Genomic DNA, 93,163 nt, shown 5'->3' with positions numbered 1-93,163 from the left:
TGATCTGCAGCCCATGAGAAACAAATCCTGAACCCCTGAAAACACGACATTTCTATTTAGCTGGCGCCACGACATCTTGAAATGGCTACGACAAAATCTTGTAGTGGCTAGATTGAAATGTCCGCTTTTGGCTACATGGAAATGTCGCTTCTGCGGTCGGTCTGCCGACCAACCACCGGATTCCCGGTTTCCAGCCGCAGGCTGTGCACGATGCGGCGGCGTTCAACCCGTAATCGTGACGTCTCGCGCGTTCCGGACGACGTATTCGCGACCGTCTTCCTCGGCCAGCTTCACGTATTGCGCCAGCTTGCCGGATTTGACGTCCTTGAGCACCCACAACGCGGCAATCCGCTGATATTCATGTCCGGTGTCCCATGCGCGTTCCGCGAGCGTTTCGGCATAAGCGGACTTCAGCGCGCCCAACGCAAGCAAGGCACGCCGGCGCACGTATTCGTCCTCGTCGTTCACCAGGCGCAACAGCAGTGCTTCGGCCTCTGCGGCATGCGAACCCTGCCCGCCGAGTCGCGCGGCCAACTGCCATTTGGCGTTCGGCTCCGACGCGTCGATCGAGGCGCGCGCAAGTGCCAGCAACGCGTCGGGTTGCGTCCAGAGCATGCTCGAAATGTGCTCCAGCGCGTGGTCGCGGGCAATCGCGTAAAGCAGATCGGCGCACGCGGTTACGGTCCAGGCGTCCGGCGCAAGCGAGTCGACGACGGCAAGCGACGCGTCCCACAGGGCTTCCCAATGGCCGTACTCGCATTCCCAGTCGATACTTCGCTGGTGGACCGGGTATAGCGCCGCCCATTCCCTGAATTTTTCGACCTGTTCGTGCAGTGTGTTCAACGCGTGCATGGAAATTGTATTGATTGCGGCTTGCTTCACCGTGCGATTCACGCGGCGTGAAGCTGCGCCATCAGGCGCGGAGCGTCGCCCTCGCAGCACGAAACCGGATGCTTCGAGCCGCCCGCTCGCCATGTTCGCCGCGCCGCATCGGGCATGCCGCGCCGGCTGTTGGGCGGCGCTCTCGCGATCCTGCGGTTGGTGCAGGTGCTGCGCCGGCCGAAGCAAGTGTCCGGGACAAGCGGATCGGCGGCGTTCGCTGCCGGGCAATCGTCGGGCGATATCGGGCCGCATCTACGGCTGTGGGCACGATTGTGCCAGTTTTGGTCGTGTTCGGAGTGCCGGTTAGCGCACCGAGCATCCACGTGCGACGGCATGCCCTGCCCTGATTCGCTTGGGGAGCCGTTCGACGAAGCGTGTGACGGTCAGATCAGGCGCGTTTTCGCATCCGGGAGTTTCGGTGAAAAATATAGCTATTGTGATAAGAAAAGTTATCCGGATAGTTTTGATAAAAATCAGAAGTGCCCGACGCGTGACGCACGATCCGGGATACGGCATTCACATCATTTCGCCGCGCAAACCGTCGAATTTGCAACGATCGACGCGTGTCGCCCTGTGTGAATGACGGCGCACTGGGGGCGCGTCGACCCATCTCCGCCGGCATCCTCGCCGCTGCGTCCGTCCCCGCTCTTCCCCGCATTTGTTCCCGCGACGCAAGACTGTTGGTCCATGGTGGGTATTCGAACTCCGGCCCGGCGCGCCTAGAGTTGCGTCCATCGGATTCATCAATCCGGTCGGCGCTGAAGCCGAAAACCAGTCACCTGTCGAGGCAAATCATGAGCACTTCCAAAGTCATCATCGTCACCGGCGCATCGCAAGGCATCGGTGCCGAAACGGTCAACGCATTCCGCGCCCAGGGCCATCGCGTGGTCGCGACGTCCCGTTCGATCGGGCCGTCGGACGATCCCGATCTCGTTACCGTCGCGGGCGACATCGGCGACCCGGCTGTCGCGCGGCGCGTGGTCGACGCCGCCATCGAGCGCTTCGGCCGGGTCGACACGCTCGTCAACAACGCGGGCATCTTCATCGCGAAGCCGTTCACGCAATACACGGCGGACGACTACGCAGCTGTCACCCGCGTGAACCTGGACGGCTTCTTCCATGTCACGCAGCGCGCGATTGCGGCGATGCAGCGAAACGGAAACGGCGGCGGTCATGTGGTCAGCATCACGACGAGCCTCGTCGACCACGCGAACAGCAACGTACCGTCGGTACTCGCATCGCTGACGAAAGGCGGGCTCAATGCGGCGACGAAGTCGCTCGCGATCGAATATGCGAAGGCCGGCATCCGCGTGAACGCCGTGTCGCCCGGCATCATCAAGTCGCCGATGCACGCGCCCGACACGCACGCGACGCTCGCATCGCTGCATCCGGTCGGCCGGATGGGCGAGATGAGCGACATCGTCGGCGCGATCCTGTATCTCGATTCCGCGCCATTCGTCACCGGCGAGATCCTGCACGTGGACGGCGGCCAGAGCGCCGGGCACTGAGCGGCAACGTCGTGAGCATGCGCCGGCGCGGAGGGTGCGCGGCGCCCCGATGCCGGCGCAGGCGAGGCTTGCGTGCCCCGCTCTGCCCGGTTGCCGGCATGGCAGGCCGCGGCTAGCGAGTCCGCCTGCCGGGTGCCTGCTCGAGATGTTCGACGAGAAAGTCGACGAAGACGCGCACGCGCGACGACAGATAACGTGCATGCGGATACAGCAGCATGAACGGCCGCGATCGCCCGCCCTGGGCGGACAGCACCTCGGTGAGCGTGCCTTCCCGCAGATCCCGTTCGACGATGAAGCGATAGGTCTGGAACAGGCCCGCACCGCTACGCGCGAGGCTGACGCCGGCGAGGACGTCGCCCGACGTGCCATAGCCACCCGTCGTCGCGACGTCGATTTCCGCTGCTCCGTCGTTGAACAGCCATGGAATCGGCCTCCCGCTGCTCGGGAGCTCGAACTGGATGCATTCGTGCGCGTGCAGATCGTCGGCCGTGCGCGGTACGCCGGCGCGCTTCAGATAGCCGGGCGTCGCGACGACGACGAGTTCTGCGTCCTCGAGCTTGCGTGCGACCAGGCTCGAATCCGCTGGCGCGCGGCCGCGGATCGCAAGGTCGAAACCCTCCTCGGCGAAGTCGATGTTGCGGTTGCTGAGATGCGTTTCGACGCGTACGTCCGGGTATCGCTCGCGAAACGCGGGCAGCAGCGGCAGCACGCGATAGTGTCCGTATGGCGTCGGCATGCTGATGCGCAGCACGCCGGCCGGCGTTGTCTGCTGCCCCGTCGCTTCGCGTTCCGCGTCGACGAGCTGCGACAGCGCATCACGACATTGCTCGAAATAGCGCCGCCCGGAATCGGTGAGGCGGATCTGGCGCGTTGTCCGTATGAACAGGCGTACACCGAGACGCTCCTCGAGCCGCGCGACCGACCGGCTCACCGCGGCCGGCGTGACGCTCGCGGCCGTTGCGGCGAGCGTGAAGCTGCCGAGTTCGGCTGCCAGGCAGAACAGCTCGATGCTGCCGAGCAGGAGGTCATCGAATTTTCTCTGCATGGGGCGGCTCCTGCTTCCTCGTGCTGCCTTGAGCGGTTGCAAAACGGCGAATTCGGCTTGCGCCTGCAACGAGGCATCACGCTTCCGGCCCGCCAGCGCTGGTTGTTTCGTGGCGGGACGCCGAAGCACCGAGTGTGCATGAATCCCCGCTGGGAAACCAGCGGATCGGCGATACCGGAGTTACGCGTTCGCGCCGCGTTGCACCGCGGGCGATTCGTTACACCGTGTGTCGAGTCAATTGCGCGAACGATATTTACCGGCCCCTACCGCGTCACTAGAGTGATCGACAGAGGCCGTGGCGAGTTGCGCTCCACACCGCGGCCAACTCATCAACGATCCCCGAAGGAGAATGCCATGATGATCGAACAGAAGCTGGCCGAACTAGGCTTCACGCTACCCGAACCGCCGCAACCGCTCGGCAGCTACACGGCCGTCAGTGAGGCCGGCAACCTGTTGTTCATTTCCGGGCAATTGCCGCTCGTCGACGGCAAGGTGGCTTATACGGGCCGCGTCGGCGAACAACGGGATGTCGATGACGGTCGGCACGCGGCGCAGCTCGCGGCATTGAACGTGCTCGCGCAGATCAGAAAGCACCTCGGCGGGTTCGACCGCCTGCATCACATCGTGCGTGTCGAGGGGCACGTCGCGTCGGCCGACGGCTTCCACGGTCAGCCGGCCGTGATCGACGGCGCCTCCGACCTGTTCGCCAAGGTGCTGGGCAACAAGGCCGGACACGCGCGCTCGGCCTTTTCCCAACGTCAGTTGCCGGCCGACGCGACGGTGGTCCTGGTCGTGATCGCCGAAATCCGCTCGGCATGACCGGGTTGCCGCAAGCCCGGGCGGCCGCGAATCCGGCGGCCATCTGCCCTGCCACCGCTGAAACTTTCGATCCGAGGTGTCTTTTCAATATAAGGGATCCATCATCGAACAGCCTTGTCCGGCAAGGCTCGACACGATCCCGATACATTGCAATACAAAATATCGCATGCGAGTTAATCGAATGCGCTTGACGTGATTGGTCGCCTCGATCAAACTGCGTCGCATGCGATTTAATCGCATCAGACAACAACCTTCCTACCTGACGGAGTGAACGATGAGCAAGATCGAAAAAGTGCTGTACACGGGCAAGACGCATACGACTTCCGGCGGCCGCGACGGCGCGGCTCGCAGTTCCGACGGCCGCCTCGACATCCAGCTGTCGTCGCCGGGCAGTGCCGGTACCGGCACGAATCCGGAACAACTGTTCGCGGCCGGCTGGTCGGCCTGCTTCATCGGCGCGATGCAGCTCGCGGCGCGCGCGGCGAAGGTCACGCTGCCTGCCGATCTCGCGGTCGATGCCGAAGTGGACCTGGGCACGGGTGGCAACGCGTACTTCCTGCAGGCTCGCCTGAACGTGAGCGTGCCGGGGCTCGATCGTGACGTCGTGCAGCACATTGTCGACACCGCACACCAGACCTGCCCGTACTCGAAGGCGACGCGCGGCAACATCGACGTCGAGATCCGCATCGTCTGAGCAATGCCCCGGGCGGCCACGTGCTGCCTTCCCGAATGTCCTGCCATTTTCTTGTCGAGGTGAATGATGAAAACCCAACTGATCGCTGCCCTTCTCGTTGCCGTGTCCGCTGCTGCTGCCGTGCCGGCTTTTGCCCGTGATGCTGTTGTGACGCGTGCACAAGTGCGTGCCGAACTCGTCCAGCTGCAGCAGGCCGGCTATGTGCCGGGCCGCGCGAACGATCCGCACTACCCGGACGACCTGCAGGCGGCGCTGACGCGTATCCACGCGAACGACACAGTCGCAGCCGATACGGCGACGTCCGGTTATGGCGCCGACGCCGCAGCCGTCACGCAATCGGGCAGCCGTCCTGTCACGCGCATCGCCGAGCGCTCGATCTACTTCGGCCATTGAACGAAGTCGCGATCGACGCCGATTGCCGGCGCGCCGCGTTCACATTCCGATTACTCTTTTCTGTCGAGGTAAATGATGAAGACCCAACTGATTGCAGCCCTGCTCGTCGCCGTGTCGGCTTCCGTTGCCGCACCGGCCTTCGCAACCGAAAGCACCGTGACGCGTGCGCAAGTGCGGGCGGAACTGGCCGCGCTCCAGCAGGCCGGTTATCTGCCGAATCGCCCGAACGATCCCAACTATCCGGACAACCTGCAGGCAGCGCTGAAGCGCGTGCGCGACAACGATGCAACGGCGGCCGACACCCAGACGGCCGGTTACGGCAACAACGCCGACGGTGCGACGCAATCCGGCAGTCGCATGGCGATTCGCACGGCCGAGCGCTCGATCTATTTCGGTCGTTGAGCGTCGCGACGAAATCGACGACACCGTCCGCCAAATAAAGCGCATGCGATCTAATCGCATGCGCTTTTGCTTGTCCGTTTGTCCGCAACCTGCCCTGGGCGATCGCGTCTATGCTGTGCGACGAACGGCCTTCGATCAAGGAGCAGGCGATGCGGGAAGGAACGACTGAGCAGGAAGGAGGCGGATCGCATCCGCTCGACAATGCCGTATGGCATGCGCTTACCGGGGAGCAGCATCGTTTCGCCCTCGGCGACCTGCTTGCGCGTCGATTTCCTCCTGCGCTCGCACCGTTTGCGGGCATGGCCGACCGCAGCCCGACGGCGTTCGACGCGCTGCGCGGACTGATCGACGCCCATGGACCTGCGGCACTCGTCACGCCGGACGAGATCCCGACGCCGGCCGGTTTTTCCGTGGTCTGGCGGGCGATGCTGCATCAGATGATCTGGCAGGGAACGCTCGACGGCGCGCCTGCTCTGGAGCATGTCCGGCTCACCGAAGCCGACGTGCCGGAGATGCTCGAATTGATCGCGGCGACGGAACCAGGCCCGTTCGGCACGCGCACGGTCGAATTCGGCGGCTATATCGGTGTCCGCCGGCAAGGCCGGCTCGTGGCGATGGCCGGTCAGCGGCTGAGGGCCGGCGGTCACGCGGAGATCAGCGCCGTGTGCGTGGATGCGGCTTTCCGGGGCCAAGGCCTCGCGGCCGGACTGATCCGGTCGCTGGTCGCGACCATCCGCGCGCGGGCGGAAACGCCGTTCCTGCACGTGCTCACGTCGAATCACGGTGCGATCGAGCGCTATCGCGCACTCGGCTTCGCGACGCGTCGCGACATGCATTTGCTGGTGCTGGGGCGCGAGGAGACCGGGACGGGCCAGCCGGCGCGCCGGCCATAAGGACCGGTCGCGGCGGTGCCTCGGGCCCGACTGCGGAAAATATACTGAAATGGCGGAAGGAGCCGGCGGCAAGCGCATCGCAGGCTCGACATCGAGCCTGCGTTTGATCGTCTATCCGTTGATCGAATCGATCAGGTTGCCGCGCAGCGTGACGATGGCCTTCTGCATCTTCGCGAATTCGTCGGGTTTCAGGCCGGTGGCTTCGACCAGGTTCATGTCGAGCCCCTTCTCGCGCACGCGGCGGCCGCTTTTCGTCAGGCTCACGAGTACCTGGCGCTCGTCCGACGGATCGCGGTGCCGCTCCAGATAGCCCATCGCCTCGAGCTTCTTCAGGATCGGCGTCAGCGTGTTCGATTCGAGGAACAGCTTTTCGCCGAGCTGTCCGACCGTCTGGTTGCCCTCCTCCCACAGCGCGATGATCGTGATGTATTGCGTGTACGTGAGGCCGAGCTCTTCGAGGATCGGTTTGTATGCCTTGCCGAACGCGAGATTTGTCGAGTAGATCGCAAAACACAGGAACTCGGACAGCTTCGGTGTGGCGGGCGATTGTGCTTCGGTCGGTTTCATGAGCGTTCTCCAGCGACAGCGGTTCGTGTCGCAGACGAACGCATTATATATCGCGTGCGATCTTATCGGAGGCATGATTATCGCTTCCGATCAACACGATGCGACACCCGCGGCGCCTGCTCAATCTCGTCCGCTGTCATTCCGACCCCGTCGGTCGCCGGTCCGCTGGCGGCTGATCGACAGCAGCGAACACTGCACCGGGTGCGCGATCTCGGTCGCGAGGCCGCCCGTGGCGAACAGCAGGATCATCAGCCAGCGCTTCATGCGTCCTCCACGACGGAGAGGCTTGCGCCGTCGGCGACGGTCGCATCGAGCGCATACGGATCGACGCCGTCGAGGCAGCCGAGATTGACGCGCCAGCACGCGGGATCCTTGCGCGTCTGATGGAACGGATAGACGCCGCAGCGGCTGCAGAAATAGTGACGGGCCGTGTGCGTGTTGAAGCGGTAGAGCGTCAGCGCGCCCTCGCCTTCGACGATCTTCAGGTCGGCCGCGGCGAACATCGGGCTCATCAACGCGCCGCGACGGCGGCAGAGGCTGCAGTTGCAGCGAGCCGCCGGCGCAAGCGCGGTCCGGACTTGGAATTTCACGGCGCCGCAGTGGCAGGATCCGTTGAACCATGTAGCAGACATGTCGTGCTCCTCAAGAAGTCATGTCCGCTTTATAACGGGCCTTCGCCGACGCCGTGTATCACGCTGTATCCACGCCGCGGGCGGATACAGGACGTTGCAATTCTGTACCCGGCCATTCGCATTGCGGCGCATTCGCCGAACGCCGGCGCACCGCGTGCGGCCGCGAAATCAGTCCAGCGCGTGCTGTAGCCGTGCGATGGCCGCCCGTGTCTCGCGCTCGAGCGTCGCGAACAGTTCGGTCGCCGGCAGCGACCGGACGAGCGGCGCCGCCTGCCCGGCCCATTGCGCGCCGTAGCCGAACTCGCCGTTCGCCTTCGCGGCCGCATGCAGTGCCTTGCCCGCGTCGTATGCGATCGGATAGGCTGGCGTGGCCGGTGCGTGCGGATCGTCGCCGAGCGCGGTCAGCCGGTTCGCGATGCCGCGCGCGATCCGTCCGGAGATCGCGGTCGTCAATGTCGTGCGGCGCGCTGCGTCGCCGAGGATCGCTCGGCGATAACCGTCGTCGATCGACGTCTCCGGGCACGCGACGAAGGCGGTGCCGAGCTGCGCGGCCTGCGCACCGAGCGCGAGCGCCGCGGCGATGCCGTCGCCGTCCATGATGCCGCCGGCGGCGATCACCGGCAACGCACATTCGCGCACCAGCAGTCGCGTCAGGGCGAATGTGCCGAGCCGGTCGTCGTGCGGCGTCGAGTCGAATACGCCACGGTGCCCGCCGGCTTCGATACCCTGCGCAACGATCGCGTCGATACCGGCCGCGGCGATCTGCCGGGCTTCGTCGGGATTCGTCGCGGACGCGAACAGCGTGATGCCCGCGCGCTTCAGCACGGCGATGGCCTCATCGGACGGCAACCCGAAATGAAAGCTGACGACCGCCGGTTTTTCTTCGACCAGCATCGCGAGCATTGCATCGTCCGCGACGAAGCTCGTGTAGATCTCCGACAACGACGCCGGCGGCGTCGCGCCCTGTTCGCGGAACGCGGGTGCGAGCCAGTCGAGCCACGCGCGTTCGACGGCTGCGTCGGCGCGGGCCGGCCGGTGGCAGAACAGATTGATGTTGAACGGCCGGTCGGTGAGCGCACGCGTGTCGCGGATCATCTTGCGCGCGCCGTCGGCGTTCGTCGCGCCGACGCCCAGCGAGCCGAGCCCGCCCGCATTCGACACGGCGGCTGCCAGCGCGGGCGTGCTGACGCCGGCCATCGGCGCCTGGATGATCGGGGTGCGGATGCCGAGCGTGCGCAACAGCGTCCGGTTGTCGGTCGGGCGATTCATGTCGTTGCCTCCTGCAACGTCCGGGATCGGAATGCTGCGGCCAGATGCGGGCCGAAGCTGCTGGGTCGGGTCCGGTATACGGCATGTTCACGGCGCGTCGCGCTGAGCCGGTCACGGGAAAGCGGTGTCGAACTCGGCGGCCGATCGGGCAATGACGCGGCCGTCGCGCGGCGCGAGGCGCATCCGAACGGTGCGCGAAACAGCCCCCGGCAACCGCGCCCATGCTACGCCGGCCTGCCGCCCGCGCGCCAGCCCAACTTGCTTCTATCGCCTGCGTACCCGATAGGCGAGCCCCGCGCAGGCCGTCAGTAGCGCGGCTGTCACGAAGAACACCGCATGCAGGCCGAGCGCGACGCCGATCTGTCCGCCGATCACGGGGCCGATCACCTGCCCGCCGAACTGCGCGGATTGCAGGTAGCCGAGCATCTGGCCCGTCGCGCGCTCGTCGACGGACTGCCGGACCAGCTTGCCGATCGACGGCAGCAGCCCGGCGAGCGTCATCCCCATCAGCACGCGCAGTGCCGCGAGTTGCCACCAGTGCGAGACGAAGGCCTGCGGCACCATTGCGAGCGCGGTCAGCAGCAGGCAGCCGACGATGACATTCCAACTGCCGATCCGGTCGGCGAGCGCGCCGAGCCGCGCGGCGGTCAGCATGCTGCCCAGTGCGGAACAGGCCATCACGACGCCGGCGACGCGCGCCAGGTGACTGCCGTCGACGCCGAGCCCGCCGATATAGACCGTGATGATCGGCTCGATCGACATGTTCGCGAGCAGGACCATCATTGCCGTCACCAGGAGCGCGGCGACCGCCGCAAGATCGGTGCGCCGTGCCGTGTCCGCGGTCGTAGCGCGGGCGTGTCGCGCCAGTGCGTCGGTGTCCGCGTGAAAGTCCTCCTTCACGAGCAGGATCGTCAGCAGCGCGGCTACGGCGATCATCGCCCCACCCGCGAAAAAAGTCCCGCGGATGCCGAGCCAGCCCGGCAGCAAGCCGCCGACGAGCGGCCCGACGAGGTTGCCCGCGAGTGCACCGGTCGACAGGATGCCGAGTGCCCAGCCCGCGCGTTCGCGCGGTGCCTGCGTGCCCACCATCACGGTCGATGCCGACGCATAGCCGCCGACGAGCCCGGCGACGAGCCTCAGTGCGACGAGTTCCTGAACGTTGTGCGCAACGCCGATCAGCGACATCACGACGGCCATTCCGAGCGCAGCGCGCACGAGCATTGGTTTGCGGCCAAAGCGATCCGCGAGGCGGCCCCACAGCGGCGCGGTGACTGCGGTGCCGAGAAACGTCGCGCCGAAGGCGACGCCGGACCACTCGATCACGGCCGATTGCGCATCGACGCCGAGCTGCCGCACGTACAGCGGCAGGAACGGCAGCAGTATGCTCAAGCTGACGAGCGTCGTGAACGAGCCGAACACGCACACGGCGAGATTGCGCTGCCAGTAGCGCGCGTTCCGTTCGGCATAGCTGGCGGCGGACCGGCCGGCGCGCGCCGTGTCAGGTGTCTGGATGGTCGTGCTCATCGCGCCCTCGCCGATGCGACGACGTCGACCACGAGCGCCAGCATCAGCGCGGCGGCCCCGACGGCGAACAGCGTCTCGTATCGACCGCCGCTTGAGGCGAACAGGTACGACAGGCCGTAGGCAGCCATCGCCTGCATGATCGCGAAGCTGGTCGTCGCACTGCGCCATGCGCGTTTCGCAACCGACGGATGATGTGCGAGCAGTTCATTCACGCGGCCGAGCGCGAGCGGTACGATGCCGGGCGTGAACGCGCCGACCACCACGCTCGATACGATCAGCGCGGCGGATCCCATCCCGAGCAGCGGCAGCACGACGGCGACGGCCTCGATCGCGAATGCAATACGCAGTGCGCGACCGAATCCCGCTCGATCGGCGAGATGCCCGCACGCGAGCGGCCCGACGATCGCACCGAGACCGTACAGCACCCAGTACTGCGCGCCCGCGTCCACGCCCTTGTCGAGTCCGCGCGCTACGTAGTCGACGAGGAAGATCATGTGCGGGACCAGCCCGACCGCGTTGAGCCCGTATTCGACGTACAGCGCGCGCAGGCTGCCGGTCGGGAGGTTGCGTGCGTGCGTGGCCGGCGACGCGACGGCCGCAGGCGGCGCATCGTCAGCCGGCCAGCCGCGCCACGCGACGGCGGTCAACAGCAGCGACACGATCGCGAGCCCCAGCCACGTCGCGGTGAGACTCTGCCGCAGCAGGATCGGCACGATCGTGCCCGACGCCGCGATGCCGAGACCGATTCCCGTGAAGATGCCGCCGCTCGCGAAACCGCGGCGCGCCGGCGGCACATGCGTGAGGATCGCCGGCGCGGCGAGCACCATCAGGGCGCCGCCGGACAGGCCGGACGCAAAGCGCCAGACGAAGAACCACAGGAACGACACGGGCACCGCGCACGCGACGAACGCAAGCGTCGCGAGCAGCATCATCGCGCGAAGCACGGCAGTCGAGCCGGCGCGGCGCGCGAGCGCGCCGGCGACCAGCGCACCGGCCAGATAGCCGCCGAGGTTGGCCGCACCCAGATAGGCGGCCGTCGACGCGGGAAACCAGTGCGCGCCGATGATCGCGGGCAGCAGCGGCGTATACGAAAATCGTGCCAGACCGATGCCGATCAGGCTCGCACTGGCACCGGACACCGTGCCGCGCCACACGTTGAACGCGGGGGCGTTCTGCCGGTCGAGAAGCGCTTGTTGCATTGAAGGACCTCCATTCGCTGGGCGGACGCATACGCGCCCGTCGGTTGAAGGAAGTCTAGATTGAACCGAGTTTCGGGAGAATCCACGCGTTGCGGAAGCCATTCTTCCGCAGGCCGGTTCAATCTTCGTCGGTGATGGTGGCCAGCCGTGCGAAGTGCTCGCGCAATCGTGGCGCGGCGAAATCGACGAACGTCCGCACTTTCGGCACCGACAGCCGTCCGTAAGGCGTGACGACGTGAATCGGCAGCGGCGCATGTTCGCTGTCGCGCAGCACGATTCGCAGCGCGCCGTCCCGAACCTGCTCGGCGACGTGATACGAGAAGAGGCGCGTGACGCCGTGGCCGGCGAGCGCCGATGCAAGCGCGCCGCGGATCGTGTTGACGATGAAGCGCGGCGCGAACTGGACCACCTGCGGCAGCGCCGACTGGCCCGACGGCGGGAAGCTCCATGAATCGAGCCCGAAGTGCGTCATCGAGATGATCCGGTGCCGTGCGAGATCGGCCGGCGCGGTGATCGGCGGATGCTTCGCCAGATAGTCGGGTGACGCGACGACGACACGCCGCACCGCGCCCACCGGGATCGCGACGAGCGTCGAATCCGCCAGATGTGCGATGCGCAGCGCGACGTCGATTCCTTCGTCGATCAGGCTGACGGGACGGTCGAGCAGTTGCAGGCGAATCGACACGGCCGGATGGCGGTCGATGAATTCGTCGATGAGCGCGCGCAGCACGTCCTCGCCGGCGGCGACCGGAGCCGTGATCGTCAGCAGGCCGCGCGGCGCCGAGCGTTCGTCCGCGATCAGCATGTCCGCTTCCTCGAGATCCGCGAGGATGCGGCGGCACGCTGCGGCGTAGCGTTCACCGGCTTCGCTGAGGCGAATCGTCCGGGTGGTCCGGTACAGCAGCGCGGTGCCCGTGTGCTCCTCGAGAAACGCAATCGCGCGGCTGACTGCCGCCGGCGAGCGGCCGAGACGGCGGCTCGCGCCAGCGAGACTGCCCTCGTCCAGCGTGGCGACGAACACCTTCATCGCATCGATTCGGTCCATGGCGTGTGAGCGTGCGAGAGTGGTCGTGTCATTGGCGGCGGGAAAAAGCCAGCGAGCAGTCTACCGTACGCGTCCCGCGATGCGTGGTCGGCCCCGTTGTGCCGCTTCGTGAAATACTGCGGCCACGCGTCCTCCGAAACCCCGCGATGACTGAGATGCCCGCCATGCCCTCGTTCTGTTGCCCGATCTTGCGTTCCGCACTGACGTGCGTCGTGGCGTTGCTGGTCGTCGGGCCGGCGACGGCCACCTCGACCACGGAAGCCACGCACTTGCCGGGCGGGTCGCCCGTACCGGCAATGCGCACGCCGCAACGCATCCTGTTCGTCGGCGACAGCCTCACGCACGGCCGTTACACGCCCGTGCGTTCGTACGGCGCGATGCGGCCCGGCAGCAAGGAGGTTGGCGGCACCGCGCGGGTCGTCGACGAAAACTTCGGGCAGACCGGGGCCCGCGCCGAACGCGAGCCGGGCCCGTGGGGCGGGATTCCGGGGATTTTCGCGCGCTTCGCCGCCGAAGCCGGACTCGACTTCGAGGTTCATCTGGAAGCGATGTCGGCGACGAGTCTCGCGAAACATGACCGCGTCGCATCGGACGTGATCGACCGGCCCACGTGGGATGTGGTGGTCCTGCAGGAACTGAGCGCGAAGCCTCTGCCGGTCGCGCTCACGCACAGCCGCGCCAGCGATCCGGCCGGTTTCCGTGCGAGCGTCGCGAAGCTCGCACGCGGCATTCGCGCGGCGGCGCCGCAAGCGCGTGTTTATCTATATGAAACCTGGCCACGCGCCGATCTCGCGAAAGCGCTGGCGGGCGAGCCGGATAGCGTCGGTTTTCACGCGCGCTACGTCGATCGCCTCACCGCTCTCGTCGCCGCATATCGCGATGCGTTCGATGGCGCGCGCCGGGGCGATCCGTCCATCGCCGCCGTCGTGCCGGTCGGCCGCGCGTGGCAGCGCGCGTGGACGACCGGCGTCGCCGATCCCGACCCGTATGCGCCGTCCGGCGCGCCGCTGCTGTGGTACGGCATGCGCGCGCAGAACGACCCGCCGATCTCGCGGCCAGACTATCTGCATCCGGGCGTGCTGGGCGCTTACCTGAGCGCGCTCGTGCTGTTCCAACAGATCGCCGGTGTCGACGTCCGTACGTTTGGCCCGCGGGAGCAAGCGGCCGCGCAGCTCGGCATCGCGCCGGACATGGCAGCAAGGTTGCAGGCAGTGGCGTCGGATACGGTCCGCCAGCAAGGCGCCGACGCCGCCCCTGCCCCCGATGTCGATGCCGGTCTGACGGCGACGGCCGGATGCCCTGATCCGTGCGCGTCGCAATGAGCGGCAATGCGGCGGCCCTACCCGGCCGCGCGCGGCGCGAAATCACGCGAGGTGACGCAATACGGCGCGGTCAATGCGGCGCGACCGCCTGCAACGCGGCGAGCATCGCGCTCCCCGGTTTCGCGAGATCGTCGAGCACCGTGAAGTGCTGCATGCCGGGTAGCCATGCGCGTGCGATCCGTTCGCCGGCCGCTTCGCATGCGTCCGCGTATTCGTGCGCGTGGCGCACAAGCTCCGGCAGCTCGGCCGCACCGACCGCGACGACGGTCGGTGCGCCGGGCCCGATGTGAAGCAGTGGACTGTACGCGGTGATCTCTTGCGCGGTGAGCTTCAGCTTGTCGTCGAGCACGCACAGCGAGATCGGTTCGAGATCGACGAGCGGGCTGATCGCGAGCGCAGACACGACGGCCGGATGCGCGCGATGCATGGCCGTCAGGTGGCCGCCGGCCGAGTGACCGCTCAGGTGGATCGGTCGTCCTGCGGTGCCGATGCCGTCGGGGTCGGCCGCGAGATGGTCGAGCAACGCGCCGATCTCGCCGACGATGTCGGTCATCGATGCGGTCGGTGCGAGCGTGTATTCGGCGAGCACGACGTCGAAGCCGCGTGCGAGCGGCCCGGCGGCCGCGTACGCGAAATCCTCTTTCGCGCAGTGCTGCCAGTAGCCGCCGTGAATGAACACGAACAGCGGCGCGTCGGGCCGGCCGCACCGCAGCCAGTCGAAGCGCTGCGCCGGACGCGCACCGTAACGCAGGTCGCGCTGCCCGGGCGTCGCATCGTAAAGCGCTGCGCTGCGTGCCTGGCAGGCCGCGAGCACCGCGGGGAAATCGGGAATGGCCTTCGTGTTCAGGTAGGCGGCGTCGAGCGCCGCGCGGTCCATGCCGCGATAGAGGATCGTCATTCGGGAAGCGCCGGGTCGGATTGCGGATGCGCGGGACAGTCGCGGTGCCACGCTACGAAGGCGTCAGGCGGGCCGACGCCGTTGCACCATTATGCGCAGCGCAACAGGCGCCGGCTATCCGGAATCGGCGGGGGCGGCGTGCGCCTGTCCGCTTTCGGCGGAGGACTGTCGAGCAGCACGCGCATCCTGCCGGCGCATGCGCGAACGGGCGCACCGGCTCGACGAAGCGGCATGACGCGCGCCGCAGCGGAATCCGAGAATCGGGGAAGCGGGGTTCAGTTCAGGCGATGCGCGACCGGAACCGGTGCACGCGGGTGCGCGATGCGCGCCGCCGACGCGTGTCGGCGGGAAGCAGCGCGGTGCGTCAGCGGGAGACGAGGCTCAGTAAGCGGACATCTCGACGCAAGGATCGACCTTGGACGGCGAGCAGATGACCGAATACTTGGCGCTTTCGCGCATCAGCGCTTCGCCTTCGTGCAGCGCGATCTTGATCTCGGGGTGACGCTCGTACGCGAGGAATGCGGAGCAGAAGACCGCGGACATCACGACCAGGGAGAACAGAAATTTTTCGAGAGATTGGAAACGTTCGGGCATGGTTCGACCTTTCTTCTAGCCCGCGATTATATCTCGAATTAAGGGTTTTCCCTATATTCCAGTCCGCATACCGAGGATGGCTTCGACCGATGGCAGGCCGTGTTTGCGCCCTTTTTCCCCGTTACGCAGGGTTCATGCATCGGACAAGACGGGATAACGGTTGCCCTCAAAGGAAGGCAGGCGACGGTGCCACACGCATCGTCCGCACGGCATTTCGGCAGGAGCGGCGACGAAGCCCGTCGCCGGCGCGTCACTGCGGTGCCGACGCGCCGCTGGCCGCATTGCCAGGCCATGCCTTGCCGATCTTGTCGATCAGCGACTTGGCGGCGCCGGTCGCGATGGCGGCGTCGACGCCCGAGGTCTGCCACGAACCGTCGGCGGCCTGCACGAAGGTCAGGTTCGCGCGCGACGGCGTGTAATCGCTGTTGCGCCAGGTGATCACGACGTCGCACGCGTAGGTGCGTTCGCCGGCCTTCCTGCAATCGCCGGCGGGCTTCGCCGAGATCACGTCGGCCGACACGGGCAGCGGCTGGCCGAACAGCGCGTTCAGGCCGCCGTGGTTTTCCGCTTCGAGCGCGCGGCGCACCGCGGCATCGACGTCGCTCGATCCGGGGCCGTCGTGGAGCAGGTGGCAGGCGGCGAGCAGCGTGGCGGCACAGCCGAGCGTCAGCAGCGTGGGAAACTTCATGGAACTCCGCGAATCGGGTGAACGTCGGGCGGCATGCAGCGATGCCAGTGAGCGCATCGCCGAGCCGGTATGCCGCGTAGTCTGCAACGTCCGCGCGTCGTTCGCGGTATCCATTTGTAACCAATTGCACGGACGGCGGGAACGGCGTGATCGGTGCGAACGCCCCGCTGCCCCGCCCCTTTCGTGCGCGCCTACTGCCGCTCCTGCTTCACGCGACTCACGAGCTGCGTCGGGCTCACGAACTGCAGCGCGATCACGACCCACACGAGCGTAATGGCCATGTAGATCATCGCCATCGCGTCGATCGACTGCGGCGCGCGCACGCCCGTCGAGAACACCGCGTAATACAGCGCGACGACGAGCGTCTGCGTGCTGGGGCCCGCGGTGAAGAAGGTCAGCTCGAACATCCCGATCGTGCGCACCAGCACGAGCAGCCCCGCCGCGAGCATGCCGGGCACCAGCAGCGGCAGCAGAACGTAGCGGAAATAGCGCCACGTGTTCGCGCCGAAGATGCGCGCGGCGGCTTCGAGATTCGGATCGATCTGCTCGATGAACGGCGTCATCACGAGGATCACGAACGGCAGCGCCGGCACGAGGTTCGCGAGGATCACGCCTGGCAGCGTGCCCGCGAGCCCGACCTTGTACATCACGGTCGCCATCGGGATCCCGTACGTGACGGGCGGCACCATCAGCGGCAGCAGGAACACCAGCAGCGCGAAGCGCTTGCCGCGGAACTGCACGCGCGCGAGCGCGTAGGCGGCCGGCACGCCGAGCGCGACCGACAGCAGCACGACCGCGCCGACGACTTCGACGGTCACCCACAGCACGCTGGCGAGCTGGAAGTCTTCCCACGCCTTCGCATACCAGTGCAGCGTGAAGCCCTGCGGCAGCGGCGTGCCGAACCAGCGTGTCGCGACCGAGTTCACCGCGACGGTCGCGATCAGCAGCATCACGTTCAGCAGGAAGAACGCCATCAGCCCCCATACGAGCGCCTTCCACGCGCGGCCGGCGAGGCTGTCGCGTAGTTTCCGCGGCTTCATCGCGTTGACGGGCTGCGCGCCGGGCGGGCTATGCTTCGGCGGCCACGCCGGCGCCGCATGATTGTCGGTCGCCATCAGCCCTTGCCCCCCGTGACCGGACCGGTATAGAAGAAGCGGCGCGCGCCGAGCATCGACGCGACCACCAGCAACTGCACGAAGCCCATCACGATCGCGATCGCCGATGCGAGCGAATAGTCGTAGCTCTCGAACGCGGCTTCGGCGGCCGCGATCGAGATCACGCGCGTCGGCCCGGCCGGCGCGCCGAGGAGCACGGCCGACGGGAATACCGAGAACGCCTGCACGAACGACAGGCACGCGGCCATCGTCAGCCCCGGCACGAGCAGCGGCAGGTAGATCCGCCGGAACTGCTGCCACGGGTTCGCGCCGAGCGTGGCCGCGGCGCGCGCGAGCGTCGGGTCGATGCCGCTGATGTACGACAGCATCAGCAGGAACGCGAACGGAAAGCCCGACACGATCAGCGACAGCAGGACGCCCCAATAATTGTGCGTGAGGCGCACTTCGTCCGTGTACAGGTGCAGCCCCTGAAGCGCCTGCGGAAACCAGCCATTCGGTCCGAAATACGTGAGCATCCCGTCGGCGACGAGCACCGTGCCGAGCGTGACCGGAATCACGAGCAGCGTCGTGACGAGCTTCTGGTACGGCGAGTTGCGGCGCAGCGCAAACGCGACGGGCACCGAGATGCCGACGTTGATCAGCGTCGCCGGCACCGCGAGCTTCAGCGTGACGAGCACGGTCGGCCACATCGCGGTGTCGGTGAAGAACTGCACGTAGTTTGCGAGCGCGCCGCCGCCGTTCATCGGCTGGAACGACAGCACGAGGCCGTACGCGAACGGATAGATGAACAGCGCGACGATGAACGCGATCGCCGGCGTGACGAGCCACGCCTTCGCGTCACGCGGCGCGCCGCCTGTCGCGAGCGTGCTCATGCGGCCTCCGGGCAGCGCGCTGCCGCGCACGCGGCGCAGCGGCCGTTCATGGCGCGTCTGCCGCATAGACGAGCGTGCGCGCCGGCGCCACGCGCAACCGCAACCGCTCGCCCTCGGCGAATTCGCCGGCGACCCGCGCCCAGATCGGGCCGAACGGCGTGATCACGCGGATGAGTGAGTCGCGGCCGCCGTATTCGACCGTTTCGACGGTCGCGTCGAATGCGTTGTCGGCGCCCTCTTCCGCACGCTCGATGTCGTCGGGGCGCAGCGCGACCACGACGTCCTTGCCGTCGAAACCGGCCATCGGCACACCGGTGATGCGCACGCCGGCCGCGGTGACGTTCACGTAGTCGCCGGCCATCCCTTCGAGCGTGAACGGCAGCACGTTGCGATAGCCCATGAAGCGTGCGACGTGCAGGTTGTGCGGGCGCGTGTACACGTCTTTCGGCGACGCCACCTGCTGCACGACGCCCTCCTTCATCACGACGATCCGGTCGGCCATCGACAGCGCTTCGTCCTGGTCGTGCGTCACGTAGATCGTCGCGCGTTCGAGCTGCGTGTGGATGCGGCGGATCTCGGCACGCATCTCGATGCGCAGCTTCGTGTCGAGGTTCGACAGCGGCTCGTCCATCAGCACGAGCGGCGGCTCGATGACGATCGCGCGCGCGATCGCGACGCGCTGCTGCTGCCCGCCCGACAGTTGCCCGGGCAGCTTGCCCTCGTGGCCGACGAGCTGCACGAGTTCGAGTGCCTGCTGCGCGCGCCGCCGCGCTTCCTGCTTCGGCACGCCGCGCATCTTCAGCCCGAAGCCGACGTTCTCGAGCACCGACATGTGCGGAAACAGCGCGTAGTTCTGGAACACCATGCCGAAGCCGCGTCGCTCGGGCGGCAACACGTCGATGCGCGTGTCGTCGAGCCAGATGCCGCCGCTCGTGAGCGGCTGCAGCCCGGCGATGCAGTTCAGCGCGGTCGACTTGCCGCAGCCCGACGGGCCGAGCAGCGCGATGAACTCGCCGCGCCTGATGTCGAGATCGAGCCCGTTCAGTGCGGCGACCCGCGCGCCCTCCGCATTGGTGAAGCTGCGGCACACGCCGTCGAGCCGCAACCGTTCGAAACTGTGCTTCATTACGCGAACTCCGTCGGCGCGGGCGCCGCGGCGCCCGCGGGTTCATGCGTCATTTCGACTTCTGCGAACCGATCTCGCGGTCCCACTTCTGGAACGCGGCGACCATCGCCTGCGCGTTGAGCGGCTGCACGTGCGGACGATCCGCGAGCAGCTTCGCGTATTCGGGGCGGCCGAACTTCCTGATCACCTCCTGGCTGTGCGCGGGCGCCATCTCGAGCGTCACGCCCTTCACCGCCGGGCCCGGATAGAAGTAGCCGTCGTCGTAGGTCATCGCCTGCTGCGCCGGTTCGAGCAGGAAGTTCATCAGCTTGAACAGCACGTCGAGCTTGTCCTTCGCCACGCCCTTCGGAATCACCATGAAGTGCGCATCGTTGACCCACGTCATGTTGTCGAATGCCTGGATCCTGAACTCGGCCGGCACGATGCCGAGCGCGCGCGGGTTGAGGTCCCAGCCGGTGACGGTCACCGTCATGTCGCGCGTGCCTTCTCCGAGCTCCTTCATCACGGCCGACGTGCCGCCCGGGTAGTACGGCACGCAGTCGTTGAGCTGCTTCAGGAACGCCCAGGTCTTGTCCCAGCCATTGATCGGGTCCTGCGGGTTCTTGTCGCCGAGCACGTACGGCAGCCCCATCAGGAAGGTGCGGCCGGGGCCCGAGTTCGCCGGGCGCGCGTAGATCAGCTTGTTCGGATGGGCCTTGCACCACGCGAGCAGCTGCTCGGGCGTCTTCGGCGGATCGCTGACCTTGGCCGGGTTGTATTCGAGCAGCGGGCCGGCCGGCATGTAGGTCACTTCGAGACCGAAGCCCTGCGCGAGGTCCTGCATCTTGCGCGGGCCGGGCGCGTATCTGTCGAGCACGCCGGGAAACGCGCCCGCGTTGTCGGGCAGCAGCTTCAGCCACAGCTTCTGCTCGATGCCGGCGGCCAGCGCGTCGGTGCCCGTCAGCACGAGGTCGATGTCGGCGCGTCCCGCCGCCTGCATCGCCTTGATCTTGCCCGGCAACTGCGGCGCGGGCGCGTTCGTGAACGTCACGTTCGAGACGAGATTCGGGTTCTTCTCCTTGAACGCCTCGATGGCCTTCTGCGTGAGCTGCAGGTTGCCCGCGACGTCGACGACATTCAGCGATACGGGAGCCGCGACGGCGGCCGCGGCCGACAGCGTCAGGCCCAGCGCCAGGGCGATCCGGCGGACACGGCGCGCGATCGTGGTGGTGTTCATGTCTCCTCGCTTCGGTCGGTGGATGGGACCGTTCTTTCGGGAAATCATGACGGCGTTATACGATGTCGGTCAACAAAAAACCGACCCGCGCGGGGCGGGAATTTCCCTAACAAAAACCTTCCCTTTGTTGAGGATTTGCTGATTGGCCGTTGCGACGGATAGGTAGCATGTTAGGACGTCGTATATCAACGCACGCTGAACCGAAATCGGTTCCGACGGACGCGCCGGCGTGAAATCGTGCGCGGCGCGTTGCAGACGGCGCTCAGGCCGCACGGAGCGCGATCACCTCCCCGATCAGCCGCTCCGCATCCCGCCACTCGCCGTACCCGGACGCCGGGTTCAGGTGTCCGACTTCGCCGAGATCGACGAGCCGGCTGCCCCATCCCGCCGCCAGCGCCTGCGTTCGTTCGAACCGCGCGAGCGGATCGTTGCGGCTCGCGGCCACGATGCTCGGAAACGGCAGCGGCCGGGTCGGCACCGGCGTCCAGCCGTGCGCGTCGAGCGCATCCGGTGTCGGATAGCCTGCGGGCATCGGCGTATCGAGATCGGCCGGCGCGGCGAGCAGCGCGCCATCGATGGCACGCGTGGCCTGCAATGCCCAATGCACGGCGATCATGACACCCGCGCTGTGCGCGACGAGGATCACGGGGCCGTCGATCGCGGCCAAAGCCGCATCGAGCGCCGCGACGCGCGCGGCGCGGCTCAGCTTGTCGGCTTCGAGCGGCGCGACGGCGCGAGCGTTCGGCAGGCGCCGTTGCAGATGCGTCTGCCAATGATCTTCGACGTGATCGCGCAAGCCGGGCACGATCAGGATGGTGGGCGCGGTCGCCAGGGTCATGCTGCCTCCGGGAGGGTTCGGTTCAGGAAAGGTGTGACGCGCGCCGTTCGCGTTCGACGCGCGCGATATCGGCCGCGTAGCTCGCGCGTCCGATCGCGAACAGCACGGCGGCCGCGAGCGGCACGGCGGGAATCCATTGCAATGCGCCGACGAGGCCGGTGCGATCGGCGACCCACCCCGTCAGCAGCGGGCCCGGCGCCATGCCGAGCAGGTTGTTGGCGAGCGTGAGCGTCGCGAACGCCGATGCGTGGATCGCGGCCGGCGTGAGGTTCGCGACCATCGCGCCCGATGCGCCCGACGCACCCGCGCCGACCAGCATGCCCGCGCAGATCAGTGCGAGTTGCAGTGGCCCGGGCGGCAGCCGGAACGCGACCGCGAGGCACACTCCCGTCAGCATGCAATACGCGATCGCGGTCAGCCACTTGCGCTTGCCGTCGGTCTTGCCGACGCGGTCGGTGACGATCCCGCAGCCGACCATCCCGACGCCCGACAGCAGCACGAAGCCGGCCGCAAGCACGGCGGCGCGGTCCGGCGCCATCGCGTAATAGCGGTTCAGGTAGCTCGGCAACCAGGCGAACAGCGCGCCGGGCACGAACAGGTGCAGCCCGCTGCCGACGTACGCGCAGATCACCGAACGGGATGCGAACAACCCCGACATCAGCGCGCGCACGCTGCCGCGCAGGTCGCGCGGCGCGCTGGCGTCACGCCTGCACGGTTCGATGCGATAAGCGGCGAGCCGCCGTTCGGTCACGACGCAGCGATACGCGACGAGCAGCACGATGCCGAGCGCCGCCATCACGCCGAACGACCAGCGCCAGCCGAGATGCGCGCCGACGAGGCCGCCGAGCGCCATCCCGAACACGGAGCCGAACGCGCCGCCGGCCATGAACGCGCCGGTCAGCGTCGCGCGCAGGCGCGCCGGAAAGATGCTGAGGATCAGCGCGACGCCGACGCTGCCGTACGCGGCTTCGCCGAGGCCGACGAGCCCGCGCGCCACGAGCATTTCGGCGTAGTTGGTCGACAGCGCGCATCCGAGCGTCGCGACGCTCCACAGCGCGGCCATCAGCACGATGCTGCGTACGCGGCCGAAGCGGTCGGCGAGCACCGACAGCGGAAACGTCAACAGCCCGACGAGCAGCGCGACGACGCCCGACAGCGACCCGAGCTGCGTGTCCGACAGTCCCCACGCGTGCTTCAGCAGCGGAAACACGGCATTGAGCACCTGCCGCGACATGTAGTCCGACAGCAGCAGACCGACGGTCAGCCCGAATACGAGCCAGGCATAGGCCGGCGCGCGCCGCCCGGTGGCCGCCACGTCCTGCAGCGACGGCTCGACGTGATGAATCAGCATGCGTGTCTCCTCCGGCACCGGTGCGGCAATGCGCCGGCGCGGCTTGCGCGGCCCCGCTCCGTTCGTCGGAGCTTGCCTCGCGCACCGCGCGAGGGTGGGTGCCGCGCCACATCGATCGGCGGGCGGCGCTGGCGCGCCACCCGGATGCGCGGTGCGTCAGGCCGCGCGCAGCGGCACGTTCACCTGGCCCGGCCGGCGGTTCGGCGTCATCCCGAGCTGCGCGAGCGTCTCGTCGACGCCGTCGTACTGCACGCCGATCCGGTAGATCGCCTTCGCCTCCTTGCCGGTCGCGATGTCGCGGCCGAGTTCGCGCGCGATCCGCACGCACTGCTCGACCTGCTGCACCGACGTCATCCGGTTGCCCTTCTGGTCGATGATCGTGTCCTCGATCCCGCAGCGCGGATGCAGCCCCAGCGCCATCGCGACCGTGTTGATCGGCAGCACGTTCTTCATCAGCGATTCGAGCGTGATGCACGCGCCGTCCGGGCAGCGCCGCACGAATTCCATGAAGTTGTACGGGTTCGGGCCGTCGAAACCGCCACCGATGCCGACCCACGTGACGTTCAGCGGGCCGCGATAGACGCCGCGGCGGATGATCCGTTCGAGCGTTTCCAGCGCGTGCATGCCGGTGAGCTGGAAATGCGGCTGGATGCCGGCCGCCTGCAGCCGGCGCAGGTGCTCGTCGACCCAGCCGGGGCCGGCCGGCACGGTCATCTCGCGGTACGCGTCCCATAACGCGGCTTCGTTCAGCGACGTGCCGGCGATGTCCTTGCGGTTCATCAGCTCGGTGATGTTCATCTGCACGGTGTTGATCGCGACCGTCACCTGGTCGGGCTTCGGCGTCAGCTCGGCGAGCATGTGGCGCGTGTCGTCGGACAGCCATTTCGCTTCCGCGCCGTCGCCTTCCGGCGCGAACGAGATCGAGCCGCCGACCTGCAGGATCATGTCGGGCACCGCCTCGCGCAGCCGGCCGAGCAGCTCGTTGAATTTCGACAGCCGCTTGCTGCCCTTGCCGTCGAGCTCGCGCACGTGCAGGTGCAGCACCGTCGCGCCCGCGTTGTAGCAGTCGACGGCCTTCTGCACGTGCTCGTCCATCGTCACCGGAATGTCTTCCGGAAAGTCCGCGGGCATCCATTCGGGGCCGTACGGCGCGACCGTGATGACTACCTTGTCCTGGTTTTCCGGGTGCAGCGAATCGTCGAGAAATTGCATGTCGTCCTCCAGATGGAATCGTTGTGTTCGGGGTGTACGGGCGTGCGTATCCCGTCGCGCCGGGCGGGCGGCCCGGCGCGTTGTTGCGTCGTTGCGGATCGGTTACGGTGCGGGCGCGCTCAGAACGGCACGTCGCCGACGATGCCCGCGCGCTCCATCCTGCGCACGCACGGCGGGTAGTCCATCACCGCGTAATGCTGCGTGCTGCGGTTGTCCCAGATCGCGACGCTGTTCTTCTTCCAGCGCCAGCGCACCTGGTATTCGGGGATATAGGCCTGGCTGATCAGGTACTGCAGCAGCTGGCCAGCGCCGGGATTCGCGTCCTGCCCGACACGCACGCGAGCGGGTGTGTGGAAGTTCGTGAAGTGCGTCGTGAACGCATTCACGTACAGCACCTTCTCGCCGGTTTCGGGATGCGTGCGCACGACCGGATGCTCGGCGTCCGGGTACTGCGCCTTCAGCGCGAGGCGCTTGTCGATCGGCATCGCCGCGCCGAAGCTCGCCTCGATGCTGTGGCGCGCGCGCAAGTCGTCGATCTGCTGCTTCACGTACTCCGGCAGGCGCTCGTACGCGAGCACCATGTTCGCCCACATCGTGTCGCCGCCAACCGGCGGACCCTCGACGCAACGCAGCACGCAGCCGAGCGGCGGCGCCACGCGCCAGCTCGCATCGCTGTGCCACGCATTCTCGTAGCGGTCGTTCGGCTGGTCGGGCGACTTGTAGATCCGCACGAGCCCCGGGTGCTCGGGATCGCTGCCGGCGACCGGATGATCCTCGAGCTCGCCGAAACGCCGCGCGAACGCGACGTGCTCGGCGCGCGTGATGTCCTGGTCGCGCAGGAACAGCACGCGATGACGCAGCAGCTGCACGCGGATCTCGGCGAACAGGCCGTCGTCGTGCACGGCGTCGGAGAGGCTCACGTCCAGCAGTTCCGCGCCGATCGCGCAGGTCAGGGGTTCGACTCGCATGCGCGTCTCCTCAGACGATGAACACCGACGAACCGGTCGTCTTGCGTGATTCGAGATCGCGGTGCGCCTGCGCGGCGTCCTGCAGCGCATAGCGCTGGTTGATCTCGATCTTGATGCGGCCGGCCGCGACGTGCGCGAACAGTTCGCCGGCCAGGTCGTTCTTCTCGGCCGGATCGGCAATGTAGTCGGCCAGCGCCGGACGCGTCAGGTACAGCGAGCCCTTCATCGCGAGGCGCTGCGGGTCGAACGGCGGGATCGGGCCCGACGCGGTGCCGACGCAGACCATCAGCCCGCGCCGCTTCAGCGAATCGAGCGAGCCTTCGAAGGTGTCGCGGCCGACGCTGTCGAACACGACGTCGACGCCGACGCCGTCCGTCAGTTCGCGCACGCGTTTCGCGACGTCTTCGCGGCTGTAGTCGATCGTGTGGTCGCAGCCGTGTGCGCGGGCGACCGCGGCCTTGTGTTCGCTCGACACGGTGCCGATCACCGTGAGCCCGAGCAGCTTCGCCCATTGCGACACGATCAGCCCGACGCCGCCCGCGGCCGCATGCAGCAGGATCGTGTCGCCCGGCGCGAACGCGTGGATGCGGCGCAGCAGGTAGGCCGACGTCAGCCCGCGCATCGTCATCGCGGCAGCCGTTTCGCATGCGATGCCGGCGGGCAGCTTCACGAGGGGCGCGGCCGGAATCAGCCGTTCGGTGCTGTACGCGCCGAGCGTGTTGAGGAAGCCCGTGTAGGTCACGCGATCGCCGACGGCGACGTTCGTCACGCCGGGGCCGACGGCCTCGACAACACCGGCCGCCTCGACGCCGATGCCCGCCGGCAGCGGAACCGGGTACAGGCCGCTGCGGAAATACGTGTCGGCGAAATTCAGGCCGACGGCCTCGTGCCGCAGGCGAACCTGCCCGGCGCCCGGCTCGCCGACTTCGACCGCTTCCCAGCGCAGCACGTCGGGGCCGCCGGTTTCGTGGAATCGCACTGCATGTGCCATCTTGTTCTCCGTAAGTATTCAGTCGGATGCGCGTCACGCATCGTCGGGTTCGTCCGCGCCCGGCGGCGTCGCGGCTGCGCCGCTCGCCGGGGGCGTGTCCAGTTCGTTCCAGTCGGCGTCGCCCAGGTAGCGCCGCGCGGCCGGGAAAATCACGCCTTCCATGCGGCCCATCTGCTCGAACGCGCCGCGCGCGTAGTCGGCGAGCGCGGCATCGAACGCGGCCGACGGCAACCCGTCGGCGGCGAGCCGCGCCAGCGCGTCGAGTGCGTGCGCATCGCGGCGCCGCTGGCGGTCGAGCTCGTCGAGTTCGGCCGCGGTGCTCTCCGCCCGCATGCGCAATGCCGCGAACAGTCGTGCTTCGGCGGACGCGCCGAAGCGCGTGTTCTGCAGCGCCGCGAGGGATGCCAGCGCCGCCAGCGGGCCGTGCGCGTCGGCGGTCGGCCGCCTGGCCACGTCCGGGTCCTCGCTCGCCATCGTCAGTGCCTGCAGCCGCTCGCCGAGCGCGCGATGTGCCGCGAGACAGCGGGCCATCACGCGTGCCTCGGCCGGCGCACGCCGCGCCGGGCACACGAGCACCGGTACGCCGCTCGTCGCCAGCAGCACCCGCCGTTGCGCGGCTGCGGCGGCGCCGCAATCATGCGGCAGCGCCGCGACGCCGATCAGGTCGCAGCCGAGCTCGCCGGCGAGCGTGGCGGGTGAGGTGTCGCCGGCCACCGCGATCGCATGGGACAGGCCCTGCGCCCGTGCGGCGGCTTCCACTTTCGCACCGTGTTCCGGCATCCGCGCTCCGGATAAACGCGAGTCCGGCGCGGCGGCGGACAGCACGAACGTGACCCGCGCACCGACCGCACGCGCCAGTTCGAGCGCATGGCCGATCGCATCGATGCCGCCGGGCACGCCGTCGACCGTCACGAGCAGATGGCGATACATCGTGCCGCTCCGCTTATCCGGCACTCGGTGCGCTGCGTCGCGCGCCGGTCGATACGATGTTCATGGTCCCTCCTCGTTGCATTCGTCGGTTGCGTTCGTCACGCATCGGAACCCATGCTATCGACCGGACGGCGGTGCGGCCCCACTCGTCGCGGGGGGGATTGACGCGCGAACGCGGTTCGGTCGATCCTTCCCCCACGCCCACCCCGGACGCTGGCCCGCACGGCATCGCCGGATTCCCACTCCTGCCCCGATGGCCCACCCACCCGATCGCGCCGACGCGCCCCCCACCGAACTCGTGCTGAAGACGACCGCGCCGCGCGTGCCGGCGCAGTTGCTCGCGCGTGCGCGGCTGAGCCTTGCCGCGCCGGCGTTCGACGCGCGGCCCGTCACGCTCGTGCAGGCGCCGGCCGGCTACGGCAAGACCTCGCTGCTCGCCCAATGGCGCCGCGAATCCCTTGCGCTGGGCCGCGCCGTCGTGTGGCTGTCCGCCGACGAGCGCGACGACGCACCGCGCCTGCTGCAGGGGCTCGTGCAGGCGGTGCGCACCGGTTGCGCGCGGCCCGGCTTCGGGCGCCTGATTCCGGACGGTGCCGCCCGCGCGCTGGAGGGGCTGACCGCGTGGCTGGCCGAAGTCGCGCAACTGTCGATCGACGCGCTGCTGATCGTCGACGACGCGGAGCGGCTGCCACCCGCCGGCCTCGACGCGCTGACCTATGTGCTGCACAACGCGCCGCAGAACCTGCGGGTGGTCGTCGCGGCCCGGCGCGGGCTCGATCACGCGGCCGGCGATCTGCTCGCCGGCGGGCAATGCACGCTCGCGGGCCCCGACTGGCTGCGCTTCACGCTCGACGAGACGATCGCGCTGGTCGGCGCGCGCTTTGCGCAGCGGGTCGACGCCGATGCGTGCGCGCGCCTGTTCGAACGTGTCGACGGCTGGCCGCTCGGGCTGCAGCTCGCGATGGCCGCGATGGCACGCTCGGCCGATCCGCGACAGGCCGTCGACGCGCTTGCCGCACGGATGGACGGCACCCGCGACCGGCTCGTCGAGCTGCTGCTCGCGAATTTGTCGGCCGACGACACCGCGTTCCTCACGCGCACGAGCGTCGCCGACCGCCTGCATCCGTCGCTGTGCGCCGCGCTGCTCGACGACGCAGACGCCCCCGACCGGCTCGCGCGGCTCGCGCGCGACACGCCGCTGTTCATCGCGTCGGACGATTCCGACTGGTGCCGGCTGCATCCGCTCGTGCGCGATACGTTGCGCGACCGCCTCGCGGCGAGCCCGGACGCCGAGCGCAGCGCGCTGCACGCACGCGCGGCCGCGTGGCTCGACGCGCACGGGATGACGGAGGAAGCCGCGCGCCATGCGTATGCGGCCGGCCAGTTCGGCACGGCATACGCGCTTGCGCAGCGCTGTCTCGAGGACGCGATCAAGCAGGGCCGCATCAACGACGTGCTCGACTGGCTCGCGCTGCTGCCCGCCGCGGAACTCGACAAGCGCCCGACGCTGCGGATCGCGGTCGCCTGGGCGCTGGCGCTCGGCGAGCGCCATGTCGAGGCGCAGCGCCAGATCGCGGGCATCCTGGCCGACCCCGGCACGCCGGCCGCGATGCGCTACGAATGCGCGCTGATCCTCAGCGCGGCCGCGTATTACGCCGATGAAATCGATCGCTTCGTCGAACTGTTCGAACCGTGGGCCGACTTCACGCCGCCGGCGGCGACGTGGCTCGCGCAGATGCACGCGAACCGGCTGTCGGCGCGCGCGATCATCGTCGGCGAACCGGCGCAGGCGCGCCGTTTCCAGCAGGCCGCGCCGCGCGGCGAGACGGCGGCCGGGTTCGGCTACGTCGCGCGCTGGGGCGAGCTGATCACGGGCCTGAGCTACCTGCGCGAAGGCCAGATCCGGCTCGCGGACGATGCACTGTCGCCGGCGCTGGCGCGCGCGGAAGCCGATCTCGGGCGCCGCCATCCGCTGACCTGCATGCTCGCGGCGATGTGCGCGGCGATCGCGTACGAGGCCGACCGCGTCGACCAGGCCGCCGCGCTGCTCGCGAACCGGCTCGACGTGCTCGAACACACGGGCACGCCCGATACCGTGCTGCTCGGCTATCGCACCGCCGCGCGCATCGCGCTGCTGCGCGGCGTCGAGCATCGCGCGATCGACCTGCTCGAGGCGCTCGACGCAATGGGTGTCGCGCGCCGGCTGCCGCGCCTGTCGGTCGCGAGTCTCGCCGAGCAGGTGCGCATTCACGCGGCGCGCTATCGCGAGGCGACCTGCCATGCGCTCGTTGAACGGATCGATGCGATCGCCGCGGCCGAGTTTCCGTCGCACGGGCCGCTGTGGCGGCGTCCCGTCGTGCTGCTGCAGGCGACGGCGCACGCGGGTGCCGCGCTGGCCGCGCGCCGCTGGGACGATGCGTGCGCGGCGCTCGACGAAGCCGCCGTGCTGGCGCGCGAGATGAGCATGGGACGCGAGCGCATCGAGATCATGGCGCTCAGCGCGTTCGCGCTCGACCAGTCCGGGCACGGCGGCCGGGCGCTGCTCGACGAGGCGATGAACCTCGCGGACATGTTCGGCCTCACGCGCACGCTCGCCGACTTGCATCCGGCCGTCGCCGACTGGGCGCGCCGCATCGGCGACGAGGCGCCCGCCGGCGATGGGCCCGTGCGGCCCGCGCAGCCGCAGCCGCGCATCGTGCCGCCCGCGCCGCGCGGCCCGGCAAGCCCGCGCGCGGTGCCGAGCGTCGTGCTGACGCCCAAGGAGCGCGCGATTCTCGAACTGCTCGCGCGCAACCTCTCGAACAAGGAGATCGCGGTGGCGCTCGCCGTCGGCGAGGAAACCGTGAAGTGGCACCTGAAGAACCTGTTCGGCAAGCTCGACGCCAGTTCGCGCAAGCACGCGGTGCGCCGCGCGCTGGTGCTCGGATTGCTCGAAAGCGCGCCTTGAACGCCGCCTGAACACCTCTGTAGCGGCCTGGCCCTGCCGTTGACAGCAGCCTCGCTGCCGGCCGCCCTTCGATTCTCCGCAACCCTGCCCCCCGTGCATGGGGGGGAGCGGCCGCGCGCCGTTGCGTAACCTTTCCGCACGGCTCGCACCGGCGTCGCATCACGCGCCTTCCCGCCTGCCTCGATGCTTCCCCCGCTTCACCCGCACGGGCTCGATCCCGTGCGGTCCATTACGATCCTGGAGACTTCGATGAAGACGAAACTGGCCGCGCTCGCGGCGCTTGCCGGCTGTTCGGCGCTCGCGCATGCGCAATCCTCCGTCACGCTGTACGGCGTGGTCGACACGGGCCTGCTGTACCAGAGCACGTCGGCCGCGTCGTTCAGCCCGAATGCGCCGAACACCGGCAAGGTGTTCCGCATGAAGGACGGCGGCATCTATTCGAGCTTCTGGGGCATCAAGGGCAGCGAGGACCTGGGCGGCGGCTACAAGGTCAACTTCAAGCTGCAGGGTTCGTTCGACAGCGGCACCGGCAGGATGCAGCTGAGCGACACGCCCGGCGCCACCGCGATCTTCAACCAGGTTGCGTCGCTCGGCGTGTCGGGGCCGTTCGGCACATTCACGGCCGGCCGCCAGATCGTGCCGATGATCTACGCGATGGCCGACACCGACGTGCGCAACGCGCAGTTCTTCGGCAGCGTGCTGACCGCGTGGCTCGGCCTGAACACCGCGGCCGGCTGGCCCGGGACGAGCACCAACGGCGCGATCGGCGCGCTGTACGACAGCAACGCGCTCGTCTATCAGTCGCCGACGTTCGCGGGCGCGTCGATCGCGCTCGAATACGCGCCCGGCGGCGTCGCCGGGCAGTTCCAGGGCGGCACGCGCGAGTCGGTCGTGCTGCGGTATTCGAACGACGGGCTCAATGCGTCGGCCGTGTACTACAACGGCCACGACACGAATCCGGCGCCGGGTGTCGCGCCGACCGGCGTCGACAACAACCGCTTCGTCTACGTCGGCGCGAGATACACGATCCGCGATTTCTCGGTGTCGGCGTCGTACGGCAACGGCCGGAATCCGTCGCATGCGGACAAGGTGAACCTCGACATGCTGTCGGCCGGCGTCGGCTATCGCTTCACGCCCGCGCTGCAGGTCGCCTCGGCCGTGTACTACCTGAAGGACCGCAACCGCGCCGAGAACCGGTCGACGGCCGTCGTGCTCACGGCCGACTACAGCCTGTCGAAGCGGACGATGGTGTATGCGCAGGTCGGCCACGTGAACAACCGCGGCACGATGGACCAGATGCTCGTGTACGGGCAGCCGGTCGCACCCGGGGTCGGCACGACCGCAGCGATGCTCGGGCTGCGGCACAACTTCTGACGACGCAGCGACGCGATGCGCGTGCGGCGGCGCCCGGGCACGGCTCGCGGCCGCCGTCTGCAGCGATCGCGGGGATCGGCTACAGTGGGCGTTTTCGGCGCGCCCCGCCCGCCTGTCGAAGTGCTCGTCCCGTTGCTGCCGCGGTGGCACGGGCGGTAAGCGATGCGCGGCAGGACGGCGGAGCGCGGATCCTCCACATTGACGAGCGAATCTCCATGCCCGATCTGTCCGCCTTCCCGATCACGAAGAAATGGCCTGCCCAGCATCCCGACCGTCTGCAGCTGTATTCGCTGCCGACGCCGAACGGCGTCAAGGTGTCGATCATGCTCGAGGAAACCGGCCTGCCGTACGAGCCGCACCTCGTGCGCTTCGACACCGACGACCAGCTGTCGCCCGAATTCCTGTCGCTGAACCCGAACAACAAGATCCCCGCGATCATCGATCCGAACGGCCCCGACGGCCGGCCGCTGCCGCTGTTCGAATCCGGCGCGATCCTGATCTATCTCGCGGACAAGACGGGCCAGTTGATCCCGAAGGATCCCGCGGGCCGGTACGAGACGATCCAGTGGGTGATGTTCCAGATGGGCGGCATCGGCCCGATGTTCGGCCAGGTCGGCTTCTTCCACAAGTTCGCGGGCCGCGATTACGAAGACAAGCGTCCGCGCGACCGCTACGTCGCCGAATCGAAGCGTCTGCTCGCCGTGCTCGACGCGCATCTCGCGAACCGCAAGTGGATGATGGGCGACACGTACACGATCGCCGACATCGCGATCTTCCCGTGGGTGCGTAACCTCGTCGGCTTCTACGAAGCGGGCGACCTGGTCGGCTTCGCCGAATTCAAGCATGTCGCGCGAGCGCTCGATGCGTTCGTCGCGCGTCCGGCCGTCGCGCGCGGGCTCAACATCCCGGCACGCGGCTGAGCCGCGCAGCGGGCGCACCCTGCGGACGCGCTCTGCGTGGCCCGCCGCATCGCGCGGCGGGCAATTCTTCCGCTTCCTTTCGGTGTTTTCGTTTTCCGCCCGCTGCGTTCATTCGACGTGACGATTCGGCGGCGCTATTTTTCGGCCGACGCCGACGCCGCTTCCCCCAATCCCGCCAGCAGCTTTTCCAGCAACGCCGAAAGTTGTGCCTGCTCCGCCTCCGACAGCGCGGCCAGCATCGCGCGCTGATTGTCGACGTGCGCGACCACCGCATCGTCGATCAACGCGCGGCCGGCGTCGGTCAGCGCGACGAGCGTGCCGCGGCCGTCGGCCGGGTTCGGCCGGCGCTCGACCCAACCGGCCTTCTGCAGCCGGTCGATGCGCGCGGTCATCCCGCCCGACGACATCATCAGCGCGTCGTACAGCGCAGTCGGCGTCAGCGCGAACGGCGCGCCGCTGCGCCGCAGCGTCGCCAGCACGTCGAATTCGCCCGGCTGCATCCCGTAGCGCGCGAACAACGGATTGAGGCCGTCGCGTGCGACCACCAGCGCGGCCTCCTGCAGCCGTCCCATCACGAGCATCGACGACGCATCCAGATCCGGACGCTCGATGCGCCATTGCGCGAGCGCATGCGCGGCTCGATCCATTAACCCTCCTCGGCTCACCAGTTATCTTGACGTCGAGATAAATCCGCATTTATCTTGATATCGAGATACTTTACATGAAAACGCGCGGCCCTCTGACGGAGGTGTCGTGCACCGATAGTGAGGGCCACTCCATGAATCGCTTCACTTCCCCCGGATGGCGGCTTGCCGCGATCGTGCTGGTCGGACTGAACCTGCGGCCGGCGTTGGCCGCGATCGGTCCGCTGCTCGACATGATCCAGCGCGCGACCGGCATCGGCGACGGCGCGGCGAGCCTGCTGACCACGATCCCGATCCTGCTGATGGGGCTGGGCGCGCTGAGCGCGCGCCGGCTGCAGCGCGTGACGGGGATCACGGGCGGCGTCTGGCTGGGCGTCGCGCTGATCGGCTTCGCGTGCGCGTCGCGAATCGGCGCGCAGCACGCGTGGCTGCTGCTCGCGAGTGCATGCTGCGCGGGCCTCGGAATCGCGATGGTGCAGGCGTTGCTGCCGGGATTCGTGAAGGCGCATTTCGCGACGCGGATCGGCGGAGCGATGGGCGTCTATTCGACGTCGATCATGGGCGGTGCGGTGCTCGCGAGCGTCGTCGCGCCGTTGGCCGCGGCCCGCTGGGGCTGGCTGGTCGCGCTCGCGGGCTGGGCGCTGCCGGCCGCGGTCGCGGCGCTCGCGTGGCCGCTGGCCAGCCGTGGCGGCGATGCGCTGGTGTCCGGGCCGACGTCGGGGTCGATGGTGCAGGCGCGGCCGTCGCGCTCGCCGCGCGCGTGGCGGCTCGCGATGTTCTTCGGGATCGCGACGGGCGCCTATACCCTCGTGCTGGCATGGCTGCCGCCATACTACATGCGGCTCGGCTGGTCGCCGACCGCGGCCGGCAGCCTGCTCGGCGGCGTAACGCTCGCCGAAGTCGTCGCGGGGCTGGCGATCTCGGCGACGATCGACCGCCTGCCCGATCGCCGGCCCGCGCTGCACGCGGCGATCGCGTCGCTGCTCGCGGGGTTGCTGGTGATGCTGGCCGCGCCGGAGGCACTTGCGTTGCCGGCTGCGCTGCTGATGGGGGCCGGTATCGGCGCGCTGTTTCCGTTGTCGCTGATCGTCACGGTCGATCATGCGGCGACCCCGGCCGATGCGGCGTCGTTGACGGGGTTCGTGCAGGGCATCGGCTATCTGATCGCGGGGCTGTTTCCGTTCGCGGCGGGCATCGTGCGCCAGCATCTCGCGGATCTGTCGCCCGCGTGGCTCGCGATGGCTTGCCTGTGCGTCGTGCTGTTCGCGCTGGCGGCGGGGTTCGCGCCGCAGTTTGCGCGGCGTGTTGCGCGGGCTTAGCGCAGACTTGGCGCCGGTCGGACGCTGCGCGTGAAGGCGTTGACCCGGATCGTGGCCTTCGCGCGGTTGCCCGTTGTTGCTCAGTCACGCCGGATTGCACGGTTGGCGCCGTTCGACCGAGGGCGTTGATCAGCGGGCCGGCTCGCGAGAAAAGCCGTCGTCGCGATGCCGCGAAATGCGAAGTGCCTTGCGTTCCGTGTGCGCGCAATCAACTGCCGCTCGCATACAGCGTCGAATCCGCAAACCCTTCCGCATCGAGCACGCGCCCGATCAGGATCAGCGCGGTGCGCTCGATCCGCGTGCCCTGCACCTTGCCGACGATGTCGGCCAGCGTGCCGGTCACGCGTTCCTCGTCGGGCCAGCTCGCACGGTAAATCACCGCGACCGGGCACGCGGGCCCGTAATGCGGCAGCACTTCGTCGACGATCCGCGCGAGATGCCGCACGCCGAGATGGATCGCGAGCGTCGCGCGATGCGCGGCGAGCGCGCCGAGCGCTTCGCCTTCCGGCATCGTCGTCTTGCCCGCGAAGCGCGTGAGGATCACCGTCTGCGCGACACCGGGCAGCGTCAACTCGACGCCGAGCGTCGCCGCGCACGCGGCCGTGGCCGTCACGCCGGGCACGATTTCATACGGAATCCCGAGCGCTTTCAACCGGCGGATCTGTTCCCCGATCGCGCCGTACAGCGACGGATCGCCCGAATGCACGCGCGCGACGTCCTGGCCTTTCGCGTGCGCATCGGCGAGCAGCGCGACGATCGCATCGAGGTCGAGCTCGGCCGTATTGACGACCTGCTCCGCGCGATGACCGTCGAGCACGGCCGGCGGCACGAGCGAGCCTGCGTAGAGAATCACCGGGCACGTGCGCACGAGACGCTGGCCCTTCACCGTGATCAGCTCCGGGTCGCCGGGGCCCGCGCCGATGAAATACACCGTCATCGAAAAATCTCCGTCAATTCATGGGGCAGCCGGTCGCGCGGCATCACGCGCGCGCGGCCGGGTCGAGCGCATCGAGCAGCGCGGCGGCCGAGTCGAACACGCGATCGGCGTCGGGCAGCGTCGGCCGGCGCAGCATCACGACCGGAAGCCTGCGTTCACGCGCGACGTCGAGCTTGGCCTCGGTCGCGGCGCCGCCGCTGTTCTTGCTGACGACGACGTCGATGCCCGCGAGCGCGAACAGCGCGCGCTCGCCGTCGAGCGTGAACGGCCCGCGCGCGGCGAGGACCTGCGCGCGTGCGTTACCGGGATGCGCATCGAGGCAGCGCACCAGCCAGAACTGGTGCGGCGGAATCTCGTCGAGATGCGCGAGCGGTTCGCGGCCGACCGTGAACAGCGGCCGCCGGAACGGCGCGAGCGCGGCCTCGATGCCGGCCCAGTCGTCGACCATCCTCCAGTCGTCGCCGGGTTGCGGCGCCCACGGCGCGCGTCGCAGCGCCCACAGCGGCACGCCCGCGTCGCGCGCGGCGACCGCCGCATTCGCGCTGATTCGCGCGGCATACGGATGCGTCGCGTCGATCACGAGGCCGATGCCGGCGCCATGCAGGTACGCGGCGAGCCCAGCCGCTCCGCCGAAGCCGCCGACGCGCACTTCGCAGCGCAAGTCGTCGGGCACCTTGCCGAGGCCCGCGAGGCTGTAGACGTGCCGCGGGCCGAGCGCGCGTGCGATCTTCAGCGCGTCGCCCGTGCCGCCGAGCAGCAGGATGCGCGCGCTCATCGAGCGGTCCCGACGAAGCGGCCCTGCCGGTCGATCGCGAACATCTCGACCGAGACCGATGGCGGCACGATGTCGCGCGCGACCCGCAGCGCATGCGCGCAGACGATGTCGCCGAGCGGCACGGCGTCGGCCTGCGCGAGCTTCAGCGCTTCCTGGCTGGTGTTCGCCGTGCGCATCGCGGCCTGCAGCGCTGCGCTCGCGCCCGCCTCGGCCGCCCACTGTGCAAGCAGTGGCAGGTCGATGCTCGAATGGCGGCTGTGCAGGTCGAGATGGCCTGCCGCAAGCTTGCTGAGCTTGCCGAACCCGCCGCACATCGACAGGCGGGCGACCGGCGCGCGGCGCAGGTGCTTGAGCACCGCGCCGGCGAAATCGCCCATTTCGATCAGCGCCATGTCGGGCAGGCCGTAGTGCGCGCGCATCGCATCCTCGCTCGCGTTGCCGGTGCACGCGGCGATGTGCGCGATCCCGTTCGCGCGCGCGACGTCGATGCCCTGGTGGATCGACGCGATGTACGCCGAGCACGAGAACGGCCGCACGATGCCGGTCGTGCCGAGGATCGACAATCCGCCGACGATGCCCAGACGCGGGTTCATCGTCTTCAGCGCGAGCGCCTCGCCGCCCTCGACGCCGATCGTCACGTCGAAGCCGCCTGCGTAGGCGAATTCGGCCGCGAGCGCGTCGAGGTGCGTGGTCATCATCTGGCGCGGCACGGGATTGATCGCCGGTTCGCCGACCGGCAGCGTGAGTCCGGCGCGCGTGACGGTGCCGACACCCGGCCCCGCGTGAAAGCGCACGCCGGGCACCGCCGCGAGCGCGACGCGCGCGAAGACCAGCGCACCGTGCGTGACGTCCGGATCGTCGCCGGCATCCTTGATCGTGCCGGCTTCCGCGCCGTCGGCAGTCGTCCTGCAGAACGCAAGCCGCATCATCACGTGCTGCCCCTTCGGCAGCACGATCTCGACGGCGTCGATCGCGCCCCCCGCGAGCAGCAGGCGCGCGGCCGCGAGCGACGTCGCGGTCGCGCAACTGCCGGTCGTATAGCCGAAGCGCAGCGGCGCCGGTTGTTCGGGGGTTTCGTCGCGCATCACGTGGGGTCCGCGAGATCCGTTGCCGTGGAATCGGGTTTGCGCACGTCGTACAGCGTGACGGGCAACGGCTGCCGCCACGTGTCGAAGCGGCCGAGTGGTTCGGCGTGCGCGAGCGACACGCGCGTGAGCGTGCCGCCGTGAATATCGCGCCACGCGGCGAGCGCCAGCTCGCCCTGCAGCGTGACCGCGTTCGCGACGAGCCGGCCACCGGGCTTCAGCGCCGACCAGCACGCGGCGAGCACGCCGGGCGCGGTCGCGCCACCGCCGATGAAGATCGCGTCGGGCGTCGCAAGCCCGGCAAGCGCAGCGGGCGCGCGCCCCGCGACGAGTTGCAGGCCCGGCACGCCGAGCGCGTCGCGATTGTGCTCGATGAAGCGCTGCCGCTCCGCATGCGACTCGATCGCGATCGACTGGCACGACGGATGCGCGCGCATCCACTCGATGCCGATCGAGCCGCTACCCGCGCCGACGTCCCACAGCAGTTCGCCGGGTGCGGGCGCGAGGCGTCCGAGCGTCAGCGCGCGCATGTCGCGCTTGGTGAGCTGGCCGTCGTGGCGGTACGCGTCGTCGGGCAGGCCTGGCGTGAGTGCTCGGCGCGGCGCATCGGGGCCGGCCTGGCAGTCGAGCGCGATGAGATTGAGCGCGGCGGTTTCGTCGATGTTCCAGTCTTGCGCGAGACCGTCGATGCGCCGTTCGAGCGGCCCCCCGAGGTGTTCGAACACGCTGATGCGCGTCGGACCGAAGCCGCGCGCGGCGAGTTCGGCCGCGACCGTGGCCGGCGTGCGGCCGTCGGCGCTCAGCACGAACAGGCGCCGGCCCGGCAGCAGATGGCGCGCGAGCGTCGCGAGCGGCCGGCCGACGAGCGACACCGCGCCGACGTCCTGCAACGCCCAGCCGAGCCGCGCGGCCGCCAGCGACAGCGATGACGGTGCGGGCAGCACGCGCCATTCGTCGGGAGATAGTTCGCGCGCGAGTGTCGCGCCGACGCCGAACAGCATCGGGTCGCCGCTCGCCAGCACGCAGACGGGCGAACCGCGCCGCGCGAGCAGGCCCGACAGGTCGAACGGCGACGGCCACGCGGTGCGTTCGGCCCGCAGCCGCGCGGGCAGCATGTCGAGGTGCCGCTTCGCGCCGACGACCTGCGTCGCTTCGAGCAGCGCGCGCCGTGCGCTACGCCCGAGCCCCGCGTAGCCGTCGTCGCCGATGCCCACTACCGTCAGCCACGCCGTCATGCACCCATCCCTATCGTCCGGTTCCATCGAGTCGCCGCACGGCGGCCGTGATGGCGCCGGTGCAGCTGTCCGCATTGCGAAAGTCGGCATGGTACCGTGTTCCAGCGCGCGTTTCATCTGCGGGGCCGCCGACGCCGGGCCGCATTTCGCTTCGGCCACGAAGCCCGCTCGGCGGTCGCGAAGCGCCGGTGAAATCGGGTATCCTACGGCCGTTCGTTCGCCGGTGCCCTTCGGGGCCGAAGAGGGAACACAGGGCGCGCACCGCGCCGCTGTGGCTGCCCCCGCAACTGTAGACAGCGAGCCGATCTCCCCCCTCATGCCACTGGTTTCACCGGGAAGGCCGGGAGCCGGCGCCGACCTGTCAGCCAGGAGACCTGCCGGCATGAAAGTGCGTGCGTGCCAGTCGGCGTCGGGCGGGGTGTACCGATACGTTGGCCGCGGCGTGACACTGCCCCGGTATCCCGTTGAGTTCCGCCCCCGATTCTATTCCTGCGTCGCCCGCCGTGCGCCCGTCGGCTTGCCCGGGGCTCGTGCGCGTCGTCGCGGCCGCCGACGGCGGGCTGTGCCGGATCAAGCTGCCGGGCGGCCGGCTCGACGCGCGGCAGGCGCGTGCGATCGCCGCCGCCGCGCGCGCCTGCGGCTCCGGCGCGATCGACGCGACCAATCGCGCGAATCTCCAGTTGCGCGGCATCCGCGACGGCGCGGCCGATACGCTGGCCGACGCATTGCTCGACGCGGGCCTGGGCCCGCGCGCGCGCGCCGGCGATGCCGCCGACGACCGGGCCGCGCTCGCCGCGCGCGACGACGTCCGCAACCTGATGCTCAGCCCGCTCGCGGGGCGCGATCCCGACGCACTGCTCGACAGCCGCGCTCTCGCGCTGCCGTTGCTCGACATGCTGACGCACGAGCCGCGCCGCGGCGAGGTGTCGCCGAAATTCTCGATCCAGCTCGACGGCGGCGAATCGGTCGCGGCGCTCGATCATCCGCACGACATCTGGCTCGCCGCGTGGCGTCGAGGCGACGGTGCGGTCCGCATCGCCGCGGGCCTGGCAGGCTGCCCGCCGGTCGCGCCCGGTGATCCGTCCGCTTCGTTCGACGTCGCGCCGGACCAGACCGTCGCGCTCGTTCGCGCACTGCTGCTCGCGTTCCTCGATCTCGCACCGGCCGACGTCACGCGGATGCGTGCTTTGCTCGCGACCGGCGGCGCATGCGCATTGCGCGCGCGCGCGCAGGATTACGCGCCCTTCCCGCTCGAAGCCGATCCGGCACTGGCCGGCTGGCGGCGCAAGCATGCGGACGCCGCGCTGCGTTTCGGTGCAAGGCCGTCGCGCGATGCGGATCGCTGCAGCGTCGGCGCGCAGTTCGTGCTCGGCCGGTTCGACGCAACACAACTGGACCAGCTTGCGGCACTCGCCGACGCGGAAGGCGACGGCACGCTGTCGATGACCCCGTGGCAAGGCGTGTTCGTGCACGGCGTGCGGCACGAACGCGCGCCAGCCGTGCTCGACGCGCTCGCGTCGATCGGCCTCGTGTGCACGACGTCCGACCCGCTGGCGGCGCTGGTCGCCTGCACCGGCAGCGCGGGCTGCGCGAAGTCGCGCGCCGATACGAAGCACGATGCGCTCGCGCTGGCCGCGCGCGTCGGCCATCCGGTCGACGTGCACCTGACCGGCTGCGAGCGCCACTGCGCGCTGCCGCATCCCGCGATGCATACCCTCGTCGCGGTCGCGCCCGGACGCTACGACCTTTACCGGCGCGACGCCGCCGCGGGCCTCGGCGCCCCGCTCGCGCGCCATCTGACGATTGACCAGGCCGCGGACCGACTGACGGGCGCGCGGCACAGCCAGGACACCACCGATGCTTGACTATATTCGCGACGGGCAGGAAATCTACCGCCAGTCGTTCGCGACGATCCGCGCCGAGGCCGACCTGTCGCAGGTTCCACCCGATCTCGAGAAGCTTGCAGTGCGCGTGATCCACGCGTGCGGGATGGTCGACGTGGCCTACGACCTGCGCTTCTCGGCCGGCGCCGGCACGGCGGGCCGCGCGGCGCTCACGGCCGGCGCGCCGATCCTGTGCGACGCGCGCATGGTCGCCGAAGGCATCACGCGCGCGCGGCTGCCGGCCGGCAATCGCGTGATCTGCACGCTCGGCGAACCGGAAGTCCCCGACCTTGCGCGGCATCTCGGCAACACGCGCTCGGCCGCGGCGCTCGAACTGTGGCGCCCGCATCTGGCCGGCAGCGTCGTCGTGATCGGCAATGCGCCGACCGCGCTGTTCCACCTGCTCGACATGATCGACGCCGGTGCGCCGCGCCCCGCGTTGATCCTCGGCTTTCCGGTCGGCTTCATCGGCGCCGCCGAATCCAAGGCGGCACTCGACGCCGACAGTCGCGGCGTGCCGTACGTCGCGCTGCTCGGCCGCCGCGGTGGCAGCGCGATGGCCGCAGCAGCCGTCAACGCACTCGCGACGGAGGCAGAATGACGGCCCCGCGCGGACGCCTGTTCGGGGTCGGCGTCGGCCCCGGCGACCCCGAACTGATGACGATCAAGGCGCTGCGCGTGCTGCAGGCGGCGCCGGTGGTCGCGTATTTCGTCGCGAAGGGCAAGAAAGGCAATGCCTACGGGATCGTCGAGGCGCACCTGCTCGATGCGCAGACGCAACTGCCGCTCGTCTATCCGGTGACGACCGAGGCGCTGCCGCCGCCGCTCTGCTACGAGACCGTGATCGCCGATTTCTACGACACCGCCGCCGAGATCGTCGCGTCGCATCTCGACGCCGGGCGCGACGTCGCGGTGATCTGCGAAGGCGATCCGTTCTTTTACGGGTCGTACATGTACCTGCACGATCGCCTCGCACCGCGCTATGACACCGAAGTGATCCCGGGCGTGTGCGCGATGCTCGGCGGCACGGCCGTGCTCGGCCAGCCGCTCGTCTATCGCAACCAGAGCCTGTCGGTGCTGTCCGGCGTGCTGCCGGCGGACGAATTGCGCGCGCGGCTCGCGCAGGCCGACGCGGCCGTCGTGATGAAGCTCGGCCGCAACTTCGACAAGGTGCGGCGCGTGCTCGACGAACTGGGGCTCGCGAAGCGCGCGCTGTACGTCGAGCGCGCGACGATGGCGGCGCAGCGCATCGTGCCGCTCGACGAAGTCGATCCGATGGCGTCGCCGTACTTCTCGCTGCTCGTCGTGCCGGGGGAAAAATGGCAAGGATGACGACTCCGCCCGCAATCGTGATTCTCGGCGCGGGCGCACTCGATACCGCGCGGCGCATCCAGGCGCGTTATCCGGGCGCAGTCGTGCACGGGCTCGCGTCGCGCGTCGAGGCCGACGTGCCGTTCGACGAACTCGGCGCGCACCTGCGCGAGCTTTACGCGCGCGGCCTGCCGATCGTCGCGCTGTGCGCGGCCGGCATCGTGATCCGTTGCGTCGCGCCGGCGCTGGCCGACAAGGGTGTCGAGCCGCCGGTGCTCGCGGTCGCGGAAGACGGTTCGGCCGTCGTGCCGCTGCTCGGCGGGCTGACGGGCGTCAACGTGATCGCGCGCGAAATCGCCGAATGCCTCGGCGTCGCGCCCGCGATCACGACGAGCGGCGAGCTGCGCTTCGGCGCGTGTGTGCTCAACCCGCCCGACGGCTATGCGCTCGCCGATCTCCAGCAAGGCAAGCGTTTCGTGTCCGATTTGCTCGCGGGTGCGGCGACGCGCATCGACGGCGCGGCGCCCTGGCTCGACGACGTCGCGCTGCCGCGTGACGACGCGGCCGCGCATGCGATCCGCGTGACGCCCGATGCGTGGCGCGGCGCGCGTGACGAACTCGTGATCCATCCGCGCAGCGTGGTGGTCGGCATCGCGGCACGCGGCGTGCAGGCCGATGCGTCGCCATCGCTTGCCGGGCGCATCGACGCGCTGCTCGATACGCACGGACTCGCGCGGCTGGCGCTCGCCGCATTGGTCGCCCCGGCGTCGTTGCTCGGCGATGCGCGCGTCGAAGCGGCGGCACGGACGCTGGGCGTGCCGTTGCGCTTCTCCGAAGTCGACGGCGACGAAGGCGACGAAGGCGCCGATGCTGCTGCCCTGCTGGGTTCGACGTTGCGCGTGGCGCACACGCTGCGCGCAACGTCCGACGGCCTCGCGTGCGCGGTCGCGACGCAACCCGTCGATCCCGCGACGCTCGGCCGTGCACGCGGCCGCCTGACGGTGCTCGGCCTCGGCCCGGGCGATGCGGCGTGGCTCACGCCCGCCGCGCGCACCGCGCTCGCGCAAGCCACCGACATCCTCGGCTATACGACCTACGTGACGATGGCCGGCCCGTTCCGCGCGGACCAGCGCGTCCACGGCACGGACAATCGCGAGGAAATGCAGCGCGCGCGCCATGCGTTCGAACTGGCGGCCCAAGGCCGGCGCGTCGCGGTCGTCTCGTCGGGTGACCCGGGTGTGTTCGCGATGGCCGCGGCCGTGCTCGAAGCGCTCGACGAAGCACGCGACCCGCGATGGGCCGCGGTCGAACTGCGCGTCGAACCGGGCGTATCGGCATCGCTCGCGACCGCCGCGCAGGCCGGCGCGCCGCTCGGCCACGATTTCTGCGCGATCTCGCTGTCGGACAACCTGAAGCCGTGGGACGTGATCGAGACGCGCCTGCGGCACGCGGCGCAAGCCGATCTCGTGATGGCGTTCTACAACCCGATCTCGCGTGCACGGCCGTGGCAGCTCGACCGTGCGCTCGATGCGGTGCGCGCGCATCGCGCGGCCGACACGGTCGTCGTGCTCGGCCGCGATATCGGCCGGCCCGGCGCGACGCTCACGACGACGACGCTCGGCGCGCTGCGCAGCGATCAGGTGGACATGCGCACGATGGTGATCGTCGGCTCGTCGACGACGCGGCGTTTCGCCATCGGCGACGGGCGTGAGTGGGTCTACACGCCGCGCTGGTATCGTTGAGCGTCGCTGCGCAACGCGCGGTTGACCATCCGGCCGAAACCAGGCGGAAAAATCGCCCGCTTCGCGTTTCGATATGCGATCGAATCGGCAAGATCGTTACGTGTCGAGAATCGAATAACGAAAAGAACACCTAAGTATTCACGATTCGGCACGAATCCTCCAAGATGAGCACGCCACCGGCTGGGCATACCCGATCGCCCGCCCGGCGGCGATACGCGGGCCAGCGTATCCTTCTTCCACTTGGAGAACACAATGAACAACAACGTGTTGCCGCGATTCAACCCGCGCGCGCTCGCCGCGGGCTGCCTGCTCGCCATGGCGAGCGTGTCCCACGGCGCCGGTGTCTATGCGCCCTTCGTCGACGTGACGCTCTACCCGACGCCGCTCGTCGACCGGATCGGCGTCCAGCAGGGCATCCAGCAGTTCACGCTCGCGTTCGTGGTCGCGGGCAGCGGCTGCGCGCCATCCTGGGGCGGCGTGCAGCCGATCGGCAACGGCGCGAGCGGCGACCTGCTCGCGTCGCTGTCGGCGTCGATCGCGAGCTATCGCGCGAAAGGCGGCGAGATTGCCGTCTCGTTCGGCGGTGCGAACGGCACACCGCTGATGCAGGCATGCTCGAGCGTCCCCGCGCTGAAGACGGCCTATCAGACCGTGATCGACACCTACGGCCTCACGCATGTCGATTTCGACATCGAGGGCGCATCGCAGCAGGACAGTGCCGCCGTTGCCCGCAACTTCCAGGCCGTCGCGCAACTGCAGTCCGACTACGCGGCAAAAGGCAAGCCGCTGCACGTCACGCTGACGCTGCCGACGATGCCGACCGGGCTCACACAGGATGGCGTGAACGTGGTCGCCGCGGCAATCGCGAACAAGGTTGCGTTCGACGCGGTGAACCTGATGACGATGGACTACGGCCCCACGAACATCGACATGGGCGCGGCCGCGATCAGCGCCGCGCAAGCGCTCTATACGCAGCTCGATACCGCGTTCAAGTCGGCGGGCCAGCCGAAAACGGGCGCGCAACTGTGGCAGATGGTGGGCGTCACACCGATGATCGGGATGAACGACGTGCAGGGCGAAACCTTCACGCTCGCGAATGCGCAGAGCGTGTTGAATGCGGCGATCGGCAACGGCTACGGTTTCTTCGGCAACTGGTCGGTCGGCCGCGATCAGCCTTGCCCGAACGACGGCGCATATGTGGCGCCGACCTGCTCGGGTATCGCGCAGCAGCCATACGCGTTCGCATCGATCTTCCGGAAACTCGACGGCAAGTGGGGCACGGGCGTCACGCAGGATCCGAACTACGGCGGCGGCTCGAACGGCGGAACGCCGCAACCCGGCGCGCCTTGGTCGGCCGGCCAGGTCTATACGGCAGGCGCGACGGTGACCTACCAGGGAACGACGTACCAGGCGCAATGGTGGACGCAGGGCGACGTGCCCGGCCAGGCAGCGGTATGGAAGCCGGTCGGCGGCGGCACGCCCGTGTGGTCGGCTACGACCGCGTACCAGGGCGGCACGTGCGTCACGTACCAGGGCGCGAAATACTGCGCGAAATGGTGGACGCAGGGCGACAACCCGAGCGCGGGCGGCGTGTGGGTGAAGTCATGACGCCGCGGCGCACCGCCGGCGCGTGACGCGCCACGGCCGTTCCCGGATGCCGCCCGGCATCGCGGCGAACGGCCGCCGAAACCGCCTCCGCCCTGCTTCGCGTTTTTTGCTAGCCCCGCCCCTGCTCCGCCAGCAGCCGCGCCTTTGCGTCGACCAGCAGCGCCGCATGCATGTCGCGATGCTGGCGGATCCGCTCGGTCGGCCCGACGACCGACAGCCCGTACCAGTCGCCGTCGAGCGTCAGCGCGACCGCGATCGCCGACAGCTCGGGCGCGCTCTCGCCGAGGTTCTCGGCCCAGCCGAGTTCGCGAAACCGTGCCGTCTGCGCGACGAGCGCCGGCAGGTCGGCCACCGTCGCATCGGTGAAGCGTTCGAACGACAGCTGCGCGCCGAGCGCCTGCTGCGCGTCGCTCGCGAGCTCCGCGAAGATCGCCTTGCCGATCGAGTTCGCATGCAGCGGACGCAGCTCGCCCGGCTGGCGCGTGTAGCGGATCGCCTGCTCGGACTCGACGACGTCGAGATACGTGACCGACGCGCCCTGGATCTTGCCGAGCACGGCCGTCTCGCGGCTCGCGTCGCGCAGCGCGACGAGATGCGGATGCACGATGTCGACGACGGGATCGGGCGCATCGATCGCCGCGGCGATCGTCTGCAGGCGTCGCGTCGGATAGTAGCCGCCGCGCTTGCGCACCTCGTACAGATAGCCGCGGCTCACGAGCGTGCGCGCCATCGCCAGGCAGCTCGACGCCGGCACGTTGAGCAGGCGCGCGAGTTCGGTGAGCGGCAGCGGCCGCCGTTCGGCGGCGAACAGCTCGAACAGGTCGAGCGTGCGGGCAACGAGTTTGACGTCCATGACGAGCGCTTGATTCGGAACGGGAAATCGCGCGCCGGGCGGGCCGCCGCGCGTCAGTACGACTTCGGCAGCCCGAGCACCTTCTCCGCGATGTAGCACAGGATCAGTTGCGGACTCACGGGCGCGAGCCTCGGAATCATACACTCGCGCAGGTAGCGCTCGACGTGGTATTCCTTCGCATAGCCCATCCCGCCGTGCGTCGCGATCGCCGTCTGGCACGCCTGGAACGCGGCTTCCGCGCCGAGGTACTTCGCGGCGTTCGCCTCCGCGCCGCACGACTGCCCCGCGTCGTAGCGCGTCGCGGCTTTCATCACCATCAGCCACGCGGCCTCGAGCTGCATCCATGCCTGCGCGAGCGGATGCTGGATCGACTGGTTCTGCCCGATCGGCCGGCCGAATACGACGCGTTCGCACGCATACTGCGTTGCGCGCCGCAGCGCGGCCTGACCGAGGCCGATCGCCTCGGCGGCGATCAGGATCCGCTCGGGGTTCAACCCGTGCAGCAGGTAGCGGAAACCGTCGCCCTCGTTGCCGATCAGGTCGTCGCGCGGCACGCGCAGGTTGTCGATGAACAGCATGTTCGAATCGACGGCCTTGCGGCCCATTTTCTCGATCTCGCGCACCTCGACGCACGAACGGTCGAGGTCAGTATAGAAAAGGCTCAAGCCGTCGGTTGGCTTCGCGACCTGGTCGAGCGGCGTCGTGCGCGCGATGATCAGCATCTTGTTCGCGACCTGCGCGGTCGAAATCCAGATCTTGCGGCCGCTCAGCACGTAGTGGTCGCCGTCGCGACGCGCCTGCGTGGCCAGATGCGTCGTGTCGAGTCCGGCATCGGGCTCGGTCACCGCGAAGCAGGCCTTGTCGCGTCCGGCGATCAGCGGCGGCAGGAAGCGCGCCTTCTGCGCGTCGTTGCCGAACACCTGCACCGGGTTCAGCCCGAAGATGTTCATGTGGACAGCCGATGCGCCCGACAGGCCGGCACCCGACGCGCTGATCGTGCGCATCATCAGCGCAGCCTCGGTCATCCCGAGCCCGGCGCCGCCGTGGGCCGGGTCCATCGCGATGCCGAGCCAGCCGGCCTCGGCGAGCGCCGCGTGAAAGTCGGACGGAAACCCGCCCGCGCGATCGCGTTCGAGCCAGTAGTCGTCGCCGAAGCGCTCGCAGATTTTCTCGATCGCGCTTTCGATCGCGCGCTGGTCGTCGGTCAGGTCGAACTGCATGGATTGCCCTCCAGGAAAACGTGAGCGGCGCGCCGCGCGCGAGACAACGCCGGGTTTCGGAGCGGCCTTCTCGGTGGCGGCCGGCCCGACGGATACGCGGACGCTCACAACGGAAACACGCCCGTCGCGACGGCGGCGAAGACCATCAGCACGGTGGCGGCGAACAGGAACGGAATCGTGAATTTCTGGTGCTCGGCCAGCTCGACGCCGGTCAGGCCGACGATCAGGAACGTCGCTGGCGTGAGCGGACTGACCGGAAAACCGGTCGTCATCTGGCCGAGCAGCGCGGCCTGCGCCATCTGGATCGGCGGCACGCCGAGCAGCTTCGCGCTTTCCGCGAGCACCGGCAGCACGCCGAAGTAGAACGAGTCGGGATCGAACAGCAGGCTGAGCGGCATCGACAGCAGGCCGAGCACGAACGGCATGTGGCGCGCATGCTCGACCGGAACGTGCGCGACGACGACATCGGCCATTGCCTTGAGCATCCCGGTGCCGGACATGATCCCGGTGAACGCGCCGGCCGCGAGCAGCACGCTCGCCATCATCAGCGCGGCCTTCGCATGCGCGTCGATCCGCTCGCGCTGCGCCTGCACGTCCGGATAGTTGATGACGAGCGCGGCCACCGTGCCGAGCATGAACATCACCATCGGGTCGACGATGCCCGACACGAGCGTGCCGAGCACGACGAGCGTCAGCGACAGATTGATCCGGAAACGGCCGGGCCGGCGCAGCGCGCGTTCGGCGTCGGTCAGCTCGCGCGGCGCGATCGCGAGCGATGCCGCGCCGGCGCGATCGAGCCCGAGCCGCTTCGCCTCGCGCACGCCGAGGACGTAGGCGGTGCCGAACACGAACGCGAGCCCGACGATCTGCACCGGGATCATCGGCATGAAGATTGCCGAACCGGGAATGTGCAAGGCCGCCGACGCGCGCAGCATCGGCCCGACCCACGGCAGGAAGTTGACGCCGGCCGCCATCGACGCGACGCACGCGAGGATCCGCCGGTCCATGCCGAGCCGTGTGTAGAGCGGCATCATCGCGGGCAGCGTGACGAGAAACGTGACGGCGCCCGAGCCGTCCAGATGGATCAGCAGCGCGAGCAGCGCCGAGCCCGTCACGATGCGCGGCGGATGGCAGCCGATCACGCGCAGCACGCCCGCGATGATCGGGTCGAGCATCCCCGCATCGGTGAGGATACCGAAAAAAAGAATCGCAAAAACGAACATCCCGGCGATGGGGCCGATATTCTGCACGCCCTGCACGATGAACTTGCCGGTCGAGAGTCCGCAGCCGGCCGCGAGCGACGCGGCCACCGGCACGACGATCAGCGCGACGAGCGGCGACAGCCGCTTCGTGATGATCAGGCCGAACAGCGCGACGATCGCGGTCGCGCCGATCCATGCGAGCATGATGTGTCTCCTCTTGCAGCGGCGCGTGTCCGGTGCGACGCGGTGTGATGTGCGAAGGGGGTGCGGGCGTGCGGTGCCGCACGCCGCCGGCCGCGATGCGGGTCAGTTGCGACGCGGGCCGTTGTCGTCGCGTGCGTCGTCGGCAAACACCTGCGCCGCGTGTTCGTTCAGCGCGGGCGGCGGCCGCCGGTACGTGGCCGGCGTGCGGCCGAGCTTGATCGGCGACGCGATGCCGCGATGCCGACCCAGTTCGACCTTCATCTGGCGATGCGCGACGTGCGGATGGTCGAGCGCCGCGTCGAGCCCGAGCACGGGCGCGCACGGCACGCCGCGGCGCATCAGCTGCTCGGCCAGTGCCGCGCCGTCGTGTTCGGCCAGTGCCGTTTCGAGCAGCGCGCGTAATGCGGCGCGGTTCGCGCTGCGCGCGCGGTTGTCGACGAAGCGCGGATCGTCGGGCCACTCGCGCGTGCCGAGGACGTCGCACAGCGCGGCGAACTGCCCGTTGTTGCCGACCGCGAGAAAGATGTCGACGCTCGCGGTCGGAAAGCTGTCGTAAGGCGTGATGTTCGGATGCGCGTTGCCGGTGCGCACCGGGGCCCGCCCCGAATGGAAGAAGTTCGGCGTATGCGGATGCAGGATCGACAGCGCGCAGTCGAACAGCGTCGATTCGACGAATTGGCCGCGCCCGCTCGCATCGCGTTCGCGCAGCGCCATCAGCACGCCGAGCGCCGCGTTCAGCCCGGTGACGAGATCGACGATCGGTACGCCGACGCGCAGCGGCGCCCCGCCCGCCTCGCCGTTCACGCTCATCAGCCCGGCCAGTGCCTGCACGGCCGCGTCGTAGCCGGGCAGCCCGCCGAGCGGGCCGTCCGCGCCGAAGCCCGACACGCGGCAATGGACGAGACGCGGAAAGCGTGCGTGCAGCGTATCGAAGCCGAGGCCCCAGCGCTCCATCGTGCCGATCTTGAAGTTTTCGACCAGCGCGTCGGCGTGCTCGAGCAGGCCGAGCAGCCGCTCGCGATCCTCCGGCTTCGTCAGGTCGAGCGCGATGCCGAGCTTGTTGCGGTTCACGCCGAGGAAATACGACGCGGTGTCGCCGTCGAACGGCGGCCCCCAGGTGCGCGTCTCGTCGCCCGACGGCGGTTCGACCTTGATCACCTCCGCGCCGTGGTCGGCGAGAATCTGCGTCGCGTACGGGCCGCCCAGCACCCGCGACAGATCGATGATGCGCAACCCCGCCAACGCGCCCTGCTGCTCCAGCTCCGCCATGCGTCTCGCTCCTGCTCCCGGTTGATCGGACCGTCTGTTCCGTCGTGCCGACAGCGGCGGCACGGGTTCCCGGACTCGAACGATAATTCCTGTGTGTGAATTTATATTCACACTCGGGAATTTTATTGTCAAGCCGGATATGCCCGGCAGCCGTGTGAAGAACGCGGCCGCCCGCAAGTGGGGACGACACCGAACGCAGGCCGGTTGCGGCGCCGGGCCGCGGTTCGTTAAGCTGGCGCAAGGTGCTCACTGAGTAAAGGCGGACCTTTCATGAAACACATGCTGCTCGCGGCCATCATGCTGGCGTCGACGCTGGGCGTCGCCCGCGCGCAAACCCAGACCTTCCATTTTGGCGAGGGACAATCACAGCCGCGCGCCGCCGCGCCGACGGCACGGCCCGCGCCCACGCGCCCGCACGTGACGCCGCCACCGCATCAGCACCGGCGTGCGATCCACAAGCGGCGTCGTGGGCGGTCCGGGAAACCGGCACGCACGGGGCTCTACACGCACGCGTGATGCGATGCGCGTTGCGCGCGACAACGCACGGAACTGTCATGAACGCCCGGTATGATCGGCGCGGCGGCTTGCATGCCGTCGTGCCCGACGATCGGGCGACAGGCCGCCAACGCCGGTCGACCTACATTTCCTCCACGATTCAGCACCTGTTTTGCCGAACATGAATATCGGGCCGGATACCGTCGCCAGCATCAAGGAACGCGCCACGATCGTGTGCCGCCAGCGCAGCAGCGTGCTGCTGGTCGCCCGCACCGCGGCGCGCTGGTCGCTGCCGGGCGGCACGATCCGGCGCGGCGAGACGCCGCTGGAGGCCGCGCATCGGGAACTGGCGGAGGAAACGCGGCTGGAGGGGCTCGCGCTCGACTATGCGGTGCAGTTCGGCGGCCTCACGAAGCTCCATCATGTGTTCGTGGCCGACGTGCCGAAACACCTGACGCCGCGCGCGAGCAACGAGATTGCGCGCTGCAAGTGGTTCGACGTCGAACAGCTCGAGACGCTGCGCGCCAGCGTGCCGACCCGCAAGATCATCGAACTGCTGCACCTCGACCGCTTTCCCGCGCTCGCGGACGGGCGGCTCCGCGAGCGCTGAACCGGCCCGCGCGGCTCAGGTGCGCAGCAACGGACCGGCCTTGCGCTCGAGCAGCGCGACCAGTTCGGGCTGCATGTACGCGTAGCGGTCGGGAATGTCGAGGCAGACGATCTTCTTGTGCTTCAGCCGGATGCCGAATCGCGCGGACAGCTTCGCCTTGTGTGCACGCTCCATCACGAACACGATCTCGGCCCATTCGAGTTGCTCGGCGGACAAGCGCGTCTGCGCGTCAGGCGCGAGGCCCGCGGAGTCGGTTTCGACGCCCGGCCACGCGGCGAACACCGCCTCGGCCGTGGGGCTGCGCAGCCGGTTGCGGCTACAGATGAACAGGGCCCGTGTCATGCCGGTGCACGGCGGCCGGATCGTCCGCTCGACCGTTCAACCCTGCGGAATCGTGCCGGGCCGCACGTAGGCCAGCATGTGCGGCACGTAGTCGGCCTTGCCGAGCTCGACGCCGTGATGGCGCAGGATCGCGTACGCGGCGATCGCGTGAAAGTAGAACTGCGGCAACGCCCAGTCGCGCGCGTACTGTTCGCCCGTCATGTCGAACGCGATGCCGTTCGGCAGTTCGAGCGCGATCGGCAGCGCGGCGCCGCCATCGAGTGCGTCGGGCGCGAGTTCGCCGAGGAATGCGATCGTGCCGGCGACGATCCCTTGCGCGTCGCTCAGCGTGCCGGGCTGCGCGTCGGCATGCCAGCCGGCTTCCCGCAATGCCAGCAGCGCGTCCGGCAGCGCTTCGCCGCGCAGACGATAGACCGGCTCCATTGCCTGGAAGCACGAAAACCTCACCTGGGCGGCGAGCGGATACATGTCGGGCGCGAGCTTGAGCGTCAGCAATGCATCGGGCGCGCTGCCCTCGGCCTGCCGGTGCGCGGCGGCTTTGTCGAGCCACGCGGATTGCGCGCGCAGCATCTGGGTGAAGGTCGGAACGAGAAGTTGGGTCGGTGACATCCATGCTCTCCGATGAGGCGTTCGCGGCACGACATCAATGTCGGGGCGAATCCGTATTCTGCCGTAGCCGACGTTTCGACGCGACACCGGTGACGTGTCACACGATTGACGCCCGGTATGTCACGGCTTGCCGTGGCGTGCCAGGAACCGATCGAATTGCGACGCGAACGCCTTGCCGTCGCGTACGCTGAACGGGGCCGGGCCGCCTGTATCGATGCCCGCACTGCGCAGCTGTTCCATCATCGCGCGCGTCGACAGCCGTTCCGCGATGTTCTCGCGGCTGAACCAGTTGCCGCGCGGGTCGAGCGCATGCGCGCCCTTGTCGAGAACGGCCGCTGCCAGCGGGATGTCGGCGGTGATGACGAGATCGCCGGCTTCCGCGAGTTCGACGATCCGCGCATCGGCCACGTCGAAGCCGGCCGGCACCTGCAGCGCCTTGATGAACGGAGACGGCGGCGTGCGCAGGAACTGGTTCGCGACCAGCGTCACGCAGATCTCGGCACGACGCGCGGCGCGAAACAGCATGTCCTTGATGACGGCGGGACACGCGTCGGCATCGACGAGTACTTGCATGGCGGGTATTCCAGTGGGGAGAAAAGGCGATCATAGCGCAGCGCCGGCGATCGCCACGCACGGCTGACCACGCGATCAGCCGGCCGGCCCGGGGCACAGTGATGCGGCCGTCATCCATTGCGCGTCCCATGCATCGGCGAGCCGCCTGCCCTGCCCGATTCGCACGGCCGCGTCGTCGAAGTCGACGAACACGACGTGATCGGCGGCCGCCGGTCTCGACGGCGTTTCGCGCGTGCGGCCGTCAGACAGTACCCATAGCCAGCGCTGCCGGTCCGGCGTACGCCGTGCGACACCCGCGAGCAATTGCGCGGCGGCCGCGATGCCGTCGGCAAGCGGCGTGCCGCCGCCGCCGTCCACCGGTTCGAGCCAGCGCGCATTCCACCAGCGCGGCACGGCCGGGCCGAACCGCTTCGCGGTGCCGTTGCCGCCGAAGCAGATCAGCGCGGTTTCCACGCGGTCGCGCGCGGCCTCATCGAAGTACGCGACGATCAGGCCTTTCGCGAGCGCGAGCCGATCGTGCGACAGCATCGACGCAGAACAGTCGAGCACGAAACAATGGAGTGCGCGCGGTGTGCCGGCCCGCTTGCGGAAACGCAGATGGTCGGCGTGCAGCGGGTCACCGCGCTTCGCGGCGAGCGTCGCCGGCCATGCAACGGCCGTGCCGGCACGCACCGTGCCCGGCACGCGCGCGGCAGCGCCTGATTGCCATCGAGGACCGCGAACGGCGTTCGCGGCGGCGTCGGCTCGATGGCTCAGCGTTTTTTTAGCGGCAGCGGCACCACGCTCTTCACGTCACGCAGTCCGACCGGCTCGGGCGGCAGGTAGCCCCAGTCGCCTTGCGCCGCAGTCGCGTCATTTCGGGCCGCGCTTGGTGGAGGCGCGGGCTGCCGGCGCATATCCGGCGGCGTATCGTCGTCGCGGTTGCCGCCGGCCTCTGCATTCGACTGCGTCGCGCCCGACGACGGCGGCGTACCCGCATGACGCCGATGCCGCAGCACCGCGTCGGCCACACGTTCGACGTGCGACACCGTCACCGCGTCGGCCTGCTCCAGCGCCGCGAGCGCGCGCGCGGCGCGCAGCATCACGAGGTCGGCGCGCAGGCCGTCGACGGCCGCGTCGATGCACAGCGCGCTGACGCGCGAATGAACCGCATCGTCGAAATCCAGCGCCGACAACCGTGCCCGCGCCGCGTGAATCCGGTCGCCGAGTTCGCGCTGCGCGGCCGCGTGACGTGCACGAAACGCGTCCGGGTCGAGATCGAACGCGAGGCGCGCCTTCACGATCCGTTCGCGCTGCGCGGCATCGAAGCAGTTCTCGAGCTCGACCATCAGCCCGAAGCGGTCGAGCAGTTGCGGGCGCAGTTCGCCTTCTTCGGGATTCATCGTGCCGACCAGCACGAAGCGCGCGTCGTGCGCATGCGACACGCCATCGCGCTCGACCACGTTCACGCCGCTCGCGGCGACGTCGAGCAGCGTATCGACGAGCCCGTCGGCGAGCAGGTTCACCTCGTCGACGTACAGCACGCCACGATGCGCGCGCGCGAGCAGGCCCGGCCGGAAGCGTACGCCGTTTTCAGCGAGCGCATGTGCGAGATCGAGCGTGCCCGTGACCTGTTCGTCGCTCGCCGACAGCGGCAGCGTGACGAATGCCCCTTCAGGCAGCAGTTCGGCGAGCGCGCGTGCGGCGGTCGATTTCGCGGTGCCGCGCGGCCCGCTGACGAGCACGCCGCCGAGCGACGGGTCGATCGCCGCCAGCAGCAGCGCCTGCTGCAGCGGTTGCTGCGCGACCAGCGCCGCGAACGGGAATACCGCGCGGGCGCGATGCGTCGTCGGATCGGTCATCGCCGTCCTCCTTCCTGAAATTGTTCGCTGTCGAGCCAGACCGCTTCGATCCGCTCGCGATAGTCGCCCGGCTGCTGCCACAGCCCCCGCTGCATCGCTTCGACGAAACGTTCGCAGATGCCGTGCAGCGCCTGCGGGTTGTGTCGTTCGAGGAACGCGCGCGTGTCGCCGTCGAACAGGTACGCGTCGGCGACGAGCGCGTACTGGTGGTCCGACAGCACGCGCGCGGTCGCGTCATAGCCGTACAGGTAGTCGACGGTCGCGGCCATTTCGGCCGCGCCCTTGTAGCCATGGCGTTTCACGCCGTCGAGCCATTTCGGATTGACGACGCGCGAACGGATCACGCGCGCGATTTCCTCGCGCAACGTGCGCATCTTCGGCGCGACCGGGTTCGCATGGTCGCCGTGGTAGATGCTCGGCTGCTGCCCCGACAGGTGCCGCACGGCTGCCGTCATCCCGCCCTGGAACTGGTAGTAGTCGTTCGAATCGAGGATGTCGTGTTCGCGGCTGTCCTGGTTCTGCACGACGACGTCGATCGTCGCGAGCCGTTCGCCGAACACGTCGGGCGCGGCGTCGCCGGCGCTGTTCTGCGCGTATGCATGGCCGCCCCACTGGCGGTACGCATCGGCGAGATCGGCGTCGGTCTGCCAGCGGCGCTGGTCGATCAGGTCCTGCAGGCCCGCGCCGTAGCTGCCCGGCCGCGCGCCGAACACGCGCCAGCCGGCACGACGCCGCGCTTCGTCCGGCGCCACGCCCTGCTCGATCCATTTCGCGCGTTCGCGTTCGACGCGCGCGCGGATCGGGTTCAGTGCCTCGGGCTCGTCGAGCGCGGCAACGGCCTGCACGGCCGCGTCGAACAGGTGCATCAGGTTCGGGAAGGCGTCGCGGAAGAAGCCCGACACGCGCAGCGTCACGTCGATGCGCGGCCGGTCGAAGATCTCGATCGGCAGGATCTCGAAGTCGGTCACGCGATGGCTGCCATGCGCCCATTTCGGCCGCACGCCGAGGAGCGCGAACGCCTGCGCGATGTCGTCGCCGCCGGTGCGCATCGTGGCCGTCCCCCAGACCGACAGCCCGATCGCGCGCGGATAGTCGCCGTGATCCTGCAGATGGCGTTCGATCAGCTGCTGCGCGGATTTCAGTCCGAGCGACCAGGCGGCCTGCGTCGGCACCGCGCGCGTATCGACCGAATAGAAGTTGCGGCCCGTCGGCAGCACGTCGGGCCGGCCGCGCGACGGCGAGCCGCTCGGCCCCGGCGGCACGAAGCAGCCGTCGAGCCCGCGCAGCAGCTGGCGCAGTTCCTCGCCGCCGCATGCGTCGAGTGCGGGCAGCAGCGTCGAGCGCACGCGTTCGAGCACGGCGCGCGTGTGCGGCCAGTCGCCGGGCGGCGTTGGGTCCGCATCGGCGCCGGTCGCGCCGGAAACAGTCACGCACAGGCCGTCGAGCCAATGCTGCGCGAGCCGTTCGAGCCGCTCGCGCGTGTCGCCGGCATGGCGCCACGGCGACGCGTCGAGCGCTTGCAGAACGGCCGGCCGCGGGCCCGTCCACGGTGCGGCCCAGTCGGCCGCGAGCGGATCGAACTCGTCGCCGAGCGCGAGATCACGTGCGAGCGCGCCGATCAGCCCCGCGCGTTCGCCCTTGCCGTCGCCGACCGGAAAACGTGCGAGCGCGAGCAGTGTGTCCCGTCGCTGACGGTCGGTGGGGGACACCCCGAACACGTGCAGCCCGTCGCGAATCTGTGCTTCCTTCAATTCGCACAGCCACGCGTCGACGCGCGTCAGCAGCGCATCCTCGTCGCCCGCATCGCGCGGCGGCGACACGCTCAGTTCGTCGTGCAGCCGGTGTTCGGCGATCGTCGCGAGGATCGTCTTGCGCAGCAGCTTCGCGCGGCGCGCGTCGACCATCAGCGCTTCGTAGTATTCGTCGACCTGCCGTTCGAGATCCTGCAGCGGGCCGTAGTTTTCCGCGCGCGTGAGCGGCGGCATCAGGTGATCGATGATCACGGCCTGCGCGCGGCGCTTCGCCTGGCTGCCCTCGCCCGGATCGTTGACGATGAACGGATACAGATGCGGCAGCGGCCCGAGCGTCAGGTCGGGCCAGCACGCGTCGGACAGCGCGACGCTCTTGCCCGGCAGCCATTCGAGGTTGCCGTGCTTGCCGAGGTGGATGACCGCGTCGATGCCGAACGCATCGCGCAGCCAGAAGTAGAACGCGAGATACGCGTGCGGCGGCACCAGGTCCGCATCGTGGTAGCTCGCATAGTCGTTCTCGCCGCGCGAGCGCGACGGCTGGATGCCGACGAACACGTTGCCCGCGCGCCAGCCGGCAATCGTGAAGCGCCCCTGCCGCAGCGTCGGGTCTGCTTCGGGCGGGCCCCAGCGTGCGTTCAGCGCGTCGCGCACGGCGGCCGGCAGACGCGAGAAACGCGCGACGTAATCGGCCAGCGCGAAGCTCTGGAATGCGGGGCGCAACGCATGCACGGCCGGGTCGTTGGTGACGCCTTCGGTGAGTCGCGCGATCAGCGCGTCGCCATCGGCCGGCAGGTCGGCCACGGCATAGCCCGCATCGCGCAGCGCCGCCAGCACATGCAGTGCGGACGCCGGCGTGTCGAGCCCGACGCCGTTGCCGATCCGCCCTTCGCTTTGCGGATAGTTCGCGAGGATCAGCGCGATGCGCTTGTCGGCATTGTCGAGCGTGCGCAGCCGGCACCAGCCGCGCGCGAGCGCCGCGACGAACGCGATGCGTTCGGCGTCCGGCTGGTAGCGCACGACGTCGACTTCGGTGTGCGGACAACGATATGCCAGTCCCTTGAAGCTCACCGCGCGCGTGACGATGCGCCCGTCGACCTCGGGCAACGCGATGTGCATCGCGATGTCGCGCGCATGCAGCCCCTGGTTGTCGGCCACCCACGCGTCGCGGTTGCCGCCGGACAGGATCACCTGCAGCACCGGTGCATCGCCGGCGAGCACGTCGGGCTCGGGGCTGTCGATCGCGCCGGCCGCGAAAGCGGTGGTGTTCAGCACGAGCGCGACATCGTGCGTGTCGCACAACTGCGTGATGACCTCGCGACTCACCGCATCCTTCAATGACGTGACCGCGATCGGCAACGGATTGAGCCCCTCGCGCACGAGCGCGTCGGTCAGCGCGTCGAACACCGCGGTGTTCGCGGCCTGCCAGTGCGCGCGATAGAACAGGATCGCGACGACGGGTGCGCCGGGCGTCCAGTGCGCCCGCCAGTCGTCGACGCTCGCCGGGTCGCGCGCCGGGTGATACAGCGCGGCAGCCGGCAGCGGGCGCGGCAGCTCGGGCTCGTCGCCGAATCCGAGCGTATGGAACGCGATGCTGCGCAGCAAGGCCTCGGCGTTGTGCCTTCCGCCTTCGCGCAGGTAGCGCCACCACCGCCGGCACAGGTCGGGCGCGACCGTGCTCTTCGCGACGAGGTTCGGGTCTTCCTGCAGGTCGCCCGAGAACATCGCCAGCTGCTGCTTCCGTTTCGACGCGAGCGACACGGCCTGCTCGATCCCGTACGGCCAGTATGCTTCGCCGCCCAGATGATCGATCACGACCGTCTTCGCGTGACGCAGCACGTCGTCGACATAGAAATCGACCGACGCCGGCTGCCGCAGGAACGTGACGTTCGCAAGCCGCACGCTCGGAAAGCCGGCAGGCAGTTTCGGCACGACGCTGGCCAGCAGCGACAGCGTCGTGTCGGCCGAGCTCAGGATCACGATGTCGGCCGGCTGCTGGTCGATCCGGACGACGCCCTGCGTATCGTCGACGAAGCCGCCCGGCGTGGTGCGCAGCAGATGCATCGCGCGTTACGCCTGTTGCAGGTCGGCCGCGCACGCGGCGTCGAACGCGCGCTGCAGCGCGGCCGCGTCGAGATCCTCGCCGATCAGCACGAAGCGGCTCGCACGCGTTTCGCCGTCCTGCCAGCGACGGTCGAAGTAGCTGTCGAAGCGCCGGCCGACACCCTGGATCACGAGCCGCATCGGCGCATCGGGCAGCGCGGCGAACCCTTTCGCGCGGTAGATCGTGTGCGTCTCGACGACACGCTGCAGCGCGGCGATCGTCGCTTCGCGCGTGCCCGCATCGCCCGACACCACCACCGAATCGAAATCGTCGTGATGGTGGTCGTGATCGCCGTCGTTGGCCGAGCCGTGATGGTCGTGCCGCAGGTGAATCGTTTCCTCCGATGCCGATTCGAGCCCGAGCAGCATCGCGACGTCCAGTTCGCCACGCGTCGCGCGCACGATCTTCACCTGCGGCGGAATTTCCTCCCGGATCGCGGCTTCGACCTCGGCAAACTGCGCGTCGGCGACGAGATCGGCCTTGTTCACGATCACGAGATCGGCGGACGACAGCTGGTCGGCGAACAGTTCGTGCAGCGGCGATTCGTGGTCGAGGTTCGGATCGGCGCGGCGCTGCGCGTCGACGGCCTGCGGGTTCTCGGCGAACTGGCCGCTCGCGGCGGCCGGACCGTCGACGACGGTCACGACCGCGTCGACCGTGAAGCTGTTGCGGATCGTCGGCCAGTTGAAGGCCTGCACGAGCGGCTTCGGCAGCGCGAGGCCCGACGTCTCGATCAGTACGTGATCGATGTCGGCACGACGCTCGACGAGCGCTTCCATCACCGGATAGAACTCCTCCTGCACGGTACAGCACAGGCAGCCGTTCGCGAGTTCGTACAGCTGGCCCGACGCTTCGCCCTGCACGCCGTCTGCGTCCTCGCAGCCGATGCCGCAGCCCTTGAGGATTTCGCCGTCGATGCCGAGCTCGCCGAATTCGTTGACGATCACCGCGATGCGGCGGCCCTCGGCGTGCTGCAGGATGTGGCGCATCAGCGTGGTCTTGCCGCTGCCGAGAAAGCCCGTGACGATCGTGACGGGAAGCTTGCGTAAGGTCATGGTGGGTCCTGTGTCGAAAAGGGTGTCAGGCCGAGAGCGTCACGTCGATCTCGTCGTAGCGTTTGAGGCGATAGATCGCGGCCGACACGATCCAGCACGCGAGGAACAGGCCGATCACGACGTAGCCGAGCATCCCGAAATGCGATGCGACCATCGTGGAGAAATCCCAGACGGGTCCTTGCAGCGACAGTTTATCCGCGAGCAGCGCGAGCACCTCGATGCCGCCGATCAGAGCGGCGACCAGCACCGACACGAACGTGATCGTCATGTTGTAGTAAATCTTGCGGATCGGCCGCACGTACGCCCAGCGGTATGCGCCCATCATCAGGATGCCGTCCGTCGTGTCGACGAGCGTCATGCCCGCGGTGAACAGCACCGGCAGCACCATCACCGACCAGAACGACAGACCGCCCTGCACCTGCGTGGCCGAAATGCCGAACAGCGCGATTTCGGTCGCGGTATCGAAGCCGAAGCCGAACAGGAAGCCGACCGGATACAGGTGCCAGCTGCGCGACACGAGGCGGAACAACGGCCGGAACAGGCGGGCCAGCACACCGCGCTGGTTCATCAGCATGTCGAGGTCGGCGTCGACGATCGTCTCGCCGCGGCGGGCTGCGCGAAACGTCCGGTAGACGGAGATCAGGATCAGCAGGTTGGCGGCCGCGAGCACCAGCAGGAAGAACGCCGACACGCTCGTGCTGATCACGCCGCCCCAGGTCTTCATGCTCTCGAAGCGCGCGAGCGACGCCGCGGTCAGCGCGACCACAACCGACATCACGATCACCACCGTCGAATGGCCGAGCGAGAAGAACAGGCCCGCGCCCAGCGGGCTGCGGCCCTCCTGCATCAGCTTGCGCGTGACGTTGTCGATCGCGGCGATGTGGTCGGCGTCGACCGCGTGGCGCAGGCCGAACACGTAGGCGAGCAGCGCGGTCCCCAGCAGCACGGGCTGGTCGCGAAACGCGACGAAGGCCCAGATCCACGCGCCGACGTTGAATGCGACGAGCAATGAATAGATCGCGACGATTTTGCCGCGCAGCCCGGATGGGCTGTCGTTGAACAGGCGGAAGAACGAGTCGAGCATGATGCTCCTTTGCGAACGGTCGACATGGTGAATGCCAACACGGCCGTCGTCGGCCCCGCCTGCGCCGCTGGCCGTTCCTCGCCCCGGCCCGCGCGCGTGCTGCGGCTGACGGTTCGGCGGAGGAAGCGGGCAACGTTCGGGCGTCGGGCGTGCTGCGGCCGTGGACGATGCGCCGCCTCCCCGCGGCGCTGAACCCCACGTTCTGGCCGGTATCCGGGCTGACGAACACGCCGCTTCGCCTTCCCGGATGCGCGGCATCCAGTGGCTGTCGTCCGCATGCGGCAGGCATGCGGCGAAGCGGCGCTGCATCGCGCTGGGCGCGATGCGTTCGCTTACCGTTGCGGGGGCAGCACAGGTTGGCTCGACTGCGGTGCAGCCAGGCTCCCTGTTTCCCGTTTAACTGCGCGCGCCGGAGGAGCGCGCGCGAGCACCAAAACGCGTGCGAGTGTAGGCGGCGGTGCGGGGAGCGTCAAGGCGAAACGGGCCGCCGCGGCGCGTTCGGCACGGCCGCGGCATCGTGCCGGGGCGCTCGCGGCGCCCGCGGGGCGGGTTCGCGCGGGCCGACCGCTGTGCTATCGTATGCGCCGCGTTCGGTGCTCGCATGCGCATTTCCGCGCACGCAGTTAAACGGGAAACAGGAGGCGGAAGCCCGCCCGGCCTGTGCTGTCCCCGCAACGGTACGCCGCCCGCGCGCCGCGGTTCCCCCCGCACGCGCCCAGGCCGCCCGCGATGCCACTGCCCTTCAGCGGGCGGGAAGGCTGCGGTCTGGCAAGCGGCCAGCCCGGATACCGGCCGACGCAAGGGGCGAGCCCGCTGCTCGCCGAACGCCCGATCCGCGGGGGACGGATGGGGTGCGCTTCCCGCCCGCGTTCGCGCGGGCTTCGCCCGATCCATCATGCCTTGCCTGTCCGCCGGCCGCCGATGCGCCGCTCGCCGTCCCCTTTCCACTGCCACGACACGGTGTGCGCCGTGCCGCGTCCGATGAGCCGCGCCTGGCTCGTCGGCGCCGGCCCCGGCGACGCCGATCTGCTGACGCTGAAGGCCGTGCGAGCGATCGCCGCGGCCGATGTGCTGCTCGTCGACGACCTCGTGAACCCCGACGTATTGCGCCATGCGCGCGCGGACGCGCGCATCGAGCACGTCGGCAAGCGCGGCGGCCATGCGTCGACACCGCAGGAAGCGATCGTCGCCGCGATGCTCGCGCATCTGCGCGCAGGCCGCAGCGTCGCGCGGCTCAAGGGCGGCGATCCGTTCGTGTTCGGCCGCGGCGGCGAGGAGCTGCTCGCGCTCGGCGCGGCGGGTTTCCCGGTCGAGGTCGTACACGGCATCACGGCCGGTATCGCGGCCCCGGCCGCGCTCGGCATTCCGGTCACGCATCGCGGCGATGCGCAGGGCGTGATCTTCGTCACGGGCCACGGCGCGGGTGCCGACGAGCCCGACTGGCGCGCGCTGGCCGCGACGCGGATGACGATCGTGATCTACATGGGCATACGCCGGCTCGACGCGATCGTGGCCGCGCTGCGCGACGGCGGCATGCCCGGCGACATGCCGTGCGCGGCGATCGAGAACGCGACGCGTGACGGGCAGCGGCACGTGCTCGCGACGCTCGACACCGTCGTCGAACGCGTGGACGCGACCGGTATCGGTTCGCCCGCGATCGTCGTGATCGGCCGCGTCGCGGCGCTCGCCGACGATCCGGCAGTGCGCGCGGCGCTCGGCGGCCGTGCATGATGCGCGTCGCGCTCGGCGTGGGTTTTCGCGCGGACGTGACGGCCGCGCAACTCGATGCCGCGATCCGCGCGGCGCTGGCGCACTACCCGGATGCCGAGCCGGCCATCGTCGCGACGCTTGCCGACAAGGCGCGTGCCCGGCCGCTGCGCACGCTGTGCGCCCGCCGCGGCTGGCCGCTCGTCGCGTTCGACGCGGCGCAGCTCGCGCAGTGCCCCGAACCGGCGTTGAGCGGCCCGTCGGCTGCCGCGCTCGCGCGTTTCGGCGTCGCGGGCGTGGCCGAGCCGTGCGCTCGGCTCGCGGCGCCGCGGGGCCGGCTGCTCGGCCCCAAATCCATCCTGGGCGGCGTGACGGTCGCGCTAGCCGGCCCGCTCTGAACCCTTTGTTTCGCTTTCGACAGGACGATTCCCGATGAAGACCGATGCCGAATCCCATCAGCGGATGACCGAACGCCGCCGCGCCGGCCATGAAAAAAAGCAGGCCGCCGCCACCCAGGAAAAGGGCCTGCTGATCGTCAACACAGGTAACGGCAAGGGCAAGAGCACGGCCGCGTTCGGCATGGCCGTGCGCGTGCTCGGCCACGGCATGCGGCTCGGCGTCGTGCAGTTCATCAAGGGCGCGCTGCACACGTCCGAGCGCGACTTCCTCGGCGCGGTCGCGCAATGCGACTTCGTGACGATGGGCGACGGCTACACGTGGAACACGCAGAACCGCGACGCCGACATCGCGACCGCGCGCAAAGGCTGGGACGAGGCACGCCGGATGATCGAAAGCGGTGAGTACCGGATGGTGATCCTCGACGAGCTGAACACCGTGCTGAAGTACGAATATCTGCCGCTCGACGAAGTGCTCGCGACGCTCGTCGGGCGGCCGGATTCGGTGCACGTCGTCGTCACTGGCCGGCATGCGCCGGATGCACTGATCGATGCGGCCGACCTCGTCACCGAAATGCGGCTCGTCAAGCATCCGTACAAGGAGCAAGGCGTGAAGGCGCAGCCCGGCGTGGAGTTCTGAGCGATGCCGGCCTGCCCCGCGCTGTTCGTCAGCGCGCCCGCGTCCGGCCAGGGCAAGACGTCGGTGACGGCCGGCCTCGCGCGGCTGCACCGGCGGCTCGGCCGGCGCGTGCGCGTGTTCAAGACCGGGCCTGATTTTCTCGATCCGATGTTGCTCGAACGCGCGAGCGGCGCCCCCGTGCATGCGCTCGACCTCGGCATGGTCGGGGAAGCCGGCTGCCGTGCGCTGCTCGCCGATGCCGCACGCGACGCGGACCTGATCCTGATCGAAGGTGTAATGGGGTTGTTCGACGGCACGCCGAGCAGCGCCGATCTCGCGGTCGCGTTCGGCGTGCCGGTCGTCGCGGTGATTGCCGCGAAGTCGATGGCGCAGACGTTCGCGGCGATCGCGTTCGGGCTCGCGCGGTTCCGCCCCGAGGTGCCGTTTCACGGCGTGCTGGCAAACCGCGTCGGGTCGCCGCGGCATGCGGAACTGCTGCGGCAGGCGTTGCCCGACGACTTGCGCTGGCTCGGGCACGTGCCGGCCGATGCGGGCATCGCGCTGCCGGAGCGCCATCTCGGCCTGCACCAGCCGGCCGACATCGACGACCTCGATGCGCGGCTCGAGCGCGTGGCCGACGTGCTCGCGCAGACGGCGCTCGCCGAATTGCCGCCCGCGGTTTCGTTCGCGGCACCGGACGTCCGCGCCCCGCTGCCGCGTGCACTCGCCGGCAAGCGGATCGCGATCGCGCGCGATGCGGCGTTCTCGTTCATCTACCCGGCGAATCTGGCGCTGCTCGATGCGCTCGGTGCGCAGCTTCGGTTCTTTTCGCCGCTCGCCGACGAACCCGTGCCCCCCGATTGCGATGCGCTGTTCCTGCCGGGCGGCTATCCGGAACTGCATGCGGCGACGCTCGTGGCGAATGCCGTGACTGCGCGGACGATTCGCGCGCACGCGGCGGCCAGCCGGCCGATCGTCGCGGAATGCGGCGGGATGGTGTATCTGTGCGAATCGCTGACCGATGCGGACGGCTCGACGACGCCGATGCTCGGCCTGCTGTCGGGCCATGCGACGATGCAGCGCCGGTTCGCGGCGCTCGGGATGCAGCAGCTGGACACGCGCACCGGGCCGATGCACGGTCATACGTTTCATTATTCGCGGCTCGATACGCCGCTGGCACCGGTGGCGACCGCTGCGCGGCCCGACGGCGCGCCCGGCAGCGGCGAAGCCGTTTATCGCGCGGGCCCGATCGTCGCGACGTACATGCACATGTACTGGCCGTCGAATCCCGAAATGGCGGCCGCGCTGTTCGGCGGCACGGCATTCTGACGAAAAACCGTCCGATGCCGCGCAGCCGCGATGTCAGTGCGTTTCGCGGCCCGGCGCTTCCGAGCGCGAAGTCCGGATCACGGTGCCGTCGGGCGAGAAATGCGCATTGAACATCGCGTCGCCCGATACGCCGCCCTCGGCCCAGTGCCAGCTCCATACTTCTTCATGACTCAACGCGTATTGCGCGACCTCGGTCGGCTTGCCGAGCAGCTGCCGCACGTCGTCCTTCGACATCCCCGGCACGACCTTCGCGATGTTCGCCGCCGTCAGTGCCTGAGTGATCGACACGAGTCGGCCGTCCGGCCCGAAATCGAGCATGTACGTGCTCGTGCCGTACGGGCCGCGCGGATACTCGAACCGCTGCGAGCCGTCCTCGCCCTGCCTGACCATCTCGGGCTTGCCAGCCTGGCGCAGCACGTCCTCGGTCGTCGAGACGCCCGGCTGCAGATTGCCGAACGCCATCGGATCGGGCTTGATCGCATTCACCGCGTCAGCCACCTTCTGGTCGTCGCACCCGGCCGCCAGAACGCCGACCGCGCAAGCCGTCAGCACGGTCAGAAACTGTTTTCGCATGTCGTCCACACCTGTATTCATCGAGCCGATCCGGCGTCGCGCGCAGCGTAGCACGCGCACCGTGTCGTCGATGTCAAGGAGCGTCAAATCGGCGCGCATCCCGCGCGCCCGGTTTCACGGCCGCGCGGGTGTGCAACGGGCGGCGGCGCCCGCATCGATGCGCCGCGGCGTCACACCAGGAACGTCTCGGCCAGCTTGACCCAGTACGATGCGCCGGTCGGCAATGCCGCGTCGTTGAAGTCGTAACCGGGGTTGTGCACCATGCAGCCGCCCTCCCCGTCGCCGTTGCCGATGATCAGGTAGCAGCCCGGCCGCTTCTCGAGCAGGAACGCGAAATCCTCGCTGCCGGTGAGCGGCACCATCCCGTCGATGAGGTTCGCCTCGCCGACCCACTCGCGCGCGACGCCGCGTGCGAACGCGGTCATCTCCGCGTCGTTGACGAGCACCGGGTAGCGGCGCTGGTAGTCGATCGTCGCGGTCGCGCCGAACACGGCCGCCTGCGCATGAACGACTTCCTTGATGCGCGTCTCGAGCAGGTCGCGCACCTCCGGCTTCAGCGCGCGCACGGACAGGCGCATCTGCGCGCGGTCGGGAATCACGTTCGGCGCCTCGCCCGCGTGGATCGCGCCCACCGTGACGATCGCCATGTCGAGCGGCGACACGTTGCGCGACACGATCGTCTGCAGCGCGACGACGATCTGCGCGCACACGACGACCGGGTCGATCGCCCGGTGCGGCACCGCGCCGTGGCCGCCGCGCCCCTGCACGTCGACGATCACGGTATCCGACGACGCCATGAAGGGCCCCGGCAGGAAGCCGAACTTGCCCGTCGGGAAACCCGGCATGTTGTGCATCGCGAAGATCGCGTCGCACGGGAACTGCTCGAACAGCCCGTCGTCGAGCATTTTCTTCGCGCCGCCGAGCCCTTCCTCGGCCGGCTGGAAAATCAGGTTCAGCGTGCCGGAAAAGCGGCGCTCGCGCGCCAGGTGCTTCGCGGCCGCGAGCAGCATCGCCGTGTGGCCGTCGTGGCCGCACGCGTGCATCTTGCCGGGGATCGTGCTCTGGTACGGCAGGCCGGTCGATTCGTGGATCGGCAGCGCGTCCATGTCGGCACGCAGGCCGAGGCGCTGCGTACCGTTGCCGACCTTCAGCTGCGCGACGACCCCCGTGCCGCCGAGCCCGCGATGCACCGTATAGCCCCACGCCTGCAACTGCCCGGCGACGAGGTCGCTCGTCGCGAATTCCTCGAAACCCAGCTCGGGGTGGGCATGAATGCGGCGCCGGATCTCGATCATTTCGTCGGCGAGGCCTGCGGGGATCACGCTGTGCGTCACGGTGTCGTCTCCTGGGTTCCGTGGGGAATGTGCAGGCAAGGATAATCGGTTGAACGGCAACCGAAAAGACAGAAAGTCGTCACGGCGACAACCTGAGGTTGCCTGCCAATCGTCGGGGCGCACGACGAATCGCACGGCGGAAGAAAACGGTCATGCGGGCGACTGCCGCCCGCGAGCGGGATTCGCGATACTGCGTGTTCCGTCTCGATTTTTCAGGTTGGAGTGCGCGTTGATCGCCGTTCGTCATTCCGGAATAATTCCGTCATATCAACTGGTTGAGCGTCTTTGTTCATTTTTTGACGGATGTACATTTTTTGCATACACTCGTGAAAAAGTGAACAAGCGATCCGCCCCGATGCCCCAGCACGCCACCCTGCCGATAACGGAACAGCATGTGCTCGACGAAGCCTGTGCCGCGTTCGAACGCGCGACCCGGCGCTTCAACGCACGGCCCGTGCGCATGCCGGCCGCATACAACGCGCATGCCGACGCGATGATCCGCTTCGGCATTGCCGGGCAAACATTCGAGATGCCGGTGGTTGTGAGCGTCGGCGTCGAATCGCTGCAAGGCGCGCTCGCCGCGTTACGCCGCCGCGCTCCTCCAGCGTCCGCCGAGCGGCCGCTGATGCTGGTCGCGCCGTATTTATCGGCCGAACTGGCCGCCCGCCTGATCGAGCACGACATCCCGTTTATCGATACCGCCGGCAACGCGTGCCTGATCCAGCCGGAGGCGACGGTGATGATCTCCGGCCGGCCGAAACCTGCACGCACGCCACGCCGGCAGGCATCGCGCGCGACGACACCCAAGGGGCTCGCCGTGATGTTCGCGCTCGCGACGCAGCCGAGCCTCGTCACGCAACCGCTCCGGGCGATCGCCGCCGCGTCGGGCGTCGCGCTCGGCACGGTCAATCTCGCAATGGACGATCTGATCGCACGCGGCCTCATCGCGCAGCGGCGCAACGGCGAACGCGCGTTTACCGACTGGCCGCGCTTCGTGCAGGAATGGGTCGCGCTGTACCCGAGCCGCCTGCGCGCGAAATTGCCGAGCCGGCGGTTTGCCGCGCTCGCGCCCGACTGGTGGCGCGGTTTCGATTTCGCGGCATTCGACGCGCGGCTCGGCGGCGAACCTGCGGCCGACCTGCTGACGCACGACCTGAAGCCGGCCGCGGTCACCGTCTATACGCACGGCGCCGTGTCGAACCGCCTGCTGCTCCAGGCGCGCCTGCGCCCGGACGAGCGCGGCGACGTCGAGCTGCTCGAAGCATTCTGGCCGCCGTCGCCGGCGCTCGACTGGCGCGAGCAGGACGTGCCGCTCGTGCCGCCGCTGCTGATCTACGCGGATCTCGTCTCGTCCGGAGACAGCCGCAATCTTGCCGCCGCCGAACACATCCATGACCGATACCTCGCCCACCCGCCCGCTTGAAGTCGACGCGCGCCGGCCGCTCGAGCCGGCGGCGGTCGCGTTGCTGCAGGCGGTCCGTGCGGCTTGCGCGCAGCTCGACGCGGCATTCGTCGTCGCCGGCGCGACCGCACGCGACATCCTGATGTGGCATGTCCACGGCATCCGGCCGGTGCGTGCGACGCGGGACGTCGACGTCGCGGTGTGCGCGGTGAGCTGGCCGTTTCACGAACGGCTCATCGATGCGCTCGTCGCGACGAAGCAATTCGCACGCGCGCCGAAGCATCAGCAGAAACTGCTGTTCGACAGCGGGACGCAAGGCTTTCGCACGGAGCTCGATCTCGTGCCGTTCGGGCCGCTCGAGGCGCCACCCGGCGAAATCGCGTGGCCACCGGGCGGCGATTTCGTGCTGAACGTGCTGGGCTTTCAGGAGGCGGTCGATACGGCGCTGGTCGTGTCGATCGCGGCCGGCATCGAGGTGCCGGTGGCGAGCCTGCCGGCCCTTGCGCTGTTGAAGTTGCTCGCGTGGAAGGATCGGCGCGCACGCCAGAACAGCGACGCGTACGACCTGCTGTTCCTGCTCACGCATTTTCACGACGCGGGTAATCGCGAGCGGATCTGGGACGTCGCGCCCGACCTGCTCGAGCGGCACGGTTTCCAGCCTGAACTGGCGGCGGCCGCGCTGCTGGCGCGCGATGCAAGGCGGATTGCTTCGCCGCAAACGCACGATGCGATCCGCGCGCTGTTATCCGACGCAGCGATCTACGCGACGCTCGGGCAGGATCTGCAGGCACGCGCGTTCGCGCTGCTGCCGGGCGAATTCAGCGACGACGCCGACCGGTATCTCGACGCATTCCGCGACGCCTTTCTCACCGATTCGCCCGGGACTCGGACGTGACGTGCGGCCGCGCGACCGCAACGCCATCGCACATTCACGGCCCTAGGCCGAGGCCGCCCAGTCTTCGAGCGACAACCCCGCGACGCGGCTGAATTCGCGACCATTGTTCGTGACGAGCACGGCACCGGCCGCGATCGCATGACCGGCGATCGATGCATCGTTCGCGCCGATCGGTGTCCCGCGTGTGGCAAGGTCGACACGAATCGCAGCCGCTGCGTCGACCGCCGCGGTATCCCACGACAGCACGCCGTCCAGCCGCGCGACAAACGTCGTCACGAGTTCCGCATGCTTCGGCGATGCCTTTCTGCCGACCGCGCCGAATCGCATTTCGGCATAGGTAATCGCCGACACGACGATCCGGTGCTGCGCGTTGACGCACGACTGCAGCCGGGACAGCACCGCGGGCGGCCGCTCGCGCATGATGAACGAACAGATGTTCGTATCGAGCATGTAGAGCGTTGTCACCGGCCCGACTCCGTTTGTGCGTCGCCATCCGTGCCGGACAGGTCGAAACGACCGGCTTCGATGACAGCCGGGCGCTCGACGAGGAAGTCGGCATCGGCCAGCGGTTCACTCGCCAACGACAGCCATGTCGGCCGCACCGGACGCAGCAGCAGCGTGTCGCCCTCGCGACGGATCTCGAGTTCCGTCACACCCTCGAATTCCATGTCCTTCGGGATGCGGATTGCCTGGTTCCTGGCGTTCTTGAAAATGGATACGGTGCGCATGAGCCACTCCATGGGAGTACGATGCGCCCATTCTAGACATATGCCAGCATATGTCAACGTCGAGGCATACGAGCCGGGGATTGCGCTTGATGTTGCTGCGGATGTGCTTGCCATGTCGTCACGACCTGTCTGCATTGAGGGAGCGATCCATTCTTCCTCATGCCGCCCGATCCATATCCCGAACGGCCGATGTGTGCCCCCTTTCAAGTCGCGCGAAACGTCGACATTTGCGAATCGACCCTTCGCGCGCCCATCCCGTCACGGCAACCGGAAAGTGTCGAAGAATGTTTCGCGCTCCATCACGGTGAGCGCCGCGCGCTTGTGCGGGAAGTCGAACTCCTTCAGCGTGTAGAACCCGAGCCGGTGCATATACGCGATATGCCGCACGTGATCGACGCGCGGCTCGCCCACGAGCCGCTGCGTGCGCGGTTCGTCGACGAACATGTAATGCAGCACCCCGCTCCACCACGCATGCAGCTTGCCCGCGCTCTGGAAGCGTGAATCGCCGATCAGCAAGTGCAGCCCGCGATCGTAGTCGTGCGCGTCGTAGAACGGCGCGAGCCGGTCCTCCTTCGCCCAGTAGAACTCGAAATAGCCGAACGGCGTATCGTCGAAATAGCCGATCATCGGATGCATGTGCGGATCGGCGAGCCGCTCCGCGAGATAGGCGGCGTGTTCGTCGAGCGTGCCGCGCTGGTCCCAGAAATGCGCGACGCGATCGAGGTTCATCCAGTCGCTGAACAACTGCGCATGCGTAGCGATGTCGACGGTGCGCAGGCTGAACGTCATCCCGACCTGCGGCATGTAGCGTGAATAGATCTCGCCGGCCGGCGACGGCGGCCGCACCGGATGCCGGTGGCCGTTCGTGATCGTGTAGCGCAGCGGCATCCCGCCCGATGCGGGCGCCTTCAGCCACGGCCGCGGATTCTGCCAGAACGTCGCACGCGATGCGGCGAGGCGCAGCCGGTCGCCCGCGATCCGTGCGTCATCGATCACGCCGTCGCGCACCGCGCGCGTGACGTACGACGCGATAGCCGCCGGATCGGCGCCGCCAAGCGGCACCGACACCGTCGCCGCATCGTGCCGCGTTTCCGTATTGAACAGCGCGACGAACTCCGCGAGCAGCGCGGCCGGCGGATCGTCGGGCCGCCACGTGTCGAGCGTGCGCTCGGTGGCGGGCGGCTCCTGCCCGTGCGCGGCGCCGTCCAGCGCCGCGGCGACCTCGCCTTCGACGGCGTCCGCTTCCTTGTCGGCCGGTTTCGTCAGCGTGTCTTCCATCACAGTGCTCCCGCGTCGTGGCGATCGGCGAGGATGTGCAGCCCCCGCTCGAGCGCCGGAAACAGGCTGCGCTGGAAGTTGTTCCAGCGCAGTTCGAGAATCGTGTCGTCCGGCGCGATCGGCGTGTCGAGCACGTCGCAGATCACCTCGCCGGAATCGATGCCGTTGTCGACGTAGTGGAACGAAGCGCCCGTCATCGTCACGGGTTCGACGCGCGAGGTCGCGCCGGTCGCCCAGTCGACCCGTTCGCCGCGCGCGCCGTGCAGCGCGTCGAGCGTCGCCCACGCACCGCGCCTCTGGTACGGCGAATCGTCGGCCGTGATGCCGGGGTGGATGTTCGCGATGCGACGATGAAAGCGCGCGCCGGGACGCACGAGCTCGTCGAGGATCACGAGCAGCCCGTCGAGCACGACCACGTCGGCGTCGAGTTCGAGCAGGCGTTCGAGCAGGCGGCGCTCGAACGCCAGCTTGCCCGTCACGCGCTCACGCGCGTCGCGCGGCAACCGGCGGTACGTCGATGCAATCGTGCAGAACAGTTCGTCGACCGGCCGGCCCTGCACGGTCAGCCCATCGGGCAGGATCCACGGGCGGCCGGGCGTGCGCGCGAAGCCGTAGTCCGCGACCTTCGCGCGATCGGACGGCGAGCCTTCGTCGTCGTCGACGATCACACCCTGGAGCGCATAGCGTTCGCCGAGCGACGAGTCATTCAGGCGCTCGACGAGGAATTCGAGCGGCGCCTTCATGTAGCGCGTGCCGCCCTGGTAAGCGACCGGCTGGCCGGCGCGATCGGCCGCGCCGTTGCGCAGCGACTGGATGTAGACGAGATTTTTCTTCGGCATGGAGGCGTCATGGAAAAGCGGACGACGGCACCGCGGCCCGCCCGCGCCGGCCCGAGGGCCGACCGGCGCGCCGCGGCGCGCGGCGTCACCAGTTGTATTTCGCGGTGGCGATCACCGTGCGGTCGGTACCGAAAATGCAGACGCTCGTCGACTGGCAACCGCTGATGTAGTGGCGGTTGAACAGGTTCGTCCCGTTCACGGCAAAGCGCCAGTTGCGTGTGTCGTAATGCACGCCCGCGTCGAACAGCGTGTAGCTCCCGACCGTCAGCGAGTTGTCCGCCGCACCGGCCGACGCACTTTGGTAGCGCACGCCGCCGCCCAGGCCGAAGCCCGTGAGCGGCCCCGTGTGCCACGTCCAGTCCGCCCACAGCGACGCCATCTGACGCGGCCGCGGAATGTCGACCGGCCAGTTGTTCAGCGATGCGTCGTTGGCCTTCACGTTCTTCACGTCCTGGTAGACGTAGGACGCGATCAGCGACAGGTTCCGCGTGAGCTTGCCGGTCGCGTTCAGCTCGATCCCGCGCGAACGCACTTCGCCGGTCTGGACGGACGTCGTGCCGGACGAATCGAGATTGAGCGGCGTCGACGTGAGCACGTTGGTCTGGTTGATCTGGTAGATCGCCGCGCTCAGCATCATGTTCTTGCCGGGCGGCTGCCAGCGCAAGCCGGCCTCGATCTGCTTGCCGCGCGTCGGTTGCGGCAGCCCGCCGCCATACAGATTCACGCCGATCAGCGGGTTGAACGACGTCGCGTAGCTGATGTACGGCGACAGCCCGTAGTCGCCCTGGTACGTGAGGCCCACGCGGCCGGTGAACGCCGTGATGTCGGCCTTCGACTGCGTGCCGCCCTCGCGGTCGTCCATCCGCTGGTTCACCCAGTCCTCGCGGCCGCCGAGCGTCAGCGTCCAGCGATTCCACTTGACCTGGTCCTGCACGTACAGCCCGAACGTGTTCATCGTCGTGTACGTGTTGGTGCGGTACGTGGTGTTCGGCGGCGAGAACACGGACAGCGTGACCGGCGTATAGACCGGGTTGTAGATGTTCAGCGTCGGCGCGGCGGCCAGCCATTCGCTGTCGGTAGCGGTCTGCCGGTTGTACTGGAAGCCGAGCAGCAGCGTGTGCTCGAGCGGCCCCGTGCCGAAGCGGCCCTGCAGGTTGTTGTCGATGTCGAAGCGGCTGTAGTTCGTCTGGAACACGCCGGCCCAGCGGTTGATGTCGGTCAGGCTGCCGTCGGCGAAGCCCGCGCCGAACACGGAGCCGTTGTCGAGCGACAGGTGCATCCAGCGCACGTTCTGCCGGAACGTCCACATCGCGTTCAGGTTCCGCTCGAACTGGTAGCCGAGCGACCACTGCTTCTTGCGGTAGTAGTTGAAATCGGGGTCGCCGCCATAGACGTCCTTGTCGAGCTGCCCGTTCGGGTTCGGCAGCACCGTGCCTTGCGCCGGCAGGAAGTTCGACGAGATGTCGCCCCAGTCCTGCAGATACGTGGCGGACAGCGTCAGCGACGTATCCGCGTCCGGGCGCCAGCGGAACGACGGCGCGAGCGCGACGCGCTGGTCGTTGTTCGGGCCCGTCAGCGCGTTGCCGTCGCGGGCGACGCCGACGAACCGGTACGCGTACTTGCCATCCGCGTCGAGCTTGTCGCCGACATCGATCATGAACTGCTTGCGCGCGTAGTTGCCGAACTGCACGCCGGCTTCGCGCACGCGCTCGCCGTCGGCCGTCTTGGTCTGCACGTCGATGATCGCGCCCGGGTCGCCGGCACCGTACAGCACCGACGTCGGCCCGCGCAGCACGGTGATGCTGTCGATCATGTACGGATCGACGCGCCAACTCGACAGGTTCAGCGTGTTCGGCACCTGCAGGCCGTTCACGTACGCGGTCGGCGTGAAGCCGCGCAGTGCCGCGTACCAGTCGGAGCGGTTGTCCGAGCCGTACGACGAGAAGCCCGGCACGTAGCGCAGCGCCGCGTTCACGTCGGTCGCGCCGGTCATCTCGATCTGCTGCGCGGTGACGACGTTGATCGTCTGCGGGATTTCGTTGATCGACGTATCGGTCTTGGTGCCGGTCCTGCTGCGCTTCGCGACGAGCCCGACCGTGCCGTCGCCCTCCGAGCCCGCGTTGACGTTGATCGCCGGCAGCGTGCCGGACGTCGCGCCGTTCTGCACATTGCCGGCCGACGCGGCGGCGCCTGCGTTCACGGCCGGCGCCGTCTGCGCGTATGCGTGCCCTGCCGCCATCCCGAACGCCACGCTCGCCGCGGCTGCGATCGCACGCACACGCGTGCCTGTTGCCCACTCCATCTTTCTCTGCTCCACTTTTCCGATGCGGTCTCCGACCGCGCCTTTGTCAAAGAGCGAAAGCCATGCGGCCCGCGCTCGCCCCGTCTTGATGTCGTTGTTCATGCAGTGCCCGGGCCGCGCCATCGTCATCGGCGGGCGCGGCCCCTTCTTCGAGCGACGCGCAGATCTCGTCCGCGCGGCGCGCCAGGACCGACAGCAGCGTGTCGGACAGGCCGTGGCTGTCTTCGCAGCAGCCTTGCAGGTAGATGCGCGGCGCGAAGTGCCCGGGTGTGGCGAGCAGGTAGTCGCGCGTGACGTCGCCGCGCGTGAGCGCATCGCCCAGATGCGGCGCGAGCCCTTCGAGCAGCGTCGAATGCGTGTCGCGCCGGTAGCCGGTCGCGAGCACGAGCGCGTCGAAGCGTTCGACGCGCGTCGCGCCGTTCATCCGGTCGCGCAGCGTCAGCTCGATGCGGCCGTCGGCGGTGCGCACCGCGGCCTCGATCGCGCTGTTCGCGAGCAGCGCATGGCGCGGCGTGCCGTCGATGCGCTGCAGGTACAGCATTTCGTAGATCTGCTCGATCAGCGGCCGATCGACCACCGCGTAGTTGGTGTCGCGATAGCGCTCGAGCAGCGCGCGGCGCGCGTCGTGCGGCTGCGCGTAGACGACGTCGGTGAACTCGGGGCTGAAGATCTCGTTGACGAACGGGCTGTCGTCGGCCGGTTTCAATGCGCCTGCCCGCATCACGAGGCTCGCGTCGACGTGCGGGAAACGGCGCGCGAGGTCGATGAACACCTCGGCCGCGCTCTGCCCCGCGCCGATCACCGCGACGCGGCGGCGCTCGCCGTCCGGCGCTGCGACCAGCCGGTCGATGTCGGTCAGGTAGGACGACGAATGGATCACGCGATCGCGGCCGAGCGCGGCGAACGCGTCCGGCACCGCCGGCGTGCCGCCGACGCCGACCGACAGCGCGCGCGTCACGCGCTGGCGCTCGCGGCCGGCCGCATCGCGCGACAGCACGCGCAGCGCGTCGATCCGCGCGCCGTCGCCGCGCACGGGCTCGATCGCGGTGACGGTTTCGCTGTAATGGACGTGCTCGTCGAATGCGTCGGCGACCCAGCTCAGATAGTCGTGGAATTCGATGCGGGTCGGATAGAAGTTCTTCAGGTTGACGAATTCGTTCAGCCGGCCGCGTTCGAACAGGTAGTTGATGAACGTGTAGCGGCTCTTCGGATCGCGCATCGTGACGAGATCCTTCAGAAACGAGATCTGCATCCGGCAGTCGTCAAGCAGCATGCCGCGGTGCCAGCCGAATTCCGGCTGGCGTTCGACGAAGCAATGCGCGAGCGGGCGCGTGCCGTTGCGTTCCGCGAGGCGCACGGCCAGCGCCAGGTTCGACGGCCCGAAGCCGACGCCGATCAGGTCGAATACGGTTTCTCTCTGCATGTCTCTCAGCTCCCTTGTCGGTGAATCCGGCCCGTCAGACGTGACGGCCGGAGAAGAAGGTCTCGCGCAGCGTGCGCATCCACAGCGGCTGCCCGTCGGCAAGCGCCAGGCGGCGCTGCCGCGCGAAGCCGTGCCGCGCGAGGGTGTCGACGACCCGCGCGCGGCCGGCCGGGACCGCGCAGCCGACCGCTTCGGTGCGCGGATCGTCGAGAAACAGGTAATGCACGACCGACGGCAGCCAGCCCGCCACGCAATGCGGGCCGCGCCAGCGCGATTCCCCGACCAGCATCCGCAGCCCGCGGTCGTAATCGCGCGCGCCGACGTGCGGCGCGAGCGGGTCTTCCTTCAGCCAGAACGCCTCGACGTACGCGAAGGGTTCGCCGTCGAAGCAGCCGACGAGCGGGCTCACGTGCGGATCGGCATCGGGCGCCGTGCCGTGTGCGCCGGGCTGCGTGCCCGGCCAGCCGTCGCGCACGCGCGGCGCGTCGAACCAGTTCGCCAGGCGCGTGGCGTCCTCGCCCGGCTGCCAGCCGCGCAGCGTGAAACGCACGCCGAGTGCCGGCAGGTCGCGCGCATACACGTCACCGCGCGGCGCGGGCGGCCGGCGCGGATGCCGCCGGCCGTCGGTCAGCATCGGCAGCGTCGCACATGGCAGCGGCGTGCCGACGCGCCACAGATCGGCTTGCTGCGCCCAGCCTTCACGCATGCACAGGCCGCCGTCGCCGAGCACGCCGCTCGCGCGCAGCGCATCGAGCGCGACCGCCGGCCACGCGGCCGGGTCGAGCCGGATCGCCGCGCGGCGCGCGTCGTCGGAAAACGCGGCGGCGAGCGCGGCCAGCAGCGCGCGGCGCTGGTCGCCCGGTGCCGCGCGATGGTTGTACGCGACGAGGCGCAGCGTGCCGTCGTCCGCGAGCTGCGCGCGCAGCAGCTGCGCGCCGATGCCGTCGCCCTGCGCGACGCGGATCTCCGCGTCGTCGCGTACGGCGAACAGGCCGTCCGCGAACGCGAGACGGCACGTATCCGGCATCGTGAATCCGTCCGGACGCACTTCAGCCAGCATCGCGCACCTCCTGCTCCGTTTCGGCCGACGCATCGATACGCGCGCCGAGCGCCGCGAGCGTCGGCGACGCGAATACGTCGGCCACCGTCAGCGCGAGCCCGGCGCGGCCGGCCGCATCGACGAAGCGCACCACGTCGAATGAAGTCGCACCCGCTTCGAACAGATCGGCACAGGGTGCGGGCGCGGCCGTCGCGAACGTGTCCGACCACAGCGCGGCGAGCGCGGCTGCCGCGTCCGGCGCCCACGATGTCGTCATGACCTGCATCGCCGCGCCGCCGGCCGGTGCGGCTGCGACCGCCGCCGGCGCGGTGAACAGCGCGTCGGGCGCGCCGAGCGCCGCTTCCGGCGCGCCGGCGAAACGCGCGACCTCGTCGTGATAGAGGTCGACGAGCGCGTCGACGAAATCGCCGTCGAGCAGTTCGTCCGCATACGAGAACGCAGCGCTCACGCGGCCGTCCGGATGCTCGACGACGTCCAGCTCGAGCGTGAACACGACGCGATGACGCACGTCATCGAACTCGGCAAGCGACAAGCCGGCCCAGTCGCGTGCGGCGGCACCGGTCGGGCGCAGGTAGTTGAACATCACCTGGAACAGCGGATTGGCCTGCGCGGTACGCGGCGCGCGCAGCGCGGCGACGACGTCGGCGAACGGCACGTCGGCGTGCGCATACGCGGCGAGCGCCGTATCGCGCACCTGCGCGAGCACGTCCGAGCGGCGGGCCGACGTGTCGAGCCGTGTGCGCACGACCACCGAATTGATGAAGAGACCGAGCGCATCGCGCGCGGCATCACCCGTCAGCTCGCGCGTCGATGCCAGGACGCCGACCGGCTGATCGGCCGCACCGGTCACGCGGAACAGCGCGGTGTTGAGCGCCGCGTGCAGCAGCATCGGCAGTGTCGCGTGCGCGGCCGACGCGGCGTCGCGCGCGGCACGGATCAACGATGCGTCAAATTCGAACGCGATGCGCGCCGCACGCCATTGCGGGACGGCCGGCGCGTTGGCGCGCCGTGGCAGCACGGGCGGCGGCAGGTCGGCCAGCGCGTCGCGCCAGTACGCGACGCGGGCCGGGTGGCACGGCCCGGGCAGCACGAGCTGCGACATGTTTTGAGGCGGCGTCGACACCGGTTCCGCTCCGCCACGCACCAGATCGACATAGCCTGCGCGCACCGCGTCGAGCCACAGCTCGATCGATTCGCCATCCGACACGATGTGATGGATCGTCACCGACAACACGTGATCGTCCGCGCCGAGCCGCAGCACGCGTGCGCGCCACAGCGGCGCATCGGCCGCGAGATCGAACGGCGCGAGTGCGTCGGCATCGGTCAGCGCCGCCGCGCGGGCGAGCGCATCGGGCAGCTCGGACAAGTCGACGAGCGGCAGCGCGACGGGCGGCGCGATGTCGATCCGCTGACCCGGCGGCATGCCGTCGCGCGCGACGAGCCGCGTGCGCAGCGCCGGGTGCTCAGCCACCGCAGCCGAGAACGCGGCGCGCAGTGCATCGACGTCGAGCGGACCGCGCACGCGCAGCGCGACCGGAATGTTGTACGCGGCGCTGTCCGGCTGCGCGCGCCACAGGAACCACAGGCCGAGCTGCGCGGGCGACAGCGGCCATACGCCGAACGCATCGGGTTTGACCACCGCGATGCCCGGTACGGTGGCACCGCCGTGCGCGGCGCGCGGCGCATCGGCCACGTGGCGTGCGTATTGCGCGAGCACCGGCGCTTCGAACAAGGCGCGCACCGGCACGTCGCGGCCGAGCCGCTCGGCGACGCGCGTCGCGACGCGCACCGCCGCCAGCGAATGGCCGCCGAGTTCGAAGAAGTGATCGCGGCGACCGACGCGTTCGACGTTCAACACGTCGCGCCAGATCGCCGCGAGTGCGGTTTCGTCGCCGTCGTGCGGCGCTTCGTATGCGCGTTCGACGCGCACGGGCGCCGGCAGCCGCGCACGGTCGACCTTGCTGTTCGCGTTGCGCGGCAGCGCGTCGAGCACGATCAGTTGCGCGGGCACCATGTAGTCAGGCAGCGTGCGGCGCAGATGCGCGTCGAGCGTCGCGGCTTCGACCGGTTGCGCGGCCGCTTGCGCGTCGGCGGTCAGTTCGACGTAGGCGACGAGCTGCGCCTGCGCGCCCTGCCCGTGCACGACCGCGCACGCTTCGCGCACCGCGTCGTGCGCGGCCAGCTGCGCCTCGATCTCGCCGAGCTCGATGCGCAGTCCGCGCAGTTTCACTTGATGATCGACGCGGCCGATGAAGTCGAACACGCCATCCGCGCGACGCCGCACGAGGTCGCCCGTGCGATACAGGCGCGCGCCCGGCGCGCCGTAAGGATCGGGCACGAAGCGCTCGGCCGTCAGCGCGGGACGATCGAGGTAGCCGCGCGCGACGCCGATCCCCTCGCCGCCCAGGTACAGTTCGCCGATCACGCCGACCGGCAGCGGATGCAGCCGCGCGTCGAGCACGTGCGCGGTGCGCGCGCCGACCAGCGTGCCGATCGGCAGATACGCGGCGTCGCCCAGCTTCGCGAGATCGTCGCCGGGGCGGAACATCCACAGCGTCGGCGTGATCACGGTTTCGGTCGGGCCGTAGCCGTTGACCACGCGCACGTTCGGCATCGCGCGGCGCAGCATCGCGAACGCTTCGCGCGAGGTGGCTTCGCCGCCGACGGTCAACGAGCGCAACGTCGGCGGCGCGCCGTGCACGAGCGCCCATTCGGCGAGCTGCGCGGCGCAGCCGGGCGGCACGTAGGTCATCGTCACGCCGTCGCGAATCATCATCGCGCAGGTCTGCGCCGGCGGCCACAGCACGTCGGCCGTCACCGACACCGCGGCACCTGACAGGTATTGCGAAAACCAGCCTTCATGCGCGCCGTCGAAGTTGATCGACTGGAACAGCAGGAACACGTCGTTCTCGCCCGCGCCATAGCGCTCGGCGATCGCCACGCAATGCCGCGCGAACGCCGCGTGATCGACGATCACGCCTTTCGGCTTGCCGGTCGAGCCCGACGTGTAGATCGCGTATGCCGCATGACCGGGCAACACGTCCGGCAGTGCGACGTCCGCGGCTTCGTCGAGTGCGTCGACTTCGTCCGCGCGCCAGACGCGCAGTGCCGGCAGCTCGGGCAGCGATGCGGCGCTCGCGCCGTCGGTCAGCACGTGCGCGATGCCCGCATCGCCGACGATCTGCGCGAGGCGTTCGCGCGGATGGGCCGGATCGAGCGGCACGAACGCGGCGCCCGACTTCAGCACCGCGATCAGCGCGACCAGCAGGTCGACCGAACGCTGCAGCGCGACGCCGACGCGCATTTCGGGCCGCACGCCGGCCGCGACGAGGTTACGCGCGATGCGTGCCGCGCGCGCGTCGACCTCACCGCGCGTCAGCGCGCGATCGATGTCGGCGACACCGCGTGCGTCGGGCCGCACGTGCGCATGCGCGGCGATGCGCGCGTGGACCGGGACGAACGGCTCGGCTTCGGCCGCGCCCGCCGGCGCGTTCCACGCGAACAGTTGCGCACGTTCGTCGGCCGGCAGCCAGTCGAGATCGCCGATCGGCACGTCGGGGCGCGCGAGCGCACCGGCGAGCAGCGTGACGAAGCGCGCGGCCAGCCGCGCGATCGCATCGCCGTCGAACAGGTCGAGCGCATGGATGAACGCGGCATCGAACGTGCCGTCGGGCGTCGCCTCGACGGAAAGCGTCAGGTCGAATTTCGCGGACGGCGTGCCGGACGGCAGCAAGGTTGCCGATGCCGCGCCCAGCGCCGGCAGCGCGCGGCGCTCGCCGTACGCGGCCATCACCTGGAACAGCGGATGGTGGCTCGCGCTGCGCGGCACGCCGAGCGCGTCGACGATCTGCTCGAACGGCACGTCCTGGTGCATCTGCGCATCGACGAGCGCGCGCTGCGTACGCGCGACCAGCGACGAGAAATCGCCGTGCGCGGGCACGTCGACGTCGATCGCGAGCGTGTTGACGAAGAAGCCGATCAGGCCGGCCGTTTCCGCGCGCTCGCGGTTCGCGGCCGGCACGCCGACGCAGATCCGCGCGTCGCCGGTCGCACGCGCGAGCAGCGCGTCGAGCGCCGCGAGCAACACCGCGAACGGCGTCGCGCCCGACGCGGCTGCGAACGCGCGCAGCCGCGCACCGATGCGCGCGTCGAGCGAAAACACGTGACGTGCACCGCGCGCGCTGCGGCGAACGGGCCGCGCGGCCGCGCCGGGCAGCGTCAGCACGCCGCGCTGCGGGTCGAGCCGCTCCCGCCAGAACGCCAGTTGCCGGTCGCGCTCGCCGGCATCGAGCCAGCGGCGCTGCCACAGCGCGTAGTCCGCGTACTGGATCGGCAGCGGCGCGAGCGGTACGGGTTCCCCCGACGCATACGCGCGATAGAACGCCGCGAGTTCAAACAGCATCACGTCCGACGACCAGCCGTCCGACACGATGTGATGAACGGTCAGCGCGAGCCAGTGTTGCGTCGCGTCGAAGCGGATCAGGTGTGCGCGCACGAGCGGTGCCGCGCCGAGATCGAACGGCTCGGCTTCATCGGCCATTGCGACGCTTTCGGCGCGCGCGACGCGCTGCGCGTCGGGCAACGCTTCGAGATCGGTCTCACGCCAAGGGCAGCGCAGCGGCGGATGGATCGTCTGTGCGACGCCGTCCTCCGCTTCGTCGAAGGTCGTGCGCAGCGCTTCATGGCGCGCGATCAGCGCATCGCACGCGAGCCGCAGCGCATGCGCGTCGAGCGGGCCCGTCAGCGCGAGCCGCTCGGTGATGTGATACGCGTGAGGCGCGTCGATCAAGCGCGCGTGCAGCCACAGCCGCGTCTGCGCGAACGATGCCGGCACGCGGTCGGCGCGCGGCGTGCGCGGCGGGATCGGCAGCATGCGGAAGTCGATGCCGGCCGCGCCGAGCTTGTCGATGAACACCGCGCGCTGCGCGTCCGGCAGTTGCGTGAAGCGCGTCGCAAGCGCGAGCCAGTCGGGTTGAGCCTTCGTCATTCGTTATCCTTATTGGGCTTCCAGTTCGCCGAGCAGCGCATCGATCGCGCTCGCCGCGTCGGTCTCGCCGCGTGCCGCGCAGGCCGCGTCGATCGCGTCCGCGCAGCGTGCAAGCGTGCGGGTGTCGAACAGCGTGCGCAGCGGCAGCGCGAGGCCCCAGTGCAGGTTCGCCTGCGCATGGGCCTGCGTCGCGAGCAGCGAGTGGCCGCCGAGCAGGAAGAAATCGTCGTCGCGGCCGATCGCGTCCACGTGCAGCACGCGCTGCCAGATCGCCGCGAGCGCGCGCTGCGTGTCGGTTGCGAGCTCGACGGCCGCGATCGCCTCGCGCACCGGCGCGGGCAACGCATGGCGGTCGCACTTGCCGTTCGGCGTGACCGGCAGCGCGTCGAGTTCGATCAGCTGCGACGGCACCATGTAAGCCGGCAACTGCGCGCGCAGTGAATCCAGTAACGCGGCACGGTCGAGCGGCCCCGAGTCGCCACATGCGACATAGCCGATCAGCTGCTCGTCGCGCACGATCACGACCGCGTCGCGCACGCCGGGCGCGGCGCGCAGCAGCGCCTCGATCTCGCCCGGCTCGATCCGCTGGCCGCGCAGCTTCACCTGCATGTCGACGCGGCCGAGGTAGTCGAGCGCGCCGTCGGCGCGACGCCGCGCGAGGTCGCCGGTGCGATACATGCGGGCGCCGGGCACGAACGGATCGGGCACGAAACGCTCGGCAGTCAGCCCCGGGCGGCCGAGATAGCCACGCGCGAGGCCCGCGCCCGCCAGATACAGTTCGCCGGTCGCGCCGGCCGGCACGCTCTGCCAGGCCGCGTCGAGCACGTGCAGTTGCAGGTTCGCGATCGGATGGCCGATCGGCACCGCGACGGCGCTGGCGTCGTCGGGGCCGCAGGTCCAGTGCGACACGTCGATCGCGGCTTCCGTGGGCCCGTACAGGTTCACGAGCGTCGCGTTCGGCACGAGGCGCGCGACCTTCGCGACGAGTTCGGGCGCGAGCGCCTCACCACTCGCGACGATCAGGCGCACGCTGTCGCATTGCGTGGCGGCCGAAAAATCGTCGAGATACGCGGCGAACGCGGCCAGCATCGACGGCACGAAGTGCAGCACCGTCACGCCGTGCGCACGGATCGCGGCCGCGAGGCGGGCCGGATCGCGGTGGTCGCCGGGCGCGGCGATCGCGAGCTTCGCGCCGGTCGCGAGCGGCCACACGAATTCCCACACCGACACGTCGAAGCCGAACGGCGTCTTGTGCAGCACGACGTCGTCGCGCGTCAGCCGGTACGCGTGCTGCATCCACGCGATCCGGTTCGCGAGCGCGCCGTGCGTGTTGCCGGCGCCCTTCGGCTTGCCGGTCGAGCCGGACGTATAGATCAGGTACGCGAGCCGTGCGTCGTCGACGTCGGTTGCGACGTCGGCGGCGGCATCGGCCACTTCGCACGCCTCGTCCGCAAGCAGATCGGCCACCGTCAGCAGTTGCGTCGGCGCTTCATCGCCGAGCGCGGCCTCGACCTGCTCGCGCAGATGCGCCTGCGTGATCGCGACCGCGGGCCGCGCGTCGCGCAGCAGGTACGCGATGCGCTCGGCCGGATAGTCGGGATCGACCGGCAGGTACGCGGCGCCGGCCTTCAGCACGCCGACGAGCGCCGTCACCATGTCGAACGAACGCTCGACGCACAGCGCGACCGGCGTGTCGGGCCGCACGCCGCGCCTGCGCAATGCGGCGGCGACGCGTGTCGTGTTCAGGTCGAGCTCGCGATAGGTCGCGCGCTGCACGCCACCGTGGACATCCGCGTATTCGAGCGCGATCGCGTCGGGTGTTGCCCGTGCGGCGGCCGCGAATTGCAGATGCAGCGGCTGCCGTTGCGCATCCGGCCACGTCCGCGCGGTGTCCTGCGCGCGCGCAAGTGCGTCGCGCGTCGCGTCGTCGGCGATCGACAGCGTGCCGAGCAGCGCGTCCGGCGTGCGGGCCAGCGCATCGAGCGCACAAGCGAACGCGCGGTGCCAGCGCTCGACCTGATGCGCGTCGACGCGTGCGGTGTCGTAGCCGTAGTCGATCGTCAGTTCGGCGCCGCTCTCGATCACGAGCGTCAGCGCGAAATCGGTCGACTCGATACTGCGCACGCCGCTCAGTGTGAGTGCGCGCGAATCGGCGTCGCGCACCGCCTCGTCGACGGGATAGTTCTCGAACACGACCAGCGTGTCGAACAGTGCGCCGCCGGCGCCGCGTGCCCAGCGCTGGATGTCGGCAAGCGGCGTATGCGCATGCTCGGCGGCAGCCGCGTTTTCGCGTTGCAGCGCTTGCAGCCAGTCGGCTGCGCGTTGTTGCGGCGCGGGTGCCGTGATGACGGGCAGCGTGTTGATGAAAAGGCCGAGCACCGTGTCGACGTCCGCGAGCGCATCGGGACGGCCCGCGACGGTCGCACCGAATGCGACGGCCGGCTGGTGCGTCATGCGCTGCAGCGCGAGCGCCCAGGCGCCCTGCACCAGCGTGTTGACGGTCAGCTTCAGCGCCCGCGCCGTTTGCGCGACACGCGTCGTCGCCGCCGCGTCGATCGTCGCGCGCCACGTGACCATGTCGGCATCCGCGCGGTCGGCCACGCGCTCGGCGATCAGCGTCGGTGCGTCGAGACGCGCGAGCCGCCCGGTCCAGAACCGCTCGTCGGCCTCGCGGTCGCGCGTGCCGAGCCACGCGATGAAGTCGCGATAGCGCAGCGCCGGGCGGCGCTCGAACGGCGACACCGCGTCGGGGTCACGATAGTCGCGCAGCACGTCGCCGAGCAGGCGCGCCGTGCTCCACCCGTCGAGCAGCACGTGGTGGCGCGTCCACACGACGCGCCACGCGTCGTCCGTCACGCGGATCAGCGTGAGCCGCATCAGCGGCGGCTCGCGCCAGTCGAAGCCGCGTTCGCGGTCGGCCGCGAGCCACGCGTCTAAATCGGTGTCCAGCGCGTCGCCGCGCGTGCGCCAGTCGAGCTGTTCGACCGGCATCCGCGCGTGGCGATGCACGCATTGCAGCGGTGCGGCCTCGTCGGGCATCACGCTGGTGCGCAGGATATCGTGGCGTGCGATGGATGCGGCGAATGCGGCCACGAGCCGGTCGGCATCGAGCGCCGTCGCGGTCGCGACGAGCTGGTTCACGTAGCTTGCATGACCCGGCGCGAACAGCGCATGGAACAGGATCCCCTGCTGCATCGGCGACAGCGGATACACGTCGTCGATCGTGCGCCAGTCGAGCGGCGCGCGCTCGATCGCGGCCTGCGTGAGGCCGGCGGCCCGCGCGAGCGGGAAATCGCCCGGCGTCGCACCGCCGCCGCGATGCGCGACACGCGATGCGCATGCGTCGGCGAGTTCGCGCAGCGCGGCGGCAAAGCGATCCGTGAATGCATCGATCGTCGCGCGCTCGAACTGTGGCGTGCCGTATACCCAGTGGACCTTCAGCGTGCGTGCGCCGTCGCGGTCGGTATCGAGGTATGCGTGAATCGCGAGCGTGTTGCCGAGCGGCCCTTGCGGGTCACGCTCGATGCCGGTGCCGCCGAAGCGCGGCACGAGCGTCGCGTCGCGCGGCGCGTCGAACTGGCCGAGATAGTTGAACGTGACGCGCGGACGCGGCACGGCGGCCAGCGCCGCACGCGTCGCCGCGTCGCCGTAGTGCGCGAGCACGCCGAAGCCGAGCCCCTTGTGCGGCACCGCGCGCAGCGTGTCCTTGACCGCGCACAGCGTGTCGCGCGCGGTGGCTTCGACCGGCAGCGTGACCGGATAGTGGCTCGTCAGCCAGCCGATCGTGCGACTCGCGTCCGCATCATCGAACAACGCCTCGCGGCCGTGCCCCTCGAATTCGACGCGGCACGACGCGGCGCCGTCGGCACCGGCCAGCGCCAGTGCGAGCGCCGCGCCCAGCAGTTCGATCGTCTGCGTGCGATACGCGGCGTGCGCGTCAGTCAGCGCCGCGCGGGTCAGCGCCGCGTCGATCGTCTGCACGACGACGGCCGCGTCGGCGTTCGTCGCCGGTGCGTCGGGATGATCGGGCACGAGGTCGTCGCCCTGCGCCATGCCGGCCCAGTAAGCCGTTTCCGCGGCGAACGGCGATGCCGGTTCCGTCGCGGCCCGCGCGAGGCGTGCGGCCCAGGCATCCGCACGCAAGCCCGGCGGCGACAGGCGAACCGGCGTGCGTTCGCAAGCGGCGCGATACGCGGCGTCCAGATCGTCGAGCAGGATGCGCCACGACACGCCGTCGACGATCGCGTGATGAATCGCCAGATACAGCTGTGTCGCGCCGTCCGGCAGCCGCGCCGCACATGCGCACGCGAGCGGCCCGCGGCCGAGATCGAGGCGGCGCTGCAAGGCGTCGAAGCGCGCCAGCGCGTCGGCTTCGTCTTGCGCGGCGACCTCGACGAACGGGAGTGCGTCGTACGGTTTCGCTGCATCGCGCGCGTGCCAGTGGCCATCCGCACCGTGTGCAAAGCGCTGGCGGAAGGCGTCGTGATGCGTGAGCAGCGCGTCGAACGCGCACGCGAATGCATCAGCGTCGAACGGATCGCGCACGTCGAACGCGACCGACTGGTTCCAGTGGCCCGGATGCGGCACGTCGAGCGCGAAGAAGCGCTGCTGTGCGGGCGTCAGGATCGTCGCCGCGGCAGCCGCGGCAGCCGCGGTAGCCGTTGCGGCCTGAGCCGGCGCGGACGATATCGTTGCCGGCGCTGCAGCGGCGACGTCCCCGGTTTTCGCGATGCGCGCGAGTTCGGCGACCGTCGGGCCGTCGAACAGCTGCTTCGGCGTGAAGCGCACACCGCGCTTGCGGGCGCGTGCGATCACCTGCAGCACCAGAATCGAATCGCCGCCGAGTTCGAAGAAGTTGTCGTCGCGGCCGACGTGCGGCACCTTCAGCACCGCCTGCCAGACTTCGGCGAGCGCCGTTTCGACCGGGCCCTGCGGCGCGGCGCCGGCGGCAACCGCCACCGGCGCCGCGGCCAGTTCGCGCAGCGCCGCGCGATCGATCTTGCCGTTCGCGGTCACCGGCAGGCGCGCGAGCGCGACGAACTGCGCGGGCACCATGTAGTCGGGCAGCGTCGCGCCGAGTGCCGCGCGCATGGCGGCCTCGTCGAATGCCGCGCCGTCGCGCATCACGACGAACGTCGCGAGCCGCAGGCGGCCGTCGTGCTCGATCGCGAGCGTCTCGGCTTGCGCGACCGGGCCGGCCGCGCGCACGGCCGCACTCACTTCGCCCGGTTCGACGCGATAGCCGCGAATCTTCACCTGGTCGTCGATGCGGCCGAGGAATGCGAGACGGCCGTCCGCGCGCAGGCGCACGCGGTCGCCGGTGCGATACAGGCGCGCACCGGGCGTGAGCGGATCGGGCACGAAGCGCTCGGCGGTCTGCGCCGGCCGGTTCAGGTAGCCGCGCGCCACGCCCGGCCCGCCCAGATACAGCTCGCCCGTTGCACCGGCCGGCACGCACGCGCCGAACGCGTCGAGCACCAGCGCGCGCGCATTCGGCAACGGCCGGCCGAGCGGCACGGCGCTCGCGGGATCGCGCGCATCGGCGCCGATCGACGCGGTGTCGCACGCGATCGCGCCGACGGTCGCTTCGGTCGGCCCGTAATGGTTGATCACGCGGCAGGCCGGTGCGAGCGCGGCCAGGCGCGCGACGAGTGCCCACGTCAACGTTTCGCCGCCGGTCACGAGTGCGTGGCGCGGCAGCACGTCGGCCGGCACGCGCGCATCCAGCAGCGCCTGCAGATGGCTCGGCACGATCTTCAGCACGCCGACGTCGCGGCGGCGCATCTCGTCCGCGAACAGGTCCGGATCGAACGCGCACGCGGCCGGCAGCAGGTGCAGCGTGCGGCCTGCGCACAGCGCGCCGAACAGCGTCGTGTGGCCGAGGTCGGCGGCGACGGTCGACACCATCGCGAACGACGCGTCCGGTTCGAACGCGAGCTCGTCGAGCATCCCCTGCACGTAATCGGCCAGTGCGCCGTGCGACACGACGACGCCCTTCGGCGTGCCGGTCGAACCCGACGTATAGATCAGATAGGCGCCCTGCTCGGGATGCGGCGCGACGCGTACGTCGCCCGCATGCGCGAGCGTCGCGTCTTGCGCGAGTGTGTCGACGTCGAGCGGCTGTGCTGCGCTGCCGGCCGGCCACGCGGCCACATCCCGGCCCTGCGCGACGAGGGCCCAGCGCGCGCCGCAATCGGCGGCTGCGGCCGCGATCCGTGCGGCCGGCTGGGCCGGGTCGAGCAGCACGGCCAGCGCGCCGGCCTTCAGTGCGCCGAGCAGGCCGACGACGAAGCGGGCCGAGCGCTCGATGCAGACGATGACGGGTGCTTCGGCCGCCGCGCCGCGCAACTTCAGCGCATGCGCGATGCGGTTCGACGCGTCGTCGAGTTCGGCGAACGTCAGCGACGCCGACGCATCGACGAGCGCGACGCGATGCGGATACGCGGCAGCCTGCCGCGCGAAGGCGGCGACGATGTCGGCGTGCTCGACGTTCAGCGCACGGCCGTCGCGCGGCAGGCGCGACGCCGGAGAGGCATCGCACGGCAGCGCGGCCGTCGTGCGGTGCGGTTCATGTGCGGCACACGCGACGAGCGCCGCATAGCTGTCCAGCCACGCGCGCGCGGTGTCGGCATCGATGCAGTCGGTTGCATAGGCGGCGACCAGTTCGATTCCGTGCGCGTCGTCGGTGAAATCCAGTGCGAAGTCGAAGCGCGCGGCGAGATCGGGCCCCGGCGTCGCAACCGCGGTCGCGCCCGGCAGCACGCTGTCGTGCCGTGCATCGAACTGCTGCGCGAACTTCACGCGCAGCCATTCGTCGCCGCGCTTGACGGGCGGCTTCACCGCATCGACGACGCGCTCGAACGGCACGTCCTGGTGCGCGACCGCATCGAGCGCCGCCGTGCGTGCCGCGTCGACCAGCGCGCGGAACGGCAGCGTCGGCGCCACCCGCACACGCAGCGCGACCGTATTCAGGAACAGCCCGAGCAACGCGCGCGTTTCCGGGCGCTGGCGATGCGCGACCGGCACCGCGACGACCACGTCGGTCTCGCCTGTCAGGCGCGACAGCCATGCGTCGAGTGCGGCCAGCAGCACCGTGAAGACCGTTGCCTGCGCGTCGCGCGCGAGACGCCGGATGTCGGCAATGACCGCGTCGGGCAGGCGGACCGACACACGCGCGCCCTGCAGCGTGCGCGTCGCGCCCGGCTGGCGATCGACCGGCAGCGCAAGCGGGCCCGGCACGTCGCGCAATGCGCCGCGCCAGTAGTCGAGCTGACGCTCGCCTTCGCCGCCGGCAAGCATGTCGCGCTGCCAGTCCGCATAGTCGGCGTACTGGATCGGCAGTGCCGGCAACGACGGTTCGCGGCCTTCCGCATACGCGCGGTACGCGGCCGACAGCTCGTCGAATGCGCAGCGCGAGCTCCAGCCGTCGGTGATCGCATGGTGCGCGGTCAGGAGCAGCCGGTGGCGATCGTCGGCGAGCGCGACGAGCGTCGCGCGCAGCAGCGGCCCGTCCGACAGATCGAACGGCATGCCTGCGTCGCGCTCGGCGATGCGCGCGGCTTGCGCGTCGCGGGTGGCCAGCGGTTGACCGCGCAGGTCGAGCGTTTCGATCGTAACGGGCAGATGCGCATGGATGCGCTGCATCACGATGCCGTCGTCGTTGTCGACGAGCGTCGTGCGCCATGCATCGTGCCGCTCGATCACGTGATCGAGCGCGCGCTGCAGTGCGGCGTGGTCGAGCGCGCCGTCGATCGTCCAGTGCGCGGCGATGTGATACGCGGCGCTCGCGTCGCGCGTTTGCGCGAGCACCCAGAAGCGCTGCTGTGCGAGCGATGCGGCGCGATCGACGTACGGGGCGCCCGACGCAGCGGCATCGGCCGGCGCGCGGCGTGTGGCAATCGCGGCCAGCGGCTCGCCCGTTTCGCGTTCCGCGCGATCGACGTGCGCAGCAAGCTCAGCCAGCGCCGGATCGGCGAACAGCGTGTCGAGCCGCAGGTTCACGCGCAACGCGGCGCGGATCGCGGCCTGCAGTTGCATCGCGGCGAGCGAATCGGCGCCCAGCACGAAGAAGCGGTCATCGCGCGTCGGCGTCGCGTCGAGGCCGAGCAGTGTTTGCCAGAGGCCCGCGATCTGCTGCTCCGTCGGCGTGCGCGGCTCGTCGCCTGCGGATTGTTCGGTGTCGCGGACGCCGGCGATGCGCTCGCGTAGCGCGGCACGGTCGATCTTGCCGTTCAGCGTGTACGGCAGCGCGTCGCAGCGCACGAAACGGTGCGGCTGCCACGCGGCGGGCAACAACGCGCCCACGTGCGCCTTCAGCGTCGCATCGTCGGCGGCCGCGCGCAGCGCGACGCACGCGATCAGCCGCGTCGGCCCGTTGCCGGTTTCGGCGATCACGGCCGCGTCGGCCACCGCCGGATGCGTGTGCAGGCACGCGGCGATTTCCGCGGGCTCCACACGCACGCCGCGCACCTGGACCTGGTCATCGAGGCGGCCGAGATAATCGAACGCGCCGTCGGCGCGCTGGCGTGCGAGGTCGCCGGTTCGGTACACGCGGGCACCGGGTTCGCCGTGCGTATCGGGAATGAAGCGTTCAGCCGTCAGCGCCGGGCGGCCGTGATAGCCGCGCGCGAGGCATACACCGCCGAGCAGCAGTTCGCCGCCCTCGTCGCCATCGATGCGCGCGACGCGCGGGCCGATCGCGCGACCGATCGGCAGCGATGCATACGCATCGTCATCGGTCAGCACGGGCATTTCGCCCGGCTCGACCGGCCACAGCATCGGGGAGATCACGGCCTCGGTCGGCCCGTAACCGTTGATCAGGCGAACCGACGGGAACGTGCGGCGCACGAATTCGAATGCCTGTTGCGGCAGCGCTTCGCCGCCGAACGCGAGCACGCGCAACGCCGGCGGCACGCCGTCGCGTGCGGCGACGGCCGCGAATTCGCGCAGATACGCGGGCGGAAACGCGGCGACGCTGACGGATTCACTCACCATCAGCGCATGGGCGGCGTCCGGAGTGAACGGCTGCGGCGGCGCAATCGTCACGCTCGCGCCGACCGCGAGCGGCGCGAGCCAGCATTCGTGCGCGGCATCGAAATTGACCGACGCGAAATGCAGCAGGCGGTCGCCGCCCTCGATCGGCAGCGCGGCCGCGAGCGCGTCGCAATGCGCGGCGAGCGGCCCGTGCTCGACGACCACCGCCTTCGGCGTGCCGGTCGAGCCCGACGTGTAGATCATGTAGGCCGCCGAGCGCGGATGCACCGGCACGTCCTCGTCGTCGACGAAGGCGGCGGCACCTGCCTCCGCGGACATCGCGTCGAACGCGTGTTCGAACGGCGCGCCGAGCGCCGCGCGGCCGGCCGCGTCGACGATCCCGTGGCGCAGTTGCGCATCGCGGACGATCCAGTCCAGACGCGCGGCCGGATGACGCGGATCGAGCGGCACGAATACGCCGCCCGCTTTCAGCACGGCAAGCAGTGCGACGAACAGCTCGCACGAGCGTTCGACGCAGACGCCCACCCGCACTTCCGCGCCGACCCCGGCCGCGCGCAGCTGGCGGGCAAGGTGCGACGCACGCGCGTCGAGCGCGCCGCGCGACAGGCGCAGGTCGTTCTGGAAAGGCGCGGCGAGCGCGGGCGCGTCGGGCGCGCGGCGCGCCAGTTCGCGAATTCGTTGATGCAACGCAGTCGGGAAACTCGTCATGTGCGTGAAGTCCTTCGGTCCGGCCGCTTCGGCCAAGTCTCGGGGCCGCATGGGGCGGCTTCACTGGTGTGACGAACGGCGCGGCCGATTTTTTACCGTTTTGCGCGCAAAGCGAGAACGGATGCATTTTTTGAAGGCACGGCTAAATATTTGCGCGGCCCGTTCGTCTATCAGGGAGGAAAGCCGCGACTGGCCCGTCCCGCGCGCTGCTTTCGCATCAATCCCGCCGTTTCCGCAGGATTTGCCTGCCCTTCATTTACCGATGTTGCCGATGACCGCCGCCCACGAGCCTTCTTCCCCGCCGTCCCTCGACACCTCCCCCGGCCGCCCCGCGGCCCGCCTGATCCTCGCGCTGCTGCGCGAAAGCCGCGCGTCGCTCGCGCTGGCGCTCGTCGCATGCGTGCTCAATGGCGTCGCGAGCGTGCTGCTCGTCGCGACGCTGAACCGCGCGCTCGCGACACCCGGTGCGGCTGACGTGTCGCTCGCGTGGCGCTTCGCGCTGTGCGCGGTGATCGCGCTCGTCACGCGCATCGTGTCGGGCACGCTGTTCGCCCGGCTGTCGCAGGACACGATGGCGCGCCTGCGCGTGCATCTCGCGCGGCGCGTCGGCGCGGCCGAGCTGCGCGACATCGAGCGGATCGGCGCGGCGCCCGTGCAGTCGGTGCTGACCGACGACGCGACCAACGTGTCGATGCTGTTCTTCGCGCTGCCGAACCTGGTGATGCACGGCTCGATCGTGTTCGGTTGCCTCGGCTATCTCGCGTGGCTGTCGTGGCCCGTGTGCCTGCTCGCGCTGACCGCGATCGTCGCGGGCTCGCTCGGCTATCACACCGGCGATCGCCGTGCGATCGCGTCGCTCGAGGCGGCCGGCCAGGCGCAGGATCGCCTGTTCGGCTATCTCGGCTCGCTGTTCTCCGGCGCGAAGGAGCTGAAGCTGCACGACGCGCGCGCGCGCCAGTTCGTCGACGGACAGCTCGGCGCGGCGATCGGCGAAGTGCGCGACCACCGCCGCCGCGCGTTCAGCGCGTATGCGGTCGGCGTCGGCTGGATCATCTTCCTGTTCTACGTGTTCCTCGGCGCGGCCGCGTTCTGGCCGCAGCTGGGCGTGCATGCCGATGCAGGTACGGCGGCCGGCTACGTCGTCGTGTTCCTGTTCATGCTGGTGCCGCTCGACGGACTGCTGAACAACCTGCCGACCGTCAATGCGGCTCGCGTGTCGCTCGGGCGCATCGAGAGCGTGATGGCCGAATTCGGTGCGCTGCGCACGGTGCCGCCCGCCAGCGACGCCCCCGACGTACCGCCGGCCGGCGCCGTCACGCTGCGCGGCGTCACGCACGCGTATTTCCACGAGCGTGACGAACGGATGTTCCGGATCGGGCCGATCGACCTGACGATCCGGCCGGGTGAGCTCGTGTTCATCGTCGGCGGCAACGGCAGCGGCAAGACGACGCTCGCGAAGGTGCTGACGGGCCTCTACGAGCCGGAGGAAGGCGCGATCGAGGTCGACGGCCGGACGATCGGCTGGCGCGAGCGTGCTGCGTACCGGCAGCGCTTCAGCGCGGTGTTCAACGATTTCCATCTGTTCGATGCGCTGCTCGGCATCGTCGATCCCGACGATCCGGCGCGTGCGCAGGCCGATGCGCGCGCGAACGCGCTGGTCGCGAAGCTCGCGCTCGATCACAAGGTGAAGGTCGTCGACGGCGCGTTCTCGAACCGCGCGCTGTCGACCGGGCAGCGCAAGCGGCTCGCACTCGTCGTCGCGTATCTGGAGGACCGTCCGTTCTACCTGTTCGACGAATGGGCGGCCGACCAGGATCCGTCGTTCAAGGCGGTGTTCTACGAGCAACTGCTGCCCGAGCTGCGCGCGCGCGGCAAGGCCGTGATCGTGATCACGCACGACGACCGCTATTTCGATCTCGCCGATCGGCTGCTGAAGCTCGACAACGGGCAGATCGTCAGCGACACGACGCCCGCGCGGTCACGCGCACGGGACGGTGCCGATGCGCTGAGCGCGTAGGCACGCGTGAACACCGGCCGCCTGCGCGCGGCGATTGCGGCGCGCAGGCAGTCGGTGTTCGGCTCGCCGGAGCGGAAAGGACTGGAAAGGTCGAAAGGAAATATCGTTCGTCATACTGACGTATAGATGACGACATCGGGACGCCGCGACACGCGAACAACTACGCGGCGCTCGGCCACGCGCTTCCCCTGCCCGCAACGACGATTCGCTCGCTCAGCGCACGGCCGGCAGCTTCAGCATCGTATCGGTCATCACGTCGGCCAGCTTCAGCGCCGACATCGGACCGCCGAATCCCCAGATGTTCCGTTCGACGAGCGCGATCCTGCGTTCGCGCAGCGCGGGCACGAAACGCCACACCGGCGAGTCGAGTTTCGACGACAGCGGCACGTCCATCCCCGTCGCGGTGACGAACAGCACGGCGAGATCGCGTTGCCGGAGCAGATCGGCGGATGTCACGTAAAGCGTGCCTTCGCGCGTCGGCTTCTTCGGCCACGGGTCGAGCCCGAGCGCGCGCGCGAGGCCCGCCGACGTGCTGTTGCCGGTATACGCCCAGTAGCGGTCGGGCAGCCCGAGATCCTGCAGCAGTGCGAT

76 protein-coding genes and 3 riboswitches (1 of these 79 cut by a window edge) are annotated in these 93,163 nt (G+C 69.5%); of the genes, 25 read left to right on the top strand and 51 right to left on the bottom strand.

Features of this window, described 5'->3' with window-relative positions; genetic code table 11:
- Positions 1-222: 222 nt before the first annotated feature.
- The gene (locus tag DIE11_RS18725; protein WP_124626267.1) at positions 223-1,134 is read right to left on the bottom strand and encodes a HEAT repeat domain-containing protein; all 912 of its coding nucleotides are present in this window, start codon (positions 1,132-1,134) and stop codon (positions 223-225) included.
- A 542-nt stretch (positions 1,135-1,676) separates the two neighbouring features.
- Here DIE11_RS18725 and DIE11_RS18720 point away from each other — a divergent pair.
- Positions 1,677-2,390, top strand: a complete 714-nt coding sequence (locus tag DIE11_RS18720; RefSeq protein WP_124626264.1) for an SDR family NAD(P)-dependent oxidoreductase — start codon at positions 1,677-1,679, stop codon at positions 2,388-2,390.
- Between the two features lie 112 nt (positions 2,391-2,502).
- Here the strand turns inward: DIE11_RS18720 and DIE11_RS18715 are convergent, their stop codons facing one another.
- Positions 2,503-3,435, bottom strand: coding sequence for a LysR family transcriptional regulator (locus tag DIE11_RS18715; RefSeq protein ID WP_124626262.1), 933 nt, complete (start codon positions 3,433-3,435; stop codon positions 2,503-2,505).
- A 354-nt stretch (positions 3,436-3,789) separates the two neighbouring features.
- Between DIE11_RS18715 and DIE11_RS18710 the strand changes: the two genes are divergently transcribed.
- From DIE11_RS18710 to DIE11_RS18690, 5 genes are all read left to right on the top strand, one after another.
- Positions 3,790-4,254, top strand: a complete 465-nt coding sequence (locus DIE11_RS18710; protein WP_124626260.1) for a RidA family protein — start codon at positions 3,790-3,792, stop codon at positions 4,252-4,254.
- 274 nt (positions 4,255-4,528) lie between these two features.
- Positions 4,529-4,948, top strand: coding sequence for an organic hydroperoxide resistance protein (locus tag DIE11_RS18705; RefSeq protein ID WP_124626258.1), 420 nt, complete (start codon positions 4,529-4,531; stop codon positions 4,946-4,948).
- A gap of 66 nt (positions 4,949-5,014) precedes the next feature.
- Complete coding sequence (locus DIE11_RS18700; protein WP_124626256.1) at positions 5,015-5,341, top strand: DUF4148 domain-containing protein; 327 nt, start codon at positions 5,015-5,017, stop codon at positions 5,339-5,341.
- A 72-nt stretch (positions 5,342-5,413) separates the two neighbouring features.
- Positions 5,414-5,743, top strand: a complete 330-nt coding sequence (locus tag DIE11_RS18695) for a DUF4148 domain-containing protein (protein ID WP_124626254.1) — start codon at positions 5,414-5,416, stop codon at positions 5,741-5,743.
- A 149-nt stretch (positions 5,744-5,892) separates the two neighbouring features.
- Entirely contained in the window at positions 5,893-6,636 is a 744-nt protein-coding gene (locus tag DIE11_RS18690) for a GNAT family N-acetyltransferase (protein ID WP_124626252.1), read from the top strand.
- 111 nt (positions 6,637-6,747) lie between these two features.
- On the opposite strand, the gene DIE11_RS18685 is transcribed toward DIE11_RS18690, so the two are convergent.
- The 7 genes from DIE11_RS18685 to DIE11_RS18660 all read right to left on the bottom strand — a co-directional run bounded on the left by DIE11_RS18685 (position 6,748) and on the right by DIE11_RS18660 (position 12,872).
- Positions 6,748-7,203 carry a MarR family winged helix-turn-helix transcriptional regulator gene (locus DIE11_RS18685; protein ID WP_124626250.1) on the bottom strand — a complete coding sequence of 152 codons (456 nt, stop codon included), beginning with the start codon at positions 7,201-7,203 and terminating at the stop codon, positions 6,748-6,750.
- 120 nt (positions 7,204-7,323) lie between these two features.
- Entirely contained in the window at positions 7,324-7,467 is a 144-nt protein-coding gene (locus DIE11_RS36400) for a hypothetical protein (protein ID WP_170296424.1), read from the bottom strand.
- The gene (locus DIE11_RS18680; protein ID WP_059606833.1) at positions 7,464-7,835 is read right to left on the bottom strand and encodes a GFA family protein; all 372 of its coding nucleotides are present in this window, start codon (positions 7,833-7,835) and stop codon (positions 7,464-7,466) included. The genes DIE11_RS36400 and DIE11_RS18680 overlap by 4 nt, the downstream gene beginning before the upstream one ends.
- A gap of 168 nt (positions 7,836-8,003) precedes the next feature.
- Positions 8,004-9,104 carry a nitronate monooxygenase family protein gene (locus tag DIE11_RS18675; protein WP_124626248.1) on the bottom strand — a complete coding sequence of 367 codons (1,101 nt, stop codon included), beginning with the start codon at positions 9,102-9,104 and terminating at the stop codon, positions 8,004-8,006.
- 264 nt (positions 9,105-9,368) lie between these two features.
- Positions 9,369-10,628 (bottom strand): MFS transporter, encoded by a 1,260-nt coding sequence (locus DIE11_RS18670; RefSeq protein ID WP_124626246.1) that lies wholly within the window; start codon positions 10,626-10,628, stop codon positions 9,369-9,371.
- Positions 10,625-11,827 carry a YbfB/YjiJ family MFS transporter gene (locus DIE11_RS18665; RefSeq protein ID WP_124626244.1) on the bottom strand — a complete coding sequence of 401 codons (1,203 nt, stop codon included), beginning with the start codon at positions 11,825-11,827 and terminating at the stop codon, positions 10,625-10,627. The genes DIE11_RS18670 and DIE11_RS18665 overlap by 4 nt, the downstream gene beginning before the upstream one ends.
- A 118-nt stretch (positions 11,828-11,945) precedes the next feature.
- Entirely contained in the window at positions 11,946-12,872 is a 927-nt protein-coding gene (locus DIE11_RS18660) for a LysR family transcriptional regulator (RefSeq protein ID WP_124626242.1), read from the bottom strand.
- 146 nt (positions 12,873-13,018) lie between these two features.
- On the opposite strand from DIE11_RS18660, the gene DIE11_RS18655 reads away from it, so the two are divergent.
- A complete protein-coding gene (locus tag DIE11_RS18655) occupies positions 13,019-14,194 on the top strand; it encodes a hypothetical protein (RefSeq protein ID WP_124626240.1) in 1,176 nt (391 codons plus the stop codon).
- A gap of 70 nt (positions 14,195-14,264) precedes the next feature.
- On the opposite strand, the gene DIE11_RS18650 is transcribed toward DIE11_RS18655, so the two are convergent.
- From DIE11_RS18650 to DIE11_RS18590, 13 genes are all read right to left on the bottom strand, one after another.
- Positions 14,265-15,092 (bottom strand): alpha/beta hydrolase, encoded by an 828-nt coding sequence (locus tag DIE11_RS18650; RefSeq protein WP_124626238.1) that lies wholly within the window; start codon positions 15,090-15,092, stop codon positions 14,265-14,267.
- A gap of 381 nt (positions 15,093-15,473) precedes the next feature.
- Entirely contained in the window at positions 15,474-15,686 is a 213-nt protein-coding gene (locus tag DIE11_RS18645) for a hypothetical protein (RefSeq protein ID WP_059606822.1), read from the bottom strand.
- A 250-nt stretch (positions 15,687-15,936) separates the two neighbouring features.
- Positions 15,937-16,374 (bottom strand): hypothetical protein, encoded by a 438-nt coding sequence (locus tag DIE11_RS18640; RefSeq protein WP_124626236.1) that lies wholly within the window; start codon positions 16,372-16,374, stop codon positions 15,937-15,939.
- 191 nt (positions 16,375-16,565) lie between these two features.
- Positions 16,566-17,489, bottom strand: coding sequence for an ABC transporter permease (locus DIE11_RS18635; protein ID WP_059606820.1), 924 nt, complete (start codon positions 17,487-17,489; stop codon positions 16,566-16,568).
- Complete coding sequence (locus DIE11_RS18630; protein WP_059606956.1) at positions 17,489-18,361, bottom strand: ABC transporter permease; 873 nt, start codon at positions 18,359-18,361, stop codon at positions 17,489-17,491. The genes DIE11_RS18635 and DIE11_RS18630 overlap by 1 nt, the downstream gene beginning before the upstream one ends.
- Before the next feature lie 46 nt (positions 18,362-18,407).
- Positions 18,408-19,487: an ABC transporter ATP-binding protein gene (locus DIE11_RS18625; protein WP_124626234.1), complete on the bottom strand. Its 1,080-nt coding sequence runs from the start codon at positions 19,485-19,487 to the stop codon at positions 18,408-18,410.
- 49 nt (positions 19,488-19,536) lie between these two features.
- Positions 19,537-20,703: an ABC transporter substrate-binding protein gene (locus DIE11_RS18620; RefSeq protein WP_124626232.1), complete on the bottom strand. Its 1,167-nt coding sequence runs from the start codon at positions 20,701-20,703 to the stop codon at positions 19,537-19,539.
- Between the two features lie 262 nt (positions 20,704-20,965).
- Positions 20,966-21,541 (bottom strand): alpha/beta hydrolase, encoded by a 576-nt coding sequence (locus DIE11_RS18615; RefSeq protein ID WP_124626230.1) that lies wholly within the window; start codon positions 21,539-21,541, stop codon positions 20,966-20,968.
- A gap of 22 nt (positions 21,542-21,563) precedes the next feature.
- On the bottom strand, positions 21,564-22,892 hold the full coding sequence (locus DIE11_RS18610; protein ID WP_124626228.1) for an MFS transporter: 1,329 nt from the start codon (positions 22,890-22,892) through the stop codon (positions 21,564-21,566).
- A 156-nt stretch (positions 22,893-23,048) separates the two neighbouring features.
- On the bottom strand, positions 23,049-24,104 hold the full coding sequence (locus DIE11_RS18605) for a 3-keto-5-aminohexanoate cleavage protein (RefSeq protein WP_124626226.1): 1,056 nt from the start codon (positions 24,102-24,104) through the stop codon (positions 23,049-23,051).
- Between the two features lie 119 nt (positions 24,105-24,223).
- A complete protein-coding gene (locus tag DIE11_RS18600) occupies positions 24,224-25,072 on the bottom strand; it encodes a TauD/TfdA family dioxygenase (protein WP_124626224.1) in 849 nt (282 codons plus the stop codon).
- 10 nt (positions 25,073-25,082) lie between these two features.
- The gene (locus DIE11_RS18595) at positions 25,083-26,063 is read right to left on the bottom strand and encodes a quinone oxidoreductase (RefSeq protein ID WP_059606806.1); all 981 of its coding nucleotides are present in this window, start codon (positions 26,061-26,063) and stop codon (positions 25,083-25,085) included.
- Between the two features lie 33 nt (positions 26,064-26,096).
- The gene (locus tag DIE11_RS18590) at positions 26,097-26,993 is read right to left on the bottom strand and encodes a universal stress protein (protein ID WP_124626222.1); all 897 of its coding nucleotides are present in this window, start codon (positions 26,991-26,993) and stop codon (positions 26,097-26,099) included.
- Between the two features lie 253 nt (positions 26,994-27,246).
- On the opposite strand from DIE11_RS18590, the gene DIE11_RS18585 reads away from it, so the two are divergent.
- From DIE11_RS18585 to DIE11_RS18575, 3 genes are all read left to right on the top strand, one after another.
- Positions 27,247-29,940, top strand: a complete 2,694-nt coding sequence (locus DIE11_RS18585; protein ID WP_124626220.1) for a LuxR C-terminal-related transcriptional regulator — start codon at positions 27,247-27,249, stop codon at positions 29,938-29,940.
- A 249-nt stretch (positions 29,941-30,189) separates the two neighbouring features.
- The gene (locus DIE11_RS18580; protein ID WP_059606799.1) at positions 30,190-31,314 is read left to right on the top strand and encodes a porin; all 1,125 of its coding nucleotides are present in this window, start codon (positions 30,190-30,192) and stop codon (positions 31,312-31,314) included.
- Between the two features lie 215 nt (positions 31,315-31,529).
- A complete protein-coding gene (locus DIE11_RS18575) occupies positions 31,530-32,234 on the top strand; it encodes a glutathione S-transferase N-terminal domain-containing protein (RefSeq protein WP_059606798.1) in 705 nt (234 codons plus the stop codon).
- 134 nt (positions 32,235-32,368) lie between these two features.
- Here DIE11_RS18575 and DIE11_RS18570 read toward each other — a convergent pair whose 3' ends face one another.
- Complete coding sequence (locus DIE11_RS18570; protein WP_124626218.1) at positions 32,369-32,881, bottom strand: MarR family winged helix-turn-helix transcriptional regulator; 513 nt, start codon at positions 32,879-32,881, stop codon at positions 32,369-32,371.
- A 131-nt stretch (positions 32,882-33,012) separates the two neighbouring features.
- Here DIE11_RS18570 and DIE11_RS18565 point away from each other — a divergent pair, with 131 nt between their 5' ends.
- Positions 33,013-34,197: an MFS transporter gene (locus DIE11_RS18565; RefSeq protein WP_124626216.1), complete on the top strand. Its 1,185-nt coding sequence runs from the start codon at positions 33,013-33,015 to the stop codon at positions 34,195-34,197.
- Positions 34,198-34,405: 208 nt separating this feature from the next.
- On the opposite strand, the gene cobM is transcribed toward DIE11_RS18565, so the two are convergent.
- From cobM to cbiE, 4 genes are read right to left on the bottom strand one after another with little or no spacing between them, the layout of a single operon-like run.
- On the bottom strand, positions 34,406-35,134 hold the full coding sequence (gene cobM, locus DIE11_RS18560; RefSeq protein ID WP_124626214.1) for a precorrin-4 C(11)-methyltransferase: 729 nt from the start codon (positions 35,132-35,134) through the stop codon (positions 34,406-34,408).
- Between the two features lie 43 nt (positions 35,135-35,177).
- Positions 35,178-35,909: a cobalt-precorrin-6A reductase gene (locus DIE11_RS18555; protein ID WP_124626211.1), complete on the bottom strand. Its 732-nt coding sequence runs from the start codon at positions 35,907-35,909 to the stop codon at positions 35,178-35,180.
- Positions 35,906-36,994, bottom strand: coding sequence for a cobalt-precorrin-5B (C(1))-methyltransferase (locus DIE11_RS18550; RefSeq protein ID WP_124626210.1), 1,089 nt, complete (start codon positions 36,992-36,994; stop codon positions 35,906-35,908). Before DIE11_RS18550 ends, DIE11_RS18555 begins: the two co-directional genes overlap by 4 nt.
- Positions 36,994-38,229 carry a precorrin-6y C5,15-methyltransferase (decarboxylating) subunit CbiE gene (gene cbiE / locus DIE11_RS18545; RefSeq protein ID WP_124626208.1) on the bottom strand — a complete coding sequence of 412 codons (1,236 nt, stop codon included), beginning with the start codon at positions 38,227-38,229 and terminating at the stop codon, positions 36,994-36,996. The genes DIE11_RS18550 and cbiE overlap by 1 nt, the downstream gene beginning before the upstream one ends.
- Before the next feature lie 204 nt (positions 38,230-38,433).
- Positions 38,434-38,626: riboswitch (cobalamin riboswitch) on the top strand.
- Between the two features lie 106 nt (positions 38,627-38,732).
- Between cbiE and cobG the strand changes: the two genes are divergently transcribed.
- From cobG to DIE11_RS18520, 5 genes are all read left to right on the top strand, one after another.
- A complete protein-coding gene (gene cobG / locus DIE11_RS18540) occupies positions 38,733-40,094 on the top strand; it encodes a precorrin-3B synthase (RefSeq protein ID WP_124626281.1) in 1,362 nt (453 codons plus the stop codon).
- Entirely contained in the window at positions 40,087-40,713 is a 627-nt protein-coding gene (locus DIE11_RS18535) for a precorrin-8X methylmutase (protein WP_069225680.1), read from the top strand. The genes cobG and DIE11_RS18535 overlap by 8 nt, the downstream gene beginning before the upstream one ends.
- Complete coding sequence (locus DIE11_RS18530) at positions 40,710-41,444, top strand: precorrin-2 C(20)-methyltransferase (RefSeq protein WP_124626206.1); 735 nt, start codon at positions 40,710-40,712, stop codon at positions 41,442-41,444. Before DIE11_RS18535 ends, DIE11_RS18530 begins: the two co-directional genes overlap by 4 nt.
- Positions 41,441-43,165: a precorrin-3B C(17)-methyltransferase gene (gene cobJ, locus DIE11_RS18525; protein ID WP_124626205.1), complete on the top strand. Its 1,725-nt coding sequence runs from the start codon at positions 41,441-41,443 to the stop codon at positions 43,163-43,165. The genes DIE11_RS18530 and cobJ overlap by 4 nt, the downstream gene beginning before the upstream one ends.
- Positions 43,166-43,417: 252 nt before the next feature.
- Entirely contained in the window at positions 43,418-44,773 is a 1,356-nt protein-coding gene (locus DIE11_RS18520) for a chitinase (protein ID WP_185633784.1), read from the top strand.
- A gap of 109 nt (positions 44,774-44,882) precedes the next feature.
- Here DIE11_RS18520 and DIE11_RS18515 read toward each other — a convergent pair whose 3' ends face one another.
- From DIE11_RS18515 to DIE11_RS18500, 4 genes are all read right to left on the bottom strand, one after another.
- A complete protein-coding gene (locus tag DIE11_RS18515; RefSeq protein ID WP_124626201.1) occupies positions 44,883-45,626 on the bottom strand; it encodes an IclR family transcriptional regulator in 744 nt (247 codons plus the stop codon).
- 53 nt (positions 45,627-45,679) lie between these two features.
- The gene (locus DIE11_RS18510) at positions 45,680-46,846 is read right to left on the bottom strand and encodes an acyl-CoA dehydrogenase family protein (protein ID WP_124626199.1); all 1,167 of its coding nucleotides are present in this window, start codon (positions 46,844-46,846) and stop codon (positions 45,680-45,682) included.
- Between the two features lie 104 nt (positions 46,847-46,950).
- Positions 46,951-48,252 (bottom strand): CitMHS family transporter, encoded by a 1,302-nt coding sequence (locus DIE11_RS18505; RefSeq protein ID WP_124626197.1) that lies wholly within the window; start codon positions 48,250-48,252, stop codon positions 46,951-46,953.
- Between the two features lie 102 nt (positions 48,253-48,354).
- Positions 48,355-49,521 (bottom strand): CaiB/BaiF CoA-transferase family protein, encoded by a 1,167-nt coding sequence (locus DIE11_RS18500; RefSeq protein WP_124626195.1) that lies wholly within the window; start codon positions 49,519-49,521, stop codon positions 48,355-48,357.
- Between the two features lie 270 nt (positions 49,522-49,791).
- Here DIE11_RS18500 and DIE11_RS18495 point away from each other — a divergent pair, with 270 nt between their 5' ends.
- Both DIE11_RS18495 and DIE11_RS18490 read left to right on the top strand, forming a co-directional pair.
- Positions 49,792-50,037, top strand: coding sequence for a hypothetical protein (locus DIE11_RS18495; RefSeq protein WP_059606767.1), 246 nt, complete (start codon positions 49,792-49,794; stop codon positions 50,035-50,037).
- 160 nt (positions 50,038-50,197) lie between these two features.
- Positions 50,198-50,626 (top strand): NUDIX hydrolase, encoded by a 429-nt coding sequence (locus tag DIE11_RS18490; protein ID WP_124626193.1) that lies wholly within the window; start codon positions 50,198-50,200, stop codon positions 50,624-50,626.
- Between the two features lie 15 nt (positions 50,627-50,641).
- Here the strand turns inward: DIE11_RS18490 and DIE11_RS18485 are convergent, their stop codons facing one another.
- From DIE11_RS18485 to DIE11_RS18450, 8 genes are all read right to left on the bottom strand, one after another.
- Complete coding sequence (locus tag DIE11_RS18485; protein ID WP_059683377.1) at positions 50,642-50,968, bottom strand: low molecular weight protein tyrosine phosphatase family protein; 327 nt, start codon at positions 50,966-50,968, stop codon at positions 50,642-50,644.
- A gap of 36 nt (positions 50,969-51,004) precedes the next feature.
- A complete protein-coding gene (locus tag DIE11_RS18480; protein ID WP_124626191.1) occupies positions 51,005-51,577 on the bottom strand; it encodes a DUF1993 family protein in 573 nt (190 codons plus the stop codon).
- 120 nt (positions 51,578-51,697) lie between these two features.
- Positions 51,698-52,150, bottom strand: coding sequence for a YaiI/YqxD family protein (locus DIE11_RS18475; RefSeq protein WP_124626189.1), 453 nt, complete (start codon positions 52,148-52,150; stop codon positions 51,698-51,700).
- A gap of 75 nt (positions 52,151-52,225) precedes the next feature.
- Positions 52,226-52,834, bottom strand: coding sequence for a magnesium chelatase (locus tag DIE11_RS18470; RefSeq protein ID WP_124626187.1), 609 nt, complete (start codon positions 52,832-52,834; stop codon positions 52,226-52,228).
- A gap of 68 nt (positions 52,835-52,902) precedes the next feature.
- Positions 52,903-53,991 carry an ATP-binding protein gene (locus tag DIE11_RS18465; RefSeq protein ID WP_124626185.1) on the bottom strand — a complete coding sequence of 363 codons (1,089 nt, stop codon included), beginning with the start codon at positions 53,989-53,991 and terminating at the stop codon, positions 52,903-52,905.
- Positions 53,988-57,803: a cobaltochelatase subunit CobN gene (cobN, locus tag DIE11_RS18460; protein ID WP_124626183.1), complete on the bottom strand. Its 3,816-nt coding sequence runs from the start codon at positions 57,801-57,803 to the stop codon at positions 53,988-53,990. The genes DIE11_RS18465 and cobN overlap by 4 nt, the downstream gene beginning before the upstream one ends.
- A 6-nt stretch (positions 57,804-57,809) precedes the next feature.
- Positions 57,810-58,898: a cobalamin biosynthesis protein CobW gene (gene cobW, locus DIE11_RS18455; protein WP_124626181.1), complete on the bottom strand. Its 1,089-nt coding sequence runs from the start codon at positions 58,896-58,898 to the stop codon at positions 57,810-57,812.
- Between the two features lie 25 nt (positions 58,899-58,923).
- Entirely contained in the window at positions 58,924-59,982 is a 1,059-nt protein-coding gene (locus tag DIE11_RS18450) for a HoxN/HupN/NixA family nickel/cobalt transporter (RefSeq protein ID WP_124626179.1), read from the bottom strand.
- Between the two features lie 186 nt (positions 59,983-60,168).
- Positions 60,169-60,432: riboswitch (cobalamin riboswitch) on the bottom strand.
- Between the two features lie 124 nt (positions 60,433-60,556).
- Positions 60,557-60,794, top strand: a riboswitch (cobalamin riboswitch).
- Positions 60,795-60,903: 109 nt separating this feature from the next.
- Here DIE11_RS18450 and cobA point away from each other — a divergent pair.
- From cobA to DIE11_RS18430, 4 genes are read left to right on the top strand one after another with little or no spacing between them, the layout of a single operon-like run.
- Positions 60,904-61,713 carry a uroporphyrinogen-III C-methyltransferase gene (gene cobA / locus DIE11_RS18445; protein WP_082729047.1) on the top strand — a complete coding sequence of 270 codons (810 nt, stop codon included), beginning with the start codon at positions 60,904-60,906 and terminating at the stop codon, positions 61,711-61,713.
- Positions 61,710-62,087, top strand: coding sequence for a cobalamin biosynthesis protein (locus DIE11_RS18440; protein ID WP_059606744.1), 378 nt, complete (start codon positions 61,710-61,712; stop codon positions 62,085-62,087). The genes cobA and DIE11_RS18440 overlap by 4 nt, the downstream gene beginning before the upstream one ends.
- 34 nt (positions 62,088-62,121) lie before the next feature.
- Entirely contained in the window at positions 62,122-62,724 is a 603-nt protein-coding gene (gene cobO / locus DIE11_RS18435) for a cob(I)yrinic acid a,c-diamide adenosyltransferase (RefSeq protein WP_059524395.1), read from the top strand.
- Between the two features lie 3 nt (positions 62,725-62,727).
- Positions 62,728-64,032: a cobyrinate a,c-diamide synthase gene (locus tag DIE11_RS18430; protein ID WP_124626177.1), complete on the top strand. Its 1,305-nt coding sequence runs from the start codon at positions 62,728-62,730 to the stop codon at positions 64,030-64,032.
- A gap of 33 nt (positions 64,033-64,065) precedes the next feature.
- Here DIE11_RS18430 and bamE read toward each other — a convergent pair whose 3' ends face one another.
- Both bamE and DIE11_RS18420 read right to left on the bottom strand, forming a co-directional pair.
- Positions 64,066-64,605: an outer membrane protein assembly factor BamE gene (bamE, locus tag DIE11_RS18425; protein ID WP_124626175.1), complete on the bottom strand. Its 540-nt coding sequence runs from the start codon at positions 64,603-64,605 to the stop codon at positions 64,066-64,068.
- 170 nt (positions 64,606-64,775) lie between these two features.
- Positions 64,776-65,939: a M20 aminoacylase family protein gene (locus tag DIE11_RS18420; RefSeq protein WP_059606738.1), complete on the bottom strand. Its 1,164-nt coding sequence runs from the start codon at positions 65,937-65,939 to the stop codon at positions 64,776-64,778.
- A gap of 355 nt (positions 65,940-66,294) precedes the next feature.
- Between DIE11_RS18420 and DIE11_RS18415 the strand changes: the two genes are divergently transcribed.
- The gene (locus tag DIE11_RS18415) at positions 66,295-67,362 is read left to right on the top strand and encodes a type IV toxin-antitoxin system AbiEi family antitoxin (RefSeq protein ID WP_124626173.1); all 1,068 of its coding nucleotides are present in this window, start codon (positions 66,295-66,297) and stop codon (positions 67,360-67,362) included.
- A complete protein-coding gene (locus DIE11_RS18410) occupies positions 67,331-68,236 on the top strand; it encodes a nucleotidyl transferase AbiEii/AbiGii toxin family protein (RefSeq protein WP_124626170.1) in 906 nt (301 codons plus the stop codon). The genes DIE11_RS18415 and DIE11_RS18410 overlap by 32 nt, the downstream gene beginning before the upstream one ends.
- A 42-nt stretch (positions 68,237-68,278) precedes the next feature.
- Here the strand turns inward: DIE11_RS18410 and DIE11_RS18405 are convergent, their stop codons facing one another.
- From DIE11_RS18405 to DIE11_RS18365, 9 genes are all read right to left on the bottom strand, one after another.
- The gene (locus DIE11_RS18405; protein ID WP_124626168.1) at positions 68,279-68,701 is read right to left on the bottom strand and encodes a PIN domain-containing protein; all 423 of its coding nucleotides are present in this window, start codon (positions 68,699-68,701) and stop codon (positions 68,279-68,281) included.
- Positions 68,698-68,964, bottom strand: coding sequence for a type II toxin-antitoxin system VapB family antitoxin (gene vapB, locus DIE11_RS18400; protein WP_059606948.1), 267 nt, complete (start codon positions 68,962-68,964; stop codon positions 68,698-68,700). Before vapB ends, DIE11_RS18405 begins: the two co-directional genes overlap by 4 nt.
- Before the next feature lie 258 nt (positions 68,965-69,222).
- Positions 69,223-70,242 (bottom strand): GNAT family N-acetyltransferase, encoded by a 1,020-nt coding sequence (locus DIE11_RS18395; RefSeq protein WP_124626166.1) that lies wholly within the window; start codon positions 70,240-70,242, stop codon positions 69,223-69,225.
- Complete coding sequence (locus DIE11_RS18390; RefSeq protein ID WP_124626164.1) at positions 70,242-71,081, bottom strand: formyltransferase family protein; 840 nt, start codon at positions 71,079-71,081, stop codon at positions 70,242-70,244. Before DIE11_RS18390 ends, DIE11_RS18395 begins: the two co-directional genes overlap by 1 nt.
- 85 nt (positions 71,082-71,166) lie before the next feature.
- Positions 71,167-73,383, bottom strand: coding sequence for a TonB-dependent siderophore receptor (locus DIE11_RS18385; RefSeq protein WP_124626162.1), 2,217 nt, complete (start codon positions 73,381-73,383; stop codon positions 71,167-71,169).
- 46 nt (positions 73,384-73,429) lie between these two features.
- Positions 73,430-74,806, bottom strand: coding sequence for a lysine N(6)-hydroxylase/L-ornithine N(5)-oxygenase family protein (locus DIE11_RS18380; protein ID WP_124626160.1), 1,377 nt, complete (start codon positions 74,804-74,806; stop codon positions 73,430-73,432).
- A gap of 34 nt (positions 74,807-74,840) precedes the next feature.
- Positions 74,841-75,866: a GNAT family N-acetyltransferase gene (locus DIE11_RS18375; RefSeq protein ID WP_124626158.1), complete on the bottom strand. Its 1,026-nt coding sequence runs from the start codon at positions 75,864-75,866 to the stop codon at positions 74,841-74,843.
- The gene (locus DIE11_RS18370; RefSeq protein WP_124626157.1) at positions 75,856-80,853 is read right to left on the bottom strand and encodes a non-ribosomal peptide synthetase; all 4,998 of its coding nucleotides are present in this window, start codon (positions 80,851-80,853) and stop codon (positions 75,856-75,858) included. Before DIE11_RS18370 ends, DIE11_RS18375 begins: the two co-directional genes overlap by 11 nt.
- 9 nt (positions 80,854-80,862) lie before the next feature.
- Positions 80,863-90,555, bottom strand: coding sequence for a non-ribosomal peptide synthetase (locus tag DIE11_RS18365; RefSeq protein WP_124626279.1), 9,693 nt, complete (start codon positions 90,553-90,555; stop codon positions 80,863-80,865).
- Positions 90,556-90,826: 271 nt separating this feature from the next.
- Here DIE11_RS18365 and DIE11_RS18360 point away from each other — a divergent pair, with 271 nt between their 5' ends.
- On the top strand, positions 90,827-92,572 hold the full coding sequence (locus tag DIE11_RS18360; protein WP_124626155.1) for a cyclic peptide export ABC transporter: 1,746 nt from the start codon (positions 90,827-90,829) through the stop codon (positions 92,570-92,572).
- A 213-nt stretch (positions 92,573-92,785) separates the two neighbouring features.
- Here DIE11_RS18360 and DIE11_RS18355 read toward each other — a convergent pair whose 3' ends face one another.
- Positions 92,786-93,163: the final stretch of an ABC transporter substrate-binding protein gene (locus tag DIE11_RS18355; RefSeq protein ID WP_409364577.1), read on the bottom strand. It continues 471 nt past the right edge of the window; the window shows 378 of its 849 coding nt (coding positions 472-849); its start codon lies off the right edge, out of view — the gene reads right to left on this strand; it ends in the stop codon at positions 92,786-92,788.

The sequence above is a fragment of the Burkholderia sp. Bp9012 genome (assembly GCF_003853825.1).
Lineage (GTDB): Bacteria > Pseudomonadota > Gammaproteobacteria > Burkholderiales > Burkholderiaceae > Burkholderia > Burkholderia diffusa.
The sequence above is the reverse complement of the archived record's forward strand: the minus strand, read 5'-3'. Positions and strand labels throughout refer to the sequence as shown.

Coding starts and splice junctions, on each gene's coding strand:
- DIE11_RS18725 (WP_124626267.1), bottom strand. CDS start 1,134: ATGCGGCCCGATATCGCCCGACGATTGCCCGGCAGCGAACGCCGCCGA.
- DIE11_RS18720 (WP_124626264.1), top strand. CDS start 1,677: ATGAGCACTTCCAAAGTCATCATCGTCACCGGCGCATCGCAAGGCATC.
- DIE11_RS18715 (WP_124626262.1), bottom strand. CDS start 3,435: ATGCAGAGAAAATTCGATGACCTCCTGCTCGGCAGCATCGAGCTGTTC.
- DIE11_RS18710 (WP_124626260.1), top strand. CDS start 3,790: ATGATGATCGAACAGAAGCTGGCCGAACTAGGCTTCACGCTACCCGAA.
- DIE11_RS18705 (WP_124626258.1), top strand. CDS start 4,529: ATGAGCAAGATCGAAAAAGTGCTGTACACGGGCAAGACGCATACGACT.
- DIE11_RS18700 (WP_124626256.1), top strand. CDS start 5,015: ATGAAAACCCAACTGATCGCTGCCCTTCTCGTTGCCGTGTCCGCTGCT.
- DIE11_RS18695 (WP_124626254.1), top strand. CDS start 5,414: ATGATGAAGACCCAACTGATTGCAGCCCTGCTCGTCGCCGTGTCGGCT.
- DIE11_RS18690 (WP_124626252.1), top strand. CDS start 5,893: ATGCGGGAAGGAACGACTGAGCAGGAAGGAGGCGGATCGCATCCGCTC.
- DIE11_RS18685 (WP_124626250.1), bottom strand. CDS start 7,203: ATGAAACCGACCGAAGCACAATCGCCCGCCACACCGAAGCTGTCCGAG.
- DIE11_RS36400 (WP_170296424.1), bottom strand. CDS start 7,467: ATGAAGCGCTGGCTGATGATCCTGCTGTTCGCCACGGGCGGCCTCGCG.
- DIE11_RS18680 (WP_059606833.1), bottom strand. CDS start 7,835: ATGTCTGCTACATGGTTCAACGGATCCTGCCACTGCGGCGCCGTGAAA.
- DIE11_RS18675 (WP_124626248.1), bottom strand. CDS start 9,104: ATGAATCGCCCGACCGACAACCGGACGCTGTTGCGCACGCTCGGCATC.
- DIE11_RS18670 (WP_124626246.1), bottom strand. CDS start 10,628: ATGAGCACGACCATCCAGACACCTGACACGGCGCGCGCCGGCCGGTCC.
- DIE11_RS18665 (WP_124626244.1), bottom strand. CDS start 11,827: ATGCAACAAGCGCTTCTCGACCGGCAGAACGCCCCCGCGTTCAACGTG.
- DIE11_RS18660 (WP_124626242.1), bottom strand. CDS start 12,872: ATGGACCGAATCGATGCGATGAAGGTGTTCGTCGCCACGCTGGACGAG.
- DIE11_RS18655 (WP_124626240.1), top strand. CDS start 13,019: ATGACTGAGATGCCCGCCATGCCCTCGTTCTGTTGCCCGATCTTGCGT.
- DIE11_RS18650 (WP_124626238.1), bottom strand. CDS start 15,092: ATGACGATCCTCTATCGCGGCATGGACCGCGCGGCGCTCGACGCCGCC.
- DIE11_RS18645 (WP_059606822.1), bottom strand. CDS start 15,686: ATGCCCGAACGTTTCCAATCTCTCGAAAAATTTCTGTTCTCCCTGGTC.
- DIE11_RS18640 (WP_124626236.1), bottom strand. CDS start 16,374: ATGAAGTTTCCCACGCTGCTGACGCTCGGCTGTGCCGCCACGCTGCTC.
- DIE11_RS18635 (WP_059606820.1), bottom strand. CDS start 17,489: ATGGCGACCGACAATCATGCGGCGCCGGCGTGGCCGCCGAAGCATAGC.
- DIE11_RS18630 (WP_059606956.1), bottom strand. CDS start 18,361: ATGAGCACGCTCGCGACAGGCGGCGCGCCGCGTGACGCGAAGGCGTGG.
- DIE11_RS18625 (WP_124626234.1), bottom strand. CDS start 19,487: ATGAAGCACAGTTTCGAACGGTTGCGGCTCGACGGCGTGTGCCGCAGC.
- DIE11_RS18620 (WP_124626232.1), bottom strand. CDS start 20,703: ATGAACACCACCACGATCGCGCGCCGTGTCCGCCGGATCGCCCTGGCG.
- DIE11_RS18615 (WP_124626230.1), bottom strand. CDS start 21,541: ATGACCCTGGCGACCGCGCCCACCATCCTGATCGTGCCCGGCTTGCGC.
- DIE11_RS18610 (WP_124626228.1), bottom strand. CDS start 22,892: ATGCTGATTCATCACGTCGAGCCGTCGCTGCAGGACGTGGCGGCCACC.
- DIE11_RS18605 (WP_124626226.1), bottom strand. CDS start 24,104: ATGCAATTTCTCGACGATTCGCTGCACCCGGAAAACCAGGACAAGGTA.
- DIE11_RS18600 (WP_124626224.1), bottom strand. CDS start 25,072: ATGCGAGTCGAACCCCTGACCTGCGCGATCGGCGCGGAACTGCTGGAC.
- DIE11_RS18595 (WP_059606806.1), bottom strand. CDS start 26,063: ATGGCACATGCAGTGCGATTCCACGAAACCGGCGGCCCCGACGTGCTG.
- DIE11_RS18590 (WP_124626222.1), bottom strand. CDS start 26,993: ATGTATCGCCATCTGCTCGTGACGGTCGACGGCGTGCCCGGCGGCATC.
- DIE11_RS18585 (WP_124626220.1), top strand. CDS start 27,247: ATGGCCCACCCACCCGATCGCGCCGACGCGCCCCCCACCGAACTCGTG.
- DIE11_RS18580 (WP_059606799.1), top strand. CDS start 30,190: ATGAAGACGAAACTGGCCGCGCTCGCGGCGCTTGCCGGCTGTTCGGCG.
- DIE11_RS18575 (WP_059606798.1), top strand. CDS start 31,530: ATGCCCGATCTGTCCGCCTTCCCGATCACGAAGAAATGGCCTGCCCAG.
- DIE11_RS18570 (WP_124626218.1), bottom strand. CDS start 32,881: ATGGATCGAGCCGCGCATGCGCTCGCGCAATGGCGCATCGAGCGTCCG.
- DIE11_RS18565 (WP_124626216.1), top strand. CDS start 33,013: ATGAATCGCTTCACTTCCCCCGGATGGCGGCTTGCCGCGATCGTGCTG.
- cobM (WP_124626214.1), bottom strand. CDS start 35,134: ATGACGGTGTATTTCATCGGCGCGGGCCCCGGCGACCCGGAGCTGATC.
- DIE11_RS18555 (WP_124626211.1), bottom strand. CDS start 35,909: ATGAGCGCGCGCATCCTGCTGCTCGGCGGCACGGGCGACGCGCTGAAG.
- DIE11_RS18550 (WP_124626210.1), bottom strand. CDS start 36,994: ATGCGCGACGAAACCCCCGAACAACCGGCGCCGCTGCGCTTCGGCTAT.
- cbiE (WP_124626208.1), bottom strand. CDS start 38,229: ATGACGGCGTGGCTGACGGTAGTGGGCATCGGCGACGACGGCTACGCG.
- DIE11_RS18535 (WP_069225680.1), top strand. CDS start 40,087: ATGCTTGACTATATTCGCGACGGGCAGGAAATCTACCGCCAGTCGTTC.
- DIE11_RS18530 (WP_124626206.1), top strand. CDS start 40,710: ATGACGGCCCCGCGCGGACGCCTGTTCGGGGTCGGCGTCGGCCCCGGC.
- cobJ (WP_124626205.1), top strand. CDS start 41,441: ATGACGACTCCGCCCGCAATCGTGATTCTCGGCGCGGGCGCACTCGAT.
- DIE11_RS18520 (WP_185633784.1), top strand. CDS start 43,418: ATGAACAACAACGTGTTGCCGCGATTCAACCCGCGCGCGCTCGCCGCG.
- DIE11_RS18515 (WP_124626201.1), bottom strand. CDS start 45,626: ATGGACGTCAAACTCGTTGCCCGCACGCTCGACCTGTTCGAGCTGTTC.
- DIE11_RS18510 (WP_124626199.1), bottom strand. CDS start 46,846: ATGCAGTTCGACCTGACCGACGACCAGCGCGCGATCGAAAGCGCGATC.
- DIE11_RS18505 (WP_124626197.1), bottom strand. CDS start 48,252: ATGCTCGCATGGATCGGCGCGACCGCGATCGTCGCGCTGTTCGGCCTG.
- DIE11_RS18500 (WP_124626195.1), bottom strand. CDS start 49,521: ATGGCGGAGCTGGAGCAGCAGGGCGCGTTGGCGGGGTTGCGCATCATC.
- DIE11_RS18495 (WP_059606767.1), top strand. CDS start 49,792: ATGAAACACATGCTGCTCGCGGCCATCATGCTGGCGTCGACGCTGGGC.
- DIE11_RS18490 (WP_124626193.1), top strand. CDS start 50,198: ATGAATATCGGGCCGGATACCGTCGCCAGCATCAAGGAACGCGCCACG.
- DIE11_RS18485 (WP_059683377.1), bottom strand. CDS start 50,968: ATGACACGGGCCCTGTTCATCTGTAGCCGCAACCGGCTGCGCAGCCCC.
- DIE11_RS18480 (WP_124626191.1), bottom strand. CDS start 51,577: ATGTCACCGACCCAACTTCTCGTTCCGACCTTCACCCAGATGCTGCGC.
- DIE11_RS18475 (WP_124626189.1), bottom strand. CDS start 52,150: ATGCAAGTACTCGTCGATGCCGACGCGTGTCCCGCCGTCATCAAGGAC.
- DIE11_RS18465 (WP_124626185.1), bottom strand. CDS start 53,991: ATGACCGATCCGACGACGCATCGCGCCCGCGCGGTATTCCCGTTCGCG.
- cobN (WP_124626183.1), bottom strand. CDS start 57,803: ATGCATCTGCTGCGCACCACGCCGGGCGGCTTCGTCGACGATACGCAG.
- cobW (WP_124626181.1), bottom strand. CDS start 58,898: ATGACCTTACGCAAGCTTCCCGTCACGATCGTCACGGGCTTTCTCGGC.
- DIE11_RS18450 (WP_124626179.1), bottom strand. CDS start 59,982: ATGCTCGACTCGTTCTTCCGCCTGTTCAACGACAGCCCATCCGGGCTG.
- cobA (WP_082729047.1), top strand. CDS start 60,904: ATGCGCCGCTCGCCGTCCCCTTTCCACTGCCACGACACGGTGTGCGCC.
- DIE11_RS18440 (WP_059606744.1), top strand. CDS start 61,710: ATGATGCGCGTCGCGCTCGGCGTGGGTTTTCGCGCGGACGTGACGGCC.
- cobO (WP_059524395.1), top strand. CDS start 62,122: ATGAAGACCGATGCCGAATCCCATCAGCGGATGACCGAACGCCGCCGC.
- DIE11_RS18430 (WP_124626177.1), top strand. CDS start 62,728: ATGCCGGCCTGCCCCGCGCTGTTCGTCAGCGCGCCCGCGTCCGGCCAG.
- bamE (WP_124626175.1), bottom strand. CDS start 64,605: ATGCGAAAACAGTTTCTGACCGTGCTGACGGCTTGCGCGGTCGGCGTT.
- DIE11_RS18415 (WP_124626173.1), top strand. CDS start 66,295: ATGCCCCAGCACGCCACCCTGCCGATAACGGAACAGCATGTGCTCGAC.
- DIE11_RS18410 (WP_124626170.1), top strand. CDS start 67,331: ATGACCGATACCTCGCCCACCCGCCCGCTTGAAGTCGACGCGCGCCGG.
- vapB (WP_059606948.1), bottom strand. CDS start 68,964: ATGCGCACCGTATCCATTTTCAAGAACGCCAGGAACCAGGCAATCCGC.
- DIE11_RS18395 (WP_124626166.1), bottom strand. CDS start 70,242: ATGGAAGACACGCTGACGAAACCGGCCGACAAGGAAGCGGACGCCGTC.
- DIE11_RS18390 (WP_124626164.1), bottom strand. CDS start 71,081: ATGCCGAAGAAAAATCTCGTCTACATCCAGTCGCTGCGCAACGGCGCG.
- DIE11_RS18385 (WP_124626162.1), bottom strand. CDS start 73,383: ATGGAGTGGGCAACAGGCACGCGTGTGCGTGCGATCGCAGCCGCGGCG.
- DIE11_RS18380 (WP_124626160.1), bottom strand. CDS start 74,806: ATGCAGAGAGAAACCGTATTCGACCTGATCGGCGTCGGCTTCGGGCCG.
- DIE11_RS18375 (WP_124626158.1), bottom strand. CDS start 75,866: ATGCTGGCTGAAGTGCGTCCGGACGGATTCACGATGCCGGATACGTGC.
- DIE11_RS18370 (WP_124626157.1), bottom strand. CDS start 80,853: ATGACGAAGGCTCAACCCGACTGGCTCGCGCTTGCGACGCGCTTCACG.
- DIE11_RS18365 (WP_124626279.1), bottom strand. CDS start 90,555: ATGACGAGTTTCCCGACTGCGTTGCATCAACGAATTCGCGAACTGGCG.
- DIE11_RS18360 (WP_124626155.1), top strand. CDS start 90,827: ATGACCGCCGCCCACGAGCCTTCTTCCCCGCCGTCCCTCGACACCTCC.